A 114,599-nucleotide genomic window follows, 5' to 3' on the forward strand; every position below is an offset into this window, starting at 1 on the left:
CTGTTCAATACAGAGATCATCTTCTAGAGATAGCCTAACCTTTTTTTAAAATTGTCCTTTACATAGGGTACAGTTTAAAATGAATTTGGGCACCCTCTTTTTTTCTGCCTTTTACCTTTTACCCCTTCTTTTCATCGCCCAATGTACCACCGCACCAGCTCCGCCTAAAACAATGAGGATCGGCAAGTTTCCTATTATAAAAACAATGATCCCAGAGCCCGCTTTAAGTAATAGATTCGCACTTGTTGCAAGTTGTTTCTTCGTTCTCTCCCATGTATCCAGTTTTGCATTATCAATACCCGGTACCACGATCCGTTCCTGTGATAACGTGATTGTAACCGTCGAATATGAGGTCTGGTTTTCAAGATACTTCATTTGACCGGTCAGCTGCTCGATTTCTTCTTGAACCGCGGCAAGATCGGATGATATTTTCAGCAAATCTTCCGTCTTCTTAGCGTCCTGCATGAATGCAAGTAACCTCTCTTCCACAGCCCGCTTTGACTTCAGTCTTGCTTTTAAATCTACATATTGCTCCGTTACATCCTGGCCTGTCACGTTCCTTCCGACCACTTCTGAAGCCTGCCCCTCGGTAACGACAAGAAAGTCCTGAAAACGAGCTTCCGGAATCCTGACTGTGATCGTACCTTCTACCCTCTCTTCATCTTCCCTGTATACATTGGACTCTACAATATAGCCGCCGTATTCGTTCGCCTTCCTTTCAATCTTCATTTGTGTTTTTTCTAGATTTTTTACTTTCAACTGAAGCTGTGCTTGGTGGATGACCATCCTATCATTTGTTGCCGCCTCTTTTTCCGCCTTCTTATCAGAAGCCTGTTCCCCTGATAAAGAGAAGTCCATTTTACTTTCCGCTTTTTCTTCCTGTGACTTCGGTAAGGATTCTTCTTTATCATTACTACTACATGCCCCCAGGAAAAGAAACAAGCCGAAAATTAGTATCACTTTTTTTCGATTCATCGGTATTCCTCCTTCTCTTAACATTACCGACGAATAATTTGGAAGAAAGTTACACTTTCGGATAAAAGGTGGCGTTACAAAACATCCAAATTATGTATAAATATGGATGGCATATCGACTATAGAGAATTAGCTAAAAGTGGATTAGTTCCGGTTGTCCGAGGCTCAAATGAAGATGTATTGACCCACAAGAAATTCTAAAGAATTTTGAAAGCCTAGATGTATCAACACTTTCTAAAAGGCAAGAGTTTATTCTAACAATACAAAGGCAACAATAAGAATTATAATCAGCGATGGGAAGTCCGGATATAGTGGAAAATTTCAAAATTAGCACTCGACAATTTGCAATAATAGTTATTCTATTTTCTGTAGGTACGACCATCTTGGTGATTCCAATGAGGTCATTAGCTAACTTCTTTATATAAATAATCTGGACTATCAGCCATGAAAATTCACGGACGAGCTAAGATTCTTTTTATTTTTATGATTTTCCACTAAATGTTCACTATTTGAAGTAAATTCTGTTTCCAAATACAGGGTTTGCTCTCTTTTTTCACTATCCGGCTGCATGCATTGTTCATTTTTTTAACAGTCCAAGTTTATCGTGTTAACGAATGAATTGTTCAATGTCTTCGCTATTATCATGCCTATTTTCCAATTTTTAATACTTTTCTACAAAAAAGGTGTTTATATGTCTACGTCTATGTCATTAATAGAAAAAAGAGCGTCCCTTTGTATTTTGGAACGCTCTCTTTTATAGTTTCACGAGTAAACTCTCTTAACTCACCGGTAAATCCTAATTAATTATTGATATTGGTAATCCTGCCTTCAATTTCTGCCGTGATTTTTCCGCCTTTGAAGGTTTCTTTCACGTAGTTAACGAAAGCTTCTAGATCAGCATGTCCAAACACACGCTCTTTTCCTTTCAGGACGGTATAGTTATCACCGCCGCTTGCCATGAAATCATTGACGGCCACTGTGTACGTTGCGGCATCCTTGATTGATGTCCCATCCGCTTTCTTCAATAAAGTGACACGCTCAGTGACAGGTTTACTGAAATCGGCTGTATAGCTCAGTCCAGATATTTGCAAAGTCTTCGGAGCTCCTTCAACGATCCATTGCTGTTGAAGCAGCGTTTTCACTTCGGCTCCAGTCAGTTCCAGCTTAACCAATACGTTACCGAAAGGCTGGATTTTCGCTAAATCGGAAAAGGTGACTTCTCCCTTTGGAATATCAGCACGAATTCCACCTGGATTCATGAAAGCAAAATCGGAATTCAAATCTGCTTTCATCGAATCGGCGATTAAATTCCCAAGTCCAGTTTCCTGTGTATAGGCATTGGTTCTTAAAATTTTCTCATCCGTTGTCCCAAGCGGGGCCTTTAACTCGGGGAACATGTCTAAATAGTCGTTAATGAATTTCGTCGTCCCGGCATCCGGTGTGATGCCCTCTTGTGTAACCGTAACAATTTCAGCTGACTTTTTGACAATATCCTTAGTGTTTGGATCGATTTCCAAATCCACATCTTCAAAAGCCGTTCCATAAGAGTAAGCTTGTACAATCAATTTATCATCCACATAGTTGTTGACCTTTGCATGATTATCTCCGGCTAAGATCACATCTACTTCATCATCCACGGCATTAGCAAGATCAGCCACTTCGCCTGTGATGACCCCTTCCTTTTCCGTGCCTGGGTCATGTGAGATGACCACAATCGATTTGACGCCTTTATCTTTCAACTCTTTAACCGCCTTATTTACGGCAGGTGCCTGTTCAATGAATTCCACATTCTTAATGCCATCCGGACTTACTTTTTGAGGTGTGGCATTCGTGACTACACCTATGAACCCAATATCAACCCCGCCGACCTTTTTTATGACGTAAGGGTCCAAAATCGGTTTTTTCGTGTCTTTATATACGACATTGACTACTACATATGGAAAGTTCAATTTATCGAATACCACATCGGATGTTGGCGACTTTCCGCCATTGATTTGAGCCATCAGGGTTTCTACCCCTTTGTCGAATTCATGGTTCCCGACAGTTCCGACATCGAACTTCATATTATTCAAAAACTGAAGCGTCGGTTTGTCCTGGATCAATGAAGAAACGGGAGCACTTGCCCCAACAGCATCCCCTGCCGAAAGTAAAAGTGTATTTTCAGGGTTTTCAGCTTTACGCTGCTTCAAGTGCGCAGCTAAATAATCAGCACGCCCTTGTTTGATACCGCCAAAATCAGAAGTGGTATCCAGCTGGCCGTGAAGATCATTGATCCCGAGCAATTGCACTTTAACGTTCTCTTTCCCCAAATTAAATTTGTAAATGCCAAATCCTTTATCATCGGTTTTGCCTGTATAGGAAATCGGGCTTTCTTCATTTAAATATTCCGCACCCTTTGGTGATGAGGTGAAAGTCACGTTCACCTTGCCTGAAATCGGCGCAATCGACCAGTTATTATCAGCGGTTGGATTGATCTCACCCTCTTGTGTAATGTAATCCATCAAGATCTGGCGATTTTCATCCGCAGAGTCAACTACGTATTCGCTGCCCTTGATTCCCGAGAAGTTTCCTCCGCCCGAAGCACGGTAATTATTCGTCACCACGATGAAGTCTTGATTCGGGTCCACTGGCTTGCCATTATATTTCAAATTTGCAATCCTGCTTGAATCCGAAACTTTTATCCCTTTTTCATCATAGCGCGAAGCCTTAGTGACATCGATTTGATACGTAACGCCGTCAATCACATCAAAATTATAGACGGCAAACTTTCCATTAAGCAATTCCTGTTCCTCAGACTTGGCAGGATCAATTTTATTATATTTCCCGGCAGACATCTCAAGCCATTCTTTAACAACGGACCCTTTGATCTTGATTGCCTTCAAGGTATTATCGTATAAATATAAATCGCCGGCGCTGCGAATGGTCAGTCCGCCTTCTTTGATTTCGGTGAATTCTTCGACTCCATTGCGACCCGCTTTGAAAGGAGCTCCTACAGAGAGAATGGGCAGGTCTTTGTATTCTGGGCGGTTGTTCTGGATGTATTTTTCCACATACCATTTCTGTGCGCTTGTCACGACCTGTACGGAAGGATCATCTTGCACAAGGGCGAAATAACTATGAATTGGAGCTGTAGTCGTTCCAATCGGCGTGTTAACATACTTGATCGTTCCTTCGTGATCCTTTTTAACGGCTTTGACGACAGATGCATCTTCAACTGCTTTTTTTCCTGTTTCTTTATCGTTGATTGCCCGTGTTGACGAATCAGAATGAACGACTTTCCATTTTCCCTGGATATTCTGGATATCAAGATCAATGATCCCCAGATTACTGCCGCCATATCCTGCTTGAACGGCTGGTATACCATTAATGGTTCCCTTTTTATTATCCACGCCTTTAAGGATTTTTCCTTGGCTATCTTTAAATAGACTGTCTAAAGACGCCTCATCTTGTGCCGGAAAGACTTTATGCGTATGGGAGAACGTGATGGCATCTATGCCGGATACCTTGCTTAATGAATAGATGACATCCTCGGTATTCTTGGTATCGCCATTAAACCCGGAATGTGTGAGCGCCACAATGACATCTGCACCCTTTTTCTTCATTTCAGGTACATATTTATTTGCAGTCGTGACGATTTCTTTTGTAATGACCTTACCATCAAGATTCGCTTTATCCCAATCCATGATTTGCGGAGGGGCGAATCCAATGTAGCCAATTTTCACTGATTTTTCATTTCCATTTATATCCATTATTTTCTTCGTGACGATTTTATATGGAGCATATTTGTTTTTATCATTCTTTGGATTATTGTCTTTATCCTTTTTATAAACATTGGCATTGACATAAGGGAAATTCGCATCGTTGATGGCCTCGTCCAAATAAGATAAACCATAATTGAATTCATGATTGCCGAATGTAGCCACATCATAGTCAAGCAAGTTCATCGCTTTATAGACGGGGTGGACTTCACCTTTTTTCAGTGGCGCTATTTTCGCTTTGTACGTACCTAGGGGGGTCCCTTGAATAAGGTCGCCGTTATCCACTAAAACACTATTCTTCACTTCTTTTCGTGCCTGTTTGATTAAAGATGCCGTGCGAGAAAAGCCGACGGAGTCTGATACGGCATCCTTATAATAATCATAGCTTACTAGATTAGTGTGTATATCTGTCGTTTCCATGATCCTAAGTTCAAATGGCGCATCTGAAACGGAGGTTGCCAGGCTGTTGCCGAAGTTACTCGTATTACCGTTATACTTGGCGACAACCGATACTTTAACCCAGTAACCCGGTTTGTACGAATTGAAGTAGGCGGAGAACTTTTGGGCCGATTTAATATCCGCCTCAACGGCTGACTGTGAAATGACCTTCGTCCCATTCATTAACTGGAAGACAACGGTTTCATTTCCTTTGTTCCCTTTTTTCGGCGTGACCTTCACAGTCGCTTTGGTGCCATTTGTGTAATGAACAGCAGGAGCTGAAATGATAAATGGTTTAGTAGCGACCGGTTTCTTATTTGCCTCTTTGGCAGATGTCCCGACTGGTACGGTAAATGGGGCAGTAATCAAACTTACAGCAAGTATCGGGGCGAGCATCCTTTTAACATGCATCTTGTACGACATACTTCACAACCCTTCTATTTTTGTAAAATGCTAGAATAATATAACATGATTTTGTCGAAAGCTGTTTAGTTTTACCTTAATATTAAGAATTTTTAATAATCGGTCCTATTTAACCATTTTCATTCATTGACATGAATCATTTTTCCTTTATATATTTAAAATCATTACAGAATCCCATGGAATCCTTGGGAAGAAAGTTGCTTTTTGAGACTCGGCCATACATGAGCAAGCCTGCTTACATCGTATGGAATCTCAATGTCCTCCCTCTTTCTCAGACGCTCTCTACTTCACCGTAATCCCCTTTTTGAAAACAAAAAAACTGGTAAAGCGCATTACCAGTTTTAAAAATATAGACATCTATAAAGCCCTATCTATTAAACTGGCTGATACAGGTTTAATCCCCATCTCCCTCGACCAGATGGACAACTGGCCTATATGATGTATTTCGTGGGCTATCAGATGGTCCAATATCCTGCCTTTTTCGTAAGTCCCCTCCATCCAAGATGGCTGAATCATTTCATTTTCCACATTAAACGAATCCGAGTTCAAATAGTACATGACCTCAGAATGATAATGCTTAGATAAATCTTCTACTTTCTGGATTGTATTATAGGCGTCTAGATCAATCCCGACATCCGGCTTCCCCTGAATGGCCCGGATCCAGCTGCATTCAACATCGATAATATGAGCGAGTGTCCTCAAAATATTGCCCATCCCGCCCGTGCGCTGCCGTTTAAGTTCCGCACACGATACGGACCGGCACCATTTGAACCACTCATTTCTGACCTGCCAGTTGTAAGTGAATAATGTCAGCATTCCTATCCCCCTAACACTCTTTTTCGTTAATATCCCTTTTAGCGCTGCAGCCCTTTATATTGATAATAATCCTGTCTTTGAATCGTTTTGAATCCACAAGATTCATAGAGTCTTAAAGCATGCTCATTAGTCGCCTCGACTTCGAGAAAAATATCATATCCAAGCTGGCATTGTTCAGCTACCACCTTTTTCAATACCTTTCTGCCAAGTCCTTTTCCCTGGTATTCCGGTAAAATGGAAAATCCATAAATCCATGCTTCCCTACCTGACTGATCAACACGAATTTTACCGACAGGACAGCCATCCTTTTCAATCATCATGGTTTTCAGGGTATCCTCGTGCAGGATGCGCTGATAATAATCCCTCGCCTCTTTTTCCGTAAATCGGAAACACTGAATATCCAGCTGAATTTCCGTTTCCTCATCCTCTCTCCGTGAAGGGCGAACGACTGCATCCTCATAATCATCAAGCTCCGTTCCAGACCATTTCATTTGAAACTCAGAAAAAGCGAACTCACATGGCAGCTGTTTCAAAAACCCTGTCCCTGAATGTGATTGAGCAGGCGAGTTCAAGATGATCGACTTATAGTCGCGCTCCATGGCACTCCTTATAGCGTCGTCCAACAGCTTTGTAAAAATTCCTTGCCTCCGAAATTCAGGATGTACCATCCCACACATCTCCAATTTACTTCCAAAATCGTAAAGACCAAGAAAACCAACAAGTTTTAATCCATCATAGTGAAGAAAATCATTCTTATTCACACCATTTCGACTGCGAAGTGTCTCCCAGTTCAGCTTTAATGTAAAATCTTCCCGCTCACATTCCTGCTGTAGAATCCGAATATCTTCTAGCTGTTTTTCATTCAAAATTCCCACCCCTTTTCCATACTATCAGTTTATTACCAAAAAAAAATAAAAGCAGCATCCTTTTACATGGATGCCACATACTTTCCATAAGTTTTCTACAAATGTTGTTTTTTTAAAAGTATTTTCACTTTAATCCATAAAACTAAGATCGTATGAGGGGAGGATTTCCTATCTAATTCCATTGACGGATGAATTATTGTAGTAAAATGATTCCAATTGACGATTATTTTTTACCCATTTTGTGCTATATTCCAAATAATGGTCTGCGATTTTTTTATTTGACTTTAAAGGAGGGATTCATTGGTGAAATAGTACCTATTTCTTTATACCCGAATTCCGGACCCTTTTTAGAATAGAATCCGAAATTCGGTTTTTACTACCTAGCACATTACGTCCTGAGGTTATCGTTTCGTTTTATGAGCGGACTTTTTTAAGTTCTCTACGTCCGTTGTCAGTTCTTTTAATTGTTTACCGAAGCGGAAGAGCAAAAACATAGAAACGACGAATGGATAGCCAAATTCGCTAACTAATGACACCCACACAGTAGCATCCTCAATCATCATCCTCTTCACCCCTTTTCATGTATCTGATATCTAAAGTGAAACTTGTTTAAAAAAATCAATCTAGCACTATTGGTTTATGGATAAAGGAACAAATGTTCCTATATAATTGATTTATTCCCCTTGTCTATCACTTTATTAAATAAAGGAGGGATAGCAATGAACCAGTTAACTTCTCATTTTTTTTCTCATTCATTGGAGTTTCTGCAACAACAGTACTCATCTTTCTTTGAACAACCGATCATTCAAGTATTTTTACAGAACCCAGAGCATTTAAAGATTTTTACCGAAACTCTTGATTCCCCTTCTTCACATAACATTTGTCATCTCAACGAGACCTTCAAAATTTTCTATTACCGGGCTAAAGTATACAAATACATGTGCTCCTTGATTTACTTTTTCTCCGTTGATTTTGATAAAAGGGCACGGAAGCAGCGGGAACGCTATCGAATGGTACTTGATGCGACACCAAAGGATACTTTCGGAATGATCGATCGAATCGGCACTTTGGACGTTCAACTTGAAAAGATGGGGGAAACGAATGAGCTCTCTTCACACATAAGTGATGAAGAGATGATAAAAGCCTTGAAGAAGTTAACAGCCAAACAAAGTCTAGTACTGACCATGATCTTTTCCTATGGCCTATCCAACAAGGAAATAGCTGCCTATTTTCATGAATCTCCCCAGAATATCTCAAGCATTCGTAAACAAGCTCTCAAAAAACTTCGAAAGCACTATATGGATGAGGTATATAATAGAAAGGAGAAAAGCCATTGTGGATAAAAAACTATCAAAAGAAGAATTGATGAATCTAATCGATTCTTTGAATCCTAAAATAAAAAAATCTTTAAAAAACACCAACTATCAAGACCGGAATGATCTGGAACAAGAGATTAAACTCAAGATCATTGAGTCATATGAAAAAATCGTTTCAATCGAGGCCCCTAATTTTGAGGAGTTCCTTGCAGAATTCCTGACTAAGCAAAAACAATGAAAAAGTACCAAGTCCAGCATGCATGCTGGACTTGGTACTTTTTTGCTGAATATCAGTATAATGGATTCAATGTCAGCTTATCACCTTTTGGATCATCCAATACCGTTTTGTGATAAGTACCTTCTGCCCAATCATCAAGCTGATCGTGGTACCACTCGCTTTTTACGTTACCTGATTGCCCAGGCCCAACGAGGTGATATCCCTTATTCATGTCGGATAGGTCAATGACAAATCTCCAGGAGCCACCATGATTAACGGTTCCGTTATCTAAAAATGCCGCTGCCTGTACGGTTACACTGCTACCGCCGACCGGCAATCCGCCGCCGCTGTTAAATAAATAATTTAACGGGGCGACACTTCGTAACGGATGGTTGAACCTTACCTGATGATAGTCTCCCCATTCCCAATCAGCTATATCGTCACCTTGTGATTCTTCCAGTTCCATTAACGTCTCCTGTAACGACTTGGCGAGTACCTGCTCCAGTCCGCCTGCCTCTTCAATCCAAGGACCCGGCTTACCGCCCAATGCCCGCCTTAGTAGTTCATCAACGGCCGAACGCCTTCCATTAAAGAGGTTGAGCGTTTCTTCCGGTATTTCTTCTGTAAGCAAAACTTCCCCTATTTTTTTCATCCATACATTAAAAATCATCGGTGCTGCTTCATCAACGGAATCAATATGATTCCATTTCTCCAGAATCCTTAGTGCCTTGTCTTCCTGTATTCCCGATGGACCTTTCAGTACCTCTATAAATTGAGGGACAAACTCCTTAGCCTGCAGATTCATCTGATCCATCTGCAAGCTTTGCATATCTTCTGCAGTAAGCTTTTTATTCGCTTTTAAAAACTCCTGTATCCTCATCTGACGGTACGGCTGTGCCCAGTTATTGCTGATATGGTAAGGATAATCATCTGAGATGACTTTATTATTCGCTGTCGAAATGAATCCCTCTTCCGGATTGACCGTTTTTGGAAGTTCATCAAATGGAATGTAGCCTTTCCACTCATATTCATCCGTCCAGCCAGGTACAGGCAGCATACTATCGCCTTTTTTACGGATAGGGATTTTCCCATTCGCCTTAAAGGCAATGGTCCCATCGACTGAGGCAAAGACGAAATTCTGTGCCGGCGTTTCGAATTTCAAAAGGGCCTTTTCGAAGTCTTTCCAGTTTTCCGCTTTATTCATATTAAGTACCGCTTCAAGCTCTGCGGATGGATCAAGTGCCGTCCACCTTAATGCAAGGACTGTGTCTTTTCCGCTTTTCCCGGCAAAGTCGGAGACAACCGGTCCATGACGGGTAACCGTCACTTTATAGTCAAGTGTCTTACCATCCTTAACCTTGATCGGTTCGTTTAAGATGTGAGCTTTGTCCCATTTATCTTTGAAGGCGAATTCTTTCTCGTTTTCCGGGTGTCTCTTCTCAATATACAGATCCTGGACATCCGGGCCTGTATTCGTCACACCCCAAGCGACCTTTTCGTTATGACCGAGAATGATACCCGGAATCCCGGCAAAAATAACACCGCTCACATTGACTGTCGGGGCCTCCAAATGCATTTGGTACCAAACGGACGGTGTAGCTAACCCCAGATGGGGATCATCCGCCAATAACGGCTGCCCGGAATCCGTTTTCTTGCCAGATACGACCCAGTTGTTGCTGCCGTTGAATTCATTAGGAACAACGGCCCCGACGAAGCTTTTTTCAATATCCAGTTCTTCCTTGCTGATGATATATGGTGCGCCCTCTGGATAATCCGGGAATAGATCATACGCTTTTTCCTTTGGGAAGGTTTGCAGCAAATACTGTCTAAACGCCTGATCTTCCCAGTTCCCGCCTAAATCAAAGGCCATATACTTACCGATGGTGAGCGAATCGACGGGTGTCCACGGTTCTGGTTCGTATCCAAGTAAAGTGAACTCGGTCGGCCATTTCCCATTCTCCTTCAATTCATCGATATATAAATTTACCCCTTCTGCAAACACATCCAAGGCTTCTTTACCGTCGCTTGTATATACTGCATAAGACGCTTCAGCTGCCCGCCTTAGCCCAAGTGTGCGGAAATATTTATCATTTTTGACGGTTTTCTCACCAATCACTTCACTCAATCTTCCTGACGCCTGACGCCTGCTTAAATCCATTTGAAATAAACGGTCCTGTGCTTGGATATACCCTTGGGCTAAATATAAATCATGTTCATTCGCTGCGTTGATATGCGGGACCCCGCTGGAATCCCTCACAACTGTTACTTGTTTCAAAAGGCCTGGAAGCGAAATTTCCCCCTTTGTTTCCGGCAAGGACCTTGAAAGAAATACATTTGCTGCAATCAAGACAGACAGCAAAAGTAAAATAAGGATTGCAAGACTCCATAGCACCCGCTTTTTCCACTTCCGTTTTGGTTTTTGCTGAGGTACGGCAACTTCCATCGATTCATCTCACTCCCCCCTTAAAACTCTCTTACTATCTACTTAAGATATTCCGCGTCCCCACCCACCTTTCCTACCAACTTCCTAACATTCCCTCTGTTTATTTCCGGAAGGGAGAAAGGTGCAAGGACGGTTGTTCCCGCTCAAGGTCGGATCTTCCGCTAAAGGTCGAATTGTTACGGCTCAAGGACGGATTATTCCGCACAAGGACGAATTGTTCCCACTCAAGGTCGGATTATTCTGCGCAAGGACGAATTGTTTCCGCGAAATTCGATAAACATTGTCAAATACAAAAACACCGATACAATGTATCGATGTTCAGGGGATGTTAGCTATTAGCAATTATGTATTCAATCACCTTATCTGGATCATCCGTATAAAAAAGGGCCTTATCGAAGTCATGGGCTGCCTTCGCCTCAGCTTCCATGTATTCAACCGGGGATAGGAAACCAAAGAGCCTCTTCCATTTATGATTTTTCTCCAGAAGTTTTCTTTCCCTTTTTATATCCTCTGGTATGAATTTATTAATGATATAACATGGGTCAGAAAATGCATCAGCATTAAAACGCTCGTTCAAGGTTTGCAATTTTTCCCGATCCCACTCCACCCTTATTAAGTCAGATATGACCGACACATTTTGGACTGATTCAAGGATGCGTTTCGACAAAACATCATATTCTTCATCCTCTAACCCATTATCCGTCATGATCCCCACACAATACCATTTTTCATTCGGATCAAGTTCTTCATTTTTCTTGAAAAACACTCTTCATCCACCTTCCTTTCGGGCTTTACATGTCCTATCTCTTTTTCTTGTATGCTTTTCCGTATTCACGTTTTTCCCATTCATTATCTAAATGAATAAAGCAACATGTCCGTATTCACGCCATTTCACTATATCATGGAGATATATCCATATGACGAAAAATGAAGAAAGCTGCTGGTAAGGTTGCCACCATTCACCAAACTTCTTGCATTTAGGAAACTTCATGACATACAAAAAAAGATACCCTGAAGAGGATACCTCCATCATACTGGCTGAAGGGCCAGCCCTCTTTGTTTAAGCAGATATTCCAGTGCCTGCCTGAACGATAGAAAAGGTTTTACCTGATTAGACAAATCAAGTTTGACAATCTCTTTCACCACATCAGGAGCAAAACCGACAAACATCGTTTCCGTTCCCATCAACGCCAGTGCCCCACTAATTGATCCAGCAGTGTGAGCATATTGCTTTCCTTCGTAAAGGTAATGCCGGAGAAATCCATAATCAATACTTCCGCATGCAGGTCTGCACATTTTTGCAGTACCGTCGATTGCATCGACTCCATTCTCCAATCATCAATGCGCCCGATCAATGGTAAGAGCAGCACATCCTTTAAAACGGTCTGAACAATCGGAGTGGACAATTCTTCCATGACTTCCTGGTTTTCTTTTATTTTCTGCAAAGAATCGTTTGCCGCTTTTGCCATTTCTTTATAATGATTCACATAACTTATGCTCACACAGTGTATGAATTGATCCAGTATTGCATCAATTATCGAGCTTGCCTTTAGCAAAATTTCAATGGAGTAGTAGCGGTTGCTTACTTCTTCTTCAATGAAACTCCAGAAAAGGTTACGCACCAGCTGAGCTTCCTCAATATTTTTATTTAAAGGGATTCCCATGTCCACGACGAGTGGGCCCTCTTCTTCAAACAACTCGATATGCTCCACTAAGATATGTTTGAATTTTTCGATTTTTTCACCGATCATTCTTAATTCTTCCATGTAGACCTCCCACACAGGGCTTTTATCACATTTTATCAAATAGTTAATGGTAAAGGATATAAAATCCTTCTATTACCAAAATGATAATAGACGTTTACCCTTCTCTTAATAAGGGTATTATGATATATGACCTGGAGGGATTATCATGAAAAAGGATCAAAAAGACTTTGAATCTGAAAACATGAGCGATTTAGTCGAACTCATAAACAGTAAAAATAACAGCCGCAGAATCCTCGATGTACTACGGCGTAATAAAAAGGATAAAAATAAAAACAAAGATAAAAAGTGAAAAAGCCCATTCCAATATGGTCTGGGTTTTTAAATGGGATAAAATAAAAGAGCTGAGTTTGTTTTTTGAGCAAACTCAGCTATACCTGCCACTATCTTTTTCTTCGAATTTCCTTCACATGGTTTCCTTCCGTGGTAATATAAACTGTTTCATCGATTTTGTATGTTAAATAACGGTCACAATCGATTTCCAACGTTTTCCCATTGTTGAATTTCATTGCGCAATTGGATCCCTCTTCGGTTTCCGTCACATCAATGACTTCGTTCGTCTTAAAACCGACTGCCTTGCCATCGGAGAAATGTGGATAGTATTTTTCAACAATCTCCACCTTTTCCAATCTGCCCGGACTTGTTAAGTATACAACGAATAATATAATTAAAACGGCTATTAACCCAATGAGAATTACTGCTTTTCGTTTCACTCTATCTATTACCCTCTTCTCTTATCAATCTTTTATTCAATATCATTTTTCACTAGATTATATTCAGGATTCCGGAAAATCATGATAGAAAAGAACATTTTATTTAACGATTTTCACTTTTTCAACCATCATGACACAAACGGCAGCAAGGATGATTAGGATGGATACAGCCGAGATGACCCCTCCCCAACCGAACTTCATCAGGAATAAACCTCCTGATGCTCCTACTACACTTGACCCCGCATAGTAAAACAGGAGATATAAAGCGGATGCTTGTGCCTTTTCACTTTTATCAGCTAACGATCCGACCCAGGTGCTCGCAATTGAATGAGCTCCAAAAAAGCCAAATGTAAACAGGGCAAGCCCGATTATCTTCAACAAAAGTGGATCCAATAAGGTTAAAAGGGCCCCCAGCAGCATGATTGCGATTCCGGAAAGAAGAACAAGCCTCCGACTATATTGATCGGCAAGCTTCCCCATCCATGTAGAACTAAATGTCCCCACTAGATAAATAATGAAAATGAAGCCGATCAATGTCTGTGATAAATGATATGGCGGTCCCATTAATGGTATACCCACAAAGTTATAAACGGTAACGAACGAGCCCATTAATAGGAAGGCCATCCCGAATAAAAGTACTAGTCTGCTATTCCAAAAGTTATTAATAAGGGAGGTTTTAATTCTCGACAATGATACTTTTTTACGGACAGCATGCTGCGAATGTGGAAGCATCAACCAAAAAGCCAGACTGATGATCAAACTTAAAGCCCCAAGGCTGCCAATCGCTATGTTCCATGAGAAATGGTCGGTCAGCACTCCGACAATCAGCCTGCCTGCCAATCCGCCGATACTCGAACCACTCACATAGATTCCCATCACATAGCCCAGGCTTTTCGGATCGAATTCTTCATTGATATAGGCCATCGCAATTGCCGGGAAACCTGCAAGCACCGCTCCTTGAATCGCCCGTATTGCAATAAGGATGTATAGGTCATCCTGGATGAAGCTGACGCATATGGATAACAACGCAGACAGAGTGAGCGCTGTCCCCATTATTTTTTTCCTATCGATATTTTCTGAGAAAAAGGAAACAAGCAATAAACAGATGGCAAGCGTTCCTGTTGCGAAAGATAATGTAAGACTTGCCATTGCAGGAGAGACTCCGAATTGCTTTGCGAAAACCGGAATGACCGGTTGGGTACTATACAGATCCGCAAACGTTACAAAGCTACCAAGAAATAAAGCCAAGATTGTTTTCCTGAATGATTTACCAGCAGGCTCGATATAATTCACTTTTGTTCAGACCCTTCACTATTAAACTTCCCCCCTATGTTAATACGAACTTCCTGAGTTGTCTATTTCGCCACTTATGGCCAAACGGAAAATCAAGTTCCAGCAATTTACAAAAAAACCCTTCACTGCATGCAGTGAAGGGTTTTTCATTAATATGAACGTTTATCATCCCGCTCACTTTTTTTAAGCAGCCAGTACACAGGCATACCTATAAAGAGGATGATCATCGAGTACAGGGCATTTAAAGGTGTTTGGATTAATGTGCTTACAACAATATATATTGCACCAGCAATGGCCACAATGGGAATGAATGGGTAAAACGGTACTTTATATGTTTTTGCATCCGGATCTTTCTTGCGTAAGATGAAGACCGCGAAGAAGGCTAATCCATAAAAACAGAAGACAGAGAATACGGCCATATTGGTAAGTTTGTCAGGGTCTGCTACAACCATCATTATGATGGCAATGATCACTTGTAATATCGTAGCATTTATGGGCGTTTTAAACTTGGGAGATATTTTCCCGATTTGTTTATGGCCAGGCATCATTTTATCAGTCGCCATCGCCAAGGTTATACGCGGAAAGGTCAGAAGCTTTCCGTTCAAACATCCGAAGATTGAAATCGCTATTCCGATTGATATCAATTTCCCGCCCAATTCACCAAATAGATGCGTTGCCGCAACATTCGCTGCATTCGTACCATGAGCTATGATTCCCTCTGCTCCCAAAACATGAAGCATGGCAAGGTTCACAGCCAAGTAAGCGACCATGACCACGACTAATCCTGTTATGATTGCTCTCGGCAACGTTTTCTGTGGATTTTTCATTTCCCCTGCCATGAAGCCGACATTCATCCAGCCATCATACGCCCAGAGGGTAGCCAAAATCGCACCGGCCATACTGATTTTCATTGAACTTTCACTACTGATATTGAATACAGGCATATTACCTTGTGCGATACCGAACACCGCTATGAATATGATGGGGATCAATTTAGCAACAGTCGATAATGTTTGTATTATACCGCCGTATTTTGTCCCCAGCAGATTCATGCCTGCTATAAATACGATCGTAAGAATGCCTATTGCCAAAGTGTAATCTGAAGCGATATTAAATATTCCTGCGACTAATAACCCGAAGTATAAACTGAGTGCGCCCATGACTGCAGGTCCATATACCAATGTCTGAACCCAGCCGCATAGGAATCCCCATGCTTTTCCGTACACTTCTTCCATATAGACATATAAGCCCCCAGTTTTAGGAATCCGAGTACTCACTTCCGCAATCGTCAATCCGCTTGCAAGGGTAATCAGGCCACCTATCAGCCAAGCTAATAAGGCCATGGTTGAATTACCACTTAACTCAAGCACGTCACCAGGTCTCATGAAAATACCAGAACCGATAACTGTACCAACTACAATAGATGTTCCAATCCAAAAGCCAATCGTTTTTTTCAATTGGTCATTCCCCATGATGTCCTCCCCAGGTGTACACATGTACTTGTTTTATACTAAAATTATATCATATAAATTATATGGAAATAACTTATTCAATAATTTGAATAGTCCAATAAGGTTCCGGACACGTTGGTATTACTGTGCTTGGCTAGCTTTATTACAATTATATTTTTTTTACTAATTATGTCTGGAACTGCAACAAAAACCGAATATTCTCTGTAGAAAAAACGTTTTATAGAAATTTAACTCGATAATAACGAATTAAATATCACAAAAGGAAAGTATCATTCGTTATATATACAGTCTGAGATACCCGGTTTTTTCTCGGACACAAAAAAACCACTCCGAATCAACGGGGTGGTTCCACTCCTCTTTCAAGCTTCAATTCGTATTACCAAATAATGAATAAAAGCACAACCGCCAAGACAATCCGGTAGATGGCAAAAGGAGTCAATTTAACTTTATTGATTAAAATCAAGAAAAAGCGGATACAGAATAACGCAAAGATGAATGCGCTGATGAAACCTGCGATAATGAATGGCAGAACTTCAGGTGTGATGTAATCCCAATATTTAACTATCTTTAAAAGACTGGCACCCGCCATGATCGGCACCGCCATGATGAATGTGAAATCGGAAGCAGCCCGATAGCTCATTCCTAATAGCACACCACCGGAAATCGTTGAACCTGAACGTGAGAATCCCGGCCATAGGGCCAAACATTGAATTAAACCTACACCCAAAGCTTGTTTATAAGTGATTTGGTCAACCGTTTCTGTGGTCAGCTTTGGACGGAATTTATCAGCCGCAATCATTAAAAATGCGCCCAAGATTAATCCAACGATAACCGTCTTCATGGTAAATAAATTTTCATCGATATAATCTTCGAACAATAGACCTAATACAGTAGCTGGTAACAATCCGACGATGATCTGCAAGAGGTTAAGCTTTTGGCCCTTCACAGCAGATGGGTCTTTCATTTTCCTTAAACCAAGCAAGTCCATGAATCGCCCCCAGAAGAGCACGACTACAGCGAGTATCGAACCAAGCTGGATAACCACCTTGAACACATTGGCTATTTCACTCCCGAAAAGTTCGTTCGATTTCAGCCATAAATCATCAACGATAATCATGTGCCCTGTAGACGATACAGGAGCAAATTCAGTTAATCCTTCAACAAGACCAAGGACAACAGCAACAAAAATTTCCCACATATTCATTTTTTTCACCTCATAATTCGTACACCTGTTATGGAAATACCATATGTATTTTACTCGTTGTTTAAAATATTGTCTATTAAACATTGCTGAAACAATTTAGGGATACATGTATGATAGGGTTCAAAATAAAGTTTAAAGGGGAAGTGATGAATTTGCAAAACATATTGATTTTCGCCCATAGAGGGTCCAAAGGGACGCATCCTGAAAATACCATGGCTGCATTTCAAGAGGCGGCAGAAATCGGTGCCGAGGGGATCGAGTTCGATGTCCACCTCAGTTCTGATGGGGAATTGGTCATCATCCATGACGAAACGCTTGATCGAACGACCAACCTTACTGGTTATGTAAAAGATCATTCGTCACAAGAGCTGAAGACGGCTGATGCCGGGGGCAAATTCTCCAAGGAATTTCTTGGGGAGCGGATTCCTTTTTTAATGGACGTTTTCGACTGGGCTAAGGGAAATGCTTTATTGATGAATATCGAAATCAAAACGGATAAACTCGCTTACGAAGGGATCGAACAGAAGATCATTGATTTAATTCGTCAATATCAAATGGAAAATCGGGTGATCCTATCTTCCTTCAACCATCAATCAATTGAAAAAGTGAAGATGCTTGCCCCAGAACTTGAACGTGCATTATTGTTCGAAGGACTTCCTGAAAACTTCGAAGAAATCTTACGCAATAAAAAAGAATCAGGTTTTCATCCTGATAAAAACAGCCTGACTCCAGCAGTTAATGAAAAAGCGAAAAAACTTGGATACAAAATCCGCCCTTGGGTCGCCAATGATGAAGCGGACATCGTCAAGCTCGCAGAGATGGATGTCGACGTTATCATGACCGATTTCCCTGAAAAGGCAATCAAGATTTTAAAGGCTTGGCAGTCACATGGCTGAATAATGCGAAAGAGAAGGAGCGATGCCCCTTCTCTTTCAAATCCATATTTATTCAGTTATTAACGAGAAAAGTTTGATCCGCCTAATTGTTGTTCAGCCATTTGAACTAAACGTTTTGTGATTTCCCCACCAACAGATCCGTTAGCGCGAGAAGTAGTGTCTGCACCTAAGTTTACACCAAATTCACTAGCGATTTCATTCTTCATTTGTTCTAGGGCTTGCTCTGCACCAGCTACTACTAGTTGATTGCTGTTATTGTTGTTTGCCATGTGTTTTCACCTCCTACTAATATTAATTAGCATTTTTAGCTTAAATTATTATTGCCAATTTATTGAATATTTTTCTTTACGATTCCTTCAATCCAAAGCTCTTTATCATGAATTTCTTTTTCTGTTCATAAACTGTTAGGAAACTTTCAGTAGGAGGGAAAAGATTTGCAAATACATGTGGTTAGGCCAGGCCAGACGTTATATGGCATCGCCCAGACGTACAGCGTAACTGTTGATAGGCTCGTGGAAACAAATAAGATTCCTAACCCAACTAATCTTGTTACTGGGCAGGCCCTTGTCATTCCAATTGTCGGCAGCTATTATTTCGTTCAACCCGGTGATAGTCTTTTTTCCATTTCCCAAAAGGTTGATGTCCCTTTTCAAGAATTGGCAAAAATAAATGGCATTTCCGAAAATCAAAACTTATCCGTTGGATACCGTCTCTATATTCCAGCACGTAAGAAAAGGACCGCCGAATTCAACGGGTATGTCGAGCCGAGGGGTACAACGGTTGCACCGGCCCTTGAAACGGCTGCAAGGGAAGCTGGGCCCTATTTAACCTATTTGGCCCCATTCAGCTTCCAGGCGCTTCGTGACGGCTCCTTAAAAGAGCCATTGCTCAATGAATTCCCTGCCATCGCCAGGGAAAATAAAAATGTCTTGATGATGGTGATCACGAATCAGGAAAAAGACCAATTCAGCGATGAGCTCGGGCAAATCATCTTGACGAACACTTCCGTTCAAAATAAGTTCCTGAACAATATCGTTTCAACTGCAAAGAAATATGGATTCCGGGATATCCACTTTGACTTTGAGTTTTTAAGGCCGTCTGATAAAGAAGCTTATAATCAATTTCTCCGAAAAGCCAAGGAACGTTTCAAGAAAGAAGGATGGTTCATTTCTACGGCACTTGCCCCCAAAACAAGTGCCGAACAAAAAGGCCGTTGGTATGAGGCTCATGACTATAAAGCACATGGCGAAATCGTCGACTTCGTTATCATCATGACTTATGAATGGGGGTATAGCGGGGGACCGGCAATGGCTGTATCGCCAATTGGACCTGTTCGGGATGTGCTCGAATATGCCGTCACTGAAATTCCTTCCAACAAAATCCTGATGGGGCAAAATCTATATGGCTATGATTGGACCCTGCCTTTTGTACAGGGATCCACTGCCAAGGCTGTAAGTCCGCAGCAGGCCATCCAGATTGCAGCTGCCAATAATGTTGCCATCGAGTATGATGAAACCGCACAGGCCCCGCACTTCAATTATACGGATATTGAGGATAGGCAGCATGAGGTGTGGTTTGAAGATGCCAGATCCATTCAGGCAAAATTCGATTTAATCAAGGAATTGAATCTAAGGGGGATGAGTTATTGGAAGCTCGGCCTAGCCTTCCCTCAAAACTGGCTGCTCATCAGTGATAACTTCAACGTACGCAGAAGGGTCTAAGAACAGATTGAGCCTATTTATCAAACTTTTGGAATACCGAAGCGCAAACGGACATATAATCCATCATCGAGCATGAAGTCCAGTTCAGGATACGTGACTCAGCCATAAAAGCCTTCCGACGTCTTCCGGAAGGCTTTTATCATTTCCCTGTTATCCGAGTTGCACTTTTTTAGATAATCTACGAAATTCATGATTCAAAGTTTGTCTGACTGCCTTATGAGCAAAGCCTTTTTTGACCATACTAAAAGGAATAGCTTAAGGGGTGTGAAAAACATGATTCGATTCGGTCCATACATTAGCACCGTTCCTAGAATTCCGCGTTTCATCAGATTGCTTTCTACCATCGCATTATTTTTACTCTCCTTCGGGGTATTGATCCACCTTGTGGAGCCGAAAAGATTCCCTACTTTACTCGATGGCATCTGGTGGGCAATCGTGACTATGTCAACGGTAGGTTACGGAGATTACACGCCTGTGACCAATCTTGGTAAAGTCATTGGGATCACCCTCATTTTGTCAGGTGCAGGCCTGATCACCTCTTATTTTGCGTACATTGCTAAAATGTCCATTTCCAATGAACAGCAATTTCTAACAGGAAAGAAAGTATTCAGCGGCGGTGGCCATATTATCATTGTGGGCTGGAATGGCCGTTCCAAGAGAATCATCCAAAACATTCATAATAGTACTCATCATCAATCTATTGTCCTTATAGATGATACGCTGCAAAAGCACCCGCTACCAAGAACGAATATCCACTTTATCCAAGGAAAAGCTACATTGGATTCCGTTTTGCAAAAAGCTAATATAAAACAGGCCATACGCGTCCTTATCACTGCTGACCTCAAGCAAGACGAGCTGCATACGGATATGTTCTCGATATTAACGTTACTGGCCGTCAAAGGCTTGAATCCGCATTTGTATTGTCTTGTGGAAATATTGACGCAAGAACAAAAGGAAAATGCTTTGCGGGCAGGAGCGGATGGTATTGTCGAAACGAATAAATTTGCAAGTGATTATATGCAGGATTGCTTATCGAGAGGGATCATTGTGGAAGCTGAAGAGCAAAATGAATGGGATGGATTGAACATCAAACAACTGGCCATCCAGAGTGACTGGGCAGAATTGACGTTTAAACAGTTGAGCGCCAAGCTATTTGATCAAGACATTCTATTGGTGGGCATCATTTCAGGAGGCGAGACATTCATCAAGCCTCCTGCAAATGTAATCATACATCGCAATGACACCCTGCTCATCATTGAAGATTAATGTAATAAAAGCTTTTCCAAATCATGGACAAGCGATTTACCATAAGAGATATAGTTTTCCGGAAATTCGGCATCCGGATTTTCCGGCTCAGCAAACTGATTGAAGGAAGCGGTGAGGTTTCCGATATTTCCTTCACCGTCAACACCGTCCTCGTATTTATGAGATAACAAAAACGGTTGTAAAAGTTCGACCATTACCCCATCCTGATCGAGTGAACCATCAACCGCCCTGAAAGGGACACGCAAAAACTGGTACCCATCACTGTTATCCATTTTATAATCAAACGACCCGTTGTCATAATCCCAGCCTCCGCCTATCACATATCCTTCCGGCTTTAACTTCGTCTCCAGGTCGAACAAACCGAATGTTTTCCCTTCCAACTCAGAAGAAATTTTAATCATTGTAAAAAACCTCTTTCGCTATTTTTTCTATTAGCTTAACCAAAAGGCCTTTTAAAAAACCCCTGGAATGACTCGATTGTACCCTCGATTCAGGATAAGAAGATTGGCTTCCTCACTGATTCCCAAGGTATCCTTACGCTCTTTTATAAAGTTTCTTTCAGCTCAGCGCTTCCTTAATCGCAATTGCTGGATCTGCACCTAGATTGCCGCACTTCCTGTTGCAGCTGGTGGATTTTCTCCCACTTTGCTTAAAGCCTTTTCATCCATGCCGAACCGGAATTTGCGGAACCTGTGTAATTGGAATTCATCATTGATGAATTGTGCACACATGAACCCAAATTTTTCGGTTTTTCAATGCAAGCATTCGAATATGTTAATTTAACTTTAGAGTTCAATAAAAAAAGCATGAAGCTGGATGTTATTCCTGCTTCATGCTTTTTTATTATAAGCGCTGTTCGAGCTCCGCTTTTTTCTTTTCATATCCTGGCTTGCCTAAAAGCGCAAACATGTTCACCTTATATGCTTCCACTCCAGGCTGATCAAATGGATTGACACCTAGTAAGTAACCGCTCATTGCACAAGCTTTTTCGAAGAAATATACAAGGTAGCCAAATGTATAAGCATCAAGCTTAGGAACCGTTACGATCAGGTTGGGAACGCCACCGTCCGTATGTGCTAAAAGAGTGCCCTCAAATGCTTTATTATTTACGAATTGCACCGTTTCACCTGAAAGGTAATTCAGGCCATCCAAGTCATTGTCCGCTTCTTCAATTAAAATTTCATGACGGGCCTTTTCCACTTTGATGACTGTTTCAAAAAGATCACGCCGCCCTTCCTGAACATATTGCCCTAATGAATGCAGGTCAGTCGAAAAGTTAGCGGATGAAGGGAAAATCCCCTTTTGATCCTTTCCTTCACTCTCTCCAAATAATTGTTTCCACCACTCAGAGAAGTATTGAAGTCCAGGCTCATAGTTTATCAGCATTTCAATGGTTTTCCCTTTATTGTAAAGGATATTTCGAACCGCTGCATATTGGTATGCCTCATTATCAGCTAGCTCGGAAGAACTGTAGTCCAACCTTGCACGCTCGGCTCCCTCCATGATTTGATCGATATCTGCCCCGCTGACCGCAATCGGAAGCAACCCAACTGCCGTTAAGACAGAGTAACGTCCACCAACATCATCAGGAATGACGAAAGTTTGGAAACCTTCCTCCGTTGCTACCGTTTTTAATGCGCCCTTTTCTTTGTCAGTGGTCGCGTAAATTCGGCTTTTAGCTTCTTCAACACCATATTTTTGTTCCAGCAGTTTCCTGAATATCCTGAAGGCCAGTGCTGGTTCAGTCGTCGTACCGGATTTAGAGATAACATTGATCGAGAAATCCCTGTTTTCCAGCAGGTCCATTACGTCTTGCATATATGTAGAGCTTATATTATTACCTACAAATAAAATTTGTGGTGTTTTTCTTTTGTCCGTCGGCAAAATGTTATAAAAACTATGTTGAAGCATTTCAACTGCCGCGCGCGCTCCCAGGTATGATCCACCGATTCCGATAACAAGTAACACATCTGAATCTTTTTTTATTTTTTCCGCTGCTTTTTTGATCCTCGAGAACTCTTCTTTATCATAATTGGCCGGTAAATCAAGCCAGCCAAGATATTCATTGCCTGCCCCTGTCTGTTCATGCAGAGAATGGTGGGCCACTTTTACAGCATCCTGTAAATAGGTAATTTCATGCTCCCCGAAAAACGGTAGGGCTTTTGAATAATCGAAACGAATATGGGCCATTCAAATTCCTCCTTGATTTTTAGTTTCCCTATCACTTTATCTGATGTAATTCTCATAATCAAGATATCGGTCAGGTAAATAATGAATTATACGTTCAAAGTAATCTCCCACCTGACAAGGCGGGAGAATGAACATTTCACTTGAATTATAATGAAGCCCGTAAAATGGCAAGGACATCTTCACGGTTCAGGATTTTGAATCGCCCAAATCCCCCTCTGCTCATCGCTTTATCAGCCATGACTTCCAATTGTGAGTCATCGATGCCATAATCCGAAAGATTGGTCGGCGCACCTAAGCTGCTCCAAAACGACCTAAGTCTTTCAATGCCCTCAAGGGCCGCTTCCTCATCCGTTTTACCTTCCGGATCAACATGGAACACACGGACTGCAACCTGTTTAAAGCGTGCAACATTTTCATGGAGCACATGTTTCATCCAATTTGGAAATAAGATGGCCAATCCTCCGGCATGCGGGATGTCATAAACAGCTGAAACGGCATGTTCAATGTTATGCGTTGCCCAATCCCCACTGTAGCCAACCCCAAGCGAACCATTCAAGGCAATATTTCCTGCATATAGGATAGTGGCCCTGTGTTCATAATCCTCCAGGTTTTCCAATAGTTTAGGCGCCGTTTCAATCACTGTCAGTAACAGCGATTCACAAAACCGGTCTTGAAGAGGTGCATGCGTTTCCGGATGGAAGTACGTTTCGAACACATGTGACATCATATCGACCATTCCGTATACAGTCTGATCTTTTGGTACCGAAAAAGTATTTTCTGGATCCAAAATGGAGAATTGGGGAAATACCAATGGACTTCCCCATCCATATTTCTCTTTCGTTTCCCAGTTTGTAATGACTGAGCCGGAATTTGCCTCGGAGCCGGTTGCAGCTAAAGTCAGTATCGTTCCAAACGGAAGGGCCTCTTCTACTGATGCCTCCTTAATGACTAGATCCCATGGATCCCCCTCATATTTAGCACCGGCAGCAATGGCCTTTGTCGCGTCAATGACACTGCCGCCTCCAACAGCAAGCACAAAGTCGATACCATGTTCTTTACAAAGGTCAACACCCTTCCGGACTGTTGAGATGCGTGGATTCGGTTCAACTCCGGAAAGTTCGTGCACCTCTGCATCGATCTCTTTCAAGGCATTGATCACTTTTTCATATAAGCCATTTTTCTTTATGCTTCCTCCACCGTATACAAGTAAAACCTTATCACCATATGCAGGAATTTCCGTTTTTAAACTTTCAAGCTGATCTTTCCCGAAAATTATTTTAGTAGGGTTTTTATAAGTGAAATTCTCCAAAAGATTTCTCTCCTTAATGCCACATCGGCCTCTAGAAAATTGCCCACTTGGCCACTGGCAGTTTTTTTCTTTTCTTCATTATGACCAATGTTCCATATAAATACAAAGCATCCGTCCGGAACTTCTGCAAGGATGTATATTTACATGATGAAAAAGCATGATAAGTAAAGAACTGATTTTTTCAAAAAAAGGAGGCTGTACAATGAGCGGAATACAAAGAATTGCACTTGTTCTTACAATAATCGGGGCAATCAACTGGGGATTAATAGGGTTTTTCCAATTTGACTTGGTCGCTTCGATTTTCGGAGGGCAAGATGCTGGAATGGCCCGTATCATTTATGGATTGGTTGGAATTGCCGGCCTAATTAACCTTGGTCTTCTCTTTAAACCAAGTCCTGAAACTGCCAGTGAACCAGAAACCAAACCGACTCGTTGAAAGGGATTTTGTTTATATTCTATAAAAATAAAGCCAGACCATGGATAAAAAACATGGCCCGGCTTTATTTAACTTATTTTCATGAAATCATGAAAATGACAAAAAAAACCGACTGATCGATTGATCTGTCGGTTCACAAAATTATTTTTTGATTAGGTCTTCGCGTTGAGATTGTTCAATCCACTCTTGAAGTTTGTCTTTCAATGTGTTGAAACCTTCAGTAGATTCGATGTGAGATGTTGCTTTAACAGATGCTTGGCGTTTTTTTGGAGCTTTTTTCGGAGCTTCAGTACGCTCAGGAGCTTCTTCTGTTGCGCGGATCGATAAGCCGATTTTTCCAGCAGCTGAATCGATTGAAAGCACTTTAACTTTTACTTCATCGTTCACTTTTAAATGTTCGTTGATATCTTTAACGAATCCGTGAGTAATTTCAGAAATATGAACTAAACCTTGAGTTGATTCATCTAAAGCAACAAAAGCACCGTATGGTTGAATACCAGTTACTTTACCAGTAACTACCGCACCAATTTCGAATTTTTCAGACATGGTAACACTCCTATTTTATATATATTTTTTCGTCTTTTCACGCAATAAAAAATTATATCACATAATTGGAAAATAATCAAAGTTAAGTATACCATACTTTTTTAAATTTTACTCATTAAAAATGTTTGTTTTTTGGAAATAATAAATATTATAAGAACGTTATTTATAATTTAACCTAAAAATTTGCAAATAACCTCCATTTCCTTAAGATATTTACTCATTTTTCTAAAGATTGTAATATTAAAACACTACCCATTTCCTCATAATCATAGTAAGATGAGAAAATGTTTTAAAGAAATTATTGTTTACAGCTAGATAATCTTTACATCTAAAGGAGTTTTTCCATCATGTCAAAACAAGAACAATGGACTTCAAAACTTGGGTTTATCCTGGCAGCCGCGGGATCCGCTATTGGATTAGGCGCCATCTGGAAGCTCCCATATATGACTGGTGAAAATGGTGGAGGGGTCTTTTTCCTGCTCTTCATTTTGTTCACACTGCTTATCGGTGCCCCCATATTAATAGCGGAATTCACAATTGGCCGCAATGCACAGAAAGATGCCATTAGCGCATATAAATATATCGCCCCAGGAAAACCTTGGGCTTTGATCGGATATGGCGGTGTCGTCGCTTCCATCATTCTGCTTTCCTTCTTCAGTGTCGTTGGCGGCTGGATCATCTCCTATTTAGCAAGAAGTTTAACCGGTTCCCTTTCAAACTTAACCCAGACTGAATATGGAAACTTCTTCAATACGATAATCAGCAATCCTTATGAAACGGTTATCGCTCAATTATTATTCATGGTTTTAACCATTTGGGTCGTGCAAGGGGGCGTATCCAAAGGAATTGAAAAAGCGAATAAATATATGATGCCTTCATTGTTCATTCTTTTCATTATTCTCCTCATCCGTTCCTTGACTCTGGATGGAGCAATGGAGGGTGTAAAATTCTTCTTGAAGCCGGACTTTTCCGCTTTATCAGGGGAAACGATCCTATTAGCTCTTGGCCAATCCTTCTTTGCACTTAGTGTTGGTGTTTCAGTGATGGTAACCTATGCATCCTATTTAAGTAAAAAAGAAGATATAACTAAATCTGCCTTCTCGGTGGTTGGACTGAATATCTTCATTTCCTTGTTAGCCGGTTTAGTCATTTTCCCAGCTGTTTTCGCACTGGGCTTCAGCCCTTCTAGCGGTCCTGGACTAGTATTCGTCGTGTTGCCTGCCGTATTCAATGAAATGGCGCTCGGCGGGATCTTCATGGCCATTTTCTTCATATTATTATTATTCGCCACACTTACAACGGCCTTCTCCATTCTCGAGATCGTCGTTGCAGCCATGATCAAAGGTGATACCGCAAAGCGGAAGAAGGCTTCTTGGATAGCTGGTAGCGTCGTTTTCTTGATTGGAATTCCAAGCGCATTATCATTTGGGGTGCTTTCAGATGTGAAGATTTTCAATTTATCCATATTCGATTTGGCTGATTATCTGACAAGCAATATCGCACTGCCAGTCGGCGCCTTGTTCATATCCCTTTTCATCGGCTATCAAATGAAAAGGATCGAGGTCCAAAAAGAGTTCGAAACTGGCGCAGATTCCGGCCGGTCACTTTTTAAACTTTGGTACTTCCTGATTCGCTACATTGTGCCGATCATGATCATACTCGTATTTCTTAACTCAATTAATCTCATTTAGTAATCCAAAATGCCGTTTCGATATTTCTCGAGGCGGCATTTTTTTTCACAAAACCTACATATTCATTTGATTTCCTTTAGTTATAATATGGTAAAATCATTACATAAAGAAAATATTTCCTGAAAAAGGAGTGCCTGACTATGTCAAATATCGCGAAGAATATCCGGCAATATCGAGAAGATCATAACCTCACTCAACAGGAACTGGCTTTGAAATTACGAATCGGCACCAAAAAGATTGAAAAGTATGAAACTGGTGAATCGATTCCTGATACTCAAACCATTTTACGGCTTTCGACCGTTCTTGACATTCCAGCTTCAGAGTTCTTGAAGGACGCCCAAACCGGGAACGCTTCTGGTGTTGACGAGGACATAAAAAAGCTGATTGAAGAAATCGGATCCAAAAAGGCTGAGCTCATCCTAAGAACAGCTAAAGACTTTAGCGAAGAACAAATTCTGAATGTTATGCATACTTTATATAATACACAAGCTAATTGAAAAAAATGGTCGTAGTATGTGTATTTTTTTTCAGAGTGCTGGATATACTATGATTAACACTTTCTATGTTAATCCATTAGATTAACTCTTTTTCTAATTCCCCCTATGGAAAGGGATCCGGCTGCTTATAACGGCCGGATCCCTATTTTTTTGCTTTTATTGGCTATGGTTCTTCATGAAACGTTCCATCCTTCTAAGCGCTTCTTGAAGTTGTTCCATGGAGGATGCATAGGAACAGCGGATATGACCTTCACCGCTTTCCCCGAACACATCTCCCGGTACAACGGCTACAAGTTCTTCCGTCAGAAGTTTTTCAGCAAATTCCAACGAAGTCATCCCTGTTTTCTCAATGGAAGGAAAAGCATAAAATGCCCCGCCAGGATTGTGACAATCAAGACCCATATCGTTAAATGAATTCACGATATAATTTCGTCTTCTCCGATAACTCCGACGCATTTCTTCTACATCCTGCATTCCGTGCCTTAAAGCTTCCAATGCAGCATGTTGAGCAACAGTCGGCGCACACATCATCGCATATTGATGAAGCTTAAGCATCGCTTCAGAAATTTCCTTAGGTGCACAAACGAACCCAAGACGCCATCCGGTCATTGCAAAGCCTTTCGAAAACCCATTGATGACAATTGTCCGCTCAAGCATGCCGTCAATGGCAGCAAAAGAGGTGAATTTCTCATCATAAGCAAGTTCAGCATAGATTTCATCGGAAATGACAAGCAAGTCATGCTTTTTAATGATATCAGCAAGCATCACTAATTCTTCCTGTCCAAGCTGGGTGCCAGTTGGATTATTCGGTGAACAGATTAAAACCGCCTTCGTTTTAGGCGTGATTGCCGCTTCGAGTTGCCCGGGAGTCAACTTAAAGTCATCATCCTTTGAAGTTTGGACCGTGACCGGTATTCCCCCTGCCATGGTCACAAGCGGTGCATAGGCGACGAAACAAGGTTCCACTACAATGACTTCTTCCCCTGGATTCAAGATGGTCCTCAGGGCAATATCGAGAGCCTGGCTTGCTCCGACCGTGACAATGATTTGATCCTCTGGTCTATATGAAACATGGAACTGCTTCTCCATATACCAGCTGATTTCCGACCTTAATTCAAATAATCCTGCATTAGCCGTATAAGAGGTATACCCTTCCTCCAAGGAGTTGATCGCAGCTTCCCTCACTGCCCAAGATGTAACGAAATCCGGTTCACCCACACCAAGTGAGATGACCCCTTCCAAATTGGCTGCCAGGTCGAAAAAGCGGCGGATGCCTGATGGTTTAAGCTCTGCAATCGTTCTTGAAACATAACTCGTTTTAATCATGGTGACACCACTATCCGCTTATCTTCATCAGTTTGGTCAAAAATTGTGCCATCGTGCTTGTATTTTTTCATAATGAAGTGAGTCGTCGTAGAAATGACGGAATCCAGTGTCGAAAGTTTTTCTGAAACAAAGTTTGCCACTTCGTTCATAGAACGCCCTTCGACAATGACTGATAAATCATAAGCCCCCGACATTAAATAAACGGACTCGACTTCTTTGAATTTGTAAATCCTTTTTGCTACCTCATCGAAACCGACACCGCGTTTCGGAGTGACTTTTACATCAATCATCGCTGTGACACCATGGTATTCATCCACTTTTGCCCAGTTAATGACTGTTAAATAACGTACAATAACCCGCATATCTTCTAATTTCTTCAATGTTATTTCAATGCCCGCTTCTGATAGATTGGTCATTTTAGCCAAATCCTTCAGATCAATCCGGCTGTTATTTTCAATGATTCTCAAGACTTCCAATTCCTCTTCATTCAAGTGCATTGGAAAACCCCCCTTTTGGAATTCACTAATTTAGATGTGATGGTTTGGCTGGCAGATTAGTCTCACGAATTACCTTATTAGACTTTTTTAGAATCCTATATGACAATATAAATTAATAAGTCCTATTCTGTCAGGATAAACTTATACTATTATATCAAAATTGGTTGGCGACCTGTTATAGTAATTGTCTTTTTTCATCGTTATTATTACAATTACTGTTATGCAACAGTATTTAAGGACCTTTTTTGGGATATTCAGGTGAACACACACTTGTATCTATGACTAATACCAGAGGAGAAAGGGATTTATATGGAAATTCATACAATCAAAGGCATTGAACGGGTGGAAAATATAGAAATCTATTTTGAATATGACCATATGGATGATTCCTTCCCCACACTTGTACTGCTTCACGGGTTTTTGTCATCCAGCTTCAGTTTCCGTAAATTAGTGCCCTATTTGATCAAGGAATTCAATGTGATCTCAATAGACCTTCCCCCATTTGGGCAAAGCGGAAAGGATTATCGATATACATATTCATTCCGGAACATTGCTAAATCCGTTGTTCTGTTCTTGGAGGGGAAAAACATCAGGAAATTCAGTATTATCGGCCATTCCATGGGCGGGCAGATTTCCCTGCAGCTCATAAAATCACATCCTGATCTTGTCGACCATGCCATCCTCCTTGCCGGATCAGGCTATCAGCCCAGCTATTCGGAAAAAATGAAGATGGTCAGTTACCTGCCTTTCTTTTCATTCGGGATAAAACGGTATTTACAAAAGTCAGGGATCGAAAAGAACTTGAAAAATGTCGTTCATGACCCGACCATGATTGACGATGAAATGCGACAGGGCTATCTAGGGCCATTCATAAAGAAGCATGATATTTTCCGTGCATTGGGGAGGATGCTCCGAGATAAGGAAATCGATTTGTTGAAGGAAGACCTTAGTGATATCCATACGCCTTGCCTGCTTATATGGGGAAGGCATGATAGAGTGGTACCGTTGGATATTGGCCAAAGGCTCCATGATGACCTGCCTAATTCCGAGCTTGTTGTCATTGAGGATACCGGGCACCTTCTTCCAGAGGAGAAACCGGAAGAGGTTTATCAATTAATTAAGGAATTTCTTGGTGTAGCCTCCCCAACTTAAAAAAACAAAACTCACGAGTAAACAGCGTAAACTTACGAGTAAACAGCGCAAACTCGCGAGTAAACAGCTCAAACTCACGAGTAAACAGCGTAAACTCACGAGTAAACAGCTCAAACCCACGAGTAAACAGCTCAAACTCACGAGTAAACAGCGTAAACTCACGAGTAAACAGCGCAAACTCACGAGTAAACAGCGTAAACTTACGAGTAAACAGCTCAAATTCACGAGTAAACAGCGTAAACTCACGAGTAAACAGCTCAAACTCACGAGTAAACAGCGCAAACTCGCGAGTAAACAGCGCAAATTCATGAGTAAACAGCTCAAACTCAGGAATAAACAGCGCAAACTCACGTGTAAACAGCGTAAACTCGCGAGTAAACAGCGCAAACTATGAGTAAAGAGCAAAAAAACAACGTAAAAAAGGTGACCCTTATTTTTGGGTACACCCTTTTTCACCTTTAGATCGAACAGCTGGCATCATTTTTTATGATGAGCAGTTTCTGTGCAACTTCCAGGCATTTTTCCATCTTAACGGTTTCATCGAAAGCGAACTCGTAAATGGACTTTATTTTTTCCGCCAGTTCCTGCGGGCTATCTATATCCCGGATTGCTACGACCGTATCCGCAATTTCCGGTTCATATAGATCCCATCCTATCTGGAAAGGGTCCCATTCTTGCAAAACGGCAACCAACGCTAAATTCATTTGCTGTGTATCCATAATTCATCACCTGCTCAATAGGTTTTCAAAGAACATGTTATCATAGTATCATAACAACAGGCTTTTCACGAAGACGACAAATTTTTATTCGGCGGTGGACATTTTGAACAAGTCAATTTTTGAAGAACACATTAACAGAGAAAATTCAGGATCCGTAAAATGGGATAAAAACTCGCTCAAATCATTGTATGGGCGCGAAGATGTTCTGCCAATGTGGGTTGCCGATATGGACTTCCCATCTCCTGAGGGCATTCAAAAAGCGTTAATAGAACGCTTGAATCATCCAATTTTCGGTTATACCGTCCCTTCCGAAGCGGTTTTCACCGAAATTCAACGCTGGCTTAGAGACCGGCACTCCTGGCAAATCGATAAAGAGTGGATTTCATTTAGCTCTGGCGTCGTTTCTGCAATTGGTACAACAATCCAAGCTTTCACGGACCCGGGCGATAAAATATTATTACAATCACCCGTCTACACACCATTTTTTGATATGATCAAAAATAATGACCGGGAAGTGGTCAATAGTCCCCTTATCATAGAAGAAGATCGCTTTCAGATTGATTTCGCTGATTTTGAGGACAAGCTGAAAAGCGGAGTGAAGCTTTTCCTTTTTTGCAGTCCACATAACCCTGGCGGGCGCGTTTGGACAAAAGAAGAACTCCTCCGAATCGGGGAGCTCTGTGAAAAATATGATGTAGTCATCGTCAGTGATGAGATTCATGCTGATTTATTCCATACAACATCCAGACATTATCCGATAGGCTCGCTTTCAGAGAAGTTAGCCGACATAACCGTCACGTTAATGGCGCCAAGTAAAACATTCAATATTGCCGGCCTTCAGGCTTCATTCCTGATCACCGGTAATGAAAAATTGCAGAAGAAATTGCAAAAGGCACAAACGAAATTGGCATTCCATGGCCTTAACATCCTCGCTTTAACAGCGATGGAAGCCGCGTATCGAGAGGGCTTAAACTGGCTGGAAGACATGATTGGCTACATTGAGGAGAATATAAAAGTGGCTGAGGAATTCATCGCTGCTGAAATCCCTTCTTTGCATGTCATGCATCCGGATGCTTCTTACCTTTTATGGATTGACTGCCGTAATCTTGGATTGAATGACAAGGAAATTAAGGAACGGCTGATCCATCAAGGGAAGCTCGCATTGGAGCCTGGTTCAAAATATGGACCTGGCGGAGAAGGTTTCGTCCGAATGAATCTAGGTTGTTCACGCAGCATGATGATGGAAGGTCTAAACCGTTTAAAATTGGCTTTTTCATAAAAAAAAGAACCAGGTTTAAAAAATCCTGGTTCTTTTTTTCAATCTTTCTCTTCATCAACATAAGGATCATGCTCATATCGCGGCAAATCACCAAACGGAGTTTGAATATTTTCTTCAAAAAGTTCTTCCTTCAATTCTTGATATTGGGAGTTCGGGTAAACCGTTACCTCTTTACCGTATATATCCACACCAACAAAATTTTCATAATCTTCGACATATCCGATATTTTCTTCGGACTCAACATACATATCTTCGTAATCGCTTGGCGGATTTACAAAATCGGAAGGCGATTCAGATGTTCCATAACTGGCAACATCCTGCCACGAATCTTCCGCATCGTAAGCAACCGATTCGTGCCGGTCATCATAATCAAACTTTCCAAACGGTGGTCCCAGCACTTCCTCTTCGATCGGCCGATTGTGCGAAGTTTCCTGTGATGGGGTATGCTCGACACAATAAGTCGTTGTAGGCATGGCTTTCAAACGTTCAATAGGTATTTCCTTTGAACAAACCTCGCACTTTCCATACTCACCTGCCTCGATGGCAGAAAGCGCTCGATCAATATCCCTTATTTCATCCCGATCATGCTCGGAAAGGGCCAAATCCTTTTCCCGTTCATATAACTCGGTTCCTTCATCGCCGGGATGATTATCGTAACTCGATAGCTCACCTGTCGAATCCTCCAAGCTTCTTCTTAAATCGTAGTTGCCTGAATCATTTAATCGCTCTTTCAACTCTTGCTTCGTTTGCTGCAATTGCTGTTGAAATTCTTTTAGCTGCTGATTGGATAGCATGTGCAACATCCTTTCAAAATCGTTCTTCCCTCTAGTATTTCTCTCTTCCCTTCATTCCATAAAGGTACTTTTTACCTTAGGAATAATTTAATTGAGGCAACAGAAGCTAAATTAGAAATATTGATTCTAGGAGGGCTTTCATTGTATTTCTATAAAGAAGATTTAATCAATATGATCGTTCCAGATAAGCCTGATCCCAATGCAGCAAAGGTTCTTCAGGAAACGCTTGGAGGGCAATTCGGTGAAATGCGGACGATGATGCAGTATTCTTTCCAAAGTGCCAACTTCCGCGGCAACGCTAAACAATATCGTGATTTAATCCGCGGGGTTTTCCTAGAGGAACTAAGCCACGTAGAACTTGTCCAATCAACCATCAACCAGTTGCTGAATGAGGTTGGTGGGGATATGCCCGGAGATTCCGGGATCGATGGTGCCCCATTGGATGATGCCATCCAGAGTGGTGCAAATCCACATCATTTCATAATCGGTGCGAAAGCGTCCCTGCGTCGACGCTGGCGGCAATCCATGGAATGGATCTTGGGTTTATGATCACGGCAATCTTGTGGCGAACCTTTTGAATAATGTCATCCTTGAATCTACGGGGGTTTTGCAAAAGTCGAGGATATATGAAATGAGCTCCAATAAAGCAATGCGTGAAACACTGGCATTTTTAATGGTCCGCGACAATGCCCATCAAAATGCATTTGCCAAGGCATTGGAAACTCTTGGGGTCAGCTGGGGGAAGATCTTCCCTATACCTAATTATGATTTGAACAAATATCCTGAATGCCGAAAATATGTGGATTTGGGCTATCATAATGCTCAATTCAATTTCAGGCTGGATCAAACTCAAATCGGCTAAATTTTCCAAGGGGAGACACCGAGCCGAAATGGCGGAAACCTTGCCGTTACCGAGCCGCCAAAAGGATTCCCGGTCCCGGAAATGCCAGATATGCCAAATGAACACAGCCCTGGTTTGAGTGATTTGAACAATTAAAAAAGAAGGCGGACACATCATTCCGTGTTCGCCTCCTTGTTTTAATTATTTATATATTTCTCAAAAACATAGCCAAAATCTTTCACATGGTACTTTTTCCGACTGTCCATCAACCATTCGAAAGCTGCGGAATTAATTTCCTTGAAACTTGCAGCCATTTGGCTTCCCTCTGTCCGAACCTGGTTCAAAGTGGAAGAAGCAAGGTTTACGCTTTGCTGTGCAAATTGAAGGGCATATTCATTCTCATGGCAAATTTCCGATATTTTAACTAATGATTTGAACAAATCCTTTAATTCTTCAATGAACTTCTTATGGACATCAATGGAGAACGTCTTTGCACCGATCGTAAATTTAATTTCCGCATCCAAATCCACGGTCCCTGCCGTTTCAAGTGTTACGCTGGAAATATTGTACTGGCTGTAGCTATATCTTGTAAGTGTACGTTTTTTGCTTATGGCACTTGTCCCGTCCAAATGTATGAACGCTTGATTCGTGAAACAGTACTCATCGGTTTTCGATTTTATCAGGAAATAAATTTTTTCCTCGTCTTCATGCATGATATAGTCATCTGCATCCACCTTGTCATAATTGGCAGGGCTAATCACACTTCCAATATCACTAAGTCCAAGGGCATCAGCCGCAATTTTCTTAAACATCCCTATTCCCCCTATCAAAATTCAGGCATTATAAGTATTTCTCCAGTATTATCTCATCTCGGATAGGAATTCCCTCAAAACTGTAAAATGGTATTTCAGGTTTGATTTTCCGTGATTCTTCAACCGCATTTTTAACGATTTCCGCAATGACATAACCACGCTTTTGAAAAAACTTCAATGCCTGTAAATTATCGTTCGTTGTAATCGCTTTAATAGTATGGCAATTTTTCTCCTTGGCGGTATTTTCCATTACATAAAGCAACGATGAGCCCACTCCTTGATTCTCATGCTCACTATTCAAAGAAATGATTTGGCATACATGGTCGGACAACTTATATGTTCCCAACCCCATGATTTTTTCATTCTCGTCCATCACTCCAAAACCCTCAAGTTCCGCATAATGAAACAAACCTCTTGAAAAAACGACTTGAGTCGTCTCCCAGTGCTGAATGAAAAAACTCTTAACTGTATCCGTCGCAATCATTCTTTTAGCTACGATTTGCATAACTATTTACGCCCCCAAAGTTTCTATCTCTATGCTTATAGTATAAATTGCTTATGCTGATAAGGGAACAGTTTATTCTTCATTCAGGTCCTTTACGGCCTTCTAACAAAACATAATACCATTCATATTCTAATTAGCAAAAAAAAAGGCTGGAACTCTAGTGAATCCACTCGCATCTTCCGGAATCAAGAAATAGTATCATCCTTTATACGCTGGTTCCTTTTAGTGACTTCATCTTCGAATTGCTTAGTTTTCAGTTCTTCTTTTTTTGAATATCTTATAATTGCCCTCATCGTTAAAACGGCTGCTACTAAAAAGATGAAGCATGTTATACCCGCAGAGATATATTCAGTCTTGTCTTCTGGAAAGTAAAGAAACAAACCTAGTAAAGTATGATTGAGAAAGTCCATTCGATACATCCTTCCTGATAGGAATTAAAATGCTTTAGCCCATTATATCAATTGCCAGAACAATCCACTAGTGGAGCAAACCCGCTAAAACCTAAAAAAACGAGAGGCACTAAGCCCCCCGCTTCTCTTTTATTTATAAAATGGTGATTCCTTTAATGACTACATCCACTGCTGGCTTGTCTCCCGCAACTGTCTCTACATTAGCAATCGTATCAACAACGTCCAGGCCTTCGACCACCTGTCCAAAAACAGAGTGTTTATGGTCCAGCCATGGTGTGCCGCCTTGTTCCATATAAGCGTTGATGATTTCTTCCGGATAACCGGCTTGCTTCATCTGCTCACCCATCCTGCTGTCTACATGCTGGGCCTGTACGACGAAGAATTGGCTGCCATTTGTTCCCGGGCCTGCATTTGCCATGGAAAGAGCTCCACGCAAATTGAATAATTGCATGGAGAACTCGTCCTCAAATGGAGCTCCCCAAATACTTTCTCCCCCCATTCCAGTACCTGTCGGATCTCCGCCTTGAAGCATGAAATCCTTGATGACACGGTGGAAAATGATTCCTTCGTAGTAACCGTTTTCAGCATGAGTCATGAAATTTTCCACTGTCTTTGGAGCCAGCTCAGGGAATAATTTAATTTTAATATCGCCCATCGTCGTTTGCATGATGACCGCTTTTTCATTTTCCAAAACTTCACTTGTTAATTGTGGAAAATTTGTCATTGTATATACCCTCTTTCTTTTTTTAAATAAATGGCCTGTAACGCCATTTTCCATCTTCATTTGTACACTTTACACGATTTTCATAAAAAAAGCATCTTTGCGAAATTGAACGAATTCGCTGTGAAAAATCGTTGTTCTTATGTATCATGAAGGAAGTTAAAAGAAAGGTGGTAGGGAAATGTCAGAACAGGATTTTAAAATCGGCGATAAGGTTACCGCCATATATAAAACCGGAAAATACATCGGGGAAATCACCGATATCAGACCTGCTGCATATCTTGTTAAAGTGTTGGCTGTCATGAAGCATCCCATGCAGGGGGATCTTCATAACCCGAAGCAAACAGAAGTGTCCATGTTCCATCAGCGGCGTGCTCTTGCATTCCGGGAGCAAACCAATGTACCTAAGAATATGGTAAGGGGCTTTGAAGAGGAAATTCCTGAGTATAAGGAGTCCTTAAGAGAAGCTGTTGAGAAAATGAAACACACCTTAAGCGAAGCAAACACAGAGTGGAATGATAAAAGCTTACAGCTGCTTGAAGATCTGGCGGCGGATTATTTCAAATAAAGCATAAAAGCCAAATCAGTAGTATATGATTTGGCTTTTATAACGCTAAATGATTCAATACCTTTGATAAATCAATGCGATCGCCAATTGTCGTCGGTTCATGATTTTGCATATAACTTTTATCTTTCTCTACTAACTTAAATATATTATATGTCGTAATTGCATCATCCAACGCCCTGTGATGCTTGCCTGTCCCTTCTTTGCCATAGGCCTGTACAGCCTTCCAAAGTCCGGTTTGATTTTGATCTCCGAAAAAGCGTTTATACTCCAGGCAAAGATCTATTTGTTTTCCTGAAAAAGGGAAATCCAATCCTGATTTCTGACAGTTCTGGCGAAGTACCTTCATGTCCATATTTCCCCAAGTCACAATCGTCGTCGGGTGCTGCTCATCTATTTTCTTCAATAAAGAAATCAACTCTTCAAATGAAATCCCCCGGTCCACCTGATCTTGGGTAATATTCAAGAACTTCTTGCATCTCCCCGTTAGGACTGGAAATTTCAATGGGTTAACAAAAGAAGAGAATTGTTCCTGAATTGTCTCATTAATGACGCTGACTAAACCGACCTCAATGATTTCTGGATAAAAACCTACTGGATTCGCTTTTCCTTCCGGCATCGTAAATTCAAAATCAATGAATACATATTGCTGTTGTTCCTCCATTTTAATGACCCCCTTCTTATTCTTGACGTCAACATACAAACAAAAATTGGTTTTTATTTTCTCATGAGAATATTATAACAGAAGATTTAGAAAGTTTTTCATTGGATCATATTACACCATTTAGATACGACTTCTGCCATCATTCTTGATTTACTCAAAACTATATATTATTTTCCTTAATTGGTTTTAGTGTTTGGACGAACCGAAAGTACCATTCTTTAATCCCTGCATTATCGCCAAGAATATACTAAAAATATATTAGTTAGGAAGTTGAACTATGCGCACGTATCTTGGTTATATCACGATTTTCTTCACAGTTCCTGTATTGTCCTTTTCATTTTCCTTTCCTATCACAAGTGATCCTTAGCCCAAACTCCCTATCATGTACTTCACTTAGGAATCCCATTGATTCGATAGAGCTGGCTCAGGACTAATTACATGACGGCTGCAAATGGAAAGTGATCAGTGAAATTTCCAATGGTGAAAAACGGACTTATCTTAAACTTGATGGCATCCCCTTTTTCTGGAAAACCATTTCCCTTTCAGCATAACAGAGGATCACAAATTTTTATGATCATGCAGGTGTTGGCCTGTCCGGCATGGAAGGCGCATCTTATCAATTCACAAAATAAAACAATCGAACAAGGCGGCAGTACCATTACCCAGCAATTCACCAGGAGTGTTTGCCATTCCCATGAAAGGACGTATAACCGAAAACTTAATGAACTCTTTTACGCCTATCAATTAGAGCGAAAAAATTCAAAACCGGAAATCATGGAGCTATATTTGAATACGATATATTTCCAGTAATGGATCATATGGAACCGAAGCTGCCTCCCAGTATTATTTCAGTAAACCGACTGGGAAGTTATCAAAGGCAGAACTCACCTTACTGGCAGTAATCCTTAATAATCCGAAAAACTATAAACTCTTAATGTGCCGAAGATCGGAAGTACGATTAAATTAGACTTGTCCACCTCGGTCGACTTATTATCCCGATTACGTGACATATGCTCATCAGGAATTGAAAAACCTAGTGACATCCTCTGAAGGTCTCATAACATCCCTGCAAGGTTCTGATGTGGCTATACGCCATCAGGTGAGGCAGAGCTGGATAAAAGGATTGAAAAGCTTTTGATTCCGGTGTAACCATCCATACCGCACTCGATACCAAGCTGTAAACTAAAGCCCAAGACTGCTGTACAATCAAAAATCGGTGCAATGATATCGAGGAAGCTTTAGTGGTTATACAGCATCATACGCACGAGCTTGTCTCTTTGATTGGGGAAAAGGATTATAAAAAAAATTCTTTCAATCGGGCATACCAAAACTATCGGCAGCCAGGGTCAGCCATTAACCCCACTCCTTGATTCTGCCCACTATATAGAAGAAACGGATGCTGACATCAATCACCCAGTTAGCGGAGCAAGCTATTGAGCAAAAACTATTGTCCAAAGAATTATAGCGGTGACAGCTATGCGTTGGACACACTAAGTACTGCCTTTGCTCAGTCCTATATCACACCCGCCATAAGGATGTATTGAACAATGAATAAGCACCGCCAATTACATATATGACAGATTCCCTTCTTACACTGTTCAGTGTTTTACCTTCCGAAGCCTTGGAAAGGAATAATAAAGACTGCTCCATATAGTATCGGAGATCAACTTCAATCCGGCAAAAACCATAAAAAATTTAGGAGCAATACGATCAGCAGATTTCTAAATAACATGAGCATTTGCATTTTCCCATAAATGGCAAAGGAGAGGCTGAATAGTAGGATTGAAATGATTGGAAAGTAGCTAAGTAAATAAGCGTTTTTCATGAATTCTCCATCCATGCATCCTTTTCCCTACATTATGCAAACTATTCCACTTTTTAACAAAGAATTCTCTACTAATTCACCCTTTAAAACTTTTAAATTAAAATTTTTCGGGACGATTTCCCCTCCTTTTCTACCTATATATAAAACTCCATTTTTAGTCGGCCTTCACTGTTCTTAAAGCCATGCAAACCCACATAAATTGCGTTATACTTTTAAGCGAGGCAAGTATTCGAATCAAAAATACATATTCAACGAAGGTTCTCTAACGTCTAAGATTGCGTAAAAAAAGCATAATAAGACGAATGACTTCGTTTTAAAAAGGGGGGGGGAGTTTATGTCTTTACTGCATTGGGCGGTATTATCACCGTTTCTATTTGCACTTATTGTACCAATATTATACAAACTATTCCGACAAATACATACAGGATGGTTTGTATTGATTTTACCGATTCTCCTTTTCACCTATTTTTCAAGGTTCATTTCCTTGACCAAACAAGGGGATATCATTACGGAAAGGGCTGCATGGATTCCTTCACTCGGAATTCATATTGATTTCTATGTAGATGGACTAGGACTTTTGTTCGCCTTGCTCATTACAGGGATAGGTTCACTTGTCGTTCTGTATTCGGTTTTCTATTTATCGAAAGAGAAAGAAAAGCTGAACCAATTTTACGTCTTCCTTTTGCTTTTCATGGGAGCGATGCTGGGCGTCGTCCTTTCCGATAATCTAATTGTCCTTTATTCATTTTGGGAATTCACGAGTTTATCATCTTTTCTATTAATAGGATATTGGAACGAAAGGGAGCGTTCACGTTATGGAGCGCAGAAATCCCTGCTGATCACCGTGCTTGGAGGCTTAAGCCTGCTTGGAGGAATCATTCTCCTTTCCATTATGGGAAACACATTCAGTATACGTGAATTGATAGCACAAACCGGGGAACTTATGGACCACTCGCTCTTCATTCCTGCACTTTTGCTTGTGCTGCTTGGCGCATTCACCAAATCAGCACAGTTCCCGTTCCATATCTGGCTTCCTGACGCGATGGAAGCTCCGACACCTGTCAGCGCTTACCTTCATTCCGCGACAATGGTCAAGGCCGGAATTTATCTGGTTGCTCGCTTAAGTCCTGTTTTTGCAGAATCCGGATTATGGTTCTGGCTCGTTTCGATTGCCGGATTGATTACCTTGTTCTGGGGCTCATTCTCTGCAATCAAGCAGACTGATTTAAAGGGGATTCTCGCTTTTTCCACCATCAGTCAGCTCGGATTGATCATGTCGCTTTTGGGACTTGGTGCGGCGGCTCTCCACTTTGATTCGTTAGGGGAAAATATATACTTGGCGGCCACGGTTGCAGCAGTATTCCACCTAATTAATCATGCGACCTTTAAAGGCAGCCTTTTCATGGTTGCAGGCATCATTGATCATGAAACCGGTACGCGTGATATCAGGAAGCTTGGCGGATTGATGCAGTTGATGCCGATTACTTTCACCGTCGCCGTCATAGGTGCTTTTTCAATGGCTGGCCTTCCGCCCTTCAATGGTTTTTTAAGTAAGGAAATGTTCCTGGCCAGCATGGTGAATGTATTGGAATTGAATATCTTCAATATGGAGACATGGGGCATACTGTTCCCTGTGATAGCATGGGTTGCCAGCGTATTCACTTTTATTTACAGCATGATCGTCGTGCTCAAGCCCTTTACAGGCAAACTTCAGTTACAACTATTGGACAAGAAGCCCCACGAGGCACCGATCGGGATGTTGATTTCCCCGGTCATCCTTGCTTCGTTGGTCATCATTTTCGGTATCTTTCCAAACTTGCTATCTTCATCGATCATTGAACCTGCGGTAGCTAGCATACAGCCAAGCTTGGCGGGTCCGGATTTCCAAGTCCATATCGCCTTCTGGCATGGATTCCAACCTGAATTTTGGATGACTGTCGGCATCATTGCATTTGGAATCATTTTATACAAAACGTTTCCGAGGTGGCAAAAGATCCACCAGTGGATGCCTGAACGTTTATCCCTGAATGCTCTTTATGATAACGGGATAAGGGGGCTGGAACGATCAGCATCCTCCGTCATGAAATTTTTAATGACAGGTTCGATTCGGACGTATTTGCTTTCCATATTCCTTTTCTTCATTCTTTCATTGGGCTTTACACTCTATTGGAAGGATGCCTTTAAATTGGATACAGGAAATTTTGCCCCGATCGGCTTATATGAATTGGTATTAGCGGCAATCATCGTGATTAGCTCGATCGCCATCTTGTTTGCAAGATCCCGTTTAACTTCCATTATCATTCTAGGAGCGGTCGGTTATACAATTTCCCTATTTTTCGTTTTGCTGCGGGCACCGGATTTAGCCTTGACTCAACTGGTCATCGAAACGATTTCGGTATCCCTGTTTTTGCTCTGTTTCTTCCACCTTCCGTTAATGGCAAGCAGAAAGGAAGAACGGATGACATTCAGGTTGAATAACGCCCTGATATCCATTGGTGTAGGAGTCATCGTGACACTGATTGCCTTATCGGCACATAGCAATAAACTATTTGATTCCATATCAAGTTACTATCTTGAAAATGCTTATAAGGAAGCAGGCGGGAAAAACGTCGTAAATGTCATTCTCGTTGACTTCCGCGGACTTGATACGATGTTTGAAATCAGTGTCCTTTCCATCGCTGCTCTCGGAATATTCGCGATGATCAAATTGCGTTTGACAGGGGGGAAAGATAAATCATGAAGCAAAATGACCTGATTCTCCAAACGGTTACGAAGGTAGCCGCCTTTGTTATCTTGCTTTTTGCGGTAGCCATCTTTTTAGGAGGGCATTATTCGCCAGGAGGCGGGTTTGTCGGCGGTTTAATGACTTCAGCTGCCATAGTCTTGCTGTTGCTCGCTTTCGACATTAAAACCGTCGCAGGCATCTTGCCGATTGACTATAAGCTAATGATTAGTTCAGGCTTGCTCATATCAAGCCTGACTGTTGCCGGCGGGTTACTTTTCGGGGTGCCGCTCATGACACATGTATATCATTATATCGATTTGCCTCTTCTTGGGCACATCTCGCTTCATACCGCGGTACTGTTTGATCTGGGTGTTTATCTTGTGGTTGTTGGTGTAACGATGACCATTATTCAAACGATAGGGGAGAGTGAATAATGGAACTTTTAATGGCCATTGTCATTGGAATACTATTTATGTGTGCGACCTATTTAATGCTTTCAAAAAGCATTTTAAGAATCATAATCGGTACTGGGCTGCTCAGTCACGGCGCCCACCTTTTGATTTTGACGATGGGTGGTCTGAAAGGCGATTCCGTTCCATTGCTAAGTGATAAAGTTGCATCCTATGTCGATCCGCTTCCGCAAGCGCTTATCTTGACTGCGATCGTCATTAGTTTCGGAGTCACATCATTTCTGCTGGTTCTAGCTTACCGGACCTACCAGGAACTCGGTACGGATGACATGGAAGAAATGAGAGGTACGGAAACAAATGAGTAATCTTACTTTCATGCCTGTTTTATGGCCGCTTTTCACAGCCATCTTTCTTATTTTCTTTTCAAAAAAAATCAAGCTGCAAAGAGGGATATCCCTTTTTTCCTCTCTTATAGGAATTGCGATTTCCCTTTATCTAGTGTTCTCGGTTCATACTCATGGGATCTTGACTCTCGGTGTCGGCAGCTGGGATGCGCCATTCGGGATCGTGATCGTCGCAGACATGCTTTCTTCGCTGCTGGTCCTGACCACGAATATCATTGGATTTGCCATACTGCTTTACTCGTTTTACTCCATAGGTGAAGAACGTGAAAGACACTATTATTATCCTGTATTTCAATTCTTGCTGATTGGTGTTAACGGTGCTTTCCTTACGGGGGATCTTTTCAATCTATTCGTCTTCTTCGAAGTCATGCTGATGGCTTCTTACGTGCTGCTTGTACTGGGGGGGACGAAAATCCAACTGAGGGAATCATTGAAGTATATCATCGTCAATGTGCTTTCCTCTTCCTTTTTCGTCATCATGGTGGCGTACCTTTATTCAGTTCTAGGTACATTGAACATGGCGGACATCAGCCAAAGGATAGCGGGAGTAAACCAACCTGGAATCATCTCGGTGATAGCAATTGGCTTCTTGATCGTATTCGGTTTGAAGGGAGCCATTTTCCCGCTATTCCAATGGCTCCCTGGGTCCTATTATGCTCCACCAATCCCGGTGATGGCACTATTCGGGGCATTGCTGACAAAGGTCGGGATATATTCCATTTTCAGGACCTATACACTCATGTTTTACCATGACCAGGATTTCACCCATACTTTCCTTGCGATACTTGCGATCTTGACCATCATCATCGGTGTCATTGGTGCGATAGCCTATTGGGATGTTAAAAAAATCATCATTTACAATATCATCATCGCCGTCGGGGTTATCATTTTCGGCATCTCCGTCATGAATGAACAGGCCTTATCGGGCTCCATCCTATATATCATTCATGACATGCTAATCAAGGCTGCGCTCTTCCTGCTGGTTGGCATCATGATCAAAATCAGCGGATCGGATGATTTACGGGATATGGGCGGCCTGATCAAGCGATACCCGGCCCTTGCATGGACTTTCTTCATAGCTGCCATATCATTGGCGGGAATCCCGCCGTTCAGCGGTTTTGCCGGTAAGCTTTTGATTCTTCAGGGGGCTGCAGAAAAAGGGGCCTACTTTGGAATGGCCGTTGTCTTACTTTCTAGCTTGATGGTTCTATATTCCGTTATGAAAATATTCATGAATGGCTTCTGGGGAACCCCAAAAGCTGATTATGCCTTAACTAATAATACGGTGAATAAAATGCTGGTTCCTGCCGTCCTCCTTGTTATCACTTCCGTTTTATTCGGAGTAGGAACAGAATCGATTTACCCATTCATTACACAAGCTGCAGAAACATTAATCAATCCCGATATTTATATTAAAGCGGTTTTAAAGGAGTAGTGCCTGATGTCATTCCAAATTTTACTGAATGTGTTCCTTGCGTTTATCTGGATGTTTTTGAAAAATGAGTTTAACGGGAGCACTTTTATCATCGGATATGTATTGGGGCTCGGCATCATGTTCGTCTTCCGTCATTTTTTCAATGACCGTTTTTACCTGAACAGGGTGAATGCCGTCGTTCAATTGCTGCTTATATTCGCAAGGGAACTCTTACTTTCCAACGTTAGCGTCCTTAAGGTCGTGCTTAAACCGAGCCTTGATATGAGACCTGGCATATTCGCATTCGAAACCGCGCTAACTAAGGATTGGGAAATTACGATACTATCGAATTTAATTACACTGACACCAGGAACACTTGTCGTTGAAGTATCGGAGGATAATCGGATTCTTTATATCCATGCGATGGATATTGCCGACAAAGAAGAAGCCGTGGACAGCATTAAAAATACATTTGAAAAGGCGATCATGGAGGTGAGCAAATAATGTTCGATCTTATACTTAAAATCGCGTTGCTCGGTGTTTCGCTTTCCATGATAGGATTCTTATACCGTTTAATCAAAGGGCCTTCTGTACCGGATCGGGTCGTCGCGCTCGATGCGATGGGAATAAATCTTATCGCAATCGTTGCACTTGTATCCATTGTCATGGATACAAGCGCTTATCTGGAAGCCATTCTTCTGCTCGGAATCCTATCTTTCATCGGAACGGTCGCTTTCGCCAAATTCCTTGAGAAAGGGGAGATTATCGAAAATGACCGCAATCGTTGAAATACTATCAGCCTTATTCCTTTTAATGGGGGTCTTTCTCTTTTTAGTCTCGGCTTTCGGAGTCATCCGTCTGCCCGACGTCTATACAAGAAATCACGCTGCCTCAAAAAGCTCGACACTTGGAATCATGTTCATCCTGATTGGCACCTTGTTATATTTTTATTATAAACATAGCCTTTTCGATTTCCGGGTCGTGCTCGCGATCATCTTTATCTTCATGACCAGCCCTGTTGCCGGGCATTTAATCAATCGCTCTGCTTACCATTCAGACGTTAAAATGTGGGATCGAAGTGTCCAGGATGATTTAAAGAAAACCCGGTGATTCCTGCCATTGCAAAAGAGCTGCTCCGATTATAGGAGCAGCTCTTTTCATGTATCAATCCTTTAAAAATACTTGGTCCCCTAAACTGATTTCGCCCGTACGAATGACCGAGGCATATACGCCAAAATGATTGTTCCTTTCCTTGACGACAGTTTTCAAGAGTGATGAATCTCTTTGGGAATCGCTTGGATTGACTGTTATGATCATACAACGCTCACAATGCCTTTTTATCTCCAATTCTACATCATTTCCAATCAGAATCCTTTTTCCGAACCATTGCTCTTCTAAAAAGGGTGTTTTGTCCACTAAAGATAGCACCAAATTTTGCCTGAATCTCCTGCCATCCACTTCTTTTCCCCAAAGCTTTTTCAATTCGCCAATCGAGGCATCACTGACAAGCAGGATGTTTTCTCCCTCAATCGCACCGAACGGGATATGTGCAGGCGGATAAACAACGGATGTTGCCTCCTGTTTCAACAACCGTTCCATTTCCTCCTTAAAGGCCTCTTCTCCCCAAGCCAGCACGTTTCCTGAAGGGGTCTTCACTTTTATTTCCGGATATTGTTCTAGGGTTTCCTCACCAGAAAAAACAGCTTGATAACGGACCATTTCAGGAACTTGGGTTATCGTTAGGAACTTCCCGTGCTTGTCTTTAAAGGCATGACTGCGATCTCCATATAGCCCATAGTCCATCACCTTCGTTTTCTGTACATGCTCACCAGTGAATGATTTTACAGGATGGCGGGTGATTTCTTGTATATGACCAACCAGCATAAAAAAACTCCTTTCAAACAATAGTCTACTGCCATATTATACTTAAACCGGACACTGTAAAATCATTACGTTACATTTCAAAGCGATAGTTCCCTGATTCACTTTGGTAAGTCGATAACGGCCAATGTACAGCGTGAAATGCAGATAAGACGATCCTCTTCATCACGGATTTTCACGTCCCATACCATCGTCGTCTTCCCGCGATGGATTATGTTCCCTTCTGCTGTAACCAAACCAGAACGGACGCTCCTTACATGGTTGGCATTGATTTCAAGACCGACGACAGCTTGTTTTGTCCTATCTACAAGCTGGATTCCGCCAAAACTCGCAACGGATTCCGCAAGGGCAACGGACGCCCCCCCATGCAATAATCCAAACGGCTGCCTAGTTCGTTCATCCACCGGCATCGTCGCAATGACTTTCCCATCACCGATTTCCTTCATTTCTATCCCAAGCGTGCCTATCAAAGAACTTTCAATATTTCTCTCCATTCCAATACCCCCAACTCTTATGTTTTTTTCTACAACGAAATGATTCATTAAATTCCGAAAAAATGAATAACCATTCATTATAGTATACATAAAAAGGATGACTCAAGTCTATTCAAGTCATCCCTCATTATGAGAATTCGATTATTTGGAGAGTATTTCTTTTAATTCAAACCAGCTTGTCAATCTTGGAATATCCAAATCCCTGTTATAGGAGTTATCCATTGCATACACTTTCGTTGGGATATCCAATAAAGTTTCAAGTACTGCCGGTTTATCATCAAAATAATAATCCAATTCCAATCTGCGAATCGTATCAATTTTTTCATGATCCTTCATGCCGCAGTAAAATTGGTCATCCTTAACGGGAAAGCCGTTTTCAATCAACCATTTTTTCGTCCGTTCACCATGCTCCGCTTTTCTGGCTGTGATGTAATAGACTTCATGGCCATCGCGTTCAAGCTCCTGCAGCGTTTCCACTGCTCCCTCGAAGGCTGGACAGGATGAATAATACACTTCCTCGGCAAGGCTGTTCCACATCTTGCCCCCAGCCTCTTTATCAAGCCCGAAAGCTTCATGGATCTCTAACGTCTTTAAAGCTCTGAATTTCGTTAACTCTATGTTCTTATTAAGCTTTTTATTATAAAGATGGAAAGCGAACTCCCTCAAATTAATAAGGGTATCGTCAATATCAAAACCGAATTTCATATCCTTCACTCCTATTCAAACATTAGCGGCAAACTGTGCTGCGAAGGAAATTTCCTTGTTCACCTGCATGGCCTGTAATCTTTCAATTTCGGCTTTTCTTTCCGGTTCAGCGATTTTAAGTCCAAGGAAGCCAGTATCCTCCCACATGATGCATCCTTTAATAAGATCCGCTAATATATCGGCATCTTTCATGGCACAATTGAGTCCAAACGCACCTGTAGGCGTCATCGTATGGGCTGCATCACCCAATAAAGCAACGCCATCCTTTGTCCACGTTTCACAATAGCTGCTGTAAACATCCAATAAAATGAAGTCATTCCAAGAGCGGATATTTTCACACACAACCTTTTTTAGTTCAGGAAAGGCGATAAGCAAATCTTCAATGAATGGCTCAAAGGGCTGTTTTCGCAAATGGAGAAATGAACCATGTTCTATATTCCATCCAATTTGGATGAAACCTCCAGCCTGGGTGAAGAGGGCAACCTGGGAGTCATTGACCAATGCCATCTTGATCGAGGGCTTCCACCCCTCTGGAGCGGGAATTTTTGCCCACAGTAAATCATAGCCATGATTTTTAATAACTACTGGTATCCCCGCTTTTTTTCGAACCATGGAAAATCTGCCGTCCGCTCCGATTATCAATGAACTATGCACTTCCAGGTCATTTCCATCCTTTCGGGCCTTAACACCCGAAAACCGGCCCATTTCATTCTGAATCAAGTCCGTAACCCTCGTATTCATCATCAATTGAAAAGAGTCCAGCTTTTCAGCTTCATTCAATATAGCAGTAAGCAGATGATTCTGAGGGACATGTATCCCAACATGATCTACCGGCAATTTTGGGAAAATCCTTTTAAATATTTGGCCGTCATGCCAATATTCAATTTGTTCCATCCTAAGCAAGCCAAGCCTTTCCACACTCTCGAATAAACCGTGCTTTTTCAGAATGCCTTCTCCTTCTTCGTTCAGGAATTCGCCCCTGAACTCCCGTGCAACTTCAGAATGCCTCTCGAGCAGGACGACTGAAATGTCCTGTTTGGCCAATAGATAGGCTAGCAGCGCTCCTCCAGGTCCCGATCCGACTATGCATACATCTGACTTAACCATCATGCCTATCACCTGTTGTCTATTTTAATTTAGGATAAGCCGTGATGCGTATGTCCTCTCCAAACGTGTCCACGCCAGAGAAGGAAACATCCATCGCTTCATCCATCGTATCTACATTCATTCCACTATACGGTGTTAGTGAGTTTCGTCCGCCCAATAGTTTAGGAGCTATATAAATCAAGTATTTATCGATGAGCCCTGCCCTTAGGAAAGAGGCATTCACTTCGCTTCCACCTTCCAGCAAGACATCCGTAATCCCCTTTTTATACAGCTCTTCCATCAAGGTCCTTAAATTCAGGCCCGAATCGTTTTTGGGGACGAAAATGAATTCGATCCCTTTTTCACGTAGAGCTGCCATTTTATCGGCAGGTGCATGATCCTGCGTTACGATCATGGTCCTCGCATCTGATACCTGGACAACATTGGCTTCCATTGGAACACGTAATTCACTGTCTAAAATGATTCGGATCGGATTTTTCCCTCCGCCCTCCGGAAGTCTGGTCGTAAGTGATGGATCATCGGCCAATACAGTCCCGATTCCAACGAGAATGGCATCGACCTCATCCCGGAGCAAATGAACGGAATGACGGGATTCTTCTCCTGTTATCCATTTTGAATGGCCTGTGTGTGTTGCAAGTTTTCCATCGAGTGTCATCGCATACTTTGAAATGACAAATGGACGGCTCGTCAGCATATTGTGAATAAAACGCTCATTCAGTCTTTGAGCTTCCTTCTCCAGGACGCCAACTTCCACTTCAATGCCTGCATCCTTTATGATCGATATACCTCTGCCCGCAACTTCCGGATTCGGATCTTGCGTAGCCACTACAACCCGCCGTACACCTGATTCTTTCACTAAATTTGCACAAGGAGGGGTTTTTCCATAATGGGAACACGGCTCAAGAGTCACGTATAGCGTTGCCCCTTCTGCATACTCACCCGCCATTTTGAAAGCATGTACCTCTGCATGCGGTTCACCCGCTTTACGGTGGATTCCTGTCCCGGCTATCACACCGTCTTTAACTATGACTGCACCGACAACTGGATTTGGATTCGTCTTTCCTTTAGCACTTGCCGCCAAATCCAGTGCCAGCTTCATGTAATATTGATCATCATTCATGCGTTTAGCTCTCCTTATACAATCAAAGTTGGCTTCTTGTGTGGTATGTGTCCAGACTTCTTAACCTTTGTATCCAGATAGAAACTATTATCTTCCGTCAAACCGCCCCAAAGCGGGATATGGTCCTTTGCCGCTAGTCCATGCTTCATAAGTGCGTCCAACTTTTTAGGGTTATTCGTAATTAAAGTGACCGGATCCTCACGCAGTTCCTTCAGCACTCGAATGGCTCCCTCGTAAGACCGCGTATCGTCTTCGAATCCTAAAGCCTGATTCGCCTCGACCGTGTCATAACCTTCCTGCTGAAGTAAATATGCAAGAGATTTGGAAAAAAGGCCGATCCCTCTTCCTTCATGGTCCGCAAGGTAAAAAATGGCCCCGCACCCATGCTCGACTATCATCTTCATCGATTGATGGAGCTGGTAGCCGCAATCACAGCGTTTACTGCCAAAGATATCACCTGTATGACAGATGCTATGCATCCGGACCAGTGCATCATCCGACTTTTTAAAATCCCCATACACCAACACGGACGATTGCTGGCCAAAAGCAAGGTTGGCTTCCGAAAGCGAATCAAGCACCGCTTCCTTGTCATTATCCTCGCCATCGAGCTGGAGCCATGTATACCATTGAAAAACCGTTGAGAATTCTCCTTGTTCAATAGGTAGGTTCACAGGCCCCACTAGGCATATATCAGCCTTTCCCGGGGTTTTAAGAATATTCATTTTATCTATTAAAAGGTCTTTTGTTTGCTGGGTTATTTTCATGTTAACATCACCTATTTTATAATTTTATAGTGTGTCTTCTGCTTACTTTAGGTAAGTAAGTATATTACTATACACTATACCTGTCAATGAAGCAGTTTACAAATAATAGTGTGTCTTTCTTCATAAATTCAAGAAGATTTTTTTTCGGAAAAGGGTTATCCATAATCCGTAATCATAACGGCTGGCCTTTATACATATTTTAACGTATAAAGAAAACGTGTCTATAGACAGACTTTAGGAAAGGAAGGAAACCTTTTGGAGGATTTCCCTTATTTTTTATATGACCCTGGCCTATTTCCGCTTCCCGTAGGGTCAGTGAACATGAATCGGGAACTGGAAGGAACATTGCGTCCATACTTGGCAACCAATCCAGATCTGTTAGTTAAATCGGCAAAGTCATCGCAAGCTTTATTGCTTGATGTAAAAAAAGTCATGGATACATTAGCCACATCCAAGCCTTTCTCAAACAGGTTGATGACTGCCGCCCAAGCATCGAATAAGAGTTTAGTGGTTGATATGATCCGAAAGATAGGGATTAAAAACGAACCTGATATCAAGTATAACCCTGATGGGATCCGTTTTGATTTCTATCCCAAAACAGGGGATGAAAATTGTCATATCATCATCAGCTTGAAATGGAGGGATATATAACGTCCAACACCTTTTTTGTAAAAAAAACGAAGCCTATTTTCGGCTTCGGATCCTTTTTGGTTCATTTTGTTTTCGATTCAAAGGTTTCAACAAATAGTGCAAGCGTTCGTACCATCACACCTGTCGCCCCCGCCGTGCACAATTCGGAACTGCTCGAGGTTGTGGATGTTCCGGCAATATCCAGATGGACCCACGGAGTGTCTTCGGCAAATTCGCCTATGAAGGCTCCACCCATGATGGCATGTCCTGCCCCGCCAGGTGAATTATTTAAATCCGCTATTTTACTATTGCGTACCCGCTCTTTGTCCTTTTCTGTAATAGGCAATCTCCACATAGGCTCCCCGGCCTCCTCTGAGGCTTTAACCACTTGTTCATAGAATTCTGCGTCATTGGTCATTGAACCCGTCATATCCATGCCCAAGGCCGTTATAACACCCCCCGTTAAAGTAGCAACGTCAATAAGGTAGTCGGCACCATGATGTTTAGCGTAAGTTATGGCATCCGCCAAAACGAGCCGGCCTTCCGCATCCGTATTCAATATCTCTATCGTCTTGCCGCTCATGGCAGTGATCACATCATCCGGCTTGAGTGCTTCACCGCTGATCATGTTATCAGTGGATGGAATGACAGCCACGACATTTTGATCCGGCCCTAATTCGCCGATAATTTCCATTGCACCTAAAACAGCTGCGGCACCGCCCATATCCGTCTTCATTCCAACGATTCCGGCCTTCGTTTTCAATGAGTATCCACCGGTATCGAATGTGATGCCTTTACCAACCAACCCGATAACATCTTTCCATTCATCTTTACCTTGGTACTTCAGGACGATCATTTTCGGAGGTTCAACGGACCCTTGATTGACAGCAAGAAGGGCTCCCATTCCCAATTTGAGCATATCCTCCTTCTCCAGGATTTCCACTTCAAAGCCATAACGTTCACCCAAAGCAGATGAATAATCCGCCATATCCGTGGAAGTCAACAAATTGCCTGGTGTGTTAACCAATGTTCTTGCAGAGTTCGTCGCCCTTCCGAAGACTTTCCCTACATGAAGTGCGGCCCCGACCTCTTCTTTATCCGATTCACTGTAAACCGTAATCGATTCAATGCTTTTTTCGACCTGGTTCGATTTTTGCTTGTATCCGTCAAACTTATAGGAAGCAAGTTCAAAAGCCTCGGAACAAGCATGCGCTGCGTCCAATGCATCCAGGTTTTCGGTCGTGAATGTATCCAAAGCAATCGATAGCGTCGCAAGCCTGGATTCTTTAATCGTTTTACGCGCTTTTCCAAACGCTTCGCGCAGCGTTTCAAAGGATAGCTCCTTTTCCTTGCCCAATCCTACAAAAATCAATCTCTTTATGCCTAATTTACCTAATGTATGTATTTTAACTACTGATTTTTTCTTGGAAGGGATTTCTCCCGCTTTCACTAACTCGGTTAGGTGACCATCTAATCGTTCATCTGCCTCTTTCCCTATGCCTGTGAATTTTACAGGTCTGTCAAATACGCCTAGAATCAGGCATTCGTCAATCAAATCTATATTCAAGGAATCTTTTACTGTGAACATTCTGCTACCTCCTCCATTCGATTACCTTCATTATAACGAAATCTTTCGAAATTTTCGAATAAGGCCCATGAAAATAATATTAACAAGGGATATTGTTTAGAATGTGCCACTTTAGAGTAATAGTATAAGGAAGATCATATTTAATACTAATAACCAGCAGGGAATCGACAGGACTGAATGGAACTAATAATAAGGGCCTTGTACCGAGCAGGATTTCTTATTTACCCATATATGGATTTCATCGTTACTTATAACTAGAAAGAAGGCTGATACTCTTGGAATTATTTCTCAACTTCCCTTTAATCGCAGCATTGATTGCCATTTTCTTTGCTCAATTCATTAAAGTGCCCATCCACTTCATAGCTTTTCGTAAAGTTAACTGGTCACTTCTTAACTCCACAGGCGGTATGCCAAGTTCCCACTCTGCGGCCGTGTCAGCTTTAACCGTAGCAGTAGGGATTGAGACCGGAATGGATTCTCCTGTATTTGCCGTTGCAGCGATCTTTGCCGTCATCACGATGTTCGATGCGACAGGAGTAAGACGGCAGGCAGGAGAACAGGCAGCCGTCTTGAACCAGCTCGTCACGGACTTCAATACATTAGTCGAGCAAGCAAAAAACTGGCAGAAAAAAGCGGATAAACAGAAACAGCAACAATTAAAGGAACTGTTGGGCCATAAGCCAATCGAGGTATTTTTCGGAGCCTTGACCGGAGTATTCATTGCACTAGCACTTCACTTTTTCATCTTTCAAGGGTAGGTGGTCAATTTGAAAATAATCTCTCTTTGCCCCAGCAATACGGAACTCTGCACATATCTAGGGATAGAAGATCAGCTGATCGCTATCGATGACTACTCTGATTGGCCTGAAACCATACAGCACCTTCCTAGAGTGGGGCCGGATTTATCGATTGATATCGATCATGTAGAATCACTGAAACCCGATTTGGTGCTGGCTTCCCTTAGTGTACCGGGTATGGAAAAAAATATTGAAGGATTAAAAGAACGGAACCTCCCTCACATCATCTTCAATCCGCAATCACTTGAAGATATCGCAAAGGATTTGCTGACCTTGGGCGGGGCCATGGATCTTAATGATAAAGCAGAGGAGCAGGCAGCAAAATTCCGGGATGCCATCCTTCAATATAAAAATGTCGCCGACAAAATCGAAACAAAGCCGTCCCTATATTGGGAATGGTGGCCAAATCCCTTATTCAGCCCTGGGGGAGTTAACTGGTTATCCGAGATCAGCCTTCTTGCGGGAGGATATAATCTATTCGAAGATGTGGAAATGGCAAGCATTCAAGTCACGTCCGAGGAGGTTCAGAAAAAGGATCCCGACCATATTTGCTTAGCTTGGGTCGGTGTCCCATTACGAAAAGTCAACCCGGCGCTTGTCAAGAAACGGCAAGGTTGGGCCGATATGAAGGCAGTCCGGGCTAATAATATCCACATTATGGAAGAACCCTTATTCTGCCGGCCTTCCCCCCGTTTACTGGATGGGCTGTCAAAATTGGCAAAGACTCTGCATCCTGAGGAGTACAAAGGCATGGCTTAAGGGCGTTTCGAATGAACAAAAAAGCTGCCCCAATTGTGGCAGCTTTTTTAACTCCATCATTTCATTAAAAAGCAAAGGAAGATACATTCTCGTTCAATGTTTTTCCGGCGATTTTAGGCTTGAATACTTGCCTGATCTTGGTTTCATTCAACTTGTTTAGCTGTTCTTCAGATAACTCGCCGTTCCCTTTTTGCACAACATATACTTCAAGGGTTTTCTTTCCCCACTTCTCGTACACATCTTGTACGGTGTCATAGTATAGATCCAGATGGTTTCCTTTGATTGCCCCGCCCTTGTCCGCTACAACCCCATATCCATAGCCCGGAATCCAAAGGATGGTTCCGAGGGGGAATACGGCAAGATCAGCGGCAATGGTTGAAAACAGATCCCGTTTCACCTTCACACCTGAATAAGTGATTCCATAAGATGGGCTCTCCGGGTACTTTCCCGTTGATTCATACCCTGCTGTATATCCTGTAGCCAAAACTTCATGCTTCGGATATTTCAAGAGCTCGATTGCCTCCAATATCGTCGTAGGACCACCATTGCCCGTGGATGCGGATGACATTAGCGTTGCCACTTGACCTCCACTATGGATCGCTTTATATTCGAGACCAAGCATTCGATGTTGTCTCATTGCCCCTTCAAAAGGATGATCTTCAGGCATAGCCCCAAAAACATGATTTAAGGTTGAATCGATGGCCAAGATAAATAATATGATAATAGCAACCCTCAAAAATAATGCCTTTACAATCTTCATATGTATTAATTCCACTCCTCTCACAAGGATATTTGTTCCCTTTCCAGAGTGAAAGTATTCATAAAGCATGAAAAGATCCAATTTTTCTTACAAAAAAAGGACCGTCCATAAATGACGGCCCTTCCCATTATCAAAACATTTGATATCCTTTATTCCTTAGAATCCTGATGACCACACCAGCTAAAACCGCGCCAAGCAGCCCGCTTGATAAAATAATGATGTCTGCCGTATGCAGGGCTGTAAGGTTCGTTCCAAGATTAGAAAAAGATATTCCCGGATTTCTAAAATATTCTATTAGCTTTGTTTCATTGACAATGATGATGAAGACGATTGGAAATAAGATGACCATGATCCAAGAAGAACGAAAGAGCATATTCAGCAAAAAGCCAATTCCGAAAAACAATATGAAAAATAAGAGTATTGAGATAATTAAAACAGGCAATGGCATGTTATTCTTGACCCTCCTTAAAAGCGACACCTTTAGTTTACTGAAAAAATAATTGCTACGTCAACGACTTAATGCCAAATAATACCGAAGAAAAGATAATTACCCAAATCACATGAATAATTTATATGATGTATAGCCAAAATGATTTCCCGGGTTCAACCCATCAAGCATCGTCTGCACTCTTTCCTTTTTAAAAGCTAAAAGCTGTTCCAATAATAACGATTGCTTCCCCTCTTGTATGAGTAAATCAGGGTCATAAAATTTAGCCTCATATAACTCATCCAGTTGAGCGGTGACTTCAAAACTGATCGGTTTAAGTAAAAATACCAACATATTATCACTTATATCCCCTTTGATGACTCCGCTTCTAACTCCAACAATGCCTTCGATTTCTGTATGAATGCCCGTCTCCTCCAACACTTCCCTTACGACAGCTTCATCAACGGTTTCATCATTTTTGACAAAACCTGCCGGAAGCGACCACTGCCCTTTCAATCCGCCATACCTTTTGTTCACGACCAGCCACTCGCCTTTAGCAGATATCACAAGGCCGGACACTGCCAACCAAACATTTTTGCATCGTTCCACCAAAGTCCACTTCCCCTACATTCATTATAAGTTATGTAAACTCCAAACCGCTAGAGTACATACGTAATGCCAATGCGGTCAAAGGGGAGGATTATTTATTCTAGTGCTTCGTCATCCTTACCCCCATTATATTCCACATATGATAGGTGCATACTCCCCGTCCCCGCTTCATGGCACGCTCATCGATAGATGCCATTGAAAAGGCCATTCAGGGACAATCCCCAAATGGCCATCACTTATATATCGAAAAAATCAAAGGACGTTGAATTTACCTTTCTTAGCAACCAAGGAAGCTCCGCCAATCATTAGCAATGCTCTGTTATCAACCATTTTCTTCATGAATGATGCAGTCTTGCCTGTAACTTTCTTGCCGAATACAACTCCAATCGCATTGTCATCACCAAGTGAACATACCGTTCCTTTGTTTTCGAAAGTGAACGTTTCAAGGTCACTTTCGTTACGAACCAATTTAGTCAGGTTCTTCGCAATGACTTCACCTTGTTGCATGGCGATTTGTGCAGTAGGCGGGTATGGGCGATTAATTTCTTCGTTGATGATCAACGCGCAATCCCCTACGATGAAAATATCGTCATGACCCGGTGCACGCATGTCAAGGTTCACTTTAATACGTCCGCGCATTGCTTCAAAACCTGATGCTTCAATCACTGAATTACCACGCACGCCAGCTGCCCATACAACGGTCCCCGCCTTGATTTCTTCCACTTCATCTTCGCCTCTTGCGACGATGATACCTTCAGGAGTTGCCCCCTTGATCGGTGTACCGATTTTGAATTCCACACCTTTTTTCTCAAGGTAAGAAACTGCATAATCCACTAATTCCGGATCGAAGCCAGGGAGGACGGCTGGTGCTGCCTCTACACAGTACATACGAACCTTTTGGAAATCGATGTCGTATTCTTTACAAAGTTCAGGGACACGGTTAGCTAATTCTCCAAGGAATTCGATACCCGTAAAACCTGCTCCGCCAACAACGATCGTCAAGCGGTCTTCATTTTTCTCGACCTCAGAACTGTACGTAGCAAATTGCAATTGGATATGATCACGGATTTCACGTGCAGTGTTCACGTTAGAGATAGAGAAAGCATATTCTTTTAGTCCTTGGATCCCGAATGTTTCCGATTCCGGTCCAAGTCCAATCACTAGGTAATCATAAGAAATTTCGCTTTTTTCAAGGATGACTTTTTTGTCTTCTGTTTTCACTTCCAAAACAGAATCTTGGATGAATTTAACTTTGCTGCCGTTAATGACACTTTTGATTGGATAGCGCACACGATCATGATGAAGCGTACCAGCAGATGCTTCATGCAGCCATGTTGTTTCATAGTGGTAATCATTTTTGTTAACTAATACGATTTCAGCTTCATTTTGACCTAATGCCTTCTGTAAGCGAGTAACAGTCATCAGTCCACCATAACCTGCTCCTAAAACAACGATAGTTGGCTTTTTCAAAAGTATTCGTCCACCTTTACGATATTTTCTTGTGATGCTTTCCATAACTAAAATCTATTGTCTATCTTTTTAATTTCCATTATAAAAAGCACTCTTATACATTTGTGACGTATTTCACGTAATACTTCGAAATTGTCATAAAAAATTCACTAAATGATGTCTAAGTAAATTTTAGTCTTTTTCCATACCTTTTTCAAGTAACAAACCGAACTTTTTCGCGTGAAAATAAAGCTGAAAAACGATGCTTTTCACCCCGTGAAGGACCATATTCATACTATATGTTCAACCTTGGTAAAGAGTATTTTTACCCACTTATGAAAGGGGGTGAACAGTATTCATAATGTAACCGTCCCGTTATAGTCAAAACTTTCTCACTTTTCTAATCTTTCTCCGTTTTTTAAAAGATTATCTATGTTAAAATAAGAGAATAAATTTCAGCAAACCTAGTATATCGGAGGGATAAAGTTGGAAGTTAACGAAAAAGTTTATGACATCACCATCATTGGCGGAGGCCCAGTTGGATTATTTACTGCGTTTTATGGCGGCATGAGGCAGGCATCCGTAAAAATCATCGAGAGCCTACCGCAATTAGGCGGACAATTGTCGGCCCTTTATCCTGAGAAATACATCTATGATATCGCAGGTTTCCCCAAAGTGCGTGCTCAGGAGCTAGTGAATAATTTGAAAGAACAAATGGCAAAGTTTGAACAGACTGTTGTCTTGGAGCAAGCCGTTCAAGAAGTGGAAAGGCAAGCAGATGGAGTTTTCAAGTTAACGACGGATAAAGAAATCCATTATTCCAAGACCATTATCATCACAGCTGGAAATGGGGCTTTCCAACCCCGCCGCATCGAAATTGATGATGCAAAAAAATATGAAAGCAGCAACCTTCACTATTTCATCGATGACCTCAATCATTTTGCTGGCAAAAAAGTGGTGATCTTCGGAGGTGGGGATTCAGCAGTTGACTGGGCACTTATGCTGGAGCCGATCGCCGAGAAAGTGAGCATCATTCACAGAAGAGATAAATTCCGTGCCCACGAACATAGTGTAGAAAACCTTAAAAATTCAAAAGTTAATATAAAGACTCCTTACATACCTTCAGAGTTGATTGGTACAGACGGCCGGATCCATACAGTTGTCATCAAGAATACAAATGGTGAAGATACAGAGACGATGGAGGTAGATGCAGTCATCGTCAACTACGGCTTCGTTTCTTCTCTTGGCCCCATTAAGGAATGGGGACTTGATATCCAGAAGAACAGTATTTTGGTGAATTCAAGAATGGAAACGAATATTCCAGGAATTTATGCAGCCGGTGATATCGCAACATATGATGGCAAAGTCAAATTAATCGCAAGTGGTTTTGGCGAGGCCCCCACTGCTGTCAATCACGCCAAGCAATATATTGACCCAAAAGCAAAAGTCCAGCCCATGCACAGTTCTTCCATGTTTTAATAATATTACGCAAAAACCGGCTTTCTTAAAGCCGGTTTTTTTCTCCCTAATTCCATGATTGTGGATAACTGTTTTCCATCGGATCACTTTTTCGTCCTTTCCCGCACTTTTTTCGACCGTCCACGAATTTATTCGTCCTTCATGGCACTTTTTTCGACTGTCTACGAATTTATTCGTCCTTCATAGCACTTTTTTCGACCGTTCACGAATTTATTCGTCCTTCATGGCACCTTTTTCGACCGTCCACGATTTTATTCGACCTTCATGGCACTTTTTTCGACCGTCCACGATTTTATTCGACCTTCATGGCACTTCAACCCAAACAAACTGAAGGGGGCACTTGTTAAAGTGCCCCCCCTTTTCCAAATGAACAGAAATTGTTAGCAATTCTCCGGCGTACCGGCGTTTTTTGCCGTTTTGAAGGAAGACCCGCAACCGCATGAAGCGATGGCATTTGGGTTTTCGATCGTAAAGCCTCCACCCATCATCGTTTGTTTATAATCAATTACCGTTCCATTCAATATATCTGCATCCCCGTTATCAACAAGGATCTTAATTTCAAACTGTTCCAGCTGGCTATCTTTCTCTCCGGGCTCATTTTCAAAACCCATTCCATAGGATAATCCACTGCAGCCCCCGCCTTTGACGGCCACTCTTAAAAAGGAACCCTCTTCACCATTTTGTTTCATCATTTCTTTTATCTGAAAAGCAGCAGCTTCCGTTATTTGAACAACTTCACTCACAATAAATCCCTCCTTCTTCTTATAAGTGAGATAGAACTATTTCTCTTTATAGTATATACCAAAGAATTTCCCACGCTCAATTTTCCGGCTTGAAAAAATTCATATTCCCGCACCTATTTTACCAACATTATTTAAAAAATGGTTTATAATAAGGTTTGTGGGTATATAGGACTGAATATTTTGACCCAATCAAAAAAATTTAAAGTAAGGGAGGTAATCTCCATCGAAGATATACAGCCTCTATATGACAAAAACATGGAATGCCTTCTATGCAAACAAAAATCAACCACAAAAAGGGTACGATCGCATTTTGTAAAAGTAGCAAAATATGACACGGACTTTTGCCCCATTTATGCTGATTCAGCCGTTAATGCCCTTTACTATAATATTTTTGTTTGCCCTCACTGTGGCTTTTCCTATTCCGATGATTTCTCCCGGTACTTCCCTCAAGCCACAAAGGAAATCATTATGGAAAAGGTAAGCTCCAAGTGGGTTCCCCATCATTTCAGCAATGAGAGATCCATTAAAGACGCTATCAATACTTACAAGCTGGCTAGTTATTGCGGGGCTTTAAAAAAGGAAAAACATATTATCCTGGCCGGAATCCATTTACGGATTGCCTGGCTAAATAGGATCAATCGGTCCAAGGAACAAGAAAAAAGGTTTTTGAGATTCGCACTTAAGGAATATGAAGCATCCTATTCAACGGAGGACTTCAGCGGTACCCAGGTATCTGAAGCCAGAATCCTATATCTCGCTGGCGACATCTCCAAGAGAATAGGGAATGAAAAGGCAGCAATCAAGTATTTTTCGTTAGTATTCGAAAGACAAAGAAATGCCCGTGAAACCTCCATCATCCAGATGGCCAGGGACCGCTTTCAGGAAATTAAGCAAGAACAGGGCAACTCCCCACCCGTTGCTTGAGCTATGAATGGATAAAGCAATGAAAAGGCTGTCCCAGGCAGGAACAGCCTTTTTACGTTGTTGATGATTAAAACATGTCAAATTCATCAATGAACTTATATATTTTATCTACCAATTCATCCGTTGTGTCACCGGAAACCACTTCACCGTTTACAAGCGCATATAAGTTACTGGAGCATTTGCCGCAATATCCCAAACAACCGTATTCTAAGATATCTAAATTCGGATCCCGCTCCAACCTTTCCAGAGCCTCTTGAGCACCGCTAGCCAGATTGCTTACACAAAATTCAATAATCGGGTACATTGTTTCACCTCACAGTTACTAACAAACCATCTTATTACTTTTCCCAATTACAGTCAATATTTACGCATATAAAATAAGCCGATTTTAAGATACAGGTTGTGATTTCCTTTTATATTCGTTATACTTTTGTCGGGGTACGTAAAAAAGAATATTAATTAATTTTTTATTCTTACTACTATTGGGGTATATATATTTAAATAAACTTAAAAGGTTCATTTGGGGAAATCCTATAATGGGATAGTTGTTTTCACAAGTGAGCATTTATCAAATTTTTAAGAGATCAAATAAAGGGGAAAATAATATGAAGAATTTAGTCATACTTGGTGGTGGGTATGGTGGTATGCGCATGTTGCAAAGATTGCTGCCTAATCAGCTTCCTGAAAATGTGAGCATCACGCTTATCGACCGTAATCCTTATCACTGCTTAAAAACGGAATATTATGCTTTAGCAGCAGGTACCATTCCTGATCAGCACATCCGTGTTGCATTTCCTGAACATCCTCGCTTGAAGAACGTATACGGAGAAGTACTTTCCATCGATATGGAAAATAAACAAGTCATTATAGAAAATCAAGACCCTGTCGTTTATGATGATTTAGTCATCGGCCTTGGCTGCGAAGATAAATACCACAATATTCCTGGAGCAGACACACACACCTATAGTATCCAAACAATCGATAAATCACGCAGCACATATTCAGCTTTGAATAATTTAGGGGCTGGTGCAACCGTTTCTATCGTAGGTGGCGGACTTAGCGGTGTTGAGCTTGCAAGTGAATTGATTGAAAGCCGTTCAGATTTAAACGTTAAGCTATTTGACCGTGGACCGCATATTCTATCTGCTTTCCCAGAAAGATTAAGCACATTTGTCGAGTCTTGGTTCGATAAACATACAATCGATATCGTCCATCATTCAAATATAACCAAAGTTGAGCCAAACCTTCTTTATAATGGCGACGAAGCAGTTCAAAGTGACGTCATCGTTTGGACAGCTGGAATTCAGCCAAGCAAAATCATCCGTGATATGGATATTGAAAAAGACCGTCAAGGAAGAGCTGTTCTGACTCCTCAGCATTTCCTTCCTACTAATGACAGCATCTTTGTGGTCGGTGACTGTGCAAGCCTGCCTCATGCACCTAGTGCTCAATTAGCGGAGTCCCAAGCTGAGCAAATCGTCCAGGTCCTTGTGAAAAAATGGGCAAATGAACCACTTCCAGAAAGCTTCCCTACCATGAAATTAAAAGGGACATTAGGTTCTCTTGGGAAGAAACAAGGTTTTGGTCTTGTTGCAAACCGCCCTATTACGGGAAGAGTGGCACGATTAATGAAATCAGGCATTCTCTGGATGTATAAATACCATAACGGTTGATTCCAAACCTTCTTATGCGATTACATTTTATAAAATGACCCATAAATGAGCTGAGCGCAGCTTATTTATGGGTCATTTTCTTTTTTCTTCCATTATATATCACACCTGCATTGTATATCCATGTTTTTCCATAGTTTCTACCACTTTTTTGAGCCGCACATTTCCTTCTTCAATAATTTCATCTTCAATGAGGACCAGTGGATAAAATAAATCTTCTTCGATCATCTTCATGGCAAAGCTCTTTTGCTTCACCTTTTCTGGAGGATTGTATATATCTATATAGGTTATTTTGAATTTCTGCTCAGGGAACTTTCTCGTTAATGCAGCCTCAAGCCACTCACAAGTATCTTTCGAAGAGGGAAGATTTACACAGCTCGCGCAAATTTGCTCCGCTCCATACACTTCTATCTCAATTTCTTTCATTACCATACTCTACCTCCATCATTTTAGTATTTTCACTTCATTTTGCATACTTTTAAGAAACATTCACCTGTTTCCATCTTACCAGAATAATATAGATTATATTTCCGCAAAGTTACAGTTGGATTTTTTACTACCTTCGCATTATAATATGATTAGGAAAGGAGTCGATTGCAATGTCTGAACAAACAATGGAAGTTCAAGTTCAAGAAGTCCTAGATAAACTTCGTCCGTTTCTTCTTCGTGATGGCGGTGACTGTGAACTAGTTGACGTAGAAGATGGAATTGTAAAATTACGATTACTAGGAGCCTGTGGGAGCTGTCCTAGTTCGACCATTACGCTAAAAGCTGGGATTGAGCGTGCCCTTCTTGAAGAAGTCCCTGGTGTAGTGGAAGTTGAACAAGTTTTCTAATAGCCCTTTAAATAACATGCAGCGTATGGATGAAGGATCACCTCATCTATAAACGTTCAACCTTTTTCATGCAGACCGGAACCTTTTCTGGACTGTTATAAAATAAAGCTGACTCGGCTTTTGCCCTATCAAATGATTTGATACGGCTTGACGCGGGTCAGCTTTTTTATAATCTACTTAAATCAAGCATGGCTTACGATTTCAAAAATTTCAATTCCTTTTTTTCTTGTTCCGAAAGGATTGCCGTATGGCTGCCATCATTATCGATTTCCAGCTCTTTCACAAGAAATTCCGGAAATTTCCCCTTCAATCCCGTGAACACACTTTCACATTTTTCTGCGGATGCCAAGCATAAAACAGTAGGACCTGCTCCGCTTAGGGCTGTACCAAATCCGCCTTCTTTATGGACAACTTCTTCTATAAGTGCTAAATGAGGGACTAACCGCGCCCTATAGGGTTGATGGAAACGATCACTTTGCATCATTTTACCAACAATCTTCCAATCTTTGGATAAAATTCCCGCAAGCAAAACATTGGCGGCTGCACTTCCGTTTATCGCTTCTTTATAGGAAAGCGAATTAGGAAGGACATCTCTTGAATCCTCAGTAAGCAATTCAAAATTGGGAATGACTGCAATCACCTTAACTCCTTCGATCGGAAACGAAACGACATCCGTTCCTTCCTCTGTATGCAGACCCACAACCATTCCACCATACACAGATGCCCCTGCATTATCCGGGTGCCCTTCAAAGAGGGAAGCATGCCTATTCTTTTCCTCATCGGATAAATGGAGTTCACCAACGATGTTCGCTAATTCAATACCAGCTACAATGGCAGAGGCACTGCTTCCAAGCCCCCGTGCCAGTGGAATTTCACTAGAGACGAAAAGCCGGCATGGGGATAGTTCCTTTCCATAAAAAGCAGCCGTTTTCTTGGCAATTTGGACGATATAATTACGGTCATCCCTTGGAAAAACAGACATCTCTTCTGAGAGCGGAACGACTTCCCAATGATCTGATGTAGATCCGTGTATTTCCAAGTAAAGTCCTAAGGCCAGGCCGATGGAATCGAATCCTGGTCCTAAGTTGGCCGTACTCGCTGGTACACGGATCAAGAACATCTCGGAATCTGCACTCATGCCTGGTTCACACCTTGCAGATGTTCTAAAATGACCTCTTCATCCATTGGCAACAATGTCGGTTGAATCGTGCTTGTATCGACTGCCACATTCGGATCTTTCAATCCATTTCCTGTAAGTACAGCAACGATCTTGCTTCCTTTTTTGATTTCACCGCTTTTTAATTGTTTATAGATGCCTGCAATGGAGGCACATGATGCTGGCTCAGCAAATACTCCCTCTTTTTTAGCGAGGAAATGATAGGCTTCCAGAATTTCTTCGTCTGTCACCTCATCAATTTTACCTTTGGATTCATTTGCTGCTTCCACAGCGAAGTTCCAACTGGCTGGATTACCAATCCGGATGGCAGTTGCAATCGTTTCGGGGTTTTCGATAATGGTATCCCTGACAATTGCAGCCGCACCTTCCGCTTCGAACCCTCTCATTTCAGGAAGGCCCGTTTGTTTCGATTCATTATATTCTTTAAACCCTTTCCAGTAAGCCGTGATATTACCTGCATTGCCGACTGGGAGCGCCAATATATCCGGTGCAGAGCCGAGAGCGTCACAAATTTCGAAAGCCGCTGTCTTCTGCCCTTCAATCCGATATGGGTTGACCGAATTCACAAGAGTTATCGGTGAGCTCTCACTAAGTGAACGGACGATTTTTAAAGCCTGGTCGAAGTTCCCTTCGATCGAGATGATTTCTGCTCCGTACATAACGGCTTGAGCGAGCTTGCCCATTGCTATTTTGCCTTCTGGAATGACAACGATACAGCGCAGGTTGGCACGAGCGGCATAAGCTGCGGCAGCAGCCGATGTATTCCCAGTAGAAGCACAGATGATCGTGTCGCTACCCGCTTCGATCGCTTTGGCGACGGCCATGACCATTCCGCGGTCTTTAAAAGATCCAGTTGGATTCGCCCCTTCATATTTTACATGTAAGTCGATTCCCCACTCTTCGGATAATCGATTCAGTCTAATTAAAGGTGTATTACCCTCCAAAAGGGATAGTGCAGGTGTATTTTCATTGACAGGTAAAAAATCTTTATATGTGCTTATAAGTCCTTGCCAGCTCATTTGATGTCCTCTCCTTCAACTCTGTATGTGCTCTTCACTTCTTTTACCATATTGTAATCATGTAATTTCTGTATTATTTGCTCAAACGCAGCCAATGTGGCAGTATGCGTAACTAATACGATTTCGGAAGATTCCTTTTCATCCAGCGGCAATTGAAGGATTTTATCGAACCCTACCCCATGCTCGGCAAATAAATTCGTGATTCGGGCTAAAACGCCAACTTCATCCTGAACATGCAATCGAATGAAGAACTTAGCGAAGATCTCAGTTGCAGCTTTTAATTGTTTCGGGTATTGCGGTGAAACCGCACTACGGCCATTTACGCCCAGCCTCATATTCTTGATGACCGTCACCATATCCGAAACGACTGCAGTCGCGGTCGGCAAACTTCCCGCTCCTGGTCCATAAAACATCGTCTCCCCTACAGCTTCACCATAAACGTATACCGCATTATATTCATTATTTACCGATGCTAACGGATGTGACTCCGGAAGAAGTGCAGGCTGGACGCTTACTTCGACCCTATCCCCTGCCCTAGAAGCGACGCCGATCAACTTCATTGTATAGCCAAGCTTTTTACTATATCTCAAATCCTCTTCGGATATCTCGGTGATGCCCTGTACATCCACATCATTCAAGCCAATGTTCATTGAGAACCCGAGTGTGGATAGTATCGCCATTTTACGGGCAGCATCCAATCCTCCTACATCGGCTGTAGGATCGGCTTCAGCGAATCCCAGCTCCTGAGCTTCCTTCAATACGTCATCATAAGCTCTGCCTTCCTTGCTCATTTTCGTTAAAATGAAGTTTGTCGTTCCATTGACGATTCCCATCATTTTCGTGATGCGGTCAGAAGATAATCCATCGACAAGACCGCGTAAAATCGGAATTCCGCCTGCAACACTTGCTTCATAGAATAAATCACATTGATTCTCTGTGGCCAATTCCAGCAGTTCCGGTCCATATAAAGCCATTAGGTCTTTATTGGCCGTAACGATATGCTTTTTATTTTTTATTGCTTCAATCAGATAACCGCGTGTTTCTTCAATTCCACCCATAACTTCAATTACAACATCAATCTCGGGATTCGAAAGGATATCCTCAGGATTGTCAGTTAACATATCTTTTTCAATATCGACAAGCCGCTCCTTCGTCGTGTCTTTGACTAGTATCTTCTTAATGGATATGGAACAGCCCACTTGATGCGTGAGCTTGTCCTGATGACTTTCGATGATTTGTACGACTCCTGATCCGACTGTACCTAACCCCAATAAACCGATCGAGATGGCTTTCATATTTGGTTCCCCCTTAAGAACTGTTTACCTGAAGAAAACATTTGTATTTGTATAGTAGACATTATAAGATTAATTCATATAATTATCAATAGTTAGAAAAGATGGATGTACGAACTTTTTTGTCCATCCCTTGAATGAGTAAGAACGGATAACACTAATTTTTCATGGGAAAACCATTTTGAAGATTATTACTTAACGCTCTTTAATGAATCATTTGTACCCATTACGATATGTGGCTTTTGCAAGGGATCCATCCATTTCAGTAAACTGAGGACGTTCTTTTCGGCAGTGGCTATACATCCCGCCGTCGGCTTTGTTTCGCCTCTCCATATATGAAGAAAGATTGCACTGCCTTTTCCTTTTATGATGGGATTCGTATTATAATTGATGACCGCCCCATACTTATATAGTTCATGATTCATCCTTTCGAAAGACTTCCATTTATCTGCCGGATTCCCTTTATAGGTTTTCCACTCGTTATAATCCTTTGATGTTTGATCATCAATCCAGTAGTCATAATTGGTCGTTTTCCTATAGCTCATTTTCATACCGGCCGGCTTCGTTTCGCTTCCAAAAGCAGTACCAAATGAATAAATCCCAACCGGGGATTTTCCATCGCCCTCTTTTTTGCTCTTCGTGAAGCCGTTCTTCCCAATGACGCCTTCCATCCCCTTTAATGCCCGTCTCCATTCACCTTGTTTCTTTTCATACGTTTGGATCGTGACCTCCGTATCACTCATCGATTTCCCTTTTACCGATACAACTTGGTTAACACCCTTTCTCATATCGAATTTCTTCAGAAGGGTTTTTTCATCGGAACTGAAAACCTCTTTTGCATCTGCCATCTTGATATATGCAGTCTTTTTTGAGTGACAGACCTTATACCAGTTTCCAGTTCTCCCACTTGCCGATAATTCTTTATTTTTGTTATAACTCTTTAATGTTTTACTTCCAGCCGACGCCTTTTCTTTCATATCAGTAGTAGACTTCATGACAATCTTGAATTGAGTTGCTTCGCAACTTATTTTCGTTTCAGCTTTCGCAAGATTTGTCGTCTGGATGACTAAAAGGAATAAAAGGGCCGCCATTATCAATCTTTTCATGGACTCACCTTTCCACATCTTTAAGTAATTCACTTTAAATATCTAACTATTCAAAAAAATCTTGTTATCATCATAACATAGTAATTAAGGATGGATCATATTTCTTTCCTAAATCCAGTCAATTTGAGGTAAATTATATTGCTTGGCCGGAACTTCCGCCAATTCATAAAAATGTTTGAGGAATGATTCATAGTGTTGGGAGGATTTCGTGATCGACGATATTTTGTCCTCCAATTCATTCGACCTTGATTCCGTCGTTTTTGAAAAATACTCTTCTACTGTTTCAAAGTAATGAATGGGAAATAGCATTCTTGAATATAACAACCGGGCTGAAAAGCTGGAGAATTGATCTATAGCCTGATATTCGTGAAAGAAATGGCCAATGCCTTTCTGATGGGTATGTACATTTTGAAAATAGTGTTCCCTCACCCATTCCGCCACATCCCTGGTGCCGTGGTCGAACACCCAATCAAACGGATTTTTCATCCATTTATTGCTTTTCCAGGTATCATGTAAAAAACGTTCATAACATACTGTTCCACTATCGACAATTTGCGGGGTATCATCAATTTCCGTGTCGACCAAATATTGAATCGCATTTTCACCAAGTACCATATAATAGGGAAAGGTTTCTATAAATAATTTTTCAAACTGGTTATCAGGATGGGCATTGAGCTTATCCCTCCAAATCATTTCTAACTGATCGATCCTTTGTTCCCACAGCTCTTTCCATTTACCAATCCTTGAACATGTTCGAATCGTTTCATTAATATTTCTCCCACGCTGGTGAAATCTTGCCAGCCGTCTTCCTGGGTTGAAATTTTTCGGGCCTTCTAAAGCCTGATTGGCAAGAAGGATGAATAATTGTTCATCCGCTTCCGAAACAAAACTTCCATGATTGGCAAGGACAAAGGCCGATACGTAGCGATCTCCTTGTGAAATCAGGTGTTGAGACATTTTATGCCGTTCCACTAATTCCTCCTGCTCCATATTTCCAATGGGAACGATGCTGTAAACCATATTCCCTGAACGGAAGCTTGGAAACCTGCTATTGGTTTCTTCAAGCCCTACCTGTATACCATAATTATTAAAAATGATTTCTTCTATCATGGAATGGCCCCCCTCAATAAATGGATATAATAGAAATATTGGACATCATATACTTATATATATGTGGAATAATCCGTTTTCTGAATGATTATCGAAACCTTATTGGAAATTCGCATTAAAACTGGGTTTTCATTTTAATCAACTAAAAACTGCCGGCATTAGAACTATCCCTTTAAAATATAGAGAAATGGGTGATTACATGGCTAATATTGAACAATCAATTTCTGAACAAACGGCTCGAAGATGGTTAATTGAAAGAGGAGTGAAATTGGAGGATATCGCTGAACTTGTCATGTATTTACAATCAGGTTACCATGAAAATCTCCAAATGGCCGATTGCCTTCACAATGTAGAACGGGTCCTTTCAAAACGCGAGGTCCAAAATGCCATACTGACCGGCATACAGTTGGATATTCTAGCCGAGAAAAAACTGCTCGAGGAACCCTTGCTAAGCATCATTGAAATAGATGAAGGCCTATATGGGGTGGATGAAATATTAGCTTTTTCTATTGTGAATGTTTACGGATCCATCGGCTTTACTAATTATGGTTTCATCGATAAGCAAAAGCCGGGTATCTTAAAATATTTGAACGATAAAAGCACAGGTAAGGTAAATACCTTTCTAGATGATATTGTCGGAGCAATTGCAGCTGCCGCTTCAAGCCGGCTTGCCCACAGAACCGAAAATGCAGAATAGTAAGCCAAATTCATTTCATTGATTTTCACTGTTTTGCGACATAAAAAAACCAGGGCTGCTTTCGCAGGCCTGGTTTTTTCATTCGAAGCGCCATAGGTCGAGCGTGTCCACCACATGCGTCGGCTGCTCCTTATATTGCTTCAAGCGTTCTTTGGTCGTTACCCCAGTATGTACAAGCAATGTGTCGATCCCTGCATTAATGCCGGCGAGGATATCCGTATCATAGTTATCCCCAACCATGATTGTCTCTTCTTTAGGTACCCCTAATACTCTTAGAGCCTGTTCCACTATGACGGATTCAGGTTTTCCAATGAAAATCGGCTGTACCTGAGTCGAAACGGAAACAACGGATGTCAAAGCACCATTCCCCGGCAAAAGGCCTTGTTCAGTAGGAATGGCAATATCGCCATTTGTTGAAATGAAAACTGCGCCATTTCTAACTGCAAGGCAGGCTTTTGACAACTTTTCATAATTGATGCCGCGGTCGATGCCCATTACCAAAAAGTCTGGATGCTCATCCACAAGCTTCATTCCTTTTTCCTTGAGAGCCTCGATAATGCCTTCTTCACCCACTACATAGACCGATGCAGCTTCCTTTTGTTCAGCTATGTAATTCGCTGTGGCCATGCTTGTCGTGAAAACCTGATCATCTTCCGTTGATATGCCGATGCTTCTCAATTTATCCGCTACCTGTGCCGGAGTCCGGGACGAGTTGTTGGTGACGAATAAATAAGGGATATCCCTTTTTTTTAGGTCATTTATAAAACCTGCAGCTTCCGCAATTTGTTCAGTCCCGCGATACATGGTGCCATCTAAGTCAATTAAATACCCTTTATACGACTTCATTTGAATTCGCCTTCCTAACAATACTAGTTTTTAAAAGCAGATACAGGTCCCAATTCGTTTGTTAAATAGTTCCTCACCAAATTCGGGAATTGCTTAAATGCCGCGATATTTTCCGAGAATACCTTATGCAGTTCGTTGTGATCAACTTCAATGAAGTCTTGAACCAGCATTTTCCTTAGCGGCAAAACCTTTTTAAATTGTATCGCTTTTTCTTCTGAAATGACTTTTTCATCATGAAGGATATCGATAATATCTTCGTAACTTCCCGGATCACGCATAATAAAACCATCAATTACTGCATTTCCTACATCCAACACGGAATCGATGGAAGTCTGTATGAGCCTTTCAGCGATAAGTTCCTCAATGTCTCCATCCCAATTATCATGCCCTTCAAAAAGCCCAAGCTGCTTTTCAAGAAAACCTAATATTTGTTCAATCTTTTGGCGGTCTACAAAGTACATTTTTTCCAGATCCTTTCTGATCTAAGATGATATAGGAAGCATTACTATGGTTGATTGGCCAGCCGAGTTATAACCCTGTACCAAAACAACCTTGTTCCTTGATAATACCATAGCTTCTCCCCTACTCTCAATTCCTTCAGCCACAACCTTTGAACCGATCCCTCTACTAAACATCGGCAGAAACGTACATTGACTTCTTTACAGGGGTCGCATTTCCCGTCCTCCATTGAAATAAAAGTAACCAAAATTACGTCCCATTTGCATTCTTGACAATTTTCCTTTAATCGACGAAAACTCTCTCGCGGCATGATTGCTGGACGATCCTAATGCATCAAGACGCGTGACGAAGTTCCTCCACCTTTGGAAGCCCGAAAATGTCTGTTCCCCTATTGAAGTCACTTTGTTATGATGGAATTACAAATGTGAACATAAGAAGGGAATGATATTATGGAAGATCGTTTTTATTTATACAATGACGTCGTTGATTCAAAAACCCGGTTCATAAGTTTCATGGGCGAAGAATCAAGATTCGATTTGGCCATTACGACAACTGATCGTTTTTATGGGAAGAAACTTGTTTTAAATATGCAGAGTAACCGATTCGCGATCATTGGACCTGATGATTTAGAAGAGGAAGGCTATCTTGAGCATGCCTTTCAGTTGTCAGAAGCGGAAGCGGAAGAATTAAGTCACTTTTTAATGGAAATCGTCTGAAAGCTGAAGTTTTTTTCTTAATCGGGAAAACCTACTGAATGTACGATTACATGAGGGGGGATTACCTTGGGCAAAGAAGAGGAAATATACCACGATTTCTCCAATGTCGAAAAACAGCGGGATTATTTAATTCCTGAAGAATTTCCCGAAGGACCTTTTGGATCATCCAGAGCAAAGGATGAACCAGTTCAAAATAAAAACACGCCATGGCAGGAAGGGCAACGATATCAAAGTGCCTTTAATTTTGAAAATAAATCGTTGCACGAAGACTTACCTCGAAAATATCCTGGTGCTCATCCGACACATGATGATCCAGAAAACCATGAGCAGCCTCCTTATAAAGGATACGGAAGCTCTTAATATGGAAGGCCAGAGTAAATTCTGGCCTTTTTCATTTCTTTATTTTCTTCATGACGAAATATGGACAGCCAAAATTGCAGTATTCATATAAATATTCAGTAAGCGTGCTTATTTTTGTATCGAAGGTCGCTTTCTGATTAGAATCATCAAAAAATCCACGCAGCCTCAATTGGCCGTAACCCCAATCGCCTACAATATAATCATACTTCGTTAAAATCTCACTGTATCTGGCTTTAAACGCTTCTTCGTTATAGCCTTCCCTTTCATCCTCGATTATTTCATAGGTCATGTTATTGATGTTAATCATTGCTTTCACCTCTCAAAAATACATTCCTTCTTAAATTATAACTGATTCCCCATCAATTACTAAGCGAAAAATAGAGAAATATGTTCATCCTAAAGTTACGGGGGTGTTATTGATGAAAAAAACGATAATAACAATAGGTTTAAGTTCGATTATTGCACTGACCGGATGTTCTAATAAACATGATCAGGGGCTTGGTGCAAAAAATCATGCTGGTAACCCAACAAACGTAAATAATCCGACCCAATATTATGACGAGGATTATCGCAATCATGACAATAAAAGTGATGATTTCGGTTTTACCCGCACCAATAGTACAACCATTGACGGCCGTAACATTTCTAACAAGGCTGCTTCCATTGACCGTGAACAATTGTCTGATGTCATTTCTAAGCTCAGTGTACAGATTCCAAATGTCAATGATGCGGCTACCCTCGTAACGGATGAGGAAGTTCTTGTTGTATACGATACAAATACCAAGGATCGGACTGAAACCGCTGACCAAGTTAAACGAACAGCTATGTCCGTCGTTCCTCGCTACTATCACGTCTACGTCAGTGATGATTTTCAAAACCTTTCCCAAGATGTCGAGAATTTCGCTACATTGAAATCCGGCAGCAAAGGGATCGACTATACGATTGAACAAACCATCAAAAGAATGCTGAAATCGCCTCAAGGATACAAAATGAGTAACGCAGAAAATGAAAACGGAGAAATGGTTAACGATAAAAGGGATCATCACGATAACATCAATCAAAAAATGGATAACCGTTAATTAAAAATGAAAGGACCGAATTTTTCGGTCCTTTATTTCACTCTATTTCAATAATTCTTCACCTTTGGTTTGCTTATGTTTAGCCGCTGCATTAACCTGTTCGTCCGCATGGTAGGAAGAACGGACAAGCGGGCCGGATTCACAATGGCTGAATCCTTTTTCCAATGCACGTTCCTTCAATTCGGCAAACTCCTCAGGCGTGTAGTATTTCAGCACCTTCAAATGCTTTTTAGTCGGCTGCAAATACTGGCCGATCGTCATGATATCCACATTATTAGCCCTTAGGTCATCCATCGTTTCGAGGATTTCCTCCCGTGTTTCTCCAAGGCCGACCATTAAGCTGGACTTTGTCGGAATCTCCGGATACAGTTCTTTGGCTCTTCTTAAAAGCTCCAATGAACGTTCGTATTTAGCTTGAGCCCGTACACGGTCGGATAGACTTCTGACTGTCTCTATATTATGGTTCAGAATGTCTGGTTTAGCATCCATCAAAGTCTTAATATTTTCATGCACCCCGCCCATATCCGACGGTAATACTTCAATTGATGTAAATGGATTCTTGCGTCGGATGGCACGGACCGTTTCAGCAAAAACTTCAGCGCCTCCATCCTTTAAATCGTCACGGGCAACAGCTGTAATGACAACATGCTTTAAATTCATCAGAACAACGGAATCCGCAACACGCTCTGGTTCAGCCCAGTCCAATTCATTAGGACGTCCGGTTGTAACTGCACAAAAACGGCATGCCCTTGTACAGATTTCACCTAAGATCATGAATGTGGCCGTTCTTCTCACTGCCCAGCATTCGTGAATATTCGGACATTTCGCCTCTTCACAAACTGTATGAAGATTTTTTTCCCGCATCATATTTTTTAAACCGAGGTAGTTTTCATTAGTATTAAGCTTTATTTTTAACCAATCTGGTTTACGAAGAATTTCTTTATTTGTAGAAGACATGAAAATGTCACTCCATTCTATAGAAATTAACACACCCTACTTTAACAATAAAAAAGCATTTATACAAGTTATAGTTGGTTTCCCATTATTTATTTTTCATGTTTAAAGCCAAATCAGCAAAACTATAAAAGATGGACTGATGTCTTTATAAATTGGAGATTCTCATGAAAGGAGTTGCCCCGTTGAAAAAATTATTTCTTCTTATCATAACTTGTTTGTTTATTTTGGATGCATCAAGCCAAATGGTTAATGCCGCTGATACCCCTGAAGTTTATGCAGGAAGAATGGCGCTTTATAGAAACATGGAAGCTACCCTGCAAATCCCATGGTATTACCTTGCTGGCGCTGATCAATATGAGCACAGCCTAAGGGCTGCCAGACGGGATTTAGAGCCGGCAAAGGGTTTAATTGGCATCAATATCGAGCCTTCAAAGTGGGGTGGGGCTCTCAATCCTCACTTAAACGATGTGAACCCGCTAACGATCACCTTTTTTGATGGGTTGGGCCAGGATGGGAATGGCGATGGCAAAGCTGATGTTACTAATGACACCGATCGATTATACGCTTTTTCGAAGCATCTCCATACTTATGGTTCAGATGAAGATAATATCCGGATCGGCTTATGGGAATATTATAAACGAGATAAAGCCGTCAGCATCATTATCGGCAATGCGAAGATTTATAAGAAATATGGCCGGCTGGATTTACAGGAAAAAGCCTTTCCAGTTCCAGTACGGACCCATTATACGTATTTAAATACATGGGGAAGCGCTCGTGGATGGGGCGGAAGGAGAATCCATGAGGGTACAGATATATTTGCGGATTATAGCCTTCCTGTTCGGTCAACGAGCTATGGAATCATTGAAATGAAAGGCTGGAATAAATTCGGGGGTTGGCGGATTGGGATACGGGATTTAAATAATACGTATCATTACTTTGCCCATTTAAGCGGATTTGCCGAAGGATTGAAAGTCGGACAAGTCGTCGAGCCCGGACAAATCATCGGAGGTGTAGGCAGTACAGGTTACGGCCCTCCTGGAACTGCGGGTAAATTCCCTCCGCATCTTCATTATGGGATGTACAAAGACAATGGAATCACAGAATGGAGCTTTGACCCTTACCCTTATTTAAAAATGTGGGAAAGGAAGGATTTAGCTAAAAAACAAAAGTGAGCGGCGACGAATTTCTCGCTGCTTTTTTTTGATTCGAACATAAACCCCCGAACTTGATGCATAGGTATTAGTAAAGGGGGCTAAAGCGTGTTCCGAAAAAGATTTCGAACAAAGAAATTCCGAAAAAAGGGGCCTCTTCCCACCCGAAAAGTTTTCCTCTACTCATTTATCCTTTTTATCATATCAAGCATCATGACTCTTTGGTATGTTGATAAATCAATTGAACCGGTGATCATGAGTGTAGCCGAATATGAAATCAAACGGATTGCAACGGAAACGATTCATGAATCTGTAGATGAGAATATATCCAAGATTGATATGAACAAAATCATCACCAACAACGAGGGTGGTAAGGACTCCAGTTCTTCCTATAGCTTCAATCCGGTCATATACAGTGAATTGCGCGCTAACATTACAAAGGATATTCAAAACAAGCTTGGCATCGAACAGGGAAATCCTTTTAAAAAGGGTTCCTCCAAAATAAATGATGAACAATATAAAAGTGTAGTCTATTATATACCATTGGGTGTCGTAACCGGGAATAACCTCCTTTCCAACTATGGACCTGAAATCCCAGTGAAAATGTCAGTCATCGGTAATGTTGAATCGGATTTGAAGACAAAATTGACAAACGCAGGCATCAATAATGTGTATTATGAATTGATTGTGGATTTTGATGTCAATATTCAAATCGTCATCCCCTCCTTCACTAAAGAGACCAAGGTCAGTCAGGAAGTGACAGTGGGCAGCTTGCTAATTGAGGGTGATGTACCAAGTTATTATAGTAACGGAAACGGTTCGGTGGCACCTGCCATCATGAAGGAAAACAAGGAATAAAAAAACCAGCTTATCCTTGAGTTTAGGCTGGTTCTTGTATATTGAGACATTTCATGATCAGCAAATGCAGGCTTTTATTCAAATCCACTTCATAGGACTCTTTTACCTGTTCCCCATTTTCTTCAAGTATCCTTATCGGTCCCCTATCCCCTCATTCTGAGCGGATACGACACCTTTTCTCCCATCATTCAATTCTACGGATAGACCATTTGGATAGATGGCAACTGCCCGGCGGAATGCCTCGATGATCGTATTGTCGAATTTTTTCCCGATTCCCGCATAAAGGATTTCCAACCCCTGATGAGGCAGCATGGCCTTACGGTAAACCCGATTGGAAGTCACGGCATCAAACACATCGGCAACGGCAATGATCTTGCCGAAATAATGGATTTCATCCCCTTTTATTCCACGTGGATATCCAGATCCATCAAGCCTTTCATGATGCTGATAGGCACAATTTGCAACTAAATGTGAAACGGTATGAACATTTTTGATTAGATGAAATCCATAATCGGCATGTTTTTGGATTTGTCTAAATTCCTTTTCCGTTAACTTACCGGGTTTATGGAGGATTCCCAAAGGTATGAACATTTTGCCGACATCATGTAAAATCGCTCCCAGCCCAAGAATTTCGAGATTCTTATTATTAATATTCAACTCCATCCCGATTGCCAGGGTATATAGGGTCACATTGAAGGAATGAGTAAAGATATAGTCATCGTATGTATAAACATCCGCCAATATAGTCAATAACTCATTATTCCTATTGAGCTCGTCCATGATGTTTCGGACGATTTGAGTGAACTTGACGTTAGGTTGCTCCATCGTGAAAGATCCATCAAGGTTCATTTCGTTTTTCATGTCCAGGAAAGTGGTTTCAATCCTATTAATGGCTTCTCTCCTTAGGTTCCCGAATACTGGTGGCATTGGAATAATGTCATCCGTCCTAGAATCTTGAATGTAAACTAAAGGAATATTAAGGGATACCAGTCGAGCGATCATTTTCTGCGTTAATGTAAGACCCTCACACAAGAGGATATGGCCCTGCTCATTATAAATGGCTTTTCCGAGCCTGGCTCCAGGGCTCAGGGACTTTGTAATAGCTAGCCTCATACTTGTACTCCATTTCCCAATTCAATATTTGTAAATCAAACCGTTCCTTTATAAGGGTTATCGGAAAATATCCTTATAAATGAATCCGTTTAAAAATATTTATTGAAAAATATTGACTATTTTCTTGGTGAATTAAAACAAGGCCCCCTTCTGGATAAAAGAAAGCCCACCACTTCAAATCATTTTGATTAATGCCTCTTTACCAATCATTCCTGGATAAATGCCTTTTTCCACAGCTTCCCAGGTAACTGATTCAAGCGGCGCTTCCAAAAGCTCATCAATCGATTTAACTCCTGTAGCCCTGCCTGCAAGGATTTTACGATCTCTCAATTTATCATTCAGCAGCGCTACATCCAACGCACCGCACATTATATATCCTTTATCGGAAGCGACGGCAAGTAAATTCGTTTTGGGCAGTCGGACAGAAATGGCTAGGAATGTATGATTATCAAGTATTATTGGTATCATGCTAATCATTGGGTTCGCCCCTTTCTTCCTCATACTTTATGAATGAAAAGGCGAAACCGTGATTTAGCGTTAGGCATCTGTATATATTTTTTTCAACTTCCATAAAAGGATATCCCGTAAGAATTCCGGTAATAGATATTTCTTGCGATTTGTGCGCTGAATACTTGGAAAAAAGTGCCCAAACGTGAACATATCAGGTATTGCCAGTTTATAGGACTTATCAGTCTCCAGTTTCTCCCCTTTTATCAATATCCCTTTTACGATTCCATTCTCCATTTCGTTAAATTCAATTTGATCATAATTCATGACGCCCATGATTTTTCCCCGGAAACCGAAACCTTTCACCTGAATGTGTGGCCACTCCTCATTTCTCGATTGCATTAAGATTTCTTTTAATTCATTCCCATTAACTTCAACGATGCAAGGATTGATGGGGTGTGGACAGATTCTGTGAATATCCCCTTTTGTGACAGGTCCCTTTGGCAATCCATCGAGCAGAAGACCCGCATTCAAAAAGGTGCAATCCGCCTGACTCCACTCCCTTAAGGCCTCACCAAGGATTTTCGTCAAAGCACTTACTTTGAACCAATCATTTTCCAGCGCTTCCGGTAAGTCAACTACGACCTGTTTTAGCGTTTCCCCACCGGCCTGATACATTGCTTCAATCCATGGTCGTTCATTCTCTAATTCCGAAAAGTCATTCGTATCATAGAGAATGGCACTCTTCTTGCTAATTCTCTTTTCCTGATTGACGGTCATTTCCACCTGCCCAACAAAAAAACCATATTTCCCTGCACCGCATAGGAGTGTATCATTGATCAATTTCCCTTGGTGAAGGATGTGGTGGGTATGCGCGCCAAGTATGACGTCAATCTCCGGAAAGTCCGCTGCCATCCGCTCATCATCATGGATGCCCAGGTGAGAAAGGATGATGATTACATCTGCCTCTGTTCTAACCCTTTCTAGTTGTTCCTTTAACTCAACGAATGGTTCTGTTAATTCCCAGCCCATCGCAGAATAAAACTTTTGAAAAAAAGCTGTCAGACCTATCAAGGCAATTTTGGTGCCTTTTACCGTTGTATGTATCCAATATGGCAGCGCCCATTCCGGCCTTTCATTATCCCCATAATAAATATTGGCTGCCAAGACCTTGAACCTTGCATGATCATATAAGGAGTCTAACGCATCATGAGGTAAAGTGATCCCTTCATTATTGCCGATGGTTACATATTGGTAGCCCGCTTCATTCAGAAGTTCAATATTTCCTTTACCCAACGTACCTTCTGTATATGGATGCCAGCGATCCACATGGTCTCCTATATCAAGTATGATTGCCTCTTCTCCCGTTTCTTGATGAAGTTGTCTTCTTTCTTTAAGAAACTTATCAATACGAGGCCAATTTTCAAAATGACTATGGAGATCATTGGTGTGATATAAATGAATGATTTCTGACATCATTTTTCCTCCTCGTTTATCCTGTAATACTTTGGTATATAAGACGTAAACCAATGATTATCAGTACTATTTTCAACATATTTTCAAGTGCCCCGCTCTTTAGGCGCGTATTGATGTAAGCCCCTAATTTAGCACCGAACCATGCACCTGGGATCAGGGCAAAAGCATATGGCCAATTTACATTTCCAAGGGAAATATGTGTAATCGAATTTGTGACCGAAGATAGAAATACCATGAACATCGAAGTCGCTACAGCCATATGCGGAGGGAAGAAGAAAAGAAGCATCATTACAGGAACCATTAAGGCTCCACCGCCAATTCCAAATAACCCGGAGCTGAATCCCACGACAAATGTAATCGATACAGCTATCAGGGGATGGTAACCATAAGAAAATGAATGTCCATTTTCAGTTTTATACGTCTTAACTATTTTCGCTTTACCAGGCTTGAAAACCATTGGCTTCAAACGGTTTTTCACTAATAACACGATAGCCATGAAAATCATGAAAGCTCCAAAGTACAATGAAAAAGCTTCGACATTAAGGTTTTTATTCACATAGGCTCCTATTATTCCACCAGGTGCACTGCCTATAAAGAAGATTAAGCCTGCCTTATAATCCACCACTTTATGTTTTAAATAAGATAAAGTAGAAGATAAGCCGGTAAAAATCATGATCACCGTTGAAACACCGACGGCGATCTGAGGTGTCAGTTCTTCTATTATATTTGTAGATGCACCTAAATATAAAAGAGAAGGCACAATGATGATGCCGCCGCCCAGACCGACAAGAGAGCCAATTGAACCCGCTAATAATCCGATACCCACTAATACTAACCATACCATAAAGAAATCCGCCTTTACCTGTTTGTGAGGATATTACCTCTTACTTGCTTGTCATACCATCTCTTTATTCATTATATAATGCGTCTTAAAACAAACCAAGCTGCCGGGGAGCCAGTCCTTCATATTCTATACCAAGCAACTCAATCATTTGTTTGGCATTATCAGCGGCATCTCCGCCTGAGTTATTATTGAACAGGACATATATCTCCTTGGATTCCTTTTCCAATATCCTGATTTTCTCCACCCATTCATTCAATTCCTGATGATTATATCGGTATAAGTACCTGACCTCACGCCAATTATCACCCGAAGAAGGTCTCTGCCAACCATGCAGGTTACGTCCATGAAAGCGGATCAGCGTTTTATCTTCATGGGTGGAATGGAGGACGATAGGAATGGATCCCTCCCCAGCCTGAGGCTCATCGCATACAGTGTGGACCCAACCCTCCTTTTGGATGAAGTCCAGGGATTGCTGGACCATGTTGGGTCTGTACCAGCTTTGATTCCGAAATTCTATGGCAGCTGGAATATCGCCCATTTCAGCTTTACACCATCTCAGGTAATTTACATTTTTACGTTTACAATCAAACCATGGCGGAAACTGAAATAGGATCATCGCGAGCTTGCCGGACTTCTGATAAGCTTCTAGAGAGTCCCGAAAGGCCTTGAACATTTCCTTTTTACTTTCAAATGGAATTTCCCCACGCTGATGTCCCGTCATCCCTTGATAGGCTTTAACGACAAACTGGAATGACGCTGGTGTCTCGGATATCCACTTTTCACTGTTCCTCTTTGGCTGGATTGCATAAAATGAGGCATCCACCTCCACAATGGGAAAATGAGCCCCATACTCTTTGAGTTTATCACGTTGCGACACACCGCCATGATACAAACTATCATGATCCCCCCAACCGGTCACACCAACATATATCATCTGACCATCACTCCTTTCGGGACAGGCCCCATTTCCTGGCTACTATTTTTTACCCTTGTATACCATATTCAATCTTTGATAAGGGTGTCGAATATCACTTTCCAAAACAAAAAGCCTGCCAAGTCTCCCTGGCAGGCTTTTTGTATGAATGGGTTATTCTAAATCGCCTTACAGGCATGACAGTCGGTTATTATCCGATGGAGCCTTCCATTTCGAACTTGATCAGACGGTTCATTTCAACCGCATATTCCATCGGAAGTTCTTTTGTAAATGGTTCGATGAAGCCCATTACGATCATTTCCGTTGCTTCTTGCTCAGAAATTCCGCGGCTCATCAAGTAGAACAATTGTTCTTCAGATACTTTGGAAACCTTCGCTTCGTGTTCAAGGGAAATGTTGTCATTCAAGATTTCATTATAAGGGATTGTATCAGATGTAGACTGATTATCCATGATTAATGTATCACATTCAATGTTCGAACGAGCTCCATCCGCTTTACGTCCGAAGTGAACGATACCGCGATATGTTACTTTACCGCCTTGTTTAGAAATTGATTTTGATACGATAGTTGAAGATGTATTTGGCGCCAGGTGAATCATTTTTGCCCCAGCATCTTGGTGCTGGCCTTTTCCGGCAATGGCAATGGATAATGTCATACCGCGGGCACCTTCACCTTTTAAGATGACAGCAGGATATTTCATTGTCAATTTAGAACCGATGTTACCATCAATCCATTCCATAGTTGCGTTAGCATCACAGACCGCACGTTTCGTAACCAGGTTAAACACGTTGTTTGCCCAGTTTTGGATCGTCGTGTAACGGCAGTAAGCATCTTTTTTAATGACTATTTCAACAACCGCACTATGAAGGGAGTTAGTTGTATATACAGGTGCTGTGCAACCTTCTACATAGTGAACGGATGCGCCTTCATCAACAATGATTAGCGTACGTTCGAATTGACCCATGTTTTCAGAGTTGATTCGGAAATAAGCTTGAAGCGGAGTATCCACTTTAACGCCTTTTGGTACATAGATGAAAGATCCGCCTGACCAAACCGCCGAGTTCAATGCCGAGAATTTATTGTCAGTAGGCGGAATAGTTTTTCCAAAATGCTCACGGAAGATATCTTCATTTTCACGAAGTGCTGAGTCCGTATCTTTAAACACGATACCCAAATCTTCCAATTCAACTTTCATGCTATGGTAAACCACTTCAGATTCATATTGAGCGGATACGCCTGCAAGATATTTTTGTTCGGCCTCAGGAATTCCCAACTTATCAAAAGTCTGTTTGATTTCATCAGGAACTTCATCCCAAGATTTTTCCGATTTCTCTGATGGTTTAACATAGTATGTGATTTCATCAAAGTTCAAGCTCTGCATGTCGCCGCCCCATTGAGGCATTGGCATGTTGTAAAAATGCTCCAATGATTTCAAACGGAAATCAAGCATCCATTGCGGTTCATCCTTCATTCGAGAAATCTCTTCCACGATTTCTTTTGTCAGACCGCGCTTTGAACGGAAGATGGAAACATCTTTATCCGCAAAGCCATATTTATAATCGCCGATTTCAGGCATTTTCTTTGCCATAGCTCGTATTCCTCCATTTCAAATGGCTGAATTACAACAGCTCATTTTAATTTAATTATTCCTTCAATCCCTTTTCCATGGCCTTCCAAGCTAACGTCGCACACTTGATTCGGGCAGGGAATTTAGAAACACCTTGAAGGGCTTCAATATCCCCAAGGTCCATATCATCATCGTATTCTTTTCCCTGAATCATTAAGGAAAAAGTCTCGGACATGGCTAAAGCAGTTTCAACGTCTTTGCCCTTAATGGCTTGAGTCATCATGGAAGCTGAACTCATGGATATCGAACAACCGTCACCATCGAATTTAACATCGTTGACTTTTCCATCTTCAATCTTCATCGTTAATCGAATCCGATCACCGCAAGTTGGATTGTTCATGTCAATCGTCATGCTACCATCCTCTAGCATGCCCTTATTACGTGGTTTCTTATAATGATCCATAATGACCTGACGGTAAAGTGTATCTAAGTTATCAAAAGACATTGCTGAAATACTCCTTCGTTTTAACAAGCCCGGACACAAGCTTATCAATATCTTCTTCCGTGTTATAGAGATAGAAACTTGCTCTTGCTGTCGAGGACACGTCAAGCCATTTCATTAATGGCTGTGCGCAGTGATGACCGGCACGGACAGCAATTCCATCTGCATCAAGTACGGTAGCGACATCATGTGGATGTACGTCATTAATATTAAAGGTTACTACACCCGCACGTTTTTCTGAATCTTTTGGACCGTATATCGTCAGCCCTTCAACTGCAGACATTTTCTCCATCGCATAAGCGGCGAGTTTATGTTCGTGCCGTTCAATATTATCCAAGCCGATTTCTACCAAGAAATCAATCGCAGCCCCAAGGCCGATGGCACCTGCAATGATAGGGGTTCCGCCTTCGAATTTCCACGGGAGTTCTTTCCATGTAGACTCATACAAACCTACAAAATCAATCATCTCACCGCCGAATTCAATCGGCTCCATTTTTTCCAGAAGTTCTTTTTTGCCATATAATGCGCCGATACCAGTTGGGCCGACCATTTTATGACCTGAGAAGGCAAAGAAATCACAATCCAGATCACGGACATCCACTTTTAGGTGCGGCGTGCTTTGCGCCCCGTCGACTACCATTATAGCACCGTGTTCATGGGCGATTTGCGCGATTTCCTTCACAGGATTGATAACACCAAGTACATTCGAAACCTGCATGATGGAAACGATTTTCGTTGCGTCCGTAATTGTTGCCCTCACATCATCAAGGGAAATCGTACAATCCTCCTGAAGCGGAATATACTTCAGTACAGCGCCTTTTTCTTTGGCAAGCTGCTGCCACGGAATGATATTACTATGATGCTCCATGTAGGAGATGACGATTTCGTCACCCGCTTTAATATTTGCACCACCGTAACTTCTTGCTACAGTATTTAAAGAAGTCGTTGTACCTCTAGTGAAGATGATTTCTTCTGTAGAAGAAGCATTAATGAACTTACGTACCTTTTCACGTGCACCTTCATACGCATCCGTAGCTTTTGTTCCTAGTGTATGCACCCCGCGGTGAACATTCGAGTTGTATCCGCGGTAATATTGCTCAATCGCTTCAATCACTGCAGCCGGTTTTTGAGAGGTTGCAGCACTATCTAAATAAACTAATGGCTGACCATTGACTTCTTGATCTAATATTGGAAAAAGCTTACGAATTTCGTATGGGTTCATTACTGTACTTTCCTTTCAATGACCGCTACTAATTGTTTTTTAACTCCCTCAATAGGAAGCTGGTTAACAACAGGGGCCAAGAATCCGTGAATGACAAGTCTTTCTGCTTCTTTCTTTGTAATACCACGGCTCATTAAATAATACAGTTGAAGCGGGTCAACACGACCGACGGAAGCAGCATGACCAGCCGTTACATCATCTTCATCAATCAAGAGGATTGGATTGGCGTCACCGCGTGCTTTTTCACTCAGCATCAGTACGCGTGATTCTTGTTCGGCATTAGCCTTTGTAGCACCAAACTCTATTTTCCCAATTCCATTAAAAATAGAGGATGCTGCGTCTTTCATTACACCGTGCTTAAGGATATAGCCCTCAGAGCGTTTGCCAAAATGAATAATGGCTGTCGTAAAGTTCTGTTTTTGTTCCCCGCGTCCGACAACAACGGATTTAGTATCACCGTGAGAGCCATCGCCCATTAGATATGTTGTATTATCTGAAATCGTATTTCCATCGTTCATCAGGCCAAGTGCCCATTCGATACGAGCGTCACGCCCTGCCACTCCACGACGGTTAACATATGTCGTAAAGCCTTTTGAAAGTGTATCGACCGCTCCGTATTCCACTTTTGCATTCGCATTCGCAAATACTTCCGTTACGATATTGGCAATGCCTTCGTTAGATTCAACATTTGAGAAATAGTTCTCCACGTATGTTACCGAGCTGTTATCTTCCGCTACGATCAATACATGGTTGAAAAGTGCAGTATCTGGATTATCCAACAAGAATACCGCTTGAATCGGCTCTTTGATTTCTACATTTTTCGGAACATAAAGGAATGCTCCCCCATTAACTAATGCAGCATGCAATGCTGTTAAACGATGCTCATCTATTTTAACGCCGTCTTTCATGAAATACTTTTGCACAAGCTCGGAATGGTCACGTGCCGCTGTGAAAATATCCGTAAAAATGACGCCTTGTTCTTTCACATTTGCTGACAGATTGATATGTGCCGGCGTATTGTTGCGTTGAATGTATAAGTTTCCGTTTTCTTCAATGATGGCTTTGATTTCTTCCGGAAGCTCCTCTTTAGAGGCAAAAGCTTCACTTTCAACCGCGTGGGTCTTGAAAGAAGTAAAATTCCATTTGTCGATTTTCGTTTTATCCGGCTTTGGCATCGGGAGCTTTTCAAATTCAGAAAACGCTTGAATCCGAAGCTCGGAAAGCCAAGCTGGCTCATTATTTTTAGTTGAATAAGAGCTTATATCCTCTTGTTCAAACGGTAATTTCGTTTCTGTAGTCATTGCAAATCCTCCTACTTACGCTTCTTCGCCAACAGTTTCGTCTTCAATGCCCAATTCTTGTTTGATCCAATCATAACCTTCCGCTTCCAGGCGGGCAGCAAGTTCAGGACCACCTGATTTTACGACACGTCCTTGCATCATTACGTGTACATAATCAGGAGTGATGTAATTTAATAGACGTTGGTAGTGAGTGATGATCAAGCATCCAAAGTCTTCTCCGCGCATTTCGTTGATTCCTTTTGAAACGACTTTAAGTGCATCGATGTCAAGCCCTGAATCAATCTCATCTAAAATTGCAATTTTAGGTTGGATCATCATTAATTGAAGAATCTCGTTACGTTTTTTCTCTCCGCCGGAGAAACCTTCATTTAAATAGCGTTGCGCCATATCTTCATCCATTTCAAGGAATTCCATTTTTTGATCCATTTGACGGATGAATTTCATCAATGAAATTTCATCGCCTTCTTCACGGCGTGCGTTAATGGAAGAACGTAAGAAGTCAGCGTTTGTAACGCCACTGATTTCACTTGGATATTGCATAGCAAGGAATAGACCGACACGAGCGCGCTCGTCGACTTCCATTTCCAATACGTCTTCCCCATCGAATGTGATGCTTCCGCTTGTCACTTCATATTTTGGGTGACCCATGATTGCTGATGATAAAGTGGATTTACCAGTTCCATTTGGTCCCATGATCGCATGGATTTCTCCACCTTTAACTTCAAGGTTTACCCCTTTTAAAATCTCTTTACCTTCAATTGATACGTGAAGATCTTTAACCGTTAATGTAGAAGCTGACATAATAATACCTCCGTGAACTAATTCCTATTTTATTACCAGAAAGTAAAGATAACTTTCTTTACTATAATTTGCATAAAAGCATTCTCAATTTATTCTCATTCCAATTTTATAACAAATCCAATTTAGAATCAACTAATATAGATAGGGGTTTCTACTTATTACATAGTAAAAACCTGTCCTATTCTTAGGATACTAACAGATAGGGCATATTTACAGCATATTCAGCCGTATTTTAGCTTTTGTTAAAATTATCTTATTATTCGGCAAACCTTCGTTCTTATTAATATATGTTCGACAGATTCGATTGGAAGGTATGAACGTTCCGGTTTGGAAAGAAAAAAATCGGACTGTCAGGCATTATGTAAGTTTATCCAATAAGGAAACCCTTATTTTCCGGACCACTTTCCATTTTACCTCTACAGACCGATCTTTTAAAGAACTCTTTTATATGCTTAGACGTGAATTTTGCGTTGAAGATCCAGGACCATTTTGTTGCACTTTACATGCTCCCTATCTCGTTCCTTCTCAACCTCGATACGGAGGTCTAAGTTCCTACTGTACTCACTGTAGCCAATCCCATGTGAAGACTGCATCGCCTTTTCCATTTCGCTTGTTACATTTAAATCAAGAGTATTGATAGTGAACCATCCTTTCAAATTTGTGTATCATTTTATTTCCTTCATTAACTATTTACCCTTCAGATTCGGGATTAAACATGAAAAACGACCTGAATTATATCAGGCCGCCATTCTTGAATCATTTATCAACCGGTACAACTGCACCATCATATTCTTTAAGGATGAAATCTTGAATCTCTTTAGAATGCAATACTTCTACTAGCGTTTTGATTTCTTCTTTATTTTCATCACCTTTGTTAACCGCAATCACGTTCACATATGGCGAGTCAGAACCTTCAATGGCAATCGAATCCTTCAATGGATTCAAGCCTGCGTCGATTGCATAGTTAGAGTTGATCAGAACTGCATCCCCTTCACCATTCTCATAAATCTTTGGAAGTAAAGCTGCTTCATAATTAGCATCAAATTTAAGGTTTTTCTTATTTTCAACGATGTCTTTTGTTGTTGCTGTCGTTTTATCTATGCCCTCTTTCAATTTGATCAGGCCATTCTTTTCCAACAGAGATAACGCACGTCCGTGGTCAGCAACCGAGCTGCTCATAATGATTGTTGCCCCTTCCGGAAGTTTAGCGATGCTTTTATATTTTTTTGAATATAGACCGATAGGCTCGATGTGAATTCCGCCCGCATTGACTAAATTATATCCATTCTCTTTATTGGCCGCCTCAAGGAAAGGTAGGTGCTGAAAATAGTTAGCATCCAATTCCTTATCATTTAAAGCCTTATTCGGTAAAACATAATCCTGGAATTTTTCAATTTTCAAATCTATTCCTCTTTCTTTAAGAAGAGGTTTAGCTTTTTCAAGAATCTCGGCATGTGGAACATTGGATGCCCCTACAACTAATTTCTTCGCTTCCTTTTCTGTATCGCTGCCACTTTTGTCCTTATCGGCTCCACAAGCTGCCAGAGCAATCGATAAAACAAGGACTAATGCAAACCCTAAAAACTTTTTCATCCTATTCATCTCCCTTATCTTTTGTCTAATTTAGATGTGATCACATCTCCAATAATTTGAATAATGAAGACGATAATCAGAATAACGATAGTCGCTACTAGCGTAACGTCATTGTGGCTTCTTTGATAGCCGTCTAGATAGGCTAGATTACCAAGCCCGCCTGCGCCGATGACCCCGGCCATTGCGGTATAGCCGACCAATGCAATCGATGTTACCGTAATCCCGGAAATAAGGGCCGGCATCGACTCTGGAAGAAGGACCTTCCAAATGATCGTACTCGTTTTTGCCCCCATGGATTTAGCCGCTTCAATTACACCTTTATCGATCTCACGGAGGCCAATTTCAACCATACGCGCATAAAATGGCGCCGCCCCGATAATAAGTGCTGGTAATGCTGCATTCTCACCAATCATAGAACCGACAAGCGCTTTAGTGAAAGGAATGAGCAGCACGATCAAAATAAGAAATGGAATGGAACGGAATATATTGACGACAGCACCAATGACTGCGTTGACCGCCCGATTTTCCCATATATTACCTTTGCCTGTCAAGAACAGGATCAGCCCTAATAGTATGCCTATAAAAAAGGTAGCTATTACAGAGATGCTTGTCATATAAAGCGTTTCTTTCGTTGCGTCTAAAATGGATTCCCAATCTACATTCGGCAATAATTCTTCAAGCATGAGTAATCACCTCCACGCCTACCTGCTGTGCTTTTATGAATTCTATTGCGCGGAGCATTTCATCCTCATTGCCATCAAGGTGGATAAACAACGTTCCATATGAACCGCTTCTTGTTTGGGATATTTTACCTTGAACGATATTGACATCCAACTCGAAGTTACGTACGAGCTTGGTGATCAACGGGCTTTCTGCATGATCACCTACAAAAGTCAATTGAATCACTTTACCTGCAGGAAAGCGTTCAAGCAAATGGTCCATCGTTTCTTTCGTTTCTTCTGGTTCCGTTACCTGTTGCACGAAACGCTTCGTCATTTGTTCTTTAGGATTCTTGAATACATCCAGGACAGGTCCCTCTTCAACAACTTGCCCGTTCTCCATCACGGCCACGCGATGACAGATTTTACGTATTACATGCATTTCATGTGTTATCAGGACAATCGTCAACCCCAGGCGCTGATTGATGTCCACAAGCAATTCGAGTATGGAATCGGTAGTCTGTGGATCTAAGGCAGAAGTCGCTTCATCACAAAGCAGGACCTTAGGATCATTTGCTAGGGCCCTGGCTATTCCCACCCTTTGCTTTTGCCCTCCGCTTAATTGCGAAGGATATGCCTTTTCTCTGCCTTCCAATCCGACTAGCTTGATCAATTCGTTCACACGCTTGGTGCGTTCAAGTTTTGAAACTCCTGCAATTTCCAACGGGAAGGATATATTTTCCTGAACCGTCCTGGACCATAATAGATTGAAATGTTGAAAAATCATGCTGATTTCCTGACGTGCCTTACGGAGCTGAGCCCCTTTAATTTTTGAAACTTCCTTCCCAGCCACCACAACGGATCCCTCTGTAGGTGTTTCCAATCCATTGAGCATTCTGATCAAAGTACTTTTCCCCGCTCCGCTGTAACCAATAATACCGAAAATTTCGCCGTTATTTATTTCAACACTCACATTATTTACTGCCTTAATAGTCTCACCGTTTCCTTTTCCTGTTCGGAAAAGCTTACTTACTTTCGTCAATGTAATCATTAATGCTCACCTCTTTTATCCAATAAAACCTATGAACTTAGTTGATTTCTCTACATTATTAGTCAGTTTTTAATACCATTTTTTCCTTTCATGAAGGTTTTCCCAAATGAAATAGAAAAAACCTTTCTGCATGAGCAGAAAGGCAGGTGAAGAAGCTGGCCTTCCTCTCATCTTCCAAAGTAATTAAACTTTGTGTGAATTGGCACCTTTCCAAGGAATCTCCTTGTCGGTTGCCGGGTTTCATCGGGCACATCCCTCCACCTCTCTTGATAAGAGCTAATATATAGAATATTTGTACAGCATTAAGTTCTTTAGTATGGGGAAATTTTATCATAGATAAAAAAGGAGTGCAATGTATATTATTTCTAGTAAAAGAATGAACTGGACTTTTTTCTTAAACCGTTTTAGACGTCAGGGAGACGATATTCGTCGCTTTTTCAATTGCCTGCTCTAAATCTTCTATTAAATCCTCTGCATTTTCAATCCCGATGGATAAACGGACCTGATCAGCACGCACTCCCGCTTTCGCCAGACCTGCATCATTCAATTGTTGGTGGGTCGTACTGGCAGGGTGGATGATTAAACTCTTAGCATCCCCTACATTAGCTACATGGGACCATAATTCCACCGAATTGATAAGTTTTGCCCCGGCTTCGCGGTCACCCTGTATTCCAAAAGTCACAACAGAGCCTGCTCCCTTAGGCAAGTATTTGTCCGCAAGGGCTTTATCGGGATGATCCTCTTTACCGGGATGTGAAACCCAAGTCACGGCAGGGTGATTTTCCAAATATTGAATGACAGACTTGGTGTTCGAAAGATGCTCTTTCATTCTTACATGCAGCGTTTCAAGTCCAAGCGTAAACTGGAATGCACTTTGGGCACTTAGCGCAGGACCTAAATCACGAAGCAACTGCACTCGGGCCTTCGTTATAAAAGCAGCAGGTCCAACTGCATCGGCGTATACAAGACCGTCGTAGCTTGGGTCAGGCTCCGTAAAGCCAGGGTAGTTTGGCGAGTTCCAGTCGAACTTCCCTCCATCCACTATGACGCCGCCTAACGTCGTTCCATTCCCCAAAATCCATTTTGTAGCGGAATGGATGACAATATCCGCCCCAAAATCAATTGGTCTGCATAGATACGGTGTAGCGAAGGTATTATCGATAATTAAAGGTATCCCGGCTTCGTGGGCGATGTCTGCTACTGCTTCTATATCAAGGACCCTCAAACTTGGATTTCCGATCGTTTCAGCAAATATGGCTTTTGTTCTTGGCGTAATTGCCCTTTTGAAATTTTCTGGGTCATCAGGAGAAACGAACTTCACCTTAATCCCATATTTAGGAAGAGTATTTTCAAAAAGATTATACGTGCCGCCATATAATGTAGAGGCTGAAACAATTTCATCCCCTGCACCGGCAATATTCAGGATTGACAGTGAGATGGCTGCCATTCCGCTTGCAGTTGCCAATCCGCCGATACCGCCTTCCAATAAGGCCATTCTTTCCTCAAAAACACTGACCGTGGGATTATGGAGTCGTGTATATATATAACCATTCTCCTTTAAACCAAATAAATTCGCTGCATGGTCTGTGTCTTTGAACAAGTATGCATTGCTTTGGTAGATAGGGACTGCCCGGGCACCTGTTTCATCAGCTTGCAGACCGCCATGAACACTCAATGTTTCAAAACGCAACTTTTTCTCTGACATATGATTTCACCTTTTTCTATGGATTTAGTTGGAATTTCATGAAAACCTGGCCTTTCATAAACAAAAAAACCACTTCCACAAGAAGAGGTTTTAAAACACACCTCATCTTCCAGAGCCAACACTCTGCTGGAATTAGCACCGTATATAAATTTATACCGGTTGCCGGGCTTCGTCGGGCCAGTCCCTCCGCCACTCTTGATAAGAACTATTAAATTCAGCCGTTGCTTTCTTAATTCAAAATATAGCATTTTAGAATTAATCAGTCAACGAATTGTTAGAATATTCTTTTTTTAGTTTCAATTTGGGAGCAACATGTTCACAATAAAAAAAACAATCCGGTTCTGATTGGTTTCTTAGCTGATTTCCTTAAGCAATCCATACAAATAAGGAACGGATTGAAAGGCATATATTTTTTTGTGCAGCTGTCCTTTTTTGAAAAGCAATAAACAAGGGACACTTTCAATTTCATACGATTCGGCGATTGCTTGGACATAGTTCATATTCATTTTGCCTGCCTTCAATTCCGGGAAAAGTTCCATGGATATCGTCAGCATCTTGGAAGCCACCTGACAGGTACCGCATAAAGGCGTATATAAATATAAACAAAAGGTTTCCCCTTTTTCAACGGCAATCTTACACTCTTCTTCTTTCCATTCCTGCATCAATTAATCGTTCATCCTTTGACTTAAAAATTTCATTTTCACATTCATATTGGCAGATAAAAGCACAGTTGCGATATGATGTTCGGGTGAGCTTTCCACTTCTTTGTACATTTTATTAATATACAGGTGGTTCGCTTCCGGCATTTCCCTTCGGAATTGCTTCCGCAGCTTTTCTCCTGATTCATCTGCGTCAAACAGGAGATAAACATCACGTTCCATCAATTCATCCACTAATTCATCGAGCTTAGTTAATGATATGGTCCCATTCGTACACCTTATTTCCACATCTTCATTTAAAACGGAGGCAACTTTTTTTCTATCGGAACTGCCTTCTACAATGATCACTTTATCGAACTCGCCCCATTCCATGTCATCACTCCATCTCACGAATTATGTGCGCAACTGCAATTGTACAAAATGAAAAAGAGAGCAGGCCTTTTCAGGCCCCCCTCTCCTTCGTTTTAACCGTTAATCAAACTTTCATATTCTTCAGCGCTCATCAGATTTTCAATATCACTGCTATTTGATGGTTCAAGCACGATCATCCATGCTTTTTCAAAAGGAGATTCATTTACATATTCAGGGTTGTCACTTAAGTCTTCGTTTACTTCAACAACCTTGCCACTGATAGGAGCATAAAGCTCAGAAACGGTCTTAACGGATTCCACACTTCCAAATGGCTCGTTCGCTTTCAGTTCATCACCGATTTCTGGAAGCTCAACGAATACGATGTCCCCAAGCTCGGACTGGGCGAACGCAGTAATTCCAATGCGCACTGTTCCATCTTCCGTTTTGACCCATTCATGTTCTTTAGTGTAACGAAGTTCTTTTGGTGTTGTTGTCATTATTTTAACCCTCCATATGTACATCTTATTTTATCTATTCCATTATAAGGCAGATCTTATGTTTAAGTAAGGAATTAACCAAATATTTTGTTAAATTTCAGTTCCAAACCTGATTGAATTGCTCTTCTTTGAAACCTACCGTCACTTTGGTACCATCCGTAACAATCGGCCTTTTCAGAAGCATGCCATCTGTAGACAATATATCAAGCATCTCTGCATCAGAAGCTTCTTTCAGCTTATCCTTTAAGCCCAGCTCCCGATATTTTTGACCGCTAGTATTGAAAAACTTCTTCAACTCTAAATTGCTGATTTTATATAGTTGTTCGATTTCAGTTCGCGAAGGCGGGTTTTCCGCTATATGGATTGCTTCATATTGCAGTTCATGATTATCCAGCCACTTTTTCGCATTACGGCATGTGCCGCATTTTGGGTACCAATATAATGTTAAGCCCATCGTTTCACCACCTATCATTAGAATACCCGTTTTCACCACGCAATACAATGAAATATCCTTTGAATTCCCAATGAGATTTCATCAAAGGAAATAAAGGGAATGCCTTTACGGGCATCCCCTTTACAGATTCTGATTTATTGCTTATAGCGCATATTTTTCCGTTTCGATTACCTTAACCGAAGCTTCACGTTTTTTCGCAATGACATTGATTGGAGTGTGTCTTGTCAGCTTGCGAAGGGAAGCAAGCATGATGCGAAGAGTGTCGCCTGTTTCCACCGCAATTAACGTTTCCTTTGCATGTTGTTCTATTTCATTGAAAGCTTCCTGAACGAAAATTTCCGTATAAAGCACTTTTTGTTTGTTCTTCTCCAGCCCCGTAGACGCAATTGCTTTTTCCGTACGTAACACAACGGACTCAGCTGCATAGGCAAGGGAAGCTATATCAGCAATGTTGGAGAGGATTTCTTGTTCTTGATCAAGGTTTTTCCCGTATTTCTGTGCAGCAAGGCCACTAGCCAAAATACCGATTTTCTTAGCGTTTCTAACAAGCATTTTTTCTTGTGCCAATGGCTCATCGCCAGGCTCTTCCGGCATCATCATCATTAATTCCTCTTGCAGGCTTTGTGCCTTTTGAAGAAGTGGCAATTCCCCTTTAAGTGCTTTTTTCAGGAAAGTTCCCGGAACAAGCAATCGATTGATTTCATTTGTTCCTTCAAAGATCCGGTTAATACGGGAATCACGATATGCTTTTTCAATTTCATACTCCTGCATGAAACCATAACCACCATGTAGCTGTACGCCTTCATCCGTAACGTAATCCAATACTTCGGAGGCGAAGAATTTATTCACTGAACACTCAATTGCATATTCAGCGATTGCAGCTGCCATTGATTTTCCATCTTTTACTTGCTCATCCGTCAACTTGCTCTGTCTTTGATCATAAAGTCCAACGGTACGGTAAACAGAGCTTTCAGCAGCATAAATTTTTGCCGCCATTGTTGCAAGTTTTTCTTTCGTCAAGTTAAAATCGGAAATTTTCGCTTTGAACTGTTGGCGTTGATTCGTATAAGCAGCTGTAATCTCAAGGGCACGTTTAGATCCGCCGACAGCACCCACGCCTAACTTATACCTGCCAATATTCAGGATATTGAATGCAATGACATGCCCTTTTCCGGCTACACCCAAAAGATTTTCAACTGGTACAAGAACGTCTTCAAGGATTAATGTACGTGTAGATGAGCTTTTGATCCCCATTTTCTTCTCTTCAGCACCAGTTGATACGCCTTTATAATCTCGCTCAACAATGAAAGCAGAGAATTGTTCGCCGTCGATTTTAGCGTAAACACAGAAGACATCTGCAAAACCTGCATTCGTAATCCATTGTTTTTCACCATTTAAAATATAGTGGGTTCCTTCTGCATTCAATTTCGCTGTCGTTTTTGCTCCTAAGGCATCTGAACCTGAGCTGGGTTCCGTCAATGCATACGCAGCAATTTTCTCTCCCGTTGCCAGTAAAGGGAGATATTTTTTCTTTTGTTCTTCATTCCCGAATAATACGATTGGCAAAGATCCGATACCTACGTGTGCACCATGCGTAATTCCGAAGCCGCCTGCTAGTGCCATTTTTTCTGTAATTAATGCCGAACTGATTTTATCAAGACCCAATCCGCTGTATTCCTCAGGAACGTCAGCACCAAGTAAACCGATTTCACCTGCATGCTTCAGTAATTTAACAGAACGGTCAAATTCATGGTTCTCTAAATGTTCAACCTGCGGCAGAATTTCATTCACTACGAAATCCTCAGAAGTTTTGGCAATCATTTTATGCTCATCGGAATAATCTTCAGGTGTAAACACTTGATCATACGTAATATCCTCTACTAAAAAGGCTCCGCCTTTAATGAGGTTATCTTTAGTTTGATTCGACATGTTATTTCCTCCTAAATGTTAATGATAGTAAACTCGCCGGAAGCATGTTTACAGCTTCTGGAAAGGGTGGGTCACGCTAATAATTCAAATACTCCGGCAGCTCCCATTCCACCGCCGATACACATTGTCACGACTCCGAATTGTTGGTTTCTGCGCTTCATTTCATGAAGCAGGCTTAATGTCAATTTTGCTCCTGAACATCCTAGCGGATGGCCCAAGGCAATGGCTCCACCATTCACATTGACAATCTCTTCATTCAATCCCAGCTCACGAATGATTTGAATGGATTGGGAAGCGAAGGCTTCATTCAATTCAAATAAACCAATATCGGATAACTCAAGGCCTGCTAGTTTTAAAGCTTTAGGAATGGCTGCAATCGGTCCGATGCCCATAATTTCAGGTGGTACCCCCGCTACAGCAAAGGAGCGGAACTTACCAATCGGATTCATCCCTAATGAAGATGCCTTTTCCCCATCCATGACCATGACCGCGGCTGCTCCATCACTCGTTTGTGATGAATTCCCTGCTGTTACGGATCCTGTAACAGAGAATGCAGGTCTTAGTTTTTTCAGCACTTCAACAGTCGTTCCTGGACGAACGCCCTCATCCTGCGCAAATGTGAATGATTTTTCCTTTAATTTAAGATCAGGCCCCACTGAGCGGATGGTTACGTCAACCGGCACGATTTCATCCGAAAACTTTCCTTCTGCAATGGCCTTAGCCGCCCTTTGATGACTTTGTACAGCAAATGCATCTTGATCGGCTCGGGAAATTTCGTACTTTTTTGCAACGGCTTCAGCAGTATGGCCCATACCCATATAATATTCCGGGGCTTTTTCCGCAAGTTGCGCGTTCGGGCGTGTTACATGGCCCATCATCGGCAGAAGGCTCATGGATTCCGCTCCGCCTGCAATGACTGTATCACTTTGGCCAAGCATGATTCTCTCCGCTCCATAAGCGATACTTTGTAATCCGCTTGAACAGTAACGGTTAATGGTTATAGCTGGCACTGTATAAGGCAATCCTGCCAATGCTCCAATGTTACGTGCCATGTTCAATCCTTGCTCAGCTTCAGGCATCGCACAACCGATAATCAGATCATCGATGGTGCCTTCATAATTCCCTGCACGCTTTAACGTTTCCTTTACAACAAGAGCCCCTAAATCATCCGGGCGTACATTAGCAAGAGAACCTTTTTTCGCTCTTCCTACCGGAGTCCTTGCTCCAGCTACTATTACCGCTTCTTTCATGAGGATCCCCCTTACTCATTTTTAAGCTATCAATCTATTAACCTTCGTTTGGCCATATCTTCATCTATTATCAGTTACGGAGTGGTTTCCCTTTAACAAGCATGTGCTGCATCCTTGCTTGTGATTTTGGAGTTGAAATCAGTTTTAGGAACGCTTGTTTTTCTAGGTTCAAGATATACTGTTCATCCACTTTCGTGCCAAATGGGAGTTTCCCCCCTGCCAAGACGTATGCAAGCTCTTTGGCTATGACAAGGTCATGATCGGATAAGAATCCTGAAAGGCGCATGGATTCCGCCCCCAATAGCAGTGTGGCATAACCCGTTTCACCTACTACAGGAATCTTTGTGCAGGTTGGAGCAGTATAACCTTGTTCATACATGGAGATGACTGCCTGCTTCGCATCATATAGTTGATGATCCGCATTCACGCTTATTCCATCAGTTGAATTAAGGAAATTATCCCCGCGTGCTTCCTCAGCAGAGGTTGAAACTTTTGCCATGGCGACCGTTTCAAATACTTTGTTGGCCACTTTCTGTAAATCAAAGTCGACACCCTTCGGCATATTCCTCAATGTCTTCACATAAAGTTCTTTAGTACCGCCGCCGCCAGGGATCAAACCTACACCAGCTTCCACTAGTCCCATATACGTTTCAGTCGTTGCCTGGATGCGCGCAGCCGGAAGGGATACTTCAGCACCACCGCCAAGTGTCATATTAAACGGGGCTACCACTACCGGGACCGCACTGTACTTAATTTTAAGCATCGCCTTTTGGAATTGGCTGATGACCATATCAAGTTCGAGGATATTGTCATCTTGCGCTTCCATCAACATCATTGCAATATTAGCGCCAACACAGAAATTCTTGCCTTGGTTACCGATGACCAGGCCTTTAAAATTCGCTTCCGCTTCGTCGACCGCCGCATTGATCATTTGCATGATATCCAGACCGATTGCATTATTCGGTGAAGTGAATTCAAGAAGAGCCACTCCATCGCCGATATCTATCAAGCTTGCACCGCTGTTTTTCTTGATTACGCCTTTTTGCTTCTTGATTGCTTTAAGATTGATCACTTTAGGATTTTCGATAAGCTCTTTATATTCACCATTATCATAATAGTGGACAATGCCATTTTCTTCTTTATAGAAAGAAGTGATGCCCTTGGCGAGCATATCCTTCACCCATTGCGGAACTGTGTGGCCATCCGCTTCCATGCGGGCTACCGATTTCTCTACACCTATCGCATCCCAGGTTTCAAAAGGACCAGTGGACCATCCGAAGCCCCATTTCATCGCTTGGTCGATTGCCACTATGTCATCCGCGATGTCACCAAGCAGTTGGGCAGAATATACAATCACCGGATTCAGCACGTTCCAAAGCAATTGGCCAGCACGGTCTTCGCTATAAACAAGCGCTTTCAGTTTATTTTCCAAGCCCTTGGCCTGTTTAGCCATTTCGATGGAAGGCGTTTTTAATTTTTTTCGTTCAGCATATTCAAGGGTTTCGGGATTCAGTTCAAGGATTTCCTTGCCCCTTTTCAGGAAAAACCCTTGGCCTGATTTGCTTCCAAGCCACCCATTCTTAAGCATTTCATTCATGAAATCAGGTATTTTGAAAACTTCTTTTTCTTCCCCATCCACCTGGTCATATACGTTTTTGGCAACATGTGCAAAGGTATCCAATCCAACTACATCAAGTGTCCGGAAAGTCGCGCTAGTTGCCCTTCCGATCAACGGTCCTGTAACCGAGTCGACTTCTCCGACACTGTATCCGCCTTTTTGCATTTCCCGGAGAGTGACCAATAAACCATAAGTGCCAATGCGGTTTGCGATGAAATTTGGCGTATCCTTGGCTTCGACGACACCTTTTCCCAGTACATCTTCTCCGAATCGTTTCATGTATTCGAGCACTTCTGGTGAAGTAGCTTTAGTAGGGATGATTTCCAACAATTTAAGATAACGCGGTGGATTGAAGAAGTGGGTTCCCAGGAAGTGCTTTTGAAAATCCTCCGAACGGCCTTCTGCCATCGCTTCGATTGAGATTCCGGATGTATTCGATGAAATGATGCTTCCTGGTTTACGATGCTGATCTACCTGGGCAAATACACTTTGCTTAACCTCAAGTTTTTCAACGACCACTTCAATGACCCAATCGACATCCTTTAAGCGACTTATATCATCTTCCAGGTTTCCTGCCTCGATCAATGCAATATTTCCCTTAGCAGAAAGCGGAGCTGGTTTCTGTTTTAAAAGTTTAGTAATCGCAGTTTGGCTGATGCGGTTACGCACTTGTTCATTATCTAATGTCAGACCCTTTTTCTTTTCATCCTCTGTGAGCTCACGAGGTACAATATCCAATAATAAAGTCGGAATGCCAATGTTAGCAAGGTGTGCAGCAATCCCTGATCCCATAACTCCTGACCCTAGAACAGCAGCCTTTCGTATTTGTCGAACCAAGTTTATATCCCCCTTACACAATATATTGAATGAATACTCATTCATTTTTAATCCAAAAAATTTTGAATATTTTTTCTTATTATTAATATAGAATAAATTTGGAAATTCCGCAATGATTAAACAGGAAAAAAAATATTTTTCCCTCCAAATTACTTTGGTTATTTCTCCTCTGTTCAGTAAAAAATAACCGGGCAGGAGGTGAATTATAAAATGAAGAGTAAAAATAATCCTTCTAAAGCAGCTGTAAGTGCAGCAAGCGTAAAAGGCAATGCCGGACCTGGCGGTGAACGTCAACATGGAATCAATAAAGTGAACAGCCAGAACAATCAATTCAAAAAATAAAGCCTTCTGTTAGAGTAGCCGTCCCTTATCCGGGGCGGCTCTCGCTTTCTATTTCTTGAAAAGGCCTTTTAAAACGAAAGCAATATTGGCCGGTCTCTCCGCAAGGCGGCGCATGAAATACCCATACCAATCCGTACCATAAGGAACATACACCCTAACCTTATATCCTTCTTTAGCAAGTTCAAGCTGCTTCTCATTACGTATGCCATACAACATTTGAAATTCAAATTGATCCTGGGGAATTCCCTCCCCTTTGACCAAGTCCCTCGTATAATCAATGATTTTATCATCATGTGTGGCAACGGCTGTATAATTGCCATTCAGCAAATGCTTCTTGATAATTTTCTTGAAATTTTCATCGACGTCTTTTTTCTCGGAAAAAGCCACTTCCCTTGATTCTTTATATGCTCCTTTAACAAGTCTTAGATTCGGATGGTATTCATTCAGCTCCTCAATATCCTTTTCGGTCCGATACAGATATGCTTGGATGACAGTCCCCAATTCATTATATTCAGCCTTTAAGCTTTTGAATACATCCAAAGTTGGCTGACAGCGCGGAAAATCTTCCATGTCAAGCGTCACGAAAACCTTATGGGCTTTGGCTTCCGCTAAAATCCTCCGCATGTTGTTCATTGCGACTCGTTCGGATACATCCAAGCCCATCGAGGTTAGCTTCAGAGATAACTGTGAATCCAGTTCATTTCTGCCAATCATGCGAATCGCTTCTATACACTCATCTGCCATCTTCCTTGCTTCTTGTTCCTCTTCTATGAATTCGCCTAAATAATCAATGGTAACAGCAAGCCCTTTCCTATTTAGGTCTGCAATCACAACAGAGGCCAAATCCAATGTTTCTCCTGCCACGAAACGCGAGGCCCCAAACCGTAATCCGTATTTCTTCGCTGCCATTGTCAGGCTTTTGTTCTTTGATAAAAAAAGAAATAGACTTCTCAATATTCTTTCCATCTGCATTCCCCTCCAAATCATTTTGGAAAATAGATGCACAAGATTATTTTACCATTTAATTCAATTTTCAGAAATTTAGAATCAAGAATAAAAAAATTTCTTGAAGGGGAAATTAAGTACGTTTAAAGAACACTGAAGGAGGTAGAATGATGGAACAGCAAAATTCGTTTAACAGCCAACAGCAGTCCACCGGCTATATGACACAGCCACCGGAAATGGTTTCGGTAAAAGACAGCTTATACTTAACCGATATGCTTGCATGGAATCTGAATGCGATTAAAAAAGCACATTTTTTTGCCACTCAATGCAAGGACCCACAAATCATTGATGCGTTAAATCGGTGCGGACTCATGCATCAACGCCATTACGATACCATTTTGAAACATTTGAATCCGGATCAAAACCAGGTTCAACAACAATACCAGTAAAGGAGGGTTCTTGATGCCCAATGAAAACAAAGTCAAAAATCCAGAATCCCCTGTAGCAAAGACTCCTCAAATGAATGACAGGGATTTTATAAATGATATGCTCACAACTGAAAAGTACTTTTGTAACTCCTTTTCCGTTGCCTTGCATGAAATGAGTAACCAAGCATTATTCCAAGACATTTTCTCCGTTTCGAAAGAAAATCAGGAGATGCAGCGTGAGCTCTATAACCTTATGTTCGAAAAAGGCTGGTATAGTTTAGAAAAGGCGCAGGCTCCGAGCCTAAGCCAATCGTATCAACAATTTTCCGGATATAAAAATCAGTTCCCACCTGGATCGAACATTCAATAAGCAAACATTCAGGGGGAGATTCTGCTTCCCTTTGTTTTTTTTGCACAAGTAAAGCCGGCCACGGGAGGCCGGCTTTATATTTAGATATCCGTAGAAAACATATACTTCTTATAGTGATACCGAATGCTGAATATTAAGCCCATGGCCATCATGTTCCCCATTAGCGAGCTTCCTCCATAACTGATAAATGGAAGTGGAATCCCCGTAATCGGTAAAAGGCCTACCGTCATGCCGATATTTTGAAAAACGTGAAACGTCAACATGCTTATAACGCCAACACAGATATATGTATAGAAGTTATTTTTCGTGTCCATTCCCGTTTTTGTTATGTGGTAAATCAATAGGAAAAACAAGGAAATCAAGATGCTTGATCCGATGAAACCGAATTCTTCACCGATGATGCTGAAAATGAAATCCGAATGACTCTCTGGGAGATACACTACCCTCTCACCTATCCCCTTACCTGTGGTCTGGCCGGAGCCGATGGCCAGTAAGGATCTGGTTAAGTGGTACCCCTCGGAGCTCGCATAATTATATGGATCAAGCCAAGAATAGATACGGCCGAATTGATAGGTTTTTACCCCTAAGTATTTTTCCAGGATCTCCGGCTTCCAAAGGACGAAGTATAGGACCGTGGAAGCGACGGCGATTCCTCCCGAAATGATAGGCAGCAGAATCTTCCATGATATACCTGATATGAAAACCATTCCGAGCATGATTGACAAGATGACAAGCCCGGTGCCTAAATCCGGCTGTTGCATGATTAACATTAGCGGGGCACCTGTAACGAGACCGATTTTAATAAGCAGCCAGATATCCGTTTGAATCGTTTTCAGCGTGTTTTTGAGATGATGGTTTGATATAAGATTTGCTAAAGCCAGGATCAGGAAAACCTTCATGAATTCCGATGGCTGAATCGAACCGACCCCTGGAATTTTATACCAACTTCTTGCACCATTTATTTTAGGTACTACGCTTTCTGGCATTAGGATCAGCAATAAAAGCAAAAATAATCCGAATCCATAGGCATACCAGGAAATTTTTTTCAGTTGATCCGAATCAAGGGTGATAAACCCTAATACGATTCCAATCCCCACTATATACCAAAAGATTTGTTTGATTAAGAAGTTTTCCGCGTACTGTCCAGTCGTTTGGGCACTATAGATTGCTAAGCAACTTCCTACGAATAATAACAGCAATATTGTGACCAAAGAAAAATCTATTCGAGATGAAAATTTATTTTGTTCTTCCATACTTAACTCTCCCTTAAAAAGGCTCCTGCGATACAACTTTAAATACACTTATTCATTATACTTTAAACAAATAAAATCACAACTATATCGAAGAATAGTTTACAAGCTTCATGAAGTTATCTGCATGGAGCCTGCAGAAAGGGGGAATTTAACATGTGCCTCCTTTGATTTTCTCCAATTTCAGCACACTTCTGACCAATCCATGGCTTGGGGAAAAGAGAAAGGCCAATCCAACCATCCAACCGGATATCGAGGCATCCAAAATGGCAGCTGAATAATAACCGATGACTTAATTTAACACCCCGACCACTATACTGACAATATCATTCTACTTAACCGATTTGTCAGCAGATAAGCCGTTGCGGCAGGTATGATGAGCATTCCAACTACTAAAATGGAGAGTGCTTTTCCTTCGGTACATGAAACGTAATGATGAAGTTATATTTATATTGTGGAGTTTTTATGGTGAATATAAACTAGGGGAGCTTTTTCTAATGTTTATGATGGGACGACGTGAAATTCACGAGTAAAAGTGTGTATTTCAAGAGTAAACGCGGATTTCTCGACGGGCATCTGGCATTCCATGTGCATTGCCAATCATTTTTCCGGCTTTTTTAAAGAAACTGCCAAGTACGCCAATCCCAATTCGATTCCGCAAAGTACAAACAGGCTGATTAAAGTTTGGAACATCCTGATCTCCTCCTCCGCTAAGACTTAAACCAATCTTAAAGGATGAAACCCATACCAGAACAAGACCTTATTTGAAGAAATCTTCAGCAGCCATGATCTGTTCTCTTGCTCTGAAATGGGTTTCATACGGTACAATATAAAAAAAAGAAAAAATGGTGATCCCATGACAAACATTAAAGAAATTGCTCAATGTGCTGGTGTATCTATCTCAACAGTATCCCGTGTATTGAATAATCATCCTTATGTAAGCTCTGATAAGAGAGAGAGCGTTTTACAAGCCGTTGATCGCTTGAATTATTCGAGAAACATCAACGCCATTCATCTTTCAAAAGGCAAAACAAATCTTATCGGCATCATCATCCCCTTCACCAATCACCCATATTACGGGGCAATCGTTAACGGAATTACTAAACAGGCAAATGCAATTGGGTGTCATATAGTGATCTTTCAAACCCATTATGAAAGAGAGAAAGAAATCCAGGCTTTGAATATGCTGCAAATGAAGCAACTCGATGGCATTATCGTTTGTTCAAGAATTTCGGAAATGAAAATCCTCTTGGATTATCAAAAATACGGACCTATTATCTTATGTGAGGATACAGCCCAGGCTGAATTCTCATCCATCAGCATTGATCATTATGCAGCATTCTCCTGTGCCCTTGAATACGTGATTTCTAAAGGATATAAGAAAATTGGATACAGCCTCGGCCGTAAAAAGAGCAGGAACAGTTCTCTTCGAACAAAGGCCTTTAACGATATCATGAGTAAACATCAACTTATAAACAATAAAGAATGGTTGTTTGAAGGCAGTTATCACATCAAAGACGGTGTAAAGTTGTTTGAGGATTGGCATTCGATGATAAACAAACCTGAAGCCATCATCATCACTAATGATGACACGGCTGCTGGATTCATGCTCACCGCTAAGAAATCGGGTATGAGGGTACCTGAAGATGTGGCCATTCTGGGCTTCAATAATGATAGCCTGAGTGAGATGCTGGACATCACGACCATTTCCTTGCCTCTGGAATGGATTGGAAAAATGGCAGTGGATCTATTTGAGAATCCCGAATCGGTCCAACATGTAAAATTGGACTACGCCCTTATAAAAAGAAGGACCGTTTAATAACGGTATTGTTATCAGAATGGCTTTACTTTTATATATCGTTTCCTCTTCCAATCTTTCGAGAACTAGGAAAGAATAACCACATAAAATAATCATTGCGATATCCAACAAGTTATTTTATAATTTTGATATAGTAAAGTTTACTCAGTTACTAGCATTCTATTAGCGATTGCATAATTTTTCATGAGTACCATCGTACGGCCAATTACAAGCTGGCGTTACGATTTAAGAAAATTGAATACTTCCTCATTTACCGATGAGTTAGAGGCTGCAGCTTATAAAAGTAGAACGGACGAGATTCTGGAAAATTCAAGACTCCGTTTGAAAGGATAAGTTGCCGAAGTTAGGGTATATTCCATGTATATTCTCGCTGGCGGTGTCACCGAACAGGAACATCACTGTCACGTTTTTTCAAAAAAGCGTGGGGAGCTATCTTCGGAAGGATAAACGGGTTTATTATAAACAGCCGTCGATCTTTTTCGACTGCTGTTTTTTTATATTTCGTTCCCTTCCAATAAAAAGGAGTGTAACATCAATTGCCAAATTCACAATCAACATCAAGCCCCACTGAATTAAAAAGGAGCCTGAAGGCGCGGCACTTAATGATGATTTCATTAGGTGGAACGATTGGAACAGGTTTATTTTTAGCAAGTGGCGGTGCCATCCATTCAGCCGGACCCGGCGGTGCCTTGGTGGCATACGCGGTCATCGGCATCATGGTTTATTACTTAATGACAAGTCTTGCAGAAATGGCAGCATTCATGCCAGTGGCCGGTTCGTTCCGTGTCTATGCATCCAAATTCGTCGATCCGTCTTTCGGTTTTGCGATTGGATGGAACTACTGGTATAACTGGGCAATCACCATTGCCGCTGAATTAGCAGCCGTTGTCTTAATTATGAAGTTCTGGTTTCCTGATACTCCCTCCTTCATCTGGAGTGCTATTGCGTTAATCACTATGTTTCTTATCAATTACATGTCCGTTAAAGGTTTTGGGGAAGCAGAATTCTGGTTTGCCATGATCAAAGTCGTGACAGTCGTCATTTTCTTGATCACTGGTGTTCTGATCATTCTCGGAATCATGGGTGGAAAAGACCCTATTGGTTTTTCCAATTTCACAATGGGCGAAGGTCCCTTTAATGGAGGGTTCTTCACGATTCTAGGTGTATTCATGGCTGCCGGCTTTTCATTCCAAGGAACAGAATTGCTTGGAGTGACGGCTGGTGAAAGTGAAGATCCAGAAAAGAATATCCCTAAGGCGATCAGATCCGTTTTCTGGCGCATCATCTTATTCTATATCCTTGCCATTTTTGTAATTGGAATGATCATTCCGTTTACGGATTCACGTTTATTGAGTGAAGATGTTGCCGTAAGTCCCTTCACGCTCGTATTTGAACGGGCTGGCCTTGCATTTGCTGCATCCATCATGAACGCGATCATTTTATCATCCGTACTTTCCGCCGGTAACTCAGGCATGTACGCTTCAACCCGTATGCTCTGGGACTTGGCACGTGATGGGAAAGCACCAAAATTCCTTGGCAAGTTAGATAAAAGAGGAGTACCCGTGAATGCACTTATCGTGACTTCTTTAGTTGGCTGCGTTGCATTCTTAGCATCATTTTTCGGAGATGGTGTCGTTTATATTTGGTTATTAAATGCTTCAGGCATGGCAGGATTCGTCACCTGGGTCGGGATTGCGATCGCCCATTATCGATTCCGCAAAGCCTACGCAGCTCAAGGCCTTGATATGAATGCTTTACCATACCGGGCCAAAGGCTTCCCATTCGGGCCAATATTCGCCCTTGTCCTATGTATTATCATTATCATCGGACAAGGCTATCAAGCTTTCAGCAGTAATGGGATCGACTGGAATTCAATGTTCGTTTCCTACATTGGCTTAATTCTATTTTTCGTCCTATGGTTCGGCTATAAAATTAAACATAAAACGAAAGTCATTCCTCTTGAGGAATGTGACCTTAAATCAAAATAATACTAAAAAGGACCTGGTCTTCTCTAACGGAGAAAACCAGGTCCTTTTTCATTTCAAATGATACACACGACATTCATATGGACGCAGAGGCATTCTCGAGATTCCTTTTTCCCCCTGTTCATAATTACCGATCAGCCTTGTAGCAGAATATGAATTTAGCTCTTCAGGCAAAGAATATGCGGCATGCTCCTCCTTAAAGTTGCATAGCACTAACAGCTTTTCATCTTCAAACGTTCTCGTATAGGCAAATATTCGTTCATCATCTGGACAGAGCAGTTCAAAACGGCCATAAACGACAATTTCATGTTTTTTGCGTAATTGGATAAGCCTTTTATAAAAATGAAAAATAGAATTTGGATCATTGTAGGCTTTTTCTGCATTAATCTCGGGGAAATTGGGATTGACCTTAATCCAGGGAGTCCCTTTCGTGAATCCTGCGTTCCGGGAGTCATTCCACTGAACCGGTGTCCTCGCATTATCCCTGCTTCGGGCGTGAATGGCTGACATCATCCGCTCTTTTGACCAGCCATGCGAATTGACGAGTTCGTCATATGAATTCAACGTTTCAATATCCCGATATTCATCAATGCTTTCAAATGCAACATTGGTCATTCCCAGCTCTTCCCCTTGATATATATAAGGTGTACCTTGAAGCATATGAAGACAGGCGGCAAGCATCTTTGCGCTTTCAATACGATACTCTCCATCATTTCCAAACCTTGAGACAATCCGGGACTGATCATGATTGTTCCAGTATAAACTGTTCCAGCCATCCTCCTCCAAACCAGTCTGCCACTTGGAAAGAATTCGTTTTAAATCGCTTAGGTTCCACTTTTCGTTACTCCATTTCCCTTCTGGTCCGCCCCCCAAATCCATATGTTCGAATTGAAAGACCATATGTAATTCACCACGACCTTTCCCTGTGAACAATTGCGCTTCCTCCGGGGTGACTCCTGGCATCTCCCCAACGGTAATCACGTCATATCCTGAAAGTGCCCGTTGATTGATTTCCTGTAAAAACTCATGTATCCGCGGGCCATTCAAGAAAAAGGGGCTTCCATCACCAAACTGCTTCCCATGCTGAATGGACCCATCTGAATAGCTCTGATCTTTTGATAGGAAGTTGATGACATCCATCCGAAAACCATCGACACCCTTATCCAGCCACCAAGTCATAATGCTGTAGATTTCTTCACGGAGCTTAGGGTTCTCCCAGTTTAAATCCGGTTGTTTCTTGCTGAATAAGTGTAAATAATATTCATCTGTTCCTTCATCATATTCCCATGCCGAACCTTTAAAAACGGACTCCCAATTATTTGGTTCTTTCCCATGCCTTCCAGGTTTCCAAATATAATAATCACGCTTTGGATTGTCTATAGAGGATCGGGATTCCTTGAACCACGAATGTTCATCTGAAGAATGGTTGACCACCAGGTCCATCATGATCTTCATTCCACGTTCATGCAACGCCTTTAGTAGCCTGTCAAAATCAGCCATGGTCCCGAATTCAGTCATGATTGATTGATAATCACTGATATCGTACCCATTGTCATCATTGGGAGATTGATAAACAGGGGATAGCCATATCACGTTCACACCCAGCTCCTGTAAATAATCGAGTTTCATAAAGATCCCGTTTAAATCCCCTACCCCATCTCCATCACTATCCATGAAACTCCTTGGATACACTTGGTATACAACTGCCTCTTTCCACCATGCTTTGTCCATGCCTTTCCCCCCTCTTTAGCCGCATTGATATAATTTCACCAATACCCCTATTATAAAGGGAGAAACTTCAGAATATTCTTCTTTTATTCTACTATTCCCGTTTGAATCATTTCAATATCCAAATCCACCTCGATTGGAATATGAGGATAGGCCTCCTCCCAATGTTTTTGATTGAAATTTCTTGTTTTACTTTTAGCGATATCACCGAGTGCAATCGGATCTATGTTGCTTTCCTGAAACATGGTTACCATCTCATGTAATTTTTCACCAATGGCATGTTCTGCTTTGGCCTCTATTTGATTCAGGTCGACTGATTTACCCAAGTCATAACCTTGGACCTCAAGCAGACTCGCTTTTAATTTCACTTCAATCCTGACTTCGGGGTCTTGATTTGCATTCCTGATATCATAATGGACACGTGATTCCACGTTATTGATATCTGAAAAGTCATTTTCCTTCCATTTGATTTCATAACTCCCCAGCTTAAAATTTTCACTAAGGACTTTGAATAAAAATCCGTCCTGATAAGGGATATATTTACCGATATACTTGTCCCTTTTAAACAGGGCGATACCCTTTACCCGTATATGGTCTCCTGCAGTTTCCAATAGGGGCATGACCGGATCGATTCCTTTACCATGACACGCATATAAATACCTGTGCAAATCTACATCAGGCAAATTAGTCCTGATATTCTGTTCGATCAGCTCTTTCACTTGGACTCCTGGAGTTTTAATCAACTTCGGCTCCATTTTAACTACATCCTCCGCTTTGCCATGAACGATCGCTAAATATAAATCCCTTCCCACCATTGGGTCACGCCTATATGTATCAATATAATCATTCAAGCCCTTACCTGCCAATTCTTCACCATACAGAATGACTGTCAGTCTCCCGCCGACAATCGGGAATGGTGTTTTTGCATTTTCTTGCTGGCGGCCAGTCTTTATATTATGGGAGGTCGCTTCATATACTTCTCTACTTAGTTTTGCTTCTTCCCCAGGCTGAGGAACGCTGACAACGACCGTTCCTTTCACTTTTTTGTCTCCGGCATCATCATAACCTACGACTTCAGCTATTAAAATATCTTCTAATATTTGCTTCTCCACCCCGCACGCTGTCATCATGAAACAACCTAATGTAATCAAGAGAAGTTTGATTTTCATGGATTAAGACTCCTAACTTTATAGACAATCGACTGCCATATGAATAAGAGAGGAAGGTACAAATAAACGATATAAAAACCTATTTGCGAACTGATTGTGTTAAACCTATCGATTCTATAGCGGTTATCCAAAAAACAGCAAGAAACTAAAATGATAAGCAGGATGTAAACTAACACCTTTTTCTGTCTAAATCCAAACACTCTTTTTACTGTTCTGCTCGCTGCCCAAACCCCTAGGCAAACATTCGGCAGCACCATGAACAGCCAAACGGAAATCCCTATATATTCAAACCTTTCAACGAATGGAAGGTCCACAATTTTCCATAAAGTCAATGTAGCCCAAATTACATCTTTCAGCTGATCTTGATGATAGTAAGCTAACGAGACAATAATGAAGACTAAATATATCGACATAGTAAACAACACACCTAAGTGGGCCCACTTTTGAGAGTGTTCACGCTTTTTAATGAATGGGTAATAGATCAGGAGTAATTCAAAACCAAGGTAATTCAGGGTCATTCTCTTACAGGCCTTCATGATTTCCAAAAAGGAATGATCAAGTAAAGGGCTCAAATTCTCAAAGTGGGCGTGCTTTAATGGGAAATAGTTCAAAAGTAATAACGGCGATCCAATTATTAGTCCGATTATACAAAAACCAGTAACGGCCCTAAACCCTCCCACCACAAAACTATACACGAGAATTAGAATGATGGTTAATAGCATCAGGACATTAACACCAGGGAACATCCAAACCTGAATGACTTCCAAATAAGTCCTTATAAGAATGATGGAGATCATTATAAAGTAGAGGATGAAAAAAATGTTGAAAGCATTTCCTACCCATTGACCAAACAAATCTTTATGGATGGCAACCAAATCCAGTGTTTGGGGGCCCCTGCCTAAAAGCTTGAAACACATCCAAAGCAGAACATTTACGATTAACCCTGAAATGAGGACCGATATCCAAGCATCTTGACCAGCCTCTTTCGCTATGATCCGTTCAAACCCCAATACCCCTACTCCGATCTGCATGCCTGGCAAGAGGAAAAAAACAAAAAATGGAGATATTAGTTTAGTTTCCTTTGGTTTGACTTCCATACATTTTCACCGCTTTCTACGCCTTATTCATCAATATCACTTTGGGAGTTATTAGTTTCCTCCTTCCTCCTTATCCTTAGTGGCTTTTCCGTCCGCAGAAATCGTGGGCGTTTAGTCTGCTTTGAAAAAGGGAGGCGAATTAGACTATCTTTAAAGTCATAAATCCTTAACGGGTAAAGAGGGTCTAAATATGGACTGCCAAGCGAAGTCAATTTCAATAAATGACTTAAAATGAATGCACTGCATAAAGCTAATCCGAACAGTCCGTATAACTGCGCTGCAATTAGAAAAGGGAAGCGGATAAGGCGAATCGTATTACTGATTTGGTAAATCGGCACTGTAAATGAAGCCAAAGCAGCCAAAGCGACAAGCATCAATAGGACATTACTGACAAATCCCGCTTCCACAGCGGCTGTACCGATGACAATACCGCCAACAATGCCGATGGTAGAGCCCACCTTAGCAGGCAGCCTAACCGCTGCTTCCCTCAGCAATTCAATCGTTCCTTCCAGCACGATCGCTTCCAAAATCGGCGGAAAAGGGATCACTCCCCTTGATGAAATTAAGATTGGCAACAAATCAGTTGGGATCACCAGATAATGATAGGTTAAAACGGCAACATACAGAGGTGAAGATAAAACGGAAAACAGGACTGCGAAAAGACGAATCAAACGGAATGAAGTACCAAGATTCCAAATTTGAAAATAATCCTCAAATGAAGAAAAGAACGAAATGATGGTGTTGGGACCAACTAATGCATGAGGCGATCCATCTAGCATAATCCCTATTTTCCCTTCTGATAATACACTGGCCAGATGGTCAGGCCGCTCCGTATCAATCAGTTGGGGAAACATCGAATTCCGATTATCCATAATCATCTGGTTTACAAACGAAATATCCACGATCGTATCATACTCTATATCATCTATTCTCTGCATGACTGTATTGATGATCTGTTGATTTACAATCCCATCTATGTAGAGCACCACTAACCTGGTTTGCGAGATGCTCCCAACCCGAAATTCCTTGGACTGCAATTCAGGAATGGGTAACCGATTACGAATTAGATTCAAATTCGTATCAAGCGATTCAACAAAAGCCTCCTTAGACCCAGCGACTGTATACTCCGACTCGGGTATGGAAGTTTGCCTTTTCACACTGTGAGCACAAGGAATCAGCAAACACATTTCATCATCTTTCTTGTATTGAATCAAGATCGATCCTGCCAAAACCAACCTTTGAATGACGTTAATATCAGTCGTCACTTTCATATCTTCCATCGGAATATCGCTTTTTAATTGCTTAAGATCCTTCTTTGTTTGATTAGAGATGACAGCCAGTACTTCTTCATGGAGCTGTTGTTCACTAACCAGTGAATTGAAATAGGAGATGGTATAGCCATCTTCATTCGGGAATTGGAAAGTAAGAAAATCATTAGATGCTTCAAACTTTTTAAAAAGTTCTTGAAAATCCTTGGAAGTAACCTGAAAGGCTGCTGCATCCGTTTTCTTCCTTCCCTTAAAAAACCTCACTAATTCCACCTCCCATTATCTGTCTTGAGTTCTTTAGTTTACCCAATTATTGTAACCACCCTCTTTAAAGTTAGTCATGATTCACCGATATCCCAACTCGCTGCTGATTACCTTTAGTTTTTTCCTGAAATAGGAAAAGACCTATCCGGATCCCATGCCTAAAAAAGCATGATATCAAACGGATAAGCCTTTGCGTCTTAATTCATTTAACTCTTTGCCAATTACTTTTGGCTTGGAAAAACGCGTGTTACAAGTTTACGGAACTCATCAACGAATCCTGCAACGGGTTTTCCATTCTGAATGTCATTCGCATACTTATGCATGCTTTGAACAAAGTCAGGGTTTGTCGAAACATAAACGTTGTCTACCGATGGATCTGCTCCTCTTGCTGCATCTGCAATCCTGTCTTTAAGGTCATTCGAGATATCTTTATCCCCGCCGTCATTTAATACTGCCCCAACATATGCATTATTATCAGTCACGATGACCCTGGCGTCCTTTACTTCCTTCAAGGCTTCAACACGATTTGAGATATCATCGGAGACCCTCATATCGTTTGCATCATTATCATTAACATTATTTATATTTCGCTTTGTATCGCTTACATTCGTCGGATGTTTTAAATTATCCTGATTCGTACGATTCAGGCCAAGATTTTCATTGGCACCTTGTTTATTATTAGTAGAACAACCTGTAATCACTAAAGCCATCATCACACTTGATACTATCGCCTTATAATTCATATTCTCCACTCCTTTCAAACGTTTAACATTACTATTTACGAGGAGTGGATAGATTATTCATAAGAAGTGACTTTCAATCCGGTAGTACCTTCACCCAAAAAACACCAAACGCACCTCGTACCGTTCATGATGCCTACCAGAACTGATCCCAGGAGCCCCTATTCCAGTCCCAATGGCATACTGGGTTCCCTAGGCAATGATTTTTATCGCCGATGATAAAAAAACTAATAACCATGCCAGCAATCATTATATTTTAAACTCATCGCCTATTATTAAATATTCACGCAATCACCAATTGAATCAAAGCCATCTCTTTTTCCTCTCCCAATACAGAAAAAGCCCGAAAGGTCATAATCATAACCTCTCGGGCTTTTTCCCCTCCGTATAAGCAGATCCCTGCGCGTTTCTCCTGAACCATTCAGGTAAAATTTCAACCAAAATCTTTTATTCCCATACGATATCATGTGCATTCCAAATTCGGTCAAACGCCTATGCATCACTTTTGTTTCTAAGCTTCCATTTGTCACCTTTTATTGAAAACCAAATATTTTTGAATGGTTCCGGTGTTTTTTTAGCGGCATCAACCGTATATTGTACAGCCTCTTTTTTATATTGAACATCTTCTGTGATTTCTTGCTGAGTCATGGCGAGTTGATCCGTCTCTGATTTAATCTGATCCGTTTTTGCCTGAATGCGTGAAACAGTTTCAGTCACACTTTCAATTGTCGGTTTCGAATCCTTAAATGTTTTGAAAGCAAAAAAAGCGAAATAGATGATCGATCCGATAAAGAGGGCAAGACTAATATATACAATAACCACCTATGATTCCTCCTTTTATTTTACCTTTACTATACCCGTAATCCTTGAGCAGAAAACGAATCCCCATGTATTTTCTTTTATGCCTGGTCATATTATTGAAAGAAAAAGGAGGAATGAAAATGAATCATATGCCTCTACTTAAAGCCTGTTTTAAAGCTGGAATACACTTCATAAGACATATAACCATACAACAGGCTGCCGTTACAGCAGGAATCATTTTTTTGATCATTCATCCAGAAGTTTTTAGCCCCCTTTGGCTTACATTGGCAACCTCCGTCTTGGTTTTGCTCCTGCTTTGAAGATTGTTGAAAACTCTTTAGTGATCTTCCTCACACCAGTTCCACTTAAGGACCGCTCGAGGCAGGATAACTGAGGGGTATAAAAGATATTTCCCTCTTGATGACATAGGCGAATGAAGTAAATAGGCTATATAGAAGTACATACAGAACAAGTAGGAAACGCGATGTGTAAAGTATACTCCATGAACATGAAAATTTAATCAATCGATTGATTAAACCATTGACTTGCCTTGCCCCCTTATGACAGAAGAACTTCACCACATTTCCCATTTTACCGATAAGCAGAAAATAAATGGAAAATTACGAAATTTGTGTATAATTAGTCTATATTCATAACCTTCAAGGAGGAATCATATTCATGGATACTCTCATTCAACAGTTTA

The 114,599-nt window shown here is 41.5% G+C and carries 122 protein-coding genes, 2 pseudogenes and 3 riboswitches (1 of these 127 running past the window's edge); of the genes and pseudogenes, 42 read left to right on the forward strand and 82 right to left on the reverse strand.

The window, feature by feature from the left end:
* Positions 1–111 precede the first annotated feature (111 nt).
* The 5 genes from ACFX4L_RS00005 to ACFX4L_RS00025 form a co-directional block, all read right to left on the reverse strand.
* Complete coding sequence (locus ACFX4L_RS00005) at positions 112–975, reverse strand: DUF4349 domain-containing protein (protein ID WP_377385260.1); 864 nt, start codon at positions 973–975, stop codon at positions 112–114.
* A gap of 799 nt (positions 976–1,774) precedes the next feature.
* Positions 1,775–5,593 (reverse strand): bifunctional 2',3'-cyclic-nucleotide 2'-phosphodiesterase/3'-nucleotidase, encoded by a 3,819-nt coding sequence (locus ACFX4L_RS00010; protein WP_377403455.1) that lies wholly within the window; start codon positions 5,591–5,593, stop codon positions 1,775–1,777.
* A gap of 357 nt (positions 5,594–5,950) precedes the next feature.
* A complete protein-coding gene (locus ACFX4L_RS00015; RefSeq protein WP_377385256.1) occupies positions 5,951–6,409 on the reverse strand; it encodes a DinB family protein in 459 nt (152 codons plus the stop codon).
* 38 nt (positions 6,410–6,447) lie between these two features.
* Positions 6,448–7,284: a GNAT family N-acetyltransferase gene (locus tag ACFX4L_RS00020; protein WP_377385254.1), complete on the reverse strand. Its 837-nt coding sequence runs from the start codon at positions 7,282–7,284 to the stop codon at positions 6,448–6,450.
* A gap of 392 nt (positions 7,285–7,676) precedes the next feature.
* Positions 7,677–7,838, reverse strand: coding sequence for a YvrJ family protein (locus tag ACFX4L_RS00025; RefSeq protein ID WP_081092540.1), 162 nt, complete (start codon positions 7,836–7,838; stop codon positions 7,677–7,679).
* A 156-nt stretch (positions 7,839–7,994) separates the two neighbouring features.
* Here ACFX4L_RS00025 and ACFX4L_RS00030 point away from each other — a divergent pair, with 156 nt between their 5' ends.
* Together ACFX4L_RS00030 and ACFX4L_RS00035 are read left to right on the forward strand one after the other, a co-directional pair.
* On the forward strand, positions 7,995–8,618 hold the full coding sequence (locus tag ACFX4L_RS00030; RefSeq protein ID WP_061465403.1) for a sigma-70 family RNA polymerase sigma factor: 624 nt from the start codon (positions 7,995–7,997) through the stop codon (positions 8,616–8,618).
* Entirely contained in the window at positions 8,611–8,829 is a 219-nt protein-coding gene (locus tag ACFX4L_RS00035) for a hypothetical protein (RefSeq protein ID WP_089361833.1), read from the forward strand. The genes ACFX4L_RS00030 and ACFX4L_RS00035 overlap by 8 nt, the downstream gene beginning before the upstream one ends.
* 52 nt (positions 8,830–8,881) lie before the next feature.
* Here ACFX4L_RS00035 and ACFX4L_RS00040 read toward each other — a convergent pair whose 3' ends face one another.
* The 4 genes from ACFX4L_RS00040 to ACFX4L_RS00055 form a co-directional block, all read right to left on the reverse strand.
* Complete coding sequence (locus ACFX4L_RS00040) at positions 8,882–11,251, reverse strand: penicillin acylase family protein (protein ID WP_377403458.1); 2,370 nt, start codon at positions 11,249–11,251, stop codon at positions 8,882–8,884.
* A gap of 328 nt (positions 11,252–11,579) precedes the next feature.
* Positions 11,580–12,017, reverse strand: a complete 438-nt coding sequence (locus tag ACFX4L_RS00045) for a hypothetical protein (protein ID WP_377385249.1) — start codon at positions 12,015–12,017, stop codon at positions 11,580–11,582.
* 263 nt (positions 12,018–12,280) lie between these two features.
* Positions 12,281–12,439: a hypothetical protein gene (locus ACFX4L_RS00050; RefSeq protein ID WP_377403461.1), complete on the reverse strand. Its 159-nt coding sequence runs from the start codon at positions 12,437–12,439 to the stop codon at positions 12,281–12,283.
* Positions 12,436–13,017 (reverse strand): STAS domain-containing protein, encoded by a 582-nt coding sequence (locus ACFX4L_RS00055; RefSeq protein ID WP_377403464.1) that lies wholly within the window; start codon positions 13,015–13,017, stop codon positions 12,436–12,438. Before ACFX4L_RS00055 ends, ACFX4L_RS00050 begins: the two co-directional genes overlap by 4 nt.
* 145 nt (positions 13,018–13,162) lie before the next feature.
* Between ACFX4L_RS00055 and ACFX4L_RS00060 the strand changes: the two genes are divergently transcribed.
* A complete protein-coding gene (locus tag ACFX4L_RS00060) occupies positions 13,163–13,306 on the forward strand; it encodes a hypothetical protein (protein ID WP_176431797.1) in 144 nt (47 codons plus the stop codon).
* 91 nt (positions 13,307–13,397) lie between these two features.
* Here the strand turns inward: ACFX4L_RS00060 and ACFX4L_RS00065 are convergent, their stop codons facing one another.
* The 4 genes from ACFX4L_RS00065 to ACFX4L_RS00080 form a co-directional block, all read right to left on the reverse strand.
* Complete coding sequence (locus ACFX4L_RS00065; RefSeq protein WP_061465409.1) at positions 13,398–13,727, reverse strand: hypothetical protein; 330 nt, start codon at positions 13,725–13,727, stop codon at positions 13,398–13,400.
* 99 nt (positions 13,728–13,826) lie between these two features.
* On the reverse strand, positions 13,827–15,020 hold the full coding sequence (locus ACFX4L_RS00070; protein WP_377403466.1) for an MFS transporter: 1,194 nt from the start codon (positions 15,018–15,020) through the stop codon (positions 13,827–13,829).
* A gap of 149 nt (positions 15,021–15,169) precedes the next feature.
* A complete protein-coding gene (locus tag ACFX4L_RS00075) occupies positions 15,170–16,492 on the reverse strand; it encodes an APC family permease (protein ID WP_377385243.1) in 1,323 nt (440 codons plus the stop codon).
* Positions 16,493–16,868: 376 nt separating this feature from the next.
* Positions 16,869–17,696: an undecaprenyl-diphosphate phosphatase gene (locus ACFX4L_RS00080; RefSeq protein WP_318685963.1), complete on the reverse strand. Its 828-nt coding sequence runs from the start codon at positions 17,694–17,696 to the stop codon at positions 16,869–16,871.
* Positions 17,697–17,842: 146 nt separating this feature from the next.
* Here ACFX4L_RS00080 and ACFX4L_RS00085 point away from each other — a divergent pair, with 146 nt between their 5' ends.
* On the forward strand, positions 17,843–18,592 hold the full coding sequence (locus ACFX4L_RS00085) for a glycerophosphodiester phosphodiesterase (RefSeq protein ID WP_377403469.1): 750 nt from the start codon (positions 17,843–17,845) through the stop codon (positions 18,590–18,592).
* A gap of 59 nt (positions 18,593–18,651) precedes the next feature.
* Here the strand turns inward: ACFX4L_RS00085 and ACFX4L_RS00090 are convergent, their stop codons facing one another.
* Positions 18,652–18,861, reverse strand: a complete 210-nt coding sequence (locus tag ACFX4L_RS00090) for an alpha/beta-type small acid-soluble spore protein (RefSeq protein WP_061465414.1) — start codon at positions 18,859–18,861, stop codon at positions 18,652–18,654.
* Between the two features lie 165 nt (positions 18,862–19,026).
* On the opposite strand from ACFX4L_RS00090, the gene ACFX4L_RS00095 reads away from it, so the two are divergent.
* Both ACFX4L_RS00095 and ACFX4L_RS00100 read left to right on the forward strand, forming a co-directional pair.
* A complete protein-coding gene (locus ACFX4L_RS00095) occupies positions 19,027–20,313 on the forward strand; it encodes a glycosyl hydrolase family 18 protein (protein ID WP_377403472.1) in 1,287 nt (428 codons plus the stop codon).
* A 273-nt stretch (positions 20,314–20,586) separates the two neighbouring features.
* The gene (locus ACFX4L_RS00100) at positions 20,587–21,579 is read left to right on the forward strand and encodes a potassium channel family protein (protein WP_377385236.1); all 993 of its coding nucleotides are present in this window, start codon (positions 20,587–20,589) and stop codon (positions 21,577–21,579) included.
* On the opposite strand, the gene ACFX4L_RS00105 is transcribed toward ACFX4L_RS00100, so the two are convergent.
* The 3 genes from ACFX4L_RS00105 to ACFX4L_RS00115 form a co-directional block, all read right to left on the reverse strand.
* The gene (locus ACFX4L_RS00105; protein ID WP_089361843.1) at positions 21,576–21,980 is read right to left on the reverse strand and encodes a YugN-like family protein; all 405 of its coding nucleotides are present in this window, start codon (positions 21,978–21,980) and stop codon (positions 21,576–21,578) included. The genes ACFX4L_RS00100 and ACFX4L_RS00105 overlap by 4 nt on opposite strands.
* 442 nt (positions 21,981–22,422) lie before the next feature.
* Positions 22,423–23,769, reverse strand: coding sequence for a glucose-6-phosphate isomerase (locus ACFX4L_RS00110; protein WP_089361844.1), 1,347 nt, complete (start codon positions 23,767–23,769; stop codon positions 22,423–22,425).
* 145 nt (positions 23,770–23,914) lie between these two features.
* On the reverse strand, positions 23,915–25,078 hold the full coding sequence (locus ACFX4L_RS00115; RefSeq protein ID WP_377385233.1) for an iron-containing alcohol dehydrogenase: 1,164 nt from the start codon (positions 25,076–25,078) through the stop codon (positions 23,915–23,917).
* Between the two features lie 202 nt (positions 25,079–25,280).
* On the opposite strand from ACFX4L_RS00115, the gene ACFX4L_RS00120 reads away from it, so the two are divergent.
* A complete protein-coding gene (locus tag ACFX4L_RS00120; RefSeq protein WP_061465420.1) occupies positions 25,281–25,514 on the forward strand; it encodes a DUF378 domain-containing protein in 234 nt (77 codons plus the stop codon).
* A gap of 141 nt (positions 25,515–25,655) precedes the next feature.
* Here ACFX4L_RS00120 and yugI read toward each other — a convergent pair whose 3' ends face one another.
* Positions 25,656–26,060, reverse strand: coding sequence for a S1 domain-containing post-transcriptional regulator GSP13 (gene yugI / locus ACFX4L_RS00125; RefSeq protein WP_061465421.1), 405 nt, complete (start codon positions 26,058–26,060; stop codon positions 25,656–25,658).
* Positions 26,061–26,407: 347 nt separating this feature from the next.
* Here yugI and ACFX4L_RS00130 point away from each other — a divergent pair, with 347 nt between their 5' ends.
* Complete coding sequence (locus ACFX4L_RS00130) at positions 26,408–27,751, forward strand: sodium-dependent transporter (RefSeq protein WP_377385230.1); 1,344 nt, start codon at positions 26,408–26,410, stop codon at positions 27,749–27,751.
* A 140-nt stretch (positions 27,752–27,891) separates the two neighbouring features.
* The gene (locus ACFX4L_RS00135; protein WP_061465423.1) at positions 27,892–28,248 is read left to right on the forward strand and encodes a helix-turn-helix domain-containing protein; all 357 of its coding nucleotides are present in this window, start codon (positions 27,892–27,894) and stop codon (positions 28,246–28,248) included.
* A 156-nt stretch (positions 28,249–28,404) separates the two neighbouring features.
* On the opposite strand, the gene ACFX4L_RS00140 is transcribed toward ACFX4L_RS00135, so the two are convergent.
* The gene (locus ACFX4L_RS00140; protein ID WP_089361849.1) at positions 28,405–29,574 is read right to left on the reverse strand and encodes an aminotransferase; all 1,170 of its coding nucleotides are present in this window, start codon (positions 29,572–29,574) and stop codon (positions 28,405–28,407) included.
* The gene (locus ACFX4L_RS00145; protein WP_061465425.1) at positions 29,571–30,071 is read right to left on the reverse strand and encodes an Lrp/AsnC family transcriptional regulator; all 501 of its coding nucleotides are present in this window, start codon (positions 30,069–30,071) and stop codon (positions 29,571–29,573) included. The genes ACFX4L_RS00140 and ACFX4L_RS00145 overlap by 4 nt, the downstream gene beginning before the upstream one ends.
* Before the next feature lie 309 nt (positions 30,072–30,380).
* Here ACFX4L_RS00145 and ACFX4L_RS00150 point away from each other — a divergent pair, with 309 nt between their 5' ends.
* Positions 30,381–31,223 (forward strand): alpha/beta fold hydrolase, encoded by an 843-nt coding sequence (locus ACFX4L_RS00150; protein ID WP_377403476.1) that lies wholly within the window; start codon positions 30,381–30,383, stop codon positions 31,221–31,223.
* A 458-nt stretch (positions 31,224–31,681) separates the two neighbouring features.
* On the opposite strand, the gene ACFX4L_RS00155 is transcribed toward ACFX4L_RS00150, so the two are convergent.
* Positions 31,682–31,942, reverse strand: coding sequence for a DUF1871 family protein (locus ACFX4L_RS00155; RefSeq protein ID WP_089361851.1), 261 nt, complete (start codon positions 31,940–31,942; stop codon positions 31,682–31,684).
* Between the two features lie 94 nt (positions 31,943–32,036).
* Here ACFX4L_RS00155 and ACFX4L_RS00160 point away from each other — a divergent pair, with 94 nt between their 5' ends.
* Positions 32,037–33,221: a MalY/PatB family protein gene (locus ACFX4L_RS00160; RefSeq protein WP_377403479.1), complete on the forward strand. Its 1,185-nt coding sequence runs from the start codon at positions 32,037–32,039 to the stop codon at positions 33,219–33,221.
* 38 nt (positions 33,222–33,259) lie between these two features.
* On the opposite strand, the gene ACFX4L_RS00165 is transcribed toward ACFX4L_RS00160, so the two are convergent.
* Positions 33,260–34,015 carry a TraR/DksA C4-type zinc finger protein gene (locus ACFX4L_RS00165; protein ID WP_284469351.1) on the reverse strand — a complete coding sequence of 252 codons (756 nt, stop codon included), beginning with the start codon at positions 34,013–34,015 and terminating at the stop codon, positions 33,260–33,262.
* Positions 34,016–34,156: 141 nt separating this feature from the next.
* Here ACFX4L_RS00165 and ACFX4L_RS00170 point away from each other — a divergent pair.
* Positions 34,157–35,012: pseudogene (locus tag ACFX4L_RS00170) on the forward strand (manganese catalase family protein).
* Between the two features lie 41 nt (positions 35,013–35,053).
* On the opposite strand, the gene ACFX4L_RS00175 reads toward ACFX4L_RS00170, so the two are convergent.
* The 4 genes from ACFX4L_RS00175 to ACFX4L_RS00190 all read right to left on the reverse strand — a co-directional run bounded on the left by ACFX4L_RS00175 (position 35,054) and on the right by ACFX4L_RS00190 (position 37,307).
* Entirely contained in the window at positions 35,054–35,668 is a 615-nt protein-coding gene (locus ACFX4L_RS00175; protein ID WP_061465430.1) for a PH domain-containing protein, read from the reverse strand.
* Between the two features lie 28 nt (positions 35,669–35,696).
* A complete protein-coding gene (locus ACFX4L_RS00180) occupies positions 35,697–36,173 on the reverse strand; it encodes a GNAT family N-acetyltransferase (RefSeq protein ID WP_089361856.1) in 477 nt (158 codons plus the stop codon).
* 185 nt (positions 36,174–36,358) lie between these two features.
* Positions 36,359–36,583, reverse strand: coding sequence for a hypothetical protein (locus tag ACFX4L_RS00185; RefSeq protein ID WP_089361857.1), 225 nt, complete (start codon positions 36,581–36,583; stop codon positions 36,359–36,361).
* A gap of 133 nt (positions 36,584–36,716) precedes the next feature.
* Entirely contained in the window at positions 36,717–37,307 is a 591-nt protein-coding gene (locus tag ACFX4L_RS00190; RefSeq protein ID WP_284469350.1) for a peptidylprolyl isomerase, read from the reverse strand.
* A gap of 178 nt (positions 37,308–37,485) precedes the next feature.
* Here ACFX4L_RS00190 and kapB point away from each other — a divergent pair, with 178 nt between their 5' ends.
* Positions 37,486–37,872: a kinase-associated lipoprotein KapB gene (kapB, locus tag ACFX4L_RS00195; protein ID WP_089361859.1), complete on the forward strand. Its 387-nt coding sequence runs from the start codon at positions 37,486–37,488 to the stop codon at positions 37,870–37,872.
* 37 nt (positions 37,873–37,909) lie between these two features.
* Here kapB and kapD read toward each other — a convergent pair whose 3' ends face one another.
* Complete coding sequence (gene kapD, locus ACFX4L_RS00200; RefSeq protein WP_061465435.1) at positions 37,910–38,533, reverse strand: 3'-5' exonuclease KapD; 624 nt, start codon at positions 38,531–38,533, stop codon at positions 37,910–37,912.
* A 570-nt stretch (positions 38,534–39,103) separates the two neighbouring features.
* Between kapD and ACFX4L_RS00205 the strand changes: the two genes are divergently transcribed.
* Together ACFX4L_RS00205 and ACFX4L_RS00210 are read left to right on the forward strand one after the other, a co-directional pair.
* Entirely contained in the window at positions 39,104–39,343 is a 240-nt protein-coding gene (locus tag ACFX4L_RS00205) for a transglycosylase domain-containing protein (protein WP_377403482.1), read from the forward strand.
* Positions 39,333–39,500: a transglycosylase domain-containing protein gene (locus ACFX4L_RS00210; RefSeq protein ID WP_377403679.1), complete on the forward strand. Its 168-nt coding sequence runs from the start codon at positions 39,333–39,335 to the stop codon at positions 39,498–39,500. Before ACFX4L_RS00205 ends, ACFX4L_RS00210 begins: the two co-directional genes overlap by 11 nt.
* Before the next feature lie 551 nt (positions 39,501–40,051).
* On the opposite strand, the gene ACFX4L_RS00215 is transcribed toward ACFX4L_RS00210, so the two are convergent.
* Entirely contained in the window at positions 40,052–40,183 is a 132-nt protein-coding gene (locus tag ACFX4L_RS00215) for a DUF5366 family protein (protein WP_377380649.1), read from the reverse strand.
* A gap of 509 nt (positions 40,184–40,692) precedes the next feature.
* Between ACFX4L_RS00215 and ACFX4L_RS00220 the strand changes: the two genes are divergently transcribed.
* From ACFX4L_RS00220 to mnhG, 7 genes are read left to right on the forward strand one after another with little or no spacing between them, the layout of a single operon-like run.
* A complete protein-coding gene (locus ACFX4L_RS00220) occupies positions 40,693–43,098 on the forward strand; it encodes a Na+/H+ antiporter subunit A (RefSeq protein WP_377380651.1) in 2,406 nt (801 codons plus the stop codon).
* Positions 43,095–43,517, forward strand: coding sequence for a Na(+)/H(+) antiporter subunit B (locus tag ACFX4L_RS00225; protein ID WP_377403485.1), 423 nt, complete (start codon positions 43,095–43,097; stop codon positions 43,515–43,517). The genes ACFX4L_RS00220 and ACFX4L_RS00225 overlap by 4 nt, the downstream gene beginning before the upstream one ends.
* Entirely contained in the window at positions 43,517–43,858 is a 342-nt protein-coding gene (locus ACFX4L_RS00230) for a Na(+)/H(+) antiporter subunit C (RefSeq protein WP_061465440.1), read from the forward strand. Before ACFX4L_RS00225 ends, ACFX4L_RS00230 begins: the two co-directional genes overlap by 1 nt.
* A complete protein-coding gene (locus ACFX4L_RS00235; RefSeq protein ID WP_377403493.1) occupies positions 43,851–45,332 on the forward strand; it encodes a Na+/H+ antiporter subunit D in 1,482 nt (493 codons plus the stop codon). Before ACFX4L_RS00230 ends, ACFX4L_RS00235 begins: the two co-directional genes overlap by 8 nt.
* A gap of 6 nt (positions 45,333–45,338) precedes the next feature.
* A complete protein-coding gene (locus tag ACFX4L_RS00240) occupies positions 45,339–45,815 on the forward strand; it encodes a Na+/H+ antiporter subunit E (RefSeq protein ID WP_284469345.1) in 477 nt (158 codons plus the stop codon).
* Positions 45,815–46,099 (forward strand): Na(+)/H(+) antiporter subunit F1, encoded by a 285-nt coding sequence (locus ACFX4L_RS00245; RefSeq protein ID WP_061465443.1) that lies wholly within the window; start codon positions 45,815–45,817, stop codon positions 46,097–46,099. Before ACFX4L_RS00240 ends, ACFX4L_RS00245 begins: the two co-directional genes overlap by 1 nt.
* On the forward strand, positions 46,083–46,421 hold the full coding sequence (gene mnhG / locus ACFX4L_RS00250) for a monovalent cation/H(+) antiporter subunit G (protein WP_284469344.1): 339 nt from the start codon (positions 46,083–46,085) through the stop codon (positions 46,419–46,421). Before ACFX4L_RS00245 ends, mnhG begins: the two co-directional genes overlap by 17 nt.
* Before the next feature lie 54 nt (positions 46,422–46,475).
* Here mnhG and ACFX4L_RS00255 read toward each other — a convergent pair whose 3' ends face one another.
* From ACFX4L_RS00255 to ACFX4L_RS00280, 6 genes are all read right to left on the reverse strand, one after another.
* Complete coding sequence (locus tag ACFX4L_RS00255) at positions 46,476–47,195, reverse strand: MOSC domain-containing protein (RefSeq protein WP_377380662.1); 720 nt, start codon at positions 47,193–47,195, stop codon at positions 46,476–46,478.
* A 98-nt stretch (positions 47,196–47,293) separates the two neighbouring features.
* Positions 47,294–47,686 carry a hotdog fold thioesterase gene (locus ACFX4L_RS00260; RefSeq protein WP_284469342.1) on the reverse strand — a complete coding sequence of 131 codons (393 nt, stop codon included), beginning with the start codon at positions 47,684–47,686 and terminating at the stop codon, positions 47,294–47,296.
* A gap of 141 nt (positions 47,687–47,827) precedes the next feature.
* Positions 47,828–48,391, reverse strand: a complete 564-nt coding sequence (locus tag ACFX4L_RS00265; RefSeq protein WP_089361868.1) for a 5' nucleotidase, NT5C type — start codon at positions 48,389–48,391, stop codon at positions 47,828–47,830.
* 15 nt (positions 48,392–48,406) lie between these two features.
* Positions 48,407–49,501, reverse strand: coding sequence for an FAD-dependent monooxygenase (locus ACFX4L_RS00270; RefSeq protein ID WP_284469341.1), 1,095 nt, complete (start codon positions 49,499–49,501; stop codon positions 48,407–48,409).
* Between the two features lie 16 nt (positions 49,502–49,517).
* On the reverse strand, positions 49,518–50,618 hold the full coding sequence (gene ribD, locus ACFX4L_RS00275) for a bifunctional diaminohydroxyphosphoribosylaminopyrimidine deaminase/5-amino-6-(5-phosphoribosylamino)uracil reductase RibD (protein ID WP_318682483.1): 1,101 nt from the start codon (positions 50,616–50,618) through the stop codon (positions 49,518–49,520).
* Positions 50,619–50,632: 14 nt separating this feature from the next.
* Positions 50,633–51,382, reverse strand: a complete 750-nt coding sequence (locus ACFX4L_RS00280; protein ID WP_284469339.1) for a GTP cyclohydrolase II — start codon at positions 51,380–51,382, stop codon at positions 50,633–50,635.
* Between the two features lie 321 nt (positions 51,383–51,703).
* Here ACFX4L_RS00280 and ACFX4L_RS00285 point away from each other — a divergent pair, with 321 nt between their 5' ends.
* Positions 51,704–52,033 carry a YuzC family spore coat inner layer protein gene (locus ACFX4L_RS00285; RefSeq protein ID WP_141133612.1) on the forward strand — a complete coding sequence of 110 codons (330 nt, stop codon included), beginning with the start codon at positions 51,704–51,706 and terminating at the stop codon, positions 52,031–52,033.
* A 61-nt stretch (positions 52,034–52,094) separates the two neighbouring features.
* On the opposite strand, the gene ACFX4L_RS00290 is transcribed toward ACFX4L_RS00285, so the two are convergent.
* A complete protein-coding gene (locus tag ACFX4L_RS00290; protein WP_377403496.1) occupies positions 52,095–53,600 on the reverse strand; it encodes a leucyl aminopeptidase in 1,506 nt (501 codons plus the stop codon).
* A 275-nt stretch (positions 53,601–53,875) separates the two neighbouring features.
* On the opposite strand from ACFX4L_RS00290, the gene ACFX4L_RS00295 reads away from it, so the two are divergent.
* A complete protein-coding gene (locus ACFX4L_RS00295; RefSeq protein ID WP_061465453.1) occupies positions 53,876–54,358 on the forward strand; it encodes a divergent PAP2 family protein in 483 nt (160 codons plus the stop codon).
* Positions 54,359–54,367: 9 nt separating this feature from the next.
* The gene (locus ACFX4L_RS00300) at positions 54,368–55,156 is read left to right on the forward strand and encodes a cobalamin-binding protein (protein WP_284469337.1); all 789 of its coding nucleotides are present in this window, start codon (positions 54,368–54,370) and stop codon (positions 55,154–55,156) included.
* 64 nt (positions 55,157–55,220) lie between these two features.
* Here the strand turns inward: ACFX4L_RS00300 and ACFX4L_RS00305 are convergent, their stop codons facing one another.
* From ACFX4L_RS00305 to ACFX4L_RS00320, 4 genes are all read right to left on the reverse strand, one after another.
* A complete protein-coding gene (locus tag ACFX4L_RS00305; protein WP_061465455.1) occupies positions 55,221–55,916 on the reverse strand; it encodes a 3D domain-containing protein in 696 nt (231 codons plus the stop codon).
* 130 nt (positions 55,917–56,046) lie between these two features.
* Complete coding sequence (locus ACFX4L_RS00310; RefSeq protein WP_061465457.1) at positions 56,047–56,364, reverse strand: YuiB family protein; 318 nt, start codon at positions 56,362–56,364, stop codon at positions 56,047–56,049.
* 108 nt (positions 56,365–56,472) lie between these two features.
* On the reverse strand, positions 56,473–56,955 hold the full coding sequence (locus tag ACFX4L_RS00315; protein WP_375166192.1) for an NUDIX domain-containing protein: 483 nt from the start codon (positions 56,953–56,955) through the stop codon (positions 56,473–56,475).
* Positions 56,956–57,204: 249 nt separating this feature from the next.
* A complete protein-coding gene (locus ACFX4L_RS00320) occupies positions 57,205–58,422 on the reverse strand; it encodes an NAD(P)/FAD-dependent oxidoreductase (RefSeq protein ID WP_061465459.1) in 1,218 nt (405 codons plus the stop codon).
* 465 nt (positions 58,423–58,887) lie between these two features.
* On the opposite strand from ACFX4L_RS00320, the gene ACFX4L_RS00325 reads away from it, so the two are divergent.
* Positions 58,888–59,880 carry an NAD(P)/FAD-dependent oxidoreductase gene (locus tag ACFX4L_RS00325; RefSeq protein ID WP_377403499.1) on the forward strand — a complete coding sequence of 331 codons (993 nt, stop codon included), beginning with the start codon at positions 58,888–58,890 and terminating at the stop codon, positions 59,878–59,880.
* Positions 59,881–60,260: 380 nt separating this feature from the next.
* On the opposite strand, the gene ACFX4L_RS00330 is transcribed toward ACFX4L_RS00325, so the two are convergent.
* Positions 60,261–60,623, reverse strand: coding sequence for a HesB/IscA family protein (locus tag ACFX4L_RS00330; protein ID WP_061465461.1), 363 nt, complete (start codon positions 60,621–60,623; stop codon positions 60,261–60,263).
* 138 nt (positions 60,624–60,761) lie between these two features.
* On the opposite strand from ACFX4L_RS00330, the gene ACFX4L_RS00335 reads away from it, so the two are divergent.
* A complete protein-coding gene (locus ACFX4L_RS00335; protein ID WP_377403502.1) occupies positions 60,762–61,547 on the forward strand; it encodes a DUF2225 domain-containing protein in 786 nt (261 codons plus the stop codon).
* A gap of 67 nt (positions 61,548–61,614) precedes the next feature.
* Here ACFX4L_RS00335 and ACFX4L_RS00340 read toward each other — a convergent pair whose 3' ends face one another.
* On the reverse strand, positions 61,615–61,851 hold the full coding sequence (locus tag ACFX4L_RS00340; protein ID WP_061465463.1) for a YuzB family protein: 237 nt from the start codon (positions 61,849–61,851) through the stop codon (positions 61,615–61,617).
* A gap of 301 nt (positions 61,852–62,152) precedes the next feature.
* Here ACFX4L_RS00340 and ACFX4L_RS00345 point away from each other — a divergent pair, with 301 nt between their 5' ends.
* A complete protein-coding gene (locus tag ACFX4L_RS00345; RefSeq protein WP_061465464.1) occupies positions 62,153–63,220 on the forward strand; it encodes an NAD(P)/FAD-dependent oxidoreductase in 1,068 nt (355 codons plus the stop codon).
* Positions 63,221–63,319: 99 nt separating this feature from the next.
* Here ACFX4L_RS00345 and ACFX4L_RS00350 read toward each other — a convergent pair whose 3' ends face one another.
* A complete protein-coding gene (locus ACFX4L_RS00350) occupies positions 63,320–63,649 on the reverse strand; it encodes a YuzD family protein (RefSeq protein WP_377403506.1) in 330 nt (109 codons plus the stop codon).
* A gap of 167 nt (positions 63,650–63,816) precedes the next feature.
* On the opposite strand from ACFX4L_RS00350, the gene ACFX4L_RS00355 reads away from it, so the two are divergent.
* The gene (locus tag ACFX4L_RS00355) at positions 63,817–64,053 is read left to right on the forward strand and encodes a NifU family protein (protein WP_034310199.1); all 237 of its coding nucleotides are present in this window, start codon (positions 63,817–63,819) and stop codon (positions 64,051–64,053) included.
* A 193-nt stretch (positions 64,054–64,246) separates the two neighbouring features.
* Here ACFX4L_RS00355 and thrB read toward each other — a convergent pair whose 3' ends face one another.
* From thrB to yutH, 5 genes are all read right to left on the reverse strand, one after another.
* Positions 64,247–65,191 (reverse strand): homoserine kinase, encoded by a 945-nt coding sequence (gene thrB, locus ACFX4L_RS00360; protein ID WP_284469329.1) that lies wholly within the window; start codon positions 65,189–65,191, stop codon positions 64,247–64,249.
* Positions 65,188–66,249 carry a threonine synthase gene (gene thrC / locus ACFX4L_RS00365; RefSeq protein ID WP_061465467.1) on the reverse strand — a complete coding sequence of 354 codons (1,062 nt, stop codon included), beginning with the start codon at positions 66,247–66,249 and terminating at the stop codon, positions 65,188–65,190. The genes thrB and thrC overlap by 4 nt, the downstream gene beginning before the upstream one ends.
* Positions 66,246–67,544 carry a homoserine dehydrogenase gene (locus ACFX4L_RS00370; protein WP_284469328.1) on the reverse strand — a complete coding sequence of 433 codons (1,299 nt, stop codon included), beginning with the start codon at positions 67,542–67,544 and terminating at the stop codon, positions 66,246–66,248. Before ACFX4L_RS00370 ends, thrC begins: the two co-directional genes overlap by 4 nt.
* A 188-nt stretch (positions 67,545–67,732) precedes the next feature.
* Positions 67,733–68,647: a L,D-transpeptidase family protein gene (locus tag ACFX4L_RS00375; protein ID WP_377380680.1), complete on the reverse strand. Its 915-nt coding sequence runs from the start codon at positions 68,645–68,647 to the stop codon at positions 67,733–67,735.
* 108 nt (positions 68,648–68,755) lie between these two features.
* A complete protein-coding gene (yutH, locus tag ACFX4L_RS00380; RefSeq protein WP_377380682.1) occupies positions 68,756–69,757 on the reverse strand; it encodes a spore coat putative kinase YutH in 1,002 nt (333 codons plus the stop codon).
* Positions 69,758–69,956: 199 nt separating this feature from the next.
* Here yutH and ACFX4L_RS00385 point away from each other — a divergent pair, with 199 nt between their 5' ends.
* On the forward strand, positions 69,957–70,454 hold the full coding sequence (locus tag ACFX4L_RS00385; RefSeq protein WP_061465470.1) for a phosphatidylglycerophosphatase A family protein: 498 nt from the start codon (positions 69,957–69,959) through the stop codon (positions 70,452–70,454).
* Positions 70,455–70,532: 78 nt separating this feature from the next.
* Here ACFX4L_RS00385 and ACFX4L_RS00390 read toward each other — a convergent pair whose 3' ends face one another.
* Positions 70,533–71,300, reverse strand: coding sequence for a TIGR01457 family HAD-type hydrolase (locus ACFX4L_RS00390; RefSeq protein WP_284469325.1), 768 nt, complete (start codon positions 71,298–71,300; stop codon positions 70,533–70,535).
* 23 nt (positions 71,301–71,323) lie between these two features.
* Positions 71,324–71,761: a DUF86 domain-containing protein gene (locus ACFX4L_RS00395; RefSeq protein ID WP_061465472.1), complete on the reverse strand. Its 438-nt coding sequence runs from the start codon at positions 71,759–71,761 to the stop codon at positions 71,324–71,326.
* A 447-nt stretch (positions 71,762–72,208) separates the two neighbouring features.
* Between ACFX4L_RS00395 and ACFX4L_RS00400 the strand changes: the two genes are divergently transcribed.
* Both ACFX4L_RS00400 and ACFX4L_RS00405 read left to right on the forward strand, forming a co-directional pair.
* Entirely contained in the window at positions 72,209–72,475 is a 267-nt protein-coding gene (locus tag ACFX4L_RS00400; RefSeq protein WP_061465473.1) for a DUF3055 domain-containing protein, read from the forward strand.
* Positions 72,476–72,541: 66 nt separating this feature from the next.
* Positions 72,542–72,835, forward strand: coding sequence for a hypothetical protein (locus tag ACFX4L_RS00405; RefSeq protein ID WP_061465474.1), 294 nt, complete (start codon positions 72,542–72,544; stop codon positions 72,833–72,835).
* Between the two features lie 31 nt (positions 72,836–72,866).
* Here ACFX4L_RS00405 and ACFX4L_RS00410 read toward each other — a convergent pair whose 3' ends face one another.
* Positions 72,867–73,142 (reverse strand): YutD family protein, encoded by a 276-nt coding sequence (locus tag ACFX4L_RS00410; protein WP_061465475.1) that lies wholly within the window; start codon positions 73,140–73,142, stop codon positions 72,867–72,869.
* A gap of 112 nt (positions 73,143–73,254) precedes the next feature.
* On the opposite strand from ACFX4L_RS00410, the gene ACFX4L_RS00415 reads away from it, so the two are divergent.
* Positions 73,255–73,914: a YhcN/YlaJ family sporulation lipoprotein gene (locus tag ACFX4L_RS00415; RefSeq protein ID WP_317777283.1), complete on the forward strand. Its 660-nt coding sequence runs from the start codon at positions 73,255–73,257 to the stop codon at positions 73,912–73,914.
* 42 nt (positions 73,915–73,956) lie between these two features.
* Here ACFX4L_RS00415 and lipA read toward each other — a convergent pair whose 3' ends face one another.
* Positions 73,957–74,871 carry a lipoyl synthase gene (gene lipA, locus ACFX4L_RS00420; protein WP_125162574.1) on the reverse strand — a complete coding sequence of 305 codons (915 nt, stop codon included), beginning with the start codon at positions 74,869–74,871 and terminating at the stop codon, positions 73,957–73,959.
* 164 nt (positions 74,872–75,035) lie between these two features.
* On the opposite strand from lipA, the gene ACFX4L_RS00425 reads away from it, so the two are divergent.
* On the forward strand, positions 75,036–76,043 hold the full coding sequence (locus ACFX4L_RS00425) for a M23 family metallopeptidase (protein ID WP_377380690.1): 1,008 nt from the start codon (positions 75,036–75,038) through the stop codon (positions 76,041–76,043).
* Between the two features lie 87 nt (positions 76,044–76,130).
* Positions 76,131–76,880 (forward strand): sporulation protein YunB, encoded by a 750-nt coding sequence (gene yunB, locus ACFX4L_RS00430; protein ID WP_061465479.1) that lies wholly within the window; start codon positions 76,131–76,133, stop codon positions 76,878–76,880.
* Positions 76,881–77,012: 132 nt separating this feature from the next.
* Here yunB and ACFX4L_RS00435 read toward each other — a convergent pair whose 3' ends face one another.
* The 22 genes from ACFX4L_RS00435 to ACFX4L_RS00535 form a co-directional block, all read right to left on the reverse strand.
* A complete protein-coding gene (locus ACFX4L_RS00435) occupies positions 77,013–77,993 on the reverse strand; it encodes an HD-GYP domain-containing protein (protein WP_377403509.1) in 981 nt (326 codons plus the stop codon).
* Between the two features lie 174 nt (positions 77,994–78,167).
* Positions 78,168–78,470: a YunC family protein gene (locus tag ACFX4L_RS00440; protein WP_061465481.1), complete on the reverse strand. Its 303-nt coding sequence runs from the start codon at positions 78,468–78,470 to the stop codon at positions 78,168–78,170.
* Between the two features lie 60 nt (positions 78,471–78,530).
* Positions 78,531–79,916: a bifunctional metallophosphatase/5'-nucleotidase gene (locus tag ACFX4L_RS00445; protein ID WP_377380696.1), complete on the reverse strand. Its 1,386-nt coding sequence runs from the start codon at positions 79,914–79,916 to the stop codon at positions 78,531–78,533.
* 16 nt (positions 79,917–79,932) lie between these two features.
* Positions 79,933–80,760, reverse strand: coding sequence for a sulfite exporter TauE/SafE family protein (locus ACFX4L_RS00450; protein WP_284469321.1), 828 nt, complete (start codon positions 80,758–80,760; stop codon positions 79,933–79,935).
* Between the two features lie 85 nt (positions 80,761–80,845).
* A complete protein-coding gene (locus ACFX4L_RS00455) occupies positions 80,846–81,694 on the reverse strand; it encodes a DUF72 domain-containing protein (protein ID WP_377403511.1) in 849 nt (282 codons plus the stop codon).
* 190 nt (positions 81,695–81,884) lie between these two features.
* Complete coding sequence (gene sufB, locus ACFX4L_RS00460) at positions 81,885–83,282, reverse strand: Fe-S cluster assembly protein SufB (protein ID WP_144478059.1); 1,398 nt, start codon at positions 83,280–83,282, stop codon at positions 81,885–81,887.
* Between the two features lie 55 nt (positions 83,283–83,337).
* Entirely contained in the window at positions 83,338–83,766 is a 429-nt protein-coding gene (sufU, locus tag ACFX4L_RS00465) for a Fe-S cluster assembly sulfur transfer protein SufU (protein WP_284469319.1), read from the reverse strand.
* The gene (locus tag ACFX4L_RS00470; protein ID WP_377403514.1) at positions 83,756–84,985 is read right to left on the reverse strand and encodes a cysteine desulfurase; all 1,230 of its coding nucleotides are present in this window, start codon (positions 84,983–84,985) and stop codon (positions 83,756–83,758) included. The genes sufU and ACFX4L_RS00470 overlap by 11 nt, the downstream gene beginning before the upstream one ends.
* Entirely contained in the window at positions 84,985–86,286 is a 1,302-nt protein-coding gene (gene sufD, locus ACFX4L_RS00475) for a Fe-S cluster assembly protein SufD (protein ID WP_061465488.1), read from the reverse strand. Before sufD ends, ACFX4L_RS00470 begins: the two co-directional genes overlap by 1 nt.
* 15 nt (positions 86,287–86,301) lie before the next feature.
* Positions 86,302–87,087, reverse strand: a complete 786-nt coding sequence (gene sufC / locus ACFX4L_RS00480) for a Fe-S cluster assembly ATPase SufC (RefSeq protein WP_061465489.1) — start codon at positions 87,085–87,087, stop codon at positions 86,302–86,304.
* A 452-nt stretch (positions 87,088–87,539) separates the two neighbouring features.
* Positions 87,540–87,692: a YuzK family famiily protein gene (locus ACFX4L_RS25390; protein ID WP_477626575.1), complete on the reverse strand. Its 153-nt coding sequence runs from the start codon at positions 87,690–87,692 to the stop codon at positions 87,540–87,542.
* A gap of 151 nt (positions 87,693–87,843) precedes the next feature.
* Positions 87,844–88,680: a MetQ/NlpA family ABC transporter substrate-binding protein gene (locus ACFX4L_RS00485; RefSeq protein ID WP_377380704.1), complete on the reverse strand. Its 837-nt coding sequence runs from the start codon at positions 88,678–88,680 to the stop codon at positions 87,844–87,846.
* A 14-nt stretch (positions 88,681–88,694) separates the two neighbouring features.
* Entirely contained in the window at positions 88,695–89,363 is a 669-nt protein-coding gene (locus ACFX4L_RS00490) for a methionine ABC transporter permease (RefSeq protein WP_377380707.1), read from the reverse strand.
* Positions 89,356–90,390: a methionine ABC transporter ATP-binding protein gene (locus ACFX4L_RS00495; protein ID WP_377380709.1), complete on the reverse strand. Its 1,035-nt coding sequence runs from the start codon at positions 90,388–90,390 to the stop codon at positions 89,356–89,358. Before ACFX4L_RS00495 ends, ACFX4L_RS00490 begins: the two co-directional genes overlap by 8 nt.
* A 164-nt stretch (positions 90,391–90,554) precedes the next feature.
* A riboswitch (SAM riboswitch) is annotated at positions 90,555–90,666 on the reverse strand.
* A 118-nt stretch (positions 90,667–90,784) separates the two neighbouring features.
* On the reverse strand, positions 90,785–92,095 hold the full coding sequence (locus tag ACFX4L_RS00500) for an O-acetylhomoserine aminocarboxypropyltransferase/cysteine synthase family protein (protein WP_284469315.1): 1,311 nt from the start codon (positions 92,093–92,095) through the stop codon (positions 90,785–90,787).
* 99 nt (positions 92,096–92,194) lie between these two features.
* A riboswitch (SAM riboswitch) is annotated at positions 92,195–92,300 on the reverse strand.
* A 148-nt stretch (positions 92,301–92,448) separates the two neighbouring features.
* On the reverse strand, positions 92,449–92,757 hold the full coding sequence (locus tag ACFX4L_RS00505) for a thioredoxin family protein (RefSeq protein WP_061466285.1): 309 nt from the start codon (positions 92,755–92,757) through the stop codon (positions 92,449–92,451).
* A 3-nt stretch (positions 92,758–92,760) separates the two neighbouring features.
* Complete coding sequence (locus ACFX4L_RS00510; protein WP_125162585.1) at positions 92,761–93,126, reverse strand: toprim domain-containing protein; 366 nt, start codon at positions 93,124–93,126, stop codon at positions 92,761–92,763.
* A gap of 92 nt (positions 93,127–93,218) precedes the next feature.
* A complete protein-coding gene (gcvH, locus tag ACFX4L_RS00515) occupies positions 93,219–93,602 on the reverse strand; it encodes a glycine cleavage system protein GcvH (RefSeq protein ID WP_125162586.1) in 384 nt (127 codons plus the stop codon).
* A gap of 97 nt (positions 93,603–93,699) precedes the next feature.
* On the reverse strand, positions 93,700–94,056 hold the full coding sequence (locus tag ACFX4L_RS00520) for an arsenate reductase family protein (RefSeq protein ID WP_289336870.1): 357 nt from the start codon (positions 94,054–94,056) through the stop codon (positions 93,700–93,702).
* A gap of 141 nt (positions 94,057–94,197) precedes the next feature.
* The gene (locus ACFX4L_RS00525; RefSeq protein ID WP_377380717.1) at positions 94,198–95,985 is read right to left on the reverse strand and encodes an acyl-CoA dehydrogenase family protein; all 1,788 of its coding nucleotides are present in this window, start codon (positions 95,983–95,985) and stop codon (positions 94,198–94,200) included.
* Between the two features lie 71 nt (positions 95,986–96,056).
* Positions 96,057–97,235: an acetyl-CoA C-acetyltransferase gene (locus ACFX4L_RS00530; protein WP_377403517.1), complete on the reverse strand. Its 1,179-nt coding sequence runs from the start codon at positions 97,233–97,235 to the stop codon at positions 96,057–96,059.
* A gap of 70 nt (positions 97,236–97,305) precedes the next feature.
* Complete coding sequence (locus tag ACFX4L_RS00535) at positions 97,306–99,690, reverse strand: 3-hydroxyacyl-CoA dehydrogenase/enoyl-CoA hydratase family protein (protein ID WP_284469312.1); 2,385 nt, start codon at positions 99,688–99,690, stop codon at positions 97,306–97,308.
* A gap of 210 nt (positions 99,691–99,900) precedes the next feature.
* On the opposite strand from ACFX4L_RS00535, the gene ACFX4L_RS00540 reads away from it, so the two are divergent.
* Entirely contained in the window at positions 99,901–100,032 is a 132-nt protein-coding gene (locus ACFX4L_RS00540) for a YuzL family protein (RefSeq protein WP_089361901.1), read from the forward strand.
* A gap of 48 nt (positions 100,033–100,080) precedes the next feature.
* Here ACFX4L_RS00540 and ACFX4L_RS00545 read toward each other — a convergent pair whose 3' ends face one another.
* On the reverse strand, positions 100,081–100,998 hold the full coding sequence (locus ACFX4L_RS00545) for a proline dehydrogenase family protein (protein ID WP_377380726.1): 918 nt from the start codon (positions 100,996–100,998) through the stop codon (positions 100,081–100,083).
* A 149-nt stretch (positions 100,999–101,147) separates the two neighbouring features.
* Here ACFX4L_RS00545 and ACFX4L_RS00550 point away from each other — a divergent pair, with 149 nt between their 5' ends.
* A complete protein-coding gene (locus ACFX4L_RS00550) occupies positions 101,148–101,426 on the forward strand; it encodes a hypothetical protein (protein ID WP_317777880.1) in 279 nt (92 codons plus the stop codon).
* A gap of 13 nt (positions 101,427–101,439) precedes the next feature.
* Positions 101,440–101,775, forward strand: coding sequence for a spore coat protein (locus ACFX4L_RS00555; protein ID WP_317777879.1), 336 nt, complete (start codon positions 101,440–101,442; stop codon positions 101,773–101,775).
* Positions 101,776–101,855: 80 nt separating this feature from the next.
* Here ACFX4L_RS00555 and rodA read toward each other — a convergent pair whose 3' ends face one another.
* Both rodA and ACFX4L_RS00565 read right to left on the reverse strand, forming a co-directional pair.
* Positions 101,856–103,028: a rod shape-determining protein RodA gene (gene rodA / locus ACFX4L_RS00560; protein ID WP_317777878.1), complete on the reverse strand. Its 1,173-nt coding sequence runs from the start codon at positions 103,026–103,028 to the stop codon at positions 101,856–101,858.
* A 148-nt stretch (positions 103,029–103,176) separates the two neighbouring features.
* Positions 103,177–103,427, reverse strand: a pseudogene (locus ACFX4L_RS00565) (metal ABC transporter permease); the annotation flags it as partial.
* A 454-nt stretch (positions 103,428–103,881) separates the two neighbouring features.
* Between ACFX4L_RS00565 and ACFX4L_RS00570 the strand changes: the two are divergent.
* A complete protein-coding gene (locus tag ACFX4L_RS00570; RefSeq protein ID WP_377403520.1) occupies positions 103,882–104,844 on the forward strand; it encodes a LacI family DNA-binding transcriptional regulator in 963 nt (320 codons plus the stop codon).
* Positions 104,845–105,098: 254 nt separating this feature from the next.
* Positions 105,099–105,284: riboswitch (Lysine riboswitch) on the forward strand.
* Between the two features lie 96 nt (positions 105,285–105,380).
* Positions 105,381–106,832, forward strand: coding sequence for an amino acid permease (locus ACFX4L_RS00575; protein WP_318682452.1), 1,452 nt, complete (start codon positions 105,381–105,383; stop codon positions 106,830–106,832).
* 48 nt (positions 106,833–106,880) lie between these two features.
* Here the strand turns inward: ACFX4L_RS00575 and ACFX4L_RS00580 are convergent, their stop codons facing one another.
* From ACFX4L_RS00580 to ACFX4L_RS00605, 6 genes are all read right to left on the reverse strand, one after another.
* Positions 106,881–108,560 carry a glycoside hydrolase family 13 protein gene (locus ACFX4L_RS00580; protein ID WP_377380731.1) on the reverse strand — a complete coding sequence of 560 codons (1,680 nt, stop codon included), beginning with the start codon at positions 108,558–108,560 and terminating at the stop codon, positions 106,881–106,883.
* Between the two features lie 83 nt (positions 108,561–108,643).
* Complete coding sequence (locus tag ACFX4L_RS00585) at positions 108,644–109,726, reverse strand: Ger(x)C family spore germination protein (protein ID WP_377403523.1); 1,083 nt, start codon at positions 109,724–109,726, stop codon at positions 108,644–108,646.
* On the reverse strand, positions 109,723–110,823 hold the full coding sequence (locus ACFX4L_RS00590) for a GerAB/ArcD/ProY family transporter (protein WP_377380736.1): 1,101 nt from the start codon (positions 110,821–110,823) through the stop codon (positions 109,723–109,725). The genes ACFX4L_RS00585 and ACFX4L_RS00590 overlap by 4 nt, the downstream gene beginning before the upstream one ends.
* Positions 110,824–110,846: 23 nt before the next feature.
* Positions 110,847–112,355, reverse strand: coding sequence for a spore germination protein (locus tag ACFX4L_RS00595; RefSeq protein WP_377403526.1), 1,509 nt, complete (start codon positions 112,353–112,355; stop codon positions 110,847–110,849).
* Positions 112,356–112,576: 221 nt separating this feature from the next.
* Positions 112,577–113,098 (reverse strand): YhcN/YlaJ family sporulation lipoprotein, encoded by a 522-nt coding sequence (locus ACFX4L_RS00600; RefSeq protein ID WP_377403529.1) that lies wholly within the window; start codon positions 113,096–113,098, stop codon positions 112,577–112,579.
* Between the two features lie 489 nt (positions 113,099–113,587).
* On the reverse strand, positions 113,588–113,917 hold the full coding sequence (locus ACFX4L_RS00605) for a DUF948 domain-containing protein (RefSeq protein ID WP_125162601.1): 330 nt from the start codon (positions 113,915–113,917) through the stop codon (positions 113,588–113,590).
* Positions 113,918–114,036: 119 nt separating this feature from the next.
* On the opposite strand from ACFX4L_RS00605, the gene ACFX4L_RS00610 reads away from it, so the two are divergent.
* Together ACFX4L_RS00610 and ACFX4L_RS00615 are read left to right on the forward strand one after the other, a co-directional pair.
* Entirely contained in the window at positions 114,037–114,216 is a 180-nt protein-coding gene (locus ACFX4L_RS00610; protein WP_284469301.1) for a hypothetical protein, read from the forward strand.
* Positions 114,217–114,574: 358 nt separating this feature from the next.
* Positions 114,575–114,599: the beginning of an RraA family protein gene (locus ACFX4L_RS00615; RefSeq protein WP_377380746.1), read on the forward strand. 596 nt of this gene lie beyond the right edge of the window; only the first 25 of its 621 coding nucleotides appear in the window; it begins with the start codon at positions 114,575–114,577; the stop codon falls past the right edge of the window.

It is taken from the genome of Peribacillus sp. YIM B13482 (assembly GCF_042787975.1).
GTDB classification, from domain to species: Bacteria; Bacillota; Bacilli; order Bacillales; family DSM-1321; genus Peribacillus; species Peribacillus simplex_A.

Bases quoted from the DNA above. Each gene is read 5' to 3' on its own strand.
- ACFX4L_RS00005 (WP_377385260.1), bottom strand. From the start codon at position 975: ATGAATCGAAAAAAAGTGATACTAATTTTCGGCTTGTTTCTTTTCCTG.
- ACFX4L_RS00010 (WP_377403455.1), bottom strand. From the start codon at position 5,593: ATGTCGTACAAGATGCATGTTAAAAGGATGCTCGCCCCGATACTTGCT.
- ACFX4L_RS00015 (WP_377385256.1), bottom strand. From the start codon at position 6,409: ATGCTGACATTATTCACTTACAACTGGCAGGTCAGAAATGAGTGGTTC.
- ACFX4L_RS00025 (WP_081092540.1), bottom strand. From the start codon at position 7,838: ATGATGATTGAGGATGCTACTGTGTGGGTGTCATTAGTTAGCGAATTT.
- ACFX4L_RS00030 (WP_061465403.1), top strand. From the start codon at position 7,995: ATGAACCAGTTAACTTCTCATTTTTTTTCTCATTCATTGGAGTTTCTG.
- ACFX4L_RS00040 (WP_377403458.1), bottom strand. From the start codon at position 11,251: ATGGAAGTTGCCGTACCTCAGCAAAAACCAAAACGGAAGTGGAAAAAG.
- ACFX4L_RS00055 (WP_377403464.1), bottom strand. From the start codon at position 13,017: ATGGAAGAATTAAGAATGATCGGTGAAAAAATCGAAAAATTCAAACAT.
- ACFX4L_RS00060 (WP_176431797.1), top strand. From the start codon at position 13,163: ATGAAAAAGGATCAAAAAGACTTTGAATCTGAAAACATGAGCGATTTA.
- ACFX4L_RS00075 (WP_377385243.1), bottom strand. From the start codon at position 16,492: ATGGGGAATGACCAATTGAAAAAAACGATTGGCTTTTGGATTGGAACA.
- ACFX4L_RS00080 (WP_318685963.1), bottom strand. From the start codon at position 17,696: ATGAATATGTGGGAAATTTTTGTTGCTGTTGTCCTTGGTCTTGTTGAA.
- ACFX4L_RS00085 (WP_377403469.1), top strand. From the start codon at position 17,843: ATGAATTTGCAAAACATATTGATTTTCGCCCATAGAGGGTCCAAAGGG.
- ACFX4L_RS00090 (WP_061465414.1), bottom strand. From the start codon at position 18,861: ATGGCAAACAACAATAACAGCAATCAACTAGTAGTAGCTGGTGCAGAG.
- ACFX4L_RS00100 (WP_377385236.1), top strand. From the start codon at position 20,587: ATGATTCGATTCGGTCCATACATTAGCACCGTTCCTAGAATTCCGCGT.
- ACFX4L_RS00105 (WP_089361843.1), bottom strand. From the start codon at position 21,980: ATGATTAAAATTTCTTCTGAGTTGGAAGGGAAAACATTCGGTTTGTTC.
- ACFX4L_RS00110 (WP_089361844.1), bottom strand. From the start codon at position 23,769: ATGGCCCATATTCGTTTCGATTATTCAAAAGCCCTACCGTTTTTCGGG.
- ACFX4L_RS00120 (WP_061465420.1), top strand. From the start codon at position 25,281: ATGAGCGGAATACAAAGAATTGCACTTGTTCTTACAATAATCGGGGCA.
- yugI (WP_061465421.1), bottom strand. From the start codon at position 26,060: ATGTCTGAAAAATTCGAAATTGGTGCGGTAGTTACTGGTAAAGTAACT.
- ACFX4L_RS00130 (WP_377385230.1), top strand. From the start codon at position 26,408: ATGTCAAAACAAGAACAATGGACTTCAAAACTTGGGTTTATCCTGGCA.
- ACFX4L_RS00135 (WP_061465423.1), top strand. From the start codon at position 27,892: ATGTCAAATATCGCGAAGAATATCCGGCAATATCGAGAAGATCATAAC.
- ACFX4L_RS00140 (WP_089361849.1), bottom strand. From the start codon at position 29,574: ATGATTAAAACGAGTTATGTTTCAAGAACGATTGCAGAGCTTAAACCA.
- ACFX4L_RS00145 (WP_061465425.1), bottom strand. From the start codon at position 30,071: ATGCACTTGAATGAAGAGGAATTGGAAGTCTTGAGAATCATTGAAAAT.
- ACFX4L_RS00150 (WP_377403476.1), top strand. From the start codon at position 30,381: ATGGAAATTCATACAATCAAAGGCATTGAACGGGTGGAAAATATAGAA.
- ACFX4L_RS00155 (WP_089361851.1), bottom strand. From the start codon at position 31,942: ATGGATACACAGCAAATGAATTTAGCGTTGGTTGCCGTTTTGCAAGAA.
- ACFX4L_RS00165 (WP_284469351.1), bottom strand. From the start codon at position 34,015: ATGCTATCCAATCAGCAGCTAAAAGAATTTCAACAGCAATTGCAGCAA.
- ACFX4L_RS00175 (WP_061465430.1), bottom strand. From the start codon at position 35,668: ATGTTTAAGAAAATTGCGGCTGATGCCCTTGGACTTAGTGATATTGGA.
- ACFX4L_RS00180 (WP_089361856.1), bottom strand. From the start codon at position 36,173: ATGCAAATCGTAGCTAAAAGAATGATTGCGACGGATACAGTTAAGAGT.
- ACFX4L_RS00185 (WP_089361857.1), bottom strand. From the start codon at position 36,583: ATGGACTTTCTCAATCATACTTTACTAGGTTTGTTTCTTTACTTTCCA.
- ACFX4L_RS00190 (WP_284469350.1), bottom strand. From the start codon at position 37,307: ATGACAAATTTTCCACAATTAACAAGTGAAGTTTTGGAAAATGAAAAA.
- kapB (WP_089361859.1), top strand. From the start codon at position 37,486: ATGTCAGAACAGGATTTTAAAATCGGCGATAAGGTTACCGCCATATAT.
- kapD (WP_061465435.1), bottom strand. From the start codon at position 38,533: ATGGAGGAACAACAGCAATATGTATTCATTGATTTTGAATTTACGATG.
- ACFX4L_RS00205 (WP_377403482.1), top strand. From the start codon at position 39,104: ATGATCATGCAGGTGTTGGCCTGTCCGGCATGGAAGGCGCATCTTATC.
- ACFX4L_RS00215 (WP_377380649.1), bottom strand. From the start codon at position 40,183: ATGGAGCAGTCTTTATTATTCCTTTCCAAGGCTTCGGAAGGTAAAACA.
- ACFX4L_RS00220 (WP_377380651.1), top strand. From the start codon at position 40,693: ATGTCTTTACTGCATTGGGCGGTATTATCACCGTTTCTATTTGCACTT.
- ACFX4L_RS00225 (WP_377403485.1), top strand. From the start codon at position 43,095: ATGAAGCAAAATGACCTGATTCTCCAAACGGTTACGAAGGTAGCCGCC.
- ACFX4L_RS00230 (WP_061465440.1), top strand. From the start codon at position 43,517: ATGGAACTTTTAATGGCCATTGTCATTGGAATACTATTTATGTGTGCG.
- ACFX4L_RS00235 (WP_377403493.1), top strand. From the start codon at position 43,851: ATGAGTAATCTTACTTTCATGCCTGTTTTATGGCCGCTTTTCACAGCC.
- ACFX4L_RS00240 (WP_284469345.1), top strand. From the start codon at position 45,339: ATGTCATTCCAAATTTTACTGAATGTGTTCCTTGCGTTTATCTGGATG.
- ACFX4L_RS00245 (WP_061465443.1), top strand. From the start codon at position 45,815: ATGTTCGATCTTATACTTAAAATCGCGTTGCTCGGTGTTTCGCTTTCC.
- mnhG (WP_284469344.1), top strand. From the start codon at position 46,083: ATGACCGCAATCGTTGAAATACTATCAGCCTTATTCCTTTTAATGGGG.
- ACFX4L_RS00255 (WP_377380662.1), bottom strand. From the start codon at position 47,195: ATGCTGGTTGGTCATATACAAGAAATCACCCGCCATCCTGTAAAATCA.
- ACFX4L_RS00260 (WP_284469342.1), bottom strand. From the start codon at position 47,686: ATGGAGAGAAATATTGAAAGTTCTTTGATAGGCACGCTTGGGATAGAA.
- ACFX4L_RS00265 (WP_089361868.1), bottom strand. From the start codon at position 48,391: ATGAAATTCGGTTTTGATATTGACGATACCCTTATTAATTTGAGGGAG.
- ACFX4L_RS00270 (WP_284469341.1), bottom strand. From the start codon at position 49,501: ATGATGGTTAAGTCAGATGTATGCATAGTCGGATCGGGACCTGGAGGA.
- ribD (WP_318682483.1), bottom strand. From the start codon at position 50,618: ATGAATGATGATCAATATTACATGAAGCTGGCACTGGATTTGGCGGCA.
- ACFX4L_RS00280 (WP_284469339.1), bottom strand. From the start codon at position 51,382: ATGAAAATAACCCAGCAAACAAAAGACCTTTTAATAGATAAAATGAAT.
- ACFX4L_RS00285 (WP_141133612.1), top strand. From the start codon at position 51,704: ATGAATCGGGAACTGGAAGGAACATTGCGTCCATACTTGGCAACCAAT.
- ACFX4L_RS00290 (WP_377403496.1), bottom strand. From the start codon at position 53,600: ATGTTCACAGTAAAAGATTCCTTGAATATAGATTTGATTGACGAATGC.
- ACFX4L_RS00305 (WP_061465455.1), bottom strand. From the start codon at position 55,916: ATGAAGATTGTAAAGGCATTATTTTTGAGGGTTGCTATTATCATATTA.
- ACFX4L_RS00310 (WP_061465457.1), bottom strand. From the start codon at position 56,364: ATGCCATTGCCTGTTTTAATTATCTCAATACTCTTATTTTTCATATTG.
- ACFX4L_RS00335 (WP_377403502.1), top strand. From the start codon at position 60,762: ATGGTTTATAATAAGGTTTGTGGGTATATAGGACTGAATATTTTGACC.
- ACFX4L_RS00340 (WP_061465463.1), bottom strand. From the start codon at position 61,851: ATGTACCCGATTATTGAATTTTGTGTAAGCAATCTGGCTAGCGGTGCT.
- ACFX4L_RS00345 (WP_061465464.1), top strand. From the start codon at position 62,153: ATGAAGAATTTAGTCATACTTGGTGGTGGGTATGGTGGTATGCGCATG.
- ACFX4L_RS00350 (WP_377403506.1), bottom strand. From the start codon at position 63,649: ATGGTAATGAAAGAAATTGAGATAGAAGTGTATGGAGCGGAGCAAATT.
- ACFX4L_RS00355 (WP_034310199.1), top strand. From the start codon at position 63,817: ATGTCTGAACAAACAATGGAAGTTCAAGTTCAAGAAGTCCTAGATAAA.
- thrB (WP_284469329.1), bottom strand. From the start codon at position 65,191: ATGAGTGCAGATTCCGAGATGTTCTTGATCCGTGTACCAGCGAGTACG.
- thrC (WP_061465467.1), bottom strand. From the start codon at position 66,249: ATGAGCTGGCAAGGACTTATAAGCACATATAAAGATTTTTTACCTGTC.
- ACFX4L_RS00370 (WP_284469328.1), bottom strand. From the start codon at position 67,544: ATGAAAGCCATCTCGATCGGTTTATTGGGGTTAGGTACAGTCGGATCA.
- ACFX4L_RS00375 (WP_377380680.1), bottom strand. From the start codon at position 68,647: ATGAAAAGATTGATAATGGCGGCCCTTTTATTCCTTTTAGTCATCCAG.
- yutH (WP_377380682.1), bottom strand. From the start codon at position 69,757: ATGATAGAAGAAATCATTTTTAATAATTATGGTATACAGGTAGGGCTT.
- ACFX4L_RS00385 (WP_061465470.1), top strand. From the start codon at position 69,957: ATGGCTAATATTGAACAATCAATTTCTGAACAAACGGCTCGAAGATGG.
- ACFX4L_RS00390 (WP_284469325.1), bottom strand. From the start codon at position 71,300: ATGAAGTCGTATAAAGGGTATTTAATTGACTTAGATGGCACCATGTAT.
- ACFX4L_RS00395 (WP_061465472.1), bottom strand. From the start codon at position 71,761: ATGTACTTTGTAGACCGCCAAAAGATTGAACAAATATTAGGTTTTCTT.
- ACFX4L_RS00400 (WP_061465473.1), top strand. From the start codon at position 72,209: ATGGAAGATCGTTTTTATTTATACAATGACGTCGTTGATTCAAAAACC.
- ACFX4L_RS00410 (WP_061465475.1), bottom strand. From the start codon at position 73,142: ATGATTAACATCAATAACATGACCTATGAAATAATCGAGGATGAAAGG.
- ACFX4L_RS00415 (WP_317777283.1), top strand. From the start codon at position 73,255: ATGAAAAAAACGATAATAACAATAGGTTTAAGTTCGATTATTGCACTG.
- lipA (WP_125162574.1), bottom strand. From the start codon at position 74,871: ATGTCTTCTACAAATAAAGAAATTCTTCGTAAACCAGATTGGTTAAAA.
- ACFX4L_RS00425 (WP_377380690.1), top strand. From the start codon at position 75,036: ATGAAAGGAGTTGCCCCGTTGAAAAAATTATTTCTTCTTATCATAACT.
- ACFX4L_RS00435 (WP_377403509.1), bottom strand. From the start codon at position 77,993: ATGAGGCTAGCTATTACAAAGTCCCTGAGCCCTGGAGCCAGGCTCGGA.
- ACFX4L_RS00440 (WP_061465481.1), bottom strand. From the start codon at position 78,470: ATGATTAGCATGATACCAATAATACTTGATAATCATACATTCCTAGCC.
- ACFX4L_RS00445 (WP_377380696.1), bottom strand. From the start codon at position 79,916: ATGTCAGAAATCATTCATTTATATCACACCAATGATCTCCATAGTCAT.
- ACFX4L_RS00450 (WP_284469321.1), bottom strand. From the start codon at position 80,760: ATGGTATGGTTAGTATTAGTGGGTATCGGATTATTAGCGGGTTCAATT.
- ACFX4L_RS00455 (WP_377403511.1), bottom strand. From the start codon at position 81,694: ATGATATATGTTGGTGTGACCGGTTGGGGGGATCATGATAGTTTGTAT.
- sufB (WP_144478059.1), bottom strand. From the start codon at position 83,282: ATGGCAAAGAAAATGCCTGAAATCGGCGATTATAAATATGGCTTTGCG.
- sufU (WP_284469319.1), bottom strand. From the start codon at position 83,766: ATGTCTTTTGATAACTTAGATACACTTTACCGTCAGGTCATTATGGAT.
- ACFX4L_RS00470 (WP_377403514.1), bottom strand. From the start codon at position 84,985: ATGAACCCATACGAAATTCGTAAGCTTTTTCCAATATTAGATCAAGAA.
- sufD (WP_061465488.1), bottom strand. From the start codon at position 86,286: ATGACTACAGAAACGAAATTACCGTTTGAACAAGAGGATATAAGCTCT.
- sufC (WP_061465489.1), bottom strand. From the start codon at position 87,087: ATGTCAGCTTCTACATTAACGGTTAAAGATCTTCACGTATCAATTGAA.
- ACFX4L_RS25390 (WP_477626575.1), bottom strand. From the start codon at position 87,692: ATGGAAAAGGCGATGCAGTCTTCACATGGGATTGGCTACAGTGAGTAC.
- ACFX4L_RS00485 (WP_377380704.1), bottom strand. From the start codon at position 88,680: ATGAAAAAGTTTTTAGGGTTTGCATTAGTCCTTGTTTTATCGATTGCT.
- ACFX4L_RS00490 (WP_377380707.1), bottom strand. From the start codon at position 89,363: ATGCTTGAAGAATTATTGCCGAATGTAGATTGGGAATCCATTTTAGAC.
- ACFX4L_RS00495 (WP_377380709.1), bottom strand. From the start codon at position 90,390: ATGATTACATTGACGAAAGTAAGTAAGCTTTTCCGAACAGGAAAAGGA.
- ACFX4L_RS00500 (WP_284469315.1), bottom strand. From the start codon at position 92,095: ATGTCAGAGAAAAAGTTGCGTTTTGAAACATTGAGTGTTCATGGCGGT.
- ACFX4L_RS00505 (WP_061466285.1), bottom strand. From the start codon at position 92,757: ATGCAGGAATGGAAAGAAGAAGAGTGTAAGATTGCCGTTGAAAAAGGG.
- ACFX4L_RS00510 (WP_125162585.1), bottom strand. From the start codon at position 93,126: ATGGAATGGGGCGAGTTCGATAAAGTGATCATTGTAGAAGGCAGTTCC.
- gcvH (WP_125162586.1), bottom strand. From the start codon at position 93,602: ATGACAACAACACCAAAAGAACTTCGTTACACTAAAGAACATGAATGG.
- ACFX4L_RS00520 (WP_289336870.1), bottom strand. From the start codon at position 94,056: ATGGGCTTAACATTATATTGGTACCCAAAATGCGGCACATGCCGTAAT.
- ACFX4L_RS00525 (WP_377380717.1), bottom strand. From the start codon at position 95,985: ATGTCGAATCAAACTAAAGATAACCTCATTAAAGGCGGAGCCTTTTTA.
- ACFX4L_RS00530 (WP_377403517.1), bottom strand. From the start codon at position 97,235: ATGAAAGAAGCGGTAATAGTAGCTGGAGCAAGGACTCCGGTAGGAAGA.
- ACFX4L_RS00540 (WP_089361901.1), top strand. From the start codon at position 99,901: ATGAAGAGTAAAAATAATCCTTCTAAAGCAGCTGTAAGTGCAGCAAGC.
- ACFX4L_RS00545 (WP_377380726.1), bottom strand. From the start codon at position 100,998: ATGGAAAGAATATTGAGAAGTCTATTTCTTTTTTTATCAAAGAACAAA.
- ACFX4L_RS00550 (WP_317777880.1), top strand. From the start codon at position 101,148: ATGGAACAGCAAAATTCGTTTAACAGCCAACAGCAGTCCACCGGCTAT.
- ACFX4L_RS00555 (WP_317777879.1), top strand. From the start codon at position 101,440: ATGCCCAATGAAAACAAAGTCAAAAATCCAGAATCCCCTGTAGCAAAG.
- rodA (WP_317777878.1), bottom strand. From the start codon at position 103,028: ATGGAAGAACAAAATAAATTTTCATCTCGAATAGATTTTTCTTTGGTC.
- ACFX4L_RS00570 (WP_377403520.1), top strand. From the start codon at position 103,882: ATGACAAACATTAAAGAAATTGCTCAATGTGCTGGTGTATCTATCTCA.
- ACFX4L_RS00580 (WP_377380731.1), bottom strand. From the start codon at position 108,560: ATGGACAAAGCATGGTGGAAAGAGGCAGTTGTATACCAAGTGTATCCA.
- ACFX4L_RS00585 (WP_377403523.1), bottom strand. From the start codon at position 109,726: ATGAAAATCAAACTTCTCTTGATTACATTAGGTTGTTTCATGATGACA.
- ACFX4L_RS00590 (WP_377380736.1), bottom strand. From the start codon at position 110,823: ATGGAAGTCAAACCAAAGGAAACTAAACTAATATCTCCATTTTTTGTT.
- ACFX4L_RS00600 (WP_377403529.1), bottom strand. From the start codon at position 113,098: ATGAATTATAAGGCGATAGTATCAAGTGTGATGATGGCTTTAGTGATT.
- ACFX4L_RS00610 (WP_284469301.1), top strand. From the start codon at position 114,037: ATGAATCATATGCCTCTACTTAAAGCCTGTTTTAAAGCTGGAATACAC.